Consider the following 103,206-nt stretch of genomic DNA (forward strand, 5'->3'; position numbering starts at 1 on the left):
CACCCACATCTCGGCGATGGTGCCCGGCGAGCCCGGCCACTTTCTGATCAACCCGTTCGGTCTCGCGTTCGACGAAGTGACGGCGTCGAACCTCGTCAAGATCACGATGAACGGCGAGATCGTCGGGGAGAGCGAACATCCGGTCAACGTGACGGGCTTTGCGCTGCACGGCGCCGTGCACGCCGCGCGGGCCGATGCGGTCTGTGTCATGCATTTGCACAACACCGCGGGCATTGCCGTGTCGATCCAGCCTCACGGCCTGTTGCCGATCTCTCAGCACGCGCTGCGCTTTCACGGGCGCATCGGCTATCACGAGTACGAAGGTCTGGCGTTCTCGCCCGCCGAAGGCGAGCGGCTCGTGGCCTCGCTCGGATCGCACCCGGCCATGCTTCTGCGCAACCATGGCACGCTCACGACCGGGCGCACGGTGGCCGAAGCGTTCGTGCTGATGGCCACGTTGATCAAGGCCTGCGAGATCCAGTTGCAGGCGTTGACGGGCGGTGCCACGCCGCATCTGCCGAGCGTGGCTGTGCAGGACAGGACGGCGCTTCAACTCGAGGACGGCGGTGCCGTCGAAGGCGTGCTGGAATGGCCGGCACTGCTGCGCAAACTCGATAGAATGGACGCCTCGTTTCGCGATTGAGCGCCGCTCGCGCGCAACGCCGGGGATGTCGGGTCCCCGATTCACCGATTGCCATAATCACACAAGGAGAGAGACTGCAATGCCAACGTTTCATGTCGAGATGTTCGAGGGGCGCACGGTCGAGCAAAAGCGCGCCTTCGTGAAGGCCGTGACCGAAGCTGCCGTGACCACCCTTGGTTGTTCGCCGGAATCCGTGGACATCATCATCACCGACGTCAAGCGCGAGAACTGGGCCACGGGCGGCACGCTCTGGTCGGATCCGCGGCCCGAGTGATTCCGCGCCTGCCGGTGCCAGGCAAAGTCAGTGGCGGGGCGGGTGTCGCCCCGTCCGCCGTATCGAAGAGGTTGTCATGTCGCAAGTCCTGCCCGCATCGAACGCCCACGCCGCAGCCCATCGCGCCACGAGCGACGAGGCGATTGCAACGCCACAACATTTCGCATCGGACAATTACGCGGGTATCTGTCCGGAGGCGCTGCACTATCTGATCGAGGCCAACGCCAGCGGCCATGAAGTCGCCTATGGCGACGACCGCTGGACACAGCGTGTGTGCGACGGCATTCGGCAACTGTTCGACACCGACTGCGAGGTCTTCTTCGTGTTCAACGGTACGGCGGCGAATTCGCTGGCCCTCGCGTCGCTCTCGCAGTCGTATCACTCCGTGATCTGTCACGAACTGGCACACGTCGAGACGGACGAATGTGGCGGCCCCGAATTTTTCTCCAACGGCGCCAAGCTGCTCACGGCGCGCGGACGCGAGAACAACGGCAAGCTCACGCCCGACGCCGTGGAATCCGTCATCAATCGCCGCTCCGATATCCACTTCCCGAAGCCCCGGGTGGTGACCCTTACCCAGGCCACCGAGGTCGGCACGGTCTATACGGTCGATGAGGTCAAGGCGATCGCCGCCGTGGCAAAGCGGCGCAACCTGCGAGTGCACATGGACGGCGCGCGCTTTGCCAACGCCGTGGCCACGCTGGGCTGCCACCCCGGGGATGTGACCTGGCGCGCCGGTGTCGACGTCCTGTGTTTCGGCGGTACCAAGAACGGTCTGCCGGTGGGAGAGGCCGTGGTGTTCTTCAACCGGTCGCTGGCCGAGGACTTCGCCTACCGGGTGAAGCAGGCCGGGCAACTGGCGTCGAAGATGCGTTTCATTTCCGCCCCATGGCTCGGCATGCTGGAAAACGACACCTGGCTGCGCAATGCGCGCCATGCCAATGCGATGGCACAACACCTGGCGCAGCGGATCCGCGATCTGCCCGGCGTGTCGCTGATGTTCGAGACGCAGGCCAATGCCGTGTTCGCGGAGCTGCCTCTGCACGTTATCGAAGCGTTACGCGCGAAGGGGTGGCGCTTCTATACGTTCATCGGCGCAGGTGGCTGCCGCTTCATGTGCGCCTGGGACACGCGACCGGAGACGGTCGAACGTCTGGCGGCCGATATCCGGGAACTGAGCACGAAGACCTGAGCGCCGCACGCCCTCACGTAAGCGACGTAACGTCGGCGACCGGCGTGACGTGTGGCGTGTGGCGTGTGGCGTGGTGAGCGGGGGGCGCGTCGCGCGAGAGCGGCTGCGCCGCTCGTGCGCTTATTTTCGCTTCGTCCGGCGCTAGGCCTGACGCGGAGCCGGCACCGTGGGCGTGAGAAACCGGTGCGCGAGTGTGTGGTAGAACGATGGCGCAATGGTCTTCGACACCTGGGTCGACAGCAGCGCCACGGCCATCAGCGGGATCACCATCTGATGGCCGTCGATCATTTCCATCACGATCACGAAAGACGTGATCGGCGACTGCGTGACGGCGGCGAGGTACCCGACCATGCACAGGGCGGCCATCGCCGGTAGTGGCACCACGGATGTGACGTGCGCCATGACGTTGCCCAGTCCCGCGCCAATGGCGAGCGACGGCGCAAAGATGCCGCCGGGAATGCCAGACAGATACGACACGCTCAGTGCCGCGAACTTCAGCAGGGCGTAGAACGGCGACAGCGCCGCGTGCGATTCGAGCAGACCGCGTGCCTCGGCGTAGCCGCTGCCGAAGGTCGTGCCGCCGGAGACGATGCCGATGACGGCGATCGCCAGCCCGCACAGGAAGGCAAACCGCACCGGATACGCGCGACGCAGGCCGACGAGCGGCGCCGGCATCCAGCGCGGTACGTTCAGCATCAGCCAGCCAAATGCCCCGCCCGCCACCCCTGTCAGCACACTCGCGCCGATAAGCACCGGGATCAGCGCGAAGGTGAGGTCGCTGAGCGCCTTGATGTGTCCGAAATACAGATAATTGCCCTGCAGGCCGAGTGCCACGATGCCGGAAAAAATGATCGCCGTGATCAGCGTGCCGCTGCTTCGTGCCACGAAACTGCGGCTCAACTCTTCAATGGCGAAAACGACACCGGCAAGCGGTGTGTTGAACGCTGCCGCCAGCCCCGCGGCAGCGCCTGCGAGTGCCAGTTGTCGCTCGATGTGCACGCTGCTGCGGCGATAGCCGCGTCGCATGGCATACATCAACGACGCGCCGATCTGGACGGTCGGCCCTTCGCGCCCAATGGTGAAGCCGCACAGAATTCCAAGAAACGACACGATGATCTTGCCGATCATGATGCGCAGGGAGAGCAGCGTCTTGGAAAGGCGTGCGTCCTGCAATGTGGCAATGACCTGCGGTATGCCGCTGCCTTCGGAGCCCTGGAAGAACTTCTGCGTCAGCCAGATCGCCAGAGAGGCACCGAGCGGCGTAATGACGAGCGGCAGCCAGAAGCCATGCGACAGCATGCGCTGGAACAGCTCGAAACCGAAGTCCACCAGCTTGGCGTACGCCACGGACACCAGACCCACGAGTACCGCGCCAAGCCAGAACACACCGTAGTTGTGCCAGAGTCGCTGGGAGCGCCGTGCGCCGCGTCGTGCCAGTCGTGCCGCATGTGAGCGAGCGTTTGAGGCGGACGATGATGCTGATGCCTCGGACGAAGTCGGCGCGCCGGACTGGCCCGACGTCGCGGATGCGTCGGAAGGGGACGGCGACGTGTGAGCCGATGCGTTGCCGTCTGCGGCAGACGGGGAATTCGGTGGGAAATCTGACACGGGACCGAGAGCGATAATTGAAAGACGTTGGCCGATTATACGCGTGAGGCCCCTAGGGGGTTGGTCCGATGCGGTCCCGGAATCTGCCGAATGTGCAGCGCGTCATGAGTTCATTTAAGATATTCGGATTCGCCGAAGAACGATCATGAACGAACTCCATTTCTGTCCCCGCTGCGCTTCGCCGCTCGACTCCCGCGATGTCGCGGGGCGTATTCGCCGCGCTTGTCCCGATGCGGCTTGCGGTTTCATCCACTGGGACAATCCGCTGCCGGTGGTGGCCGGTCTCGTCGAATATCGCGGTCAGATCCTGCTGGCGCGAAACGCCGCCTGGACCGAAGGAATGTTCGCGCTCATCACGGGTTTTCTCGAGCGCGACGAAACCCCGGAAGACGGTATCCGCCGGGAGATCAAGGAAGAGACCAATCTGGACGCCAATGCGATCTCGCTGCTCGGTGTCTACGAATTCATGCGTAAGAACGAGTTGATCATCGCCTATCACGCGGTTTGCGACGGCGATATCTGCCTGTCCGAGGAGTTGGCCGAATTCCGCCTCGTCGCGCCAGAGCGCGTGCGCCCGTGGCCCGCAGGCACCGGCCACGCGGTCGCCGAGTGGCTGCGTCGGCGCAATCTTCCGGTGGAGTATGTCGAATCGGCTCGGCTGTCCATCGCCGGCTAATGAACCTCGGGCACATCGACACGTCGGGCGCGAGCATCGACTGCGGTAGAATCGGGGGTTTGCGGGGCCATCCCGACACAAGATTCGAACGAGACTGAAACGAGGGACACAAGCATGGAATTCCAGAAAGAAGTCGACGCGAGCGGCCTGAACTGCCCGCTGCCGATCCTGCGTGCGAAGAAGGCACTGGCCGAAATGCAAAGCGGCGAAGTGCTGCACATCATCGCCACGGACCCGGGCTCGGCGCGCGATTTCAGTGCATTCGCCAAGCAGACGGGCAACGAACTCATCGAGTCGCGCGAAGAAGGCAAGACATTCCACTTCCTGATGCGTCGCCGCTAACGACGCAACGGCCGGCGGGCGCGCCCATCGGCTCGCCATTGCGGTCGCTTTCCCGAGGGATCGCGGCCTGGTCGCAAGACCCGTAATCGCCCCGCCGCGGGCACAAAAAAGCCGACGGACATGCCGTCGGCTTTTTCATTGGCGTACACGCCGCGCGATCCTCGCATCACACGAGGTCGCCGTGCACCTCGCGCAGGTAGTCGCGGAAAGCGTCCTTGAGTTCGGGGTGACGCAATGCGAACTCCACCGTGGCCTTCAGATAACCGAGCTTGCTGCCGCAGTCGAAGCGCTTGCCCTGATAGCGATAGGCAAGCACGACTTCATCCTGCATGAGCTTCTGGATGGCGTCGGTGAGCTGGATTTCTCCGCCCGAGCCCGGATCGATCTCGCGAATGCAATCGAAGATGCGCGGACGCAGCACGTAACGGCCCACCACACCCAGGTTCGACGGCGCGTCCTCCGGTGCGGGCTTCTCGACGATGTTCGTGAGTTTGACGATATCCTTCTCGCCCCACTCGTTGCCTGCGACGATCCCGTACGAGCGGCTTTGCTCGATGGGGATCTCTTCCACGCCGATGATCGAGTTGTGATACTGGTTGTACAGATCGACCATCTGCTTGAGCACCGGCGGCTGGCCGTCGAGCAGGTCGTCGGCGAGGATGACCGCGAACGGTTCGTCGCCCACCAGCTTCTCCGCACACAGCACGGCGTGGCCCAGGCCGAGCGCCTTGGGCTGGCGCACGTAGAAGCAATCGATGTGCGGGGGCTTGATCGAGTGCACCACGTCGAGCAGCGCCTGCTTGTTCTTCGCCTCGAGTTCCGCCTCGAGTTCGAAGGCCGTGTCGAAGTGGTCTTCGATCGCGCGCTTGTTGCGGCCCGTGACGAAGATCATTTCGGTGATGCCGGCGGCCGCCGCTTCTTCCACCGCGTATTGAATCAGCGGTTTGTCCACCACCGGCAGCATTTCCTTCGGGCTGGCCTTGGTGGCGGGGAGGAAGCGGGTGCCGAGGCCCGCCACGGGGAACACGGCTTTGGTCACAACGGTTTTCATTGGTATCTCCCTGATGGATTCAAAGCGTCTCAGGCAGGCAGGCGGGCGAGCTGCGCCTGCAATTTGCCGAGAACGGCTTCAAAGTCGACCAATCGTTGCTTCTCGAGTTCCACGACATTTGCCGGCGCGCGTGCCACGAAGCTCTCGTTGGACAGCTTGCCGTGGCATTTCGCGATCTCGCCTTCGAGACGCTTCACTTCCTTGCCGAGACGCTCGCGCTCGGCTGCCACGTCGATTTCCACCTTCAGCGCCAGCTTGTTGGCGCCCACCACGGCCAGCGGTGCGCCGGCGGCTTGCGCGTCGAGCGTCGCCTCGTCGGCCAGCACCTGCACTTCGGACAGCTTCGCCAGCGTTTGCAGATACGGCGCGATGGACGTCAGGAAGTCCACGTCACCCGCGACGAGCAGCGGCACGCGTTGCGCGGGTGACAGGTTCATCTCGCCACGCAGATTGCGGCACGCGTCGACCGCGGCCTTCAGTTGCTGCATCCAGGCTTCGTCGGCTTCGTCGATCTTGCCCATGTCGGCCACCGGATACGGCTGCACCATGATGCTGGCTTCGCCCGCGGCCTTGTCCGCCGGATAACGGCCGGCCAGCGGCGCGACCTTCTGCCAGAGCGCTTCGGTGATGAACGGAATGATCGGGTGAGCCAGGCGCAGTACCGTCTCGAGCACGCGCAGCAGCGTGCGGCGCGTGGCGCGTTGCTGCGCCGGCGTGCCGTTCTGGATCTGCCACTTGGCCAGTTCGACGTACCAGTCGCAGTACTCGTCCCACACGAACTTGTAGATCGCGCTGGCGATGTTGTCGAAGCGATAGTCGGCGAAGCCCTTCTCGACGTCGGCTTCCACGCGCTGGAGCAGGGACACGATCCAACGGTCGGCGCGCGAGAAATCGAGCTGGCCGTCGGGGCCGCAGTCGCCCACGCAAGGGGCCAGGCCGCAATCCTGGCCTTCGCAGTTCATCAGCACGAAGCGCGTGGCGTTCCACAGCTTGTTGCAGAAGTTGCGATAGCCTTCGCAGCGCGCGAGATCGAAGTTGATGTTGCGGCCGAGCGTGGCCATCGACGCGAACGTGAAGCGCAGCGCATCGGTACCGAACGGCGCGATGCCGTCCGGGAATTCCTTGCGCGTCTTCTTCTCGATGCTCGCTGCCTGCTTCGGATTCATGAGGCCGGTGGTGCGCTTGGCGAGCAGCGCGTCGAGCGACACGCCGTCGACGATGTCGATCGGATCGAGCGTGTTGCCCTTCGACTTGGACATCTTCTGACCTTCGGCATCGCGCACCAGACCGTGCACGTACACGGTCTTGAACGGCACCTTGCCGGTGAAGTGCGTGGTCATCATGACCATGCGCGCCACCCAGAAGAAGATGATGTCGAACCCGGTGACCAGCACCGAAGATGGCAGGAAGTGCTTCAGTTCCGGCGTTTCCTGCGGCCAGCCAAGCGACGAGAACGGCACCAGCGCCGACGAGAACCATGTGTCGAGCACATCCTCGTCGCGCTTGAGCGCGCCGGTCGAACCGGCGGCGCGCGCCTTCTCGAGGGCTTCTTCCTCGCTGCGGGCGACGAACACGTTGCCGGCGTCGTCGTACCACGCCGGGATCTGGTGGCCCCACCAGAGCTGACGGGAAATACACCAGTCCTGGATGTTCTCCAGCCACTGGTTGTACGTCGTGGTCCAGTTCTCGGGGACGAACTTGATTTCGCCGCTGCGCACGACGTCGAGCGCGGTCTCGGTGATCGACTTGCCCGGATGGAACGTGCCCTCCGGCGCCGGCTTGCTCATGGCCACGAACCACTGATCGGTGAGCATCGGCTCGATGACCGTGCCGGTGCGGTCGCTGCGCGGCACCATCAGCTTGTGCGGCTTGACGGACTCAAGCAGGCCCTGCGCGTCGAGATCGGCCACGATCTGCTTGCGCGCGTCGAAACGGTCCAGGCCGCGGTACTTTTCCGGTGCGTTGTCGTTGATCTTCGCGTCGAGCGTGAGGATGTTGATCTGCGGCAGGTTGTGACGCAGACCGACGGCATAGTCGTTGAAGTCGTGCGCGGGCGTGACCTTGACCACGCCGGTGCCGAACTCGCGATCGACGTAATCGTCGGCGATGATCGGGATTTCACGCTCGGACAGCGGCAATTTGGCCGTCTTGCCAATGAGATGGCGGTAGCGCTCGTCTTCCGGATGCACCATCAGCGCGGTGTCGCCGAGCATCGTTTCCGGACGTGTCGTGGCGACCGTGAGCGAGCCCGAGCCGTCGGCGAGCGGGTAGCGGATGTGCCACAGCGAGCCTTCTTCTTCCTCGCTCACCACTTCCAGGTCGGACACGGCGGTGAGCAGCGTCGATTCCCAGTTCACGAGACGCTTGCCGCGGTAGATCAGGCCTTGCTCGTAGAGCGTGACGAACACGTCGCGCACCGCCCGCGACATCTTTTCATCCATCGTGAAGTACTCGCGACTCCAGTCGATGGAGGCGCCCAGGCGTCGCACCTGACGCGTGATCGTGCTGCCCGATTGCTCCTTCCACTCCCAGACGCGCTCGACGAACTTTTCCCGACCGAGGTCGTGGCGCGAGACCTTTTGGGCGTCGAGCTGGCGTTCGACGACGATCTGCGTGGCAATGCCCGCGTGGTCGGTGCCCGGCACCCAGAGGGTGTTCGCGCCCTTCATGCGGTGATAGCGGGTCAGGCCATCCATGATCGTCTGGTTGAACGCGTGACCCATATGCAGCGTGCCGGTGACGTTCGGCGGCGGCAACTGGATGCTGAAATCTTCACGGGCGTCGTCGAAAGTCGGCCGGGCATAGCCGCGGCGCTCCCATTCGGGGCCCCAGTGGGCTTCGACGTCCTGCGGCTCGAAGCTCTTGGCAAGCGTATTGTCGCTGTCGCTCATGGATTGGATGGACCGTGTAATGCGTGAAACCCTGAATTATAAAAGATTCGGTGCCATTTCCGCGCCGCAGCAGGATTTATAATCGGGCTTCACTCGAAATTCCTTCCCGACATGCCCGATCTGCTCGCCAACCTGAACCCCGAACAACTGGCCGCCGTGACCCTTCCGGACGAGCCGGCCCTCATTCTGGCGGGGGCGGGTTCCGGCAAGACGCGCGTGCTCACCACGCGCATCGCCTGGCTGATCCAGCAAGGTCACGTGAGCCCGGCCGGCATCCTGGCGGTGACCTTCACCAACAAGGCCGCCAAGGAAATGCAGGCCCGTCTTGGCGCCATGTTGCCGATCAGCACGCGCGCGATGTGGATCGGCACCTTCCACGGCCTGTGCAACCGCATGTTGCGCGCCCATTTCCGCGACGCCGGACTGCCGCAGAGCTTCCAGATCCTCGATCAGGCCGATCAGCTGTCAGCCATCAAACGGATGATGAAGGCGGCCAACGTCGACGACGAGAAGTATCCGCCGAAGAACCTGCAGTATTTCATCAACAACGCCAAGGAGCAGGGCTTGCGCCCTCACGAGGTCGAGGCCAACGATGCCTTCAACCAGAAGTTCGTCGAGCTGTATTCGGCCTATCAGGAGCAATGCCAGCGCGAGGGCGTGGTCGATTTCGCCGAGCTGCTGCTGCGCTGCTTCGAGCTGCTCAAGCACAACGAGCCGCTGCGGGTGCATTACCAGACGCGCTTCCGGCACATCCTCGTCGACGAGTTCCAGGACACGAACAAGCTCCAGTACGCCTGGCTCAAGATGCTCGCGGGTTCGAACGCCGCGGTTTTCGCCGTGGGCGACGACGATCAGAGCATCTACGCGTTTCGTGGCGCCAACGTCGGCAATATGGCCGACTTCGAGCGCGAATTCCGGGTGCGCCACCTGATCAAGCTCGAGCAGAACTACCGCTCGCACGGCAATATCCTCGATGCGGCCAACGCGCTGATCTCGAACAACGCACGGCGTCTTGGCAAGAACCTGCGCACCGATGCGGGGCATGGCGAGCCGATTCGCGTCTACGAGGCGCCGACGGATCTCCAGGAAGCGAGCTGGCTCGTCGACGAAATCAAGGCGCTGGTCGCCCAGGGCCTGTCGCGGCAGGATATCGCCATCCTGTACCGCAGCAACGCCCAGTCTCGCGTGATGGAGCACGCGCTCGTGGGCGCGGGCATCGCTTATCGGGTGTATGGCGGCCTGCGCTTTTTCGAGCGTCAGGAAGTCAAGCACGCGCTCGCCTATCTGCGTCTGATCGAGAATCCGAACGACGACACCGCCTTCGCTCGCGTCGTGAATTTCCCGACGCGCGGCATCGGCGCCCGCTCGCTCGAGCAACTGGCCGACGCCGCGCGTCTGTACAACTGCTCGATGTACGCGGCGGTGCCGTACATGACCGGCAAGGCAGGCACCAATCTGACGGCGTTCGTGCGTCTGATCGAGCAGATGCGTCACGCCACGGAGCGCCTCACGCTGCCCGAAGTCGTCACGCATGTGATCGACGCGAGCGGGCTGGTGGCGCACTATCAGACGGAGAAGGAAGGGCAGGATCGCATCGAGAACCTGCAGGAGCTCGTGCACGCCGCCACCGCGTTCATTGCGGAGGAGGGCTATGGACTCGATGCGCCGGCACGGCTGATCGCGATGCGTCCGGCGTTGCCCGGTGCGCCCGACGTGCTGGCGTCGCCCGACGGCGTGGTCGACGCCGACACGCCGGTCGAGATGACACCGCTGGCCGGATTCCTGTCGCATGCGTCGCTCGAAGCGGGTGACAACCAGGCCGAAGCCGGACAGGACGCGGTGCAGCTCATGACCGTGCACGCGGCCAAGGGCCTGGAGTTCACGGCCGTTTTCGTCACCGGCCTGGAAGAGGGGCTGTTCCCGCACGAGAACAGTGCGCTCGAACTCGACGGGCTCGAGGAAGAGCGCCGGCTGATGTACGTGGCGATCACACGCGCGAAGGAGCGCCTCTACCTGTCGTTCACGCAAAGCCGCATGCTCCACGGCCAGACGCGATACAACATTCGCTCGCGCTTCTTCGACGAAATTCCCGAGGAAGTCCTCAAGTTCCTCACCCCGCGTGCCCAGCCGGGCGCGCGCTTGCCGCAGGCCGAGCCGGCCTGGGGGCGTGACTGGTTTGCGCGGCCGAGTGCGCCGAAGCAGGACGAGTGGGCGGCCACCCGGTCGGAAAAGGCGCTGGCCGATCGGTCGCGTGCCTCCGAGACCGGCTTCAAGCTGGGTCAGGGCGTTTTCCACACCAAGTTCGGCGAGGGCAAGATCATCGGTCTGGAGGGCACGGGCGACGAAGCGCGGGCGCATGTGAAGTTCGGCCGTCACGGCGAGAAATGGCTGGCGCTGGCTGTGGCGAAGTTGCAACCGATCGAGTGAGCCCGGGAGGCGGGCGCTCGCATCAGGCTCCCACGGAGCCCGAATGATGAAAAAAAGGCACCCACGGGTGCCTTTTTTCATGGTCGTTCGAACGCTTACGCCTCGGGCGGTGCGACGTTCGGATCGATGGCGCCGATTTCCTGGACGCCAAAACAGCCGCGATAGCTTGCGTAAAAGGAGCAATACAGCACGGCCGTGAACAGGATCGAATACGGCATGAGCACGAGCATCGCGTATTGATGAACGCCCATGGCAGCCATCAACAGCGCAAAGACGAGCGGAACGGCAGTCGCCACGACGGCCGTGCAAAGTCCGTAGACGATGAATGCGCGCAGATTGCGCACGCACGCCGTCCAGCTGAAGAACAACGCCTTGATGGGCGGAATGTCGTGCCAGGCGACGAGCACCGGCGCGAACCAGAACATCATCGCGACCGGAATGTAGGCCACGGCGGCGGCGAGCATCGCCTGGCCCATCGAACCGTTCATCAGCGATTCCTCGCTGATGCGTCCGCCGAAGAGCATCTTGCCCAGCAGGTCACCGCCGTCGAACAGGGCCGAGAACAGGAACACAAAGGCCATGGCCACGATGTAGTAGCCGCCGAGCATGAGCAGCCGGCGCGAGACTTCCTTGCCGTGGCCGCGGAAGCCATCGAGCAATACCGGGGGCAACACCGGCTTGTTCTTGATGATGTCGCGGCAGGCCGCCATGAAGCCGACGGACAGGCCGGGGATGAACAGCAGCGGCAGGAAGGCGCCCACGATCGGCAGGATCGACAGCACCATCACGCCGAACAGGTAGGCGAAGAGCAGCGTCAGAATGGCGAGCGGATTCTTGCGGAACAGCCAGATGCCCTGGCGTAGCCACACATAGCCACTCTTCGGCGGGACTTCAAGCAATTGCATAGGGTTCGAATGACTCCGGTGGAGCGTCGGGTTACAGCCAGGGAATGGAAACGGCTTCGATGCGTTGGCGCAGGATTCGTTCGAAATGCCGGGGATCGTGCGGCTTGAGCATCTCGGCGGCCCGCGGCAAATGAAAATCATACAGGCGCGAGAGCCAGAAGCGCAGCGCGCCCGCACGCAGCATGTCGCGCCAGTGCGACGCCTCGCCGTCGGTGAGCGGTCGCACGGTCTCGTAGGCGCGCAGCATGGCATGCACCCGGGCGTCGTCGAGCACGCCGCTCGACAGGTCGCAGCACCAGTCGTTGACCGTCACGGCCAGATCGAACAGCCACTTGTCGCAACCGGCGAAATAAAAATCGAAGAATCCGCCCAGCCGCGGCGAGCCGTCCGGCGCGGTGTCGAACAGGACATTGTCGCGAAACAGATCGCAGTGGCACGGCCCGGCCTGCATCGCGCGATAGGCGTCCGACGCGAAGAAGGCTTCCTGATGCGCCATCTCGCTCTCGAGCAATGCGCGCTCGGCGTCGCTCAGGAAGGGGAGCACTTCGGGCGCGGCCTCGCGCCACCACGGCAAGCTGCGCAGGTTGGCCTGCTCCAGCGTGTAGTCGCGGCCCGCGAGGTGCATGCGCGCGAGCATCGCCCCAACGTGGGCGCAGTGTTCCGGCGTGGGGGCGAGTTCGGAGCGTCCGGCGAGCTTGGTGACGATGGTTGCCGGCTTGCCGTTCAATTCGCCGAGAATCTCGCCTGCGCGATCCGGCACGGGGTCCGGCACCGGCACGGCGTGATGCGCCAGATGCCCCATCAATTGCAGGTAAAACGGCAATTGCGTGGCCGTGAGCTTCTCGAACAGCGTCAGCACGAACTCGCCGCGCTCGGTCGTCAGGAAGTAATTGGTGTTCTCGATGCCGGAACTGATGCCCCGGAAGTCCAGGACTTTCCCCAAATCGTAGCGTTGCAGCCACTGTGCGAGCTGCTCGGGCGAGACGGAAGTGAAAACGGCCATGCGTGCGTTGAGTGGAGGTGCCTCAGACAAACGGCCCGCGCATGGGCAGCGGGCCGTGGGTTCGAGGCAGAAAAAAAGCAGGCGCGCCGCACTTCGGTACGCGGCGCGCGCAAGCGCGTCAGATTACCAGAGGCGTCAGAACTTCAGGCCGACGGACGGCAGGCGGTCGTTTTGCGACGTGTTGTCGCGCGAACGCGGCGCGTTGTCGGGCGGCGTGGTCAACTGGTAGTTGGTCCCGAAACGTGAGTGAACGTCGATTTCGGTCGGCTTGCCGCGATCGCGGTACTCGGTCACGGTCGTGCCCTGATCGTTGACGTAGAAGGCCGGTTTGCGCTCCTGGTTCACATCGACGGACGAATTGCTGGAGGCCGCGGCACGGGCGTCGGCTTCGCGTTTGGCGGCTTGCGCGGCGGTTTCCTTGCCATTCTGGGCAAACGCATGACCGGCGAGCAGTAGGCCGGCACCGAACAGCAGGGGCAGGGCACGGGAAAAGCGCGTTTTCATCATTATTCTCCGAGGGCGGGAACCTGCGGGTGCCGTGCGGCGCAAACCGGATGCGTGAGGCGGGTTCCAATGTCTCCATTCTATCAAACGTCCCCCGCTTCGCATCGTGAAATCGCGCGGAATCCGCCGTGGTTGCTTGGCTGCGGCTCGTCCATGCGCGAGCGCGAAGCGGCGGGGCGGGCATTCGGAGTGAATGACGGCCTTGCTGCGAAGATTTTCCATATTTCCGTCGGTTATATATGAATCACGAAACCATCGTTTTCGTCGGGGTCGGATTCTGGCATTCTGCGCTATTGTCCCAATGGGCGGCCACGTGCCGCCCATCTGCATTCCGGAGTCAGAACGTCATGTCGTCTTCCACTGCCTCGGCCGCCATCAAAACGGCCCCGCCTTCCCCCTCGTCTTCCTACAACGCCCGCCCGCTCGTTGTCGCGCTCGTGCTGATCGCCGTGGGCATCGCCTACTTGCAAGCCACGGTCGGACCCAGGCAGGCCGCGCTTGCCGGCGTGGGGGCGTTGCTCGGCGTGACCCTGTATCACGCGGCGTTCGGCTTCACGTCGGCCTGGCGTGTCTTTATCGCCGATCGTCGCGGTGCCGGCCTGCGCGCGCAGATGATCATGCTGGCCGTCGGCGTGGTGCTCTTCTTTCCCGCGCTGGCCGAAGGCACGCTGTTCGGCAACAAGGTGGCCGGGTTCGTGTCGCCGGTGGGCGTGTCGGTGGCGTTCGGTGCGTTCATGTTCGGTATCGGCATGCAGCTCGGTGGCGGTTGCGCGTCGGGCACGCTATATACGGTCGGCGGTGGCAGCACGCGCATGATCGTCACGCTCGCGGCCTTTGTCGTCGGCTCGGTGGTGGCCACGGCGCATCTGCCGTGGTGGGAGGCGCTGCCGCACATCAAGCCGGTCTCGCTGGTGAAGGCCTGGGGCCTGTGGCCCGCGCTCGTGGCGAACCTGGCGTTGTTTGCCGCTATCGGCACGTTCACGCTCTGGGCGGAAAAGCGTCGCCATGGCCGTATCGTCGGTGCGCCGATGACGCGCAGCGCCAAGGGCACACCCGCGCTGCTGCGCGGCCCATGGCCTTTGCTCTGGGGCGCGTTGGCACTCGTGCTGCTGAACTACGCGACGCTGGCGTTGGCCGGTCGTCCGTGGGGCGTGACATCGGCGTTTGCGCTGTGGGGTGCGAAGGCCTTCATGGCGATGGGGATCGACGTGGCGTCGTGGCCGTATTGGGCCAAGCAGGCGAATGTCCTCAATGCGCCGGTGGCGCAGGACGTCACCACGGTCATGGACATCGCCATCATTCTCGGCGCGCTCGCGGCAGCGTCGATCGCCGGCAAGTTCGCGCCGGTCTGGAAGATTCCGGTGCGCTCGCTGATCGCGGCGGTCGTGGGCGGCCTGCTGCTCGGCTATGGCGCGCGTCTCGCGTATGGCTGCAATATCGGCGCCTATTTCAGCGGTATCGTCTCGGGCAGCCTGCACGGTTGGCTGTGGCTTGTCGCGGCATTCCTGGGCAACGTTCTGGGCACACGCCTGCGTCCGCTGTTCGGCCTCGAGGTGGAGACGACGCCGCGCGAAACCGGCTGCTGATCCCGGGCGGGCAAATCGCCCTGTGCGGCTGACCGGTCGTCGAGGATCGGTCGGCGATAAAAAAATACGGCGCCTGCGAGAGTCTCGCGGCGCCGTATTCGCTTGGGGGCTCGCCGGTCGGCCGCCCGCTCACAGATAGAACATCTTCTCGCTGGTTTCCGTCTCGGGTTCGATGTGACCGTCGTAGAACGCGAAAACGGCCTTGAGGATGTCGTCCGGGTCGTCGATGACCTGAACCAGATCCAGATCCTTCTCTCCGATGAGCCCCATCGGCAACATGGTCGAGCGCACCCAGTCGAGCAGGCCTTTCCAGAATTCGGTGCCCACGAGAATCACGGGGACTTGACGCGACTTCTGTGTCTGGATGAGGGTCAGGACTTCGGACAGTTCATCGAGCGTGCCGAAGCCGCCGGGCATGATCACGAAGGCGTCCGAGTTCTTCACGAACGTGACCTTGCGCGTGAAGAAGTGGCGAAAACGCAGCGAGATGTCCTGCCACTGATTGCCCTTCTGTTCGTGCGGCAGTTCGATGTTCAGCCCCACGGTCGGCGAAGCCCCGCCGTGCGCGCCCTTGTTGGCCGCTTCCATGATGCCGGGGCCGCCGCCGGAGATCACCGCAAACCCGTTGTCGGAGAATTTGCGGGCGATGGTCATCGTCAGTTTGTAGAACGGTGACTTCGGTTTGATGCGTGCGCTGCCGTAGATGCTCACGGCCGGTCGGATCTCGGAGAGGTACTCGGTGGCCTCGATGAACTCTGCCATAATCGTGAACATCTGCCACGACGCGCGCGCCTTTTTGGCTGTGGCGCGCTCATGGTCTGCCAGCATGCGCAGACTCGGTATTTCTTTTCTTCTCTTGGTCATATGTCGGAACAGCAAAGTCTGGAAGGTAAGACGCTCTTATTGGTCGATGGTTCGAGTTATCTGTATCGAGCCTATCACGCCCTGCCGGATTTGCGCGGCCCCAACGGTGAACCCACCGGGGCCCTTCACGGCATCGTCAACATGCTGCGCCGCATGCGTAAAGACGTACACGCAGAGTATAGCGCCTGCGTTTTCGACGCCAAGGGCAAAACGTTTCGCGACGATTGGTACCCCGAATACAAGGCGCATCGACCGGCGATGCCCGACGATCTGCGTGCGCAGATCGAGCCCATTCACGAGGCCGTGCGCGCCATGGGCTGGCCGCTGCTGATGATCGACGGCGTGGAAGCCGATGACGTCATCGGCACCCTGGCCAGGCAGGCCGTCGCGCGCGGCATGCGCGTGGTCGTCTCGACCGGCGACAAGGATCTGGCGCAGCTCGTCAACGAGAACGTGACGCTCGTGAACACGATGACCAACGAGACGCTGGACATCGCCGCCGTGACCGCGAAGTTCGGCGTGCCGCCCGAGCGCATCGTCGACTACCTGACCCTCGTGGGCGATACCGTGGACAACGTGCCGGGGGTCGAGAAGTGCGGCCCCAAGACGGCCGTCAAATGGCTCACGCAGTACGGCGATCTCGACAACCTCGTGGCCAATGCGGAGCAGGTCAAGGGCGCGGTCGGCGAGAACTTGCGCCGCGCGCTGGACTGGCTGCCGATGGGCCGCAAGCTCGTGACGGTCGCGGTCGATTGCGATCTCGCCCCTCAGGTCACCTCCATCGAAGCCAGCCTCCAGACCCAGCCCGAAGATGCCGAGACGTTGCGCGACTTCTTCGCGCGCCACGGCTTCAAGACATTGCTGCGTGAAGCGCAGACCGCGGTAGCGGTCCAGGCCGGCGAGGCGGCACCGGCGCCGGTGGCCGACACCATCGAACGAGCATACGACGCCGTGCTCACGTGGGCGCAGTTCGACGCGTGGCTCAAGATCATCGAGGCCGCCGAACTCACGGCATTCGACACCGAGACGACGTCGCTCGACGCGATGCAGGCGCAGCTCGTCGGCCTGTCGTTCTCATGCGAGCCGGGACGCGCAGCATACATTCCCGTTGCCCACCGCGCGCCGGGCGAAGTCGAGCAATTGCCGCGCGATGAAGTGCTCGCGCGCCTGAAGCACTGGCTGGAAAGTCCGGACCACAAGAAGGTCGGGCAGAACCTGAAGTATGACGCGCACGTGCTGGAGAATTACGGCATCGAGTTGGGCGGTATCGCCCACGACACGCTGCTCGAGTCGTACGTGCTCGAGTCGCATCGCAATCACGACATGGACAGCCTCGCGTCGCGCCATCTGGGTGTGACGACGGTGAAGTACGAGGACGTGTGCGGCAAGGGCGCCAAGCAGATCGGGTTCGACGAAGTGAGTGTCGAGCGCGCGACCGAGTACGCCGCCGAGGACGCCGACATCACGCTGCGCCTGCATCGTGCGCTCTACCCCGATGTCGCGCGCGAGGCCACGCTCGAATTCGTCTACGCCAATATCGAGATGCCCACCGCGCGCGTGCTCCAGCGCATGGAGCGCAACGGCGTGCTCGTCGATACGGCGCGCCTGGCCGCGCAGAGCGACGAAATCGGCCACAAGCTCATCGCGCTCGAAGCCGAGGCGTTCACGCTCGCCGGGCAGCAGTTCAATCTGAACTCGCCCAAGCAGATCGGCGACATCTTCTTCACGCAGTTGCAGTTGCCCGTCGTGAAGAAGACGGCGAGCGGCGCGCCGTCGACCGATGAAGAAGTACTTCAGAAGCTGGCCGAGGATTACCCGCTGCCGAAGGTGCTGCTCGAGTATCGAGGTCTGGCCAAGCTCAAGTCGACGTATACGGACAAGCTGCCGAGGATGGTCAATCCGTCGACTGGCCGGGTCCACACGAACTACGCGCAAGCCGTGGCGATCACCGGGCGTCTGGCATCGAACGATCCGAACCTGCAGAACATTCCGGTGCGCACCCCCGAGGGCCGGCGCATTCGCGAGGCATTCGTGGCGCCTCCGGGCAGTCAACTGGTTTCGGCCGACTACTCGCAGATCGAGCTGCGCATCATGGCGCACATCTCGGGCGACGAAAGCCTGCTGCGCGCGTTCGCCAACGGCGAAGACATTCACCGTGCCACCGCGGCCGAGATCTTCGCCGTCACGCCGCTGGAGGTATCTTCCGAGCAGCGCCGCTACGCCAAGGTCATCAACTTCGGTCTGATCTACGGCATGAGCGCGTTCGGACTGGCGGCGAACCTCGGTATCGAGCGCGATGCCGCCAAGCAATACATCGACCGCTACTTCATGCGATATCCGGGTGTGGCGCGTTACATGGACGAGACACGCAAGAGCGCCAAGGCGCGCGGCTACGTGGAGACGGTCTTCGGGCGCCGCCTGTGGCTGCCGGACATCAACGGTGGCAACGGCCCGCGCCGTCAGGCGGCCGAGCGCGCTGCCATCAATGCGCCCATGCAGGGAACGGCCGCCGACCTCATCAAGCTGTCGATGATCGCCGTGCAGCGCTGGCTGGACGACAGCGGCATGCAGACGCGTCAGATCATGCAGGTGCACGACGAACTGGTGCTCGAGGTGCCCGATCACGAATTGGCGGAAGTTCGCAAGCGCTTGCCGGAGCTGATGTGTGGCGTGGCGAAGCTTCGCGTGCCGCTCGTGGCCGAAGTCGGCGTGGGCGAAAACTGGGAGCAGGCGCACTGACGCGGCGGCGCGCTGTGGCGATCAGCGGCACGCAATAGCGGGAATAGGGTGGGCGGCATACCCGAAGTCCGTACTCTGCGGTAAGGTAATCGCTATCGCCGGTCGAGCGGACGCCGACCGGCCGGACGGTTTTCCAGGCACGGGGAGTTATCGTGAGTGTGCATCGTATCGTTGTGGTCGGCGGTGGCGCCGGCGGTCTCGAACTCGTCACCCGGTTGGGCGACAAGTACGGGCGTGGCAAGGACGTTCGGATTACGTTGGTCGATCGTTCGTCCTCGCACATCTGGAAACCGTTGCTGCACGAGGTCGCGGCCGGTGTGATGGACACCGCGACGCATCAGCTCTCCTACGTCGCGCAAGCCAACTGGCATCACTTCGAATTCGCGGCGGGCGAGATGATCGGGCTCGATCGCGAGGCGAAGACCATTCGCCTGGCGGCGCTGCCCGCGGCGCCCGACGAAGGCGAGGGCGATCTGCTGCCCGAGCGCACGCTGCCGTATGACACGCTCGTGCTGGCCATTGGCAGCACGACCAACTTCTTCGGCGTGCCCGGCGCGCAGGAAAACACCATCGCGCTCGATACCGTCGAGCAAGCCGAACGTTTCCGCCGTCGCCTGATGGCGGCGTGCGTGCGGGCGCAAAACGCGGCCGAGGAATTCCCGTCACCGGGCGGCCAGACCGCGGCGAACGGTGCGGGTACGACGAACGATGCCGCTGTGGACGGGGCGCCGCTCCCGGGGCAGCCGCCCGCACGCCCGAAGGTCAATCTCGTCATCGTCGGGGCGGGCGCCACGGGCGTGGAGCTGTCGGCCGAGCTGCGCAATACCGCTGAAGTGCTGCGCTCCTACGGGCTCAGGCTCGACCCGCGCAAGGATGTGCGCATTACCATCATCGAATCGAGCCCGCGCATTCTGAAGGCGTTGCCCGAACGTGTGTCGGGCGCCGTGGCCGGCCTGCTCGGCAAGCTCGACGTCGACATCCTGTGCGGCGATTCCGTGGCCGAGGTCCGCAAGCATGAAGTCACGACCACCGGCGGCAAGGTGCTGCCGGCCGACATCACCGTCTGGTCGGCGGGGATTACGGCGCCGGCAGTGCTCGGCACACTGGGGCTTGCCGTCAATCGTCTGAACCAGATCGAAGTGCTGCCCACGCTGCAGAGCAAGTCCGATCCCGACATCTTCGCGTTCGGCGACTGCGCCAGTTGCGAGTGGCCCGAGCACGGATTCGTGCCCCCGCGCGCGCAGGCCGCGCACCAGCAGGCGAGTTTCCTGGTGAAGGCCATCGACGCGCGCCTGAAGGGGCAAGCCCTGCCGACGTTCACCTATCGCGATTTCGGCTCACTCGTGTCGCTGGGCAAGTTCAGCGCGGTGGGCAACCTGATGGGCGGGCTGATCGGCGGCAGCATGTTCATCGAGGGCTTGTTCGCCCGGGTGATGTACACGTCGCTCTATCGCATGCACGTCGCCGCGCTGCACGGCGTGTGGCGCATGATGCTCGATACGGTCGCCAACCGCCTGCGTCGCTCCACCGTTCCGCGTGTGAAACTGCACTAGTTCCGGGTAATATCCGAACGTCCGGCCTTCGGGCCGGTGACCCGTCTCGCCTTTTCAATTCTCTCTGGAGTGCGACATGACGCAAGCGGATCTGGATAGTCTCGTGCCCGAAGTGGCGCCGCGCAATCGCCGTGATTTCCTGAAGACGGCCGTGGGCTCGGCGTTCGCGTTGGCGGTATTGCCCGTGGCTGCAGAAACGATCACCACCGACACGCAGGGACTCGACGCGGGCGAGACGCTGCTCGACGTGCCGGGCGTCAAGATGCCGGTGTACTACGCCAGGCCCGCCGGCAAGACGCACCTGCCGACGGTGATCGTCGTCTCCGAGATCTTCGGCGTGCATCAGCACATCGCCGATATCTGTCGCCGCTTCGCCAAGCTCGGCTACTTTGCGCTCGCGCCCGAACTGTTTTCTCGGGCCGGCGATCCGCAGTCGCTCGGCACGATCGCGGAAATCCAGTCGCAGATCGTTGCCAAAACACCGGACAATCAGGTGCTCGGCGACATCGATGCCACGGTCAAGTGGGCGGTCGCCAATGGCGGTGACGAAAAGCGCCTCGGGATCACGGGCTTCTGCTGGGGCGGGCGCATCACCTGGCTGTATAACGCCCATAACCCGAACGTGAAGGCGGCGGTGGCCTGGTACGGACGCATCGTCGGCGACAAGAGCGCGAACTTCCCGGCCAACCCGATCGACATCGCCGGCAGGCTGCATGGCCCGCTGCTCGGCCTGTACGGGGGCAAGGACACGGGGATTCCGGTGGCCAGCGTCGAGCAGGCGCGCGAAGCGCTGGCCAGGGGCGACGCCGCGTCGAAGGCGTCCGAGCTCAAGGTGTTCCCGAACTCCGGTCACGCCTTCTTCGCGGACTACCGGTCGAGCTACGTCGAGGCCGATGCCCGGGCGGGGTGGAAGGACGCGCTGGCGTGGTTCCGCAAGCACGGTGTAGCCTGAGCACGAGGCAGCCGCACGGCGGGGGCGACGCGCCATTGCCCGCCTGTTTGCCTGTCACGGCAAAAGCTGGTTAAATCGCCGGCTTGCCCGCGGGAGAACGACCATCGACGCCACTTTTCTTTTCATCGTTATCGCCACGCTTGCCTCTGGCGTCCTGAGCCTTGCAGGCGCGGCGTCGCTGCCCCCGGGCGTGCTCTCCAGGCTCATCGACAAGATGGTGAGCTTCTCGGCGGGCGTATTGCTCGGCACGGCGTTGCTGCATCTGCTGCCGGAGAGCCTGGAGTCTCACGTCGACGCGCACGTCATCACTCGGTGGCTCCTGGGCGGGTTGCTTGGGTTTTTTCTGCTGGAGAAGCTGGCGCTGCTGCGCCACAGTCACCATCATGAGGGCGACGGACATCATCACGAACACGGACACGACGCCCACGAAGCCGGCAAGGGCGGCTGGATGATTCTGGTGGGCAGCGCGATCCACAACTTCGCCGACGGCGTGGTGATCGCGGCGGCGTTTCTGACCGATCCGCGCCTTGGGGTGGCGGCAACCGTGTCGATCACGGTGCATGAGGTGGCGCACAAGCTGGGCGACTTCATGGTGCTGCTCAACGCGGGGTTCAAGCGCCGCAAGGCCCTGGTGCTGACGCTGGCGTCGAGCCTGACGGCCTTGCTCGGCGGCGTGCTCGGCTACTTCATGCTCGACCGGCTGCAGAGCCTGATCCCCTACCTGCTGGCGCTCGCGGCGAGCAGCTTCCTCTACATCGCCGTGTCGGACCTGATGCCGCAGATGCAGCGCCGCACGTCGCCGCGCGACGCGCTGCCGCAGATCCTGCTGATCGGCGTAGGCCTCGCTCTGGTGATCTGGCTCAACGGGCACGATCACGAACATGGCCATGGACACGGGCGTGATCGGGACGAACCGGGCAGCGCGCTCGCCATGTCCGCGCCGAGGCGCTAGTCGCTGGCCGACCTTGACCCGTGGGCGCCAGCCGGCGTTGAGCGCCAGGCGGTAGGGCAGTGGGCAACGCGCCCCGCTGGCTGTCGGGCAGAAGCAAAAATGGGCGTCCCGAGGGGCGCCCATTTTCGTTCACGTGGATTCACGTGCAATTTTCACGTGCAATCGCGGGCAACTGCGCGTGCGATGCGTCGTGGTTCAGGGTTGCGCGCCCGTCGCGACGGGGCGGCGCTTGTCGGCGCACCATTCGCTCCACGATCCCGCATACAGACTTGCGCCGTGCAGTCCGGCGACTTCCATCGCAAGCAGGTTGTGGCAAGCCGTCACGCCGGAGCCGCACTGCGCGATGACGCGCTCGGGCTGGCGCTCCTTGCCGAGGACCGTCATGAAATCCTCGCGAAGCGCGGCGGCGGGCTTGAAGCGGCCGTCGGGCCCAAGGTTGTCCTTGAAGAAGCGATTGACGGCGCCGGGAATGTGGCCGCCGATCGGGTCGATGGTCTCGTTCTCGCCCCGATACCGATCCGGCGACCGCGCGTCGACGATGAGCCGTTCGTGCGAGCTCAGGTTACGCTCGATCGCGGCGGCATCGGCGGTCGTGGCGAGCGGCTCGCCGGGGGTGAAGTCGCCCGGGGGCGGGGCTTCCGGCGGGGCGGCATCGAGCTTGAAGCCCGCCGCCTGCCAGGCCTGCAGTCCACCGTCGAGCACCGCCACCGACTCGTGGCCCAGCCAGCGTAGCAGCCACCAGAGCCGGGCCGCGTACATGCCGCCCTGCGCGTCGTAGGCGACGACCTGCTGCTTCCTGGACAACCCGCATGCGGCGAGCTGGCGCACCAGCGCATCGCGCTCGGGCAGTGGGTGACGGCCATTCTTGCCGGTTGGCTTGCCGGAAAGGTCGCGCTCGAGGTGAGCATAGAACGCGCCGAAAATGTGGCCCTCGACATAACCCGCTTCGCCGGCCGCCGGGTTGGCGAGATCGAAGCGGCAGTCGAAGATGACCACCGGGGCGCCGCCACCGGCGGCGGTTTGCATCAGCGCGTCGAGATTTTGCGCGCTGATGAGCGTGGTGAAGTGCGTGTGAGTCATGACATCTCCGCAGACGGGCGTGGGGGAAACGTTCAGCGGGAACGGATCGGGTTGCCTGCTTGCCGGAGCGAGCGCCTGAGCGGCCGAGCGCGACGGTGCGTGCGATCAGGCCGTCGGCTGCGGCCGTCGCAGCGCCGTCATGCCGCTCGCCACGATCAGCAGCATGCCGATCCAGCCGGCCAGCGCGGGCCAATCGCCCCAGACAAGCATGCTGATCAGTGTAGCGAAGATTACGCCGGAATATTGCAGATTCGCGGTGACCAGCGTGTTGCCCAGGCTGAACGCCCGGGTGAGTGCGGTCTGCGCGATGAGCGCGGCGATGCCGATGCCCAGCATCAGGCCGGCGCCACGCCAGGTGAGGGCGTGCATGCCGTCGATCGCCACCCAACCCAGCCCGAGCAACACGCCGCCGAGCGAGAAATAGAAGACGATGCGCCAATCCGGTTCGCCGGCGGCGCCGAGTTCCTTGACCTGCATGTAGGCTACGGCCGAGAACACGCCGGAAATCACGCCCGCCACACCGCCGCCCCATGCCTGGCTGTCGATGGTCGGCTGCAGCAGCAGCGCGACGCCCACAAACCCGGCGAAGATCGCGGCGACGAGACGGAAGTCGGTGCGCAGGCTGCCTCGCATCGCCGCGGTCGCCATCACGATCAGCGAGATCCAGATCGGCGACATGTAATTGAGCGTCATCGCCGTGGAGAGCGGCAGTTGCGTCAGCGAAAAAAACCACAGGCCCAGCGAGATCACGCCGGCCGTGCTGCGCTTGATGTGGGAGCCAAGGTGTCGAGTGCGAATCGTCTGGCCCCGCGCCCGGGCGATCACCAGCAGCACGATCACGCCGATCAAACTGCGATAGAGCACGATTTCGCCGGTGTTGTATTCGTTTGCCGCCAGCTTGATGCAGAGCCCCATCAGCGTGAACATGAAGGCGGAGACCAACATCCAGAGCGATTGCATGGCAAATTGGGTGAATTGGGCGAATGGGGCCGGTGATCGGCCACAAAGTGCAGGGCCGACGCGGCGCGGGGTGTGCGATGCGTGAGCGACGCGTGCGGCACACGGGGTGACCGAGCGGTCATGGCTGAAGCATGGCGACGATTCTAACGAAAACGGCGGGCGCATGGCCCGCCGTTCGGCGAATTTTCGGCAAATATTTAATTCAGTCTCGCCCGCGCCACACGTTCACCCGAAAATGTCCGTGGCCCGGGGCGACGTCTCACGCGGTGAGACGCGCGCGTTCCCGGTGCTTCAGAAGTCCCCCATCTGGCGACGGAGGAATTCGTGGAAGTGCTGCATGCCGTCTTCCATCGGGCTCTGGTAGGGGCCGACTTCCGACACGCCGCGCTCGTACAGGGCGCGACGACCGGCATCCATGCGCTCGGCGATCTCGTCGTCCTCGCGTGCCGTCTCCATATAGGCGGCACGCTCGGCTTCGATGAATTCGCGCTCGAACAGTGCGATCTCCTCGGGGTAATAGAATTCGACGATGTTGGTCGTCTTCTGCGGCCCTCGGGGAATCAGCCACGATACCACCAGCACGTGCGGATACCACTCGATCATCAGATGCGGGTAGTACACCATCCAGATCGCGCCGAAGTCGGGCGGAACGCCTTCGCGATAACGCAGCAGCACGTCATGCCACTGGCGATAGATGGGACTGCCGGGCTTGGCGAGGCCTTCGTGCACGCCCACCGTCTGCACGCTGTACCAGTCGCCGAATTCCCAGCTCAGGTCTTCGCACGAGACGAAGCTGCCCAGCCCGGGGTGGAACGGCACGACGTGGTAGTCCTCGAGGTAGACCTCGATGAACGTCTTCCAGTTGTAGTTGCATTCGTGCACTTCGACGTGATCGAACATGAAATTCGAAAAGTCGAGATGGTGCTTCACGCCCAGACGGGCGAGATCGGCCTGCACATCGCGGCCCTCGGCTTCGAACAGCAAGCCGTTCCAGCGTTGCAGCGGGAACTTGGCGAGGTTCAGGCAGGGCTTTTCCGGGAAGTGCGGCGCGCCGAGCAGTTCGCCCTTCGTGTCGTACGTCCAGCGATGCAGCGGGCACACGATGTTGGGCGTGTTCCCGCGACCATTGAGCATGACCGCCTGACGATGACGACAGACGTTCGAGAGCAGTTCCACGCCGCCTTGCCCGTGTGCGCCGTTGCGCACGAGCATGCGCCCTTCCTGCTCCGCCGGGAGGGCGAAATAGTCGCCCGCTTCCGGCACCATCAGTTCATGGCCCACGTAACGCGGGCCGTGTTTGAAGAGGACTTCACGTTCGCGAGCAAGGAGCGCCTCGTCGAAATACGTGTAGACCGGCAATTGGCTCGAGGCCGGTTTCAATTGCAAAGCGCTGCTTAGATTGGACATTCCCACTCCCGTCTAGCTTGAAAGCAGTGAACAACCCAACCATCGAAAATTCGATTTAGGGGAACCGATGATTATACCCGGTATGTGTCTCAGGGGGCCGCTAAGTCCATGATTTGCGTTAAATAATGTCCGAAAATTGTCATCCGGACCGGATTTCAGGCAATTTACGCTCTGCGAGCTAGTCCGCTTTTGCCGTAAAATGGAACATTCGACCCGAATTTTGCGTTTATGGCCAAGACTGCAAAGTCGCAAGACGCGGCGCCCGAGGTGCCGCAAGACCTGCCCGAGACCTACGAGGCTGCGCTTGCCGAGCTGGAAAAGCTCGTCGGGCGCATGGAGGGCGGTGAGCTGGGACTGGAGGAATCGTTGGGCGCCTATCGGCGCGGCGCCGTGCTGGTGAAGTATTGCCAGGGCCTGCTCGAGAAAGTCGAGCAGCAGGTCAAGGTGCTCGAAGGCGAGACGCTCAAGCCGCTCGAGCCGACGACGCGCGACGAGTTCTGACCGGCATCCGGCAGGACACGGCAAGACCCACGACCCAAAGCGCGCCCGGGCTGCCCCGGGCGACGCAATAACACGCACGGCCCGGTCGGGTACGTGCAGGACGAAGACGATGGCGGATCAGAATATCAAGGCCTGGATGCAGGCGGTACAGGCCCGTGTGGAACAGGCGCTCGACGCCGCGCTGCCGGGTGAGGCCGACGGTGGCTCGGCCCGGCTCAATGAATCGATGCGATACGCTGTGCTCGGCGGCGGCAAGCGGGTGCGCCCGCTACTGTGCTTCGCGGCCGGCGAGGTGACGCAGGCGAGCGAGACCGCGCTCGCGCGAGCCGCCTGCGCCGTGGAAATGATCCATGCCTACTCGTTGGTGCACGACGATCTGCCGTGCATGGACGATGACGATCTGCGCCGGGGCAAGCCCACGGTGCACGTGCAGTACGACGAAGCGACCGGCCTGCTGGCGGGCGATGCGCTGCAAACGCAGGCATTTGTGCTGCTGGGCGAGGCGACCGGCGACCTGAGCGCGGCGCAGTCGCTCGCGCTGGTGCGCGAACTGGCGCTCGCCTCCGGTGCGCTCGGCATGGCGGGTGGCCAGGCGATCGATCTGGAGAGCGTGGGCATCAAGCTCACGCAGTCGCAACTGGAAAACATGCATCGGCTGAAGACGGGTGCGCTGCTGCGCGCGTCGTTGCGCATGGGCGCCATTTGCGGCCGTGCGCTGTCGGACGACGAAACGGTGGCGCTCGATGCGTACGCCGCCGCCGTCGGTCTCGCGTTCCAGGTCGTCGATGACATTCTCGACACGACGGCCGATTCGGCGACGCTGGGCAAGACGGCCGGCAAGGACGCCGCCAACGACAAGCCGACCTATGTGTCGCTGATGGGGCTGGACGGCGCGCGCGCCTACGCGGAAAAGCTGCGAGCGGACGCCCACGCCGCGAGCGTATCGCTGGGCAACGCGGAACGTCTGCGCGCGCTGGCCGATTACGTGGTGGATCGCATCAACTGACCTTCATTCCCCGGGAATGGCAGGGCAGGGAAGTTTGAGACGGCCTCCGGTGGCACGAATTACGGGATCCGGGGCGGTTTGCAGTAGAACAAGCAAGGGGCAAGGAGGGTCGGCGCGGTCTCCCCACAGAGCGCACCGGCAGGAGATCGGAGCGGGTGCACTGGGGGCGCCGGCCGATAAAACGCCTATCTATGGAACGACGATGTACGAACTGTTAAATACCATCGATGACCCGGCCGCGTTGCGGCGTCTGGAGCGTCGTCAACTTGCGCCGTTGGCCGAAGAGCTGCGCGCCTTCGTGCTCGAGAGTGTGTCGCGTACGGGCGGTCACTTGTCGTCCAATCTCGGTACGGTCGAGCTGACGATTGCGCTGCACTACGTTTTCAACACGCCGGAAGACCGCATCGTGTGGGACGTGGGGCATCAGAGCTACCCGCACAAGATCCTGACCGGGCGTCGCGAGGCCATGGGCTCGCTGCGTCAGCTCGGCGGCATCTCGGGTTTCCCGAAGCGCGACGAATCGCCGTACGACACGTTTGGCACGGCGCATTCGAGCACGTCGATTTCGGCGGCGCTCGGCATGGCGCTCGGTGCGCGCACCAAGGGCGAGGATCGCTTCGGCATCGCGGTGATCGGCGACGGCGCCATGACGGCGGGCATGGCCTTCGAAGCCATGAACAACGCCGGCGTGCACGAGGACGTGCCGCTGCTGGTCATCCTGAACGACAACGACATGTCGATCTCGCCGCCCGTCGGCGCGCTCAACCGGTACTTGGCGCGTCTGATGTCGGGCCGTTTCTACGCCGCCGCGAAGAAGGGCGTGGAGAAGGTGCTGAGCGTGGCGCCGCCCGTGCTGGAGCTTGCGCGCAAGCTCGAGGAACACGCCAAGGGCATGGTCGTGCCGGCCACGATGTTCGAGGAGTTTGGCTTCAACTACATCGGCCCGATCGACGGGCACGACCTCGATTCGCTGATCCCGACGCTCGAGAACATCAAGAATCTGAAAGGGCCCCAGTTCCTGCATGTGGTCACGCGCAAGGGCTATGGCTACAAGCTGGCGGAAGCCGATCCGGTGCTGTATCACGGCCCCGGCAAATTCAATCCGGCCGAAGGCATCAAGCCGAGCACCAGCAGCAAGAAGACCTACACGCAGGTTTTCGGCGACTGGCTGTGCGACATGGCCGCCGCGGACAAGCGGATCGTGGGGATCACCCCCGCCATGCGCGAAGGCTCGGGCCTGGTTGAATTCGAGAAGCGTTTCCCGGACCGTTATTACGATGTCGGCATCGCCGAGCAGCATGCGGTGACGTTTGCGGGCGGCATGGCGACCGAAGGGCTCAAGCCGGTGGTGGCGATCTATTCGACGTTCCTGCAGCGCGGTTACGATCAACTGATTCACGACGTCGCGCTGCAGAATCTTCCGGTACTGTTCGCGCTCGACCGTTCGGGCCTGGTGGGCGCCGACGGCGCCACCCATGCCGGCGCCTACGACATCGCGTATCTGCGTTGCATCCCGAACATGGTCGTGATGGCGCCCTCGGACGAAAACGAGTGCCGCCAGATGCTGTACACGGGCGTGCAGATCGACGGCCCGTCGGCCGTGCGTTATCCGCGTGGCGCGGGCACGGGGGCGGTCATCGAACAGACGATGACGGCGCTGCCGATCGGCAAGGGGGTTGTGCGTCGCGAAGGTCAGGCACCGGCCGGGCGTCGCGTGGCGATTCTCGCCTTCGGCAGCATGGTCGCGCCGGCCATGGCGGCAGCGGCGCACCTCGACGCCACGGTGGCCGACATGCGCTTCGTCAAGCCGATCGACGACGCGCTGATCGCCCGCCTCGCGCAGACGCACGACTATCTGGTGACGGTCGAAGAGGGCAGCATCATGGGCGGTGCGGGTTCCGCCGTGGCCGAATCCCTGCTCGCCGGTGGGGTTACCCGCCCCGTACTACAATTGGGGCTGCCCGACCGCTTCATCGATCACGGCGATCCGGCCTTGCTGCTGGCGGCCGAAGGACTCGATGCTGCCGGTATCGCGAAGTCGATCTGCGAGCGTTTCGATCTCAAGCCGGTCGAAGCCGCGCCGGCGGGCAAAGTTACGACGAAGCTCGTCGCCTGAGCGTCCGGTCGTCCTGAGCACGCGAACGATCCGGCTGCCATGCCGGATCGTTTCGTTTTGCGTTTTGCGTTTCGCATTTCTCGTACCGTGCCGGGGATCTCCGGCACGTTCCCGATGACACGCGCCGGAGGCCCGCAAGCCGTGCGTCGGACACGTTTGCCCATTGCCTCCCCCCGAAGTCGGCTTGCCGGCAAAGAAGGAAGAATTCGATGAACCAGATGAACCCCGCTTTCGTCATGCCCGACGTGCAGAGCACGGTCGATACCCGGCAGATCCCGATTCAGCGCGTTGGCGTGCGCGGTGTACGTCATCCGCTGACGGTGCGCCTGACCGGTGGCGATACGCAGGCCACGGTCGGCATGTTCAATCTCGACGTGCATTTGCCGGCCGACCAGAAGGGCACGCACATGTCGCGCTTCGTGGCCTTGCTCGAGGAGAATCGCGTACCGATGGATGTCGCGGGCTTCCGCGCCATGCTCGACGGCATGCTGGAGAAGCTGGAGGCACAAGCCGGGCGCATCGAAGTCACATTTCCGTACTTCATCAACAAGACGGCGCCGGTGTCGGGAGTGCGGAGCCTGATGGATTACGAAGTCACGCTCACGGGCGACGTGCGCGACGGCCAGACTCGCGTGTGGCTCAAGGTACTCGTGCCGGTCACAAGCCTTTGCCCGTGCTCGAAGAAGATCTCGCAGTATGGCGCGCACAATCAGCGCTCGCACATCACGATCGACGCCGAAATCGATGGCGATATCGCGGTCGAGGCGCTGGTGAAGATGGCAGAGGAGGAGGCGTCGTGCGAACTCTGGGGGCTTCTCAAGCGCCCGGACGAGAAGTACGTCACCGAGCGCGCGTATGAAAATCCGAAGTTCGTCGAGGATCTGGTGCGTGACGTGGCGACGCGTCTGAACGATGAACCTCGCATCGTCGCCTACGTACTTCAGGCCGAAAACTTCGAGTCGATCCACAATCACAGCGCCTACGCCGTGATCGAGCGCGACAAGCGTACGACCGTCTGACGCGGTGGCGTCCGCGTGGACGCGCCAGTGACAAAAAAACCGCTCCGAGGAGCGGTTTTTTCATGCGTATTCGCCAATGCCCGGTGGGGGCGAGCCCGCGCAGTGTCAGGCGGCGCGGACGATGTCGGCGAGATCCCAGCGTGGGCGAACGGTGTAGGCGTACTCGCTGTCGGCTTCATCGGGCCAATGCTTCAGCCGCATGGCGCCCGCGAAGGCAATCATTGCGCCGTTGTCGGTGCAAAACGCGAGATCGGGGTAATGCACGCGGTAACCGCGCCGACGCGCCGCTTCGTTGAGTCCGGCGCGAAGCTGTGCGTTGGCGCCCACGCCGCCCGCCACGACCAGCGTCTTCATGCCAGTTTGCTTGAGCGCGGCCATCGACTTGGACACGAGCACGTCGACGATGGCGTCGACGAAGCCGCGTGCGAGATCGGCTTTCTCCTGCTCGCACACGTTGCCGCCGAGATTGCGCACTTGCGTGAGCACGGCGGTCTTCAGGCCGCTGAAGCTGAAGTCGAGGTTGCCCGAGTGCTTCATCGGACGCGGCAAATCGAAGCGGCCCGGCGTGCCGAAGTCGGCCAGTCGCGAGACCGCGGGGCCGCCCGGATAGCCCAGGCCGAGCAGCTTGGCCGTCTTGTCGAATGCCTCACCGGCGGCGTCGTCGAGGGTCTCGCCAAGCATCGCGTACTGACCGAACGCGCGCACTTCCATCAACTGCGTGTGTCCCCCCGAGACCAGCAGTGCCACGAACGGAAACGCGGGAGCGTCGGGCGCGAGCAGCGGCGAGAGCAGATGACCCTCGAGGTGGTGCACGCCGACGACCGGGCGATCGAGCGCGAACGCAAGGGCGTTCGCCACGCTGGCGCCCACCAGCAACGCACCGGCGAGTCCGGGGCCTTGCGTGTACGCGATGGCGTCGATTGCGCTCAGCGGCTTGCCGGCCTGCGCCAGCACCGCTTCGGCCAGTGGCAACGCACGGCGGATGTGATCGCGCGAAGCCAGTTCGGGCACCACACCGCCGTATTCGCGGTGCATGGCGATCTGCGAATGCAGGGCGTGCGAGAGCAGGCCGGCCTCGGTGTCGTAGAGGGCGAGCCCGGTTTCGTCGCAGGAGCTTTCAATGCCTAGAACCAGCATGGCGGAAGGAGTGCGTGCAGCAAATTGAGGGACAACCGGGAAGTATACCAGCGGCCCCTGCCGCCTGCCGGGGATTGCAGTATTCCCGCTTTCGGGGCGTTGTGCCTCGCGCTATCGGGTACGCGTTTCAATACGTCAAGCCAGTGAAAATGCCGTAGTGCGACGGCGGTTGCGCGCGCGTTTTCACCCGCGGCGGCGCTAAGTCAGCGCTAAGTGTCGTGCCTCAGAATCCGCATTCGGGAGCGACGGCAATCGGGCCGTCGGCAGACCCATCGACGTTTTCCATCGGTGGAAGAGAGGTCGTCATGAATCAAGCTGTCACGCGCTACGACACTGCGTCGCGCTATCTGCACTGGTTGACCGCGGCGTTGTTGGCCGCACAATTCGTCGTCGCCTGGACGATGCCCGACATCACGCGGCAAACGCCCGCGATCGGACTCGTGGCCTGGCACCTGTCACTTGGCGTGACGATTCTGGGGCTGGTCGCGATCCGGCTGATGTGGACGCGCGTTCGCCGCGCGCCGGCTCAAGGCGTGAAGTCGCGCCTGCAAGCGCTGGCCGCCGTGGCACACAAGGGCATCTACGCGTTGCTCGTGCTCGTGCCCGTATTGGGCTGGATCAATGCCTCCTCACGCGGCTACGGCGTCTCGCTACTTGGTGTGGTGCCATTGCCGGCGCTCGTGGCGCGCGGGTCTTCCTTCGGTCATAGCATGGGCGACGTCCATTCGTTGCTTGCCTACGGCTTGCTCGGCGCCATCGCCCTGCACATTTGCGGCGCACTCTATCACCACTGGGTACTGCGCGACGGCACCCTGCACAAGATGCTGCCCGTTCAGAAGCAGCCCAAACCCGGCGCTTATCAATAACGTTGGGTAACTTGGCCGCGACGGCGCGGCCATCGAATCGTCAATTTCATGGAAAACCTTAACGACACGCTTTTCCTGATGCTCAATGCCGGCGCGACGCCGGCTCCCTGGGCACTGGCGGTCGCGACATGCCTGGCCCAATACCTCATCGTGCTTGTGCCGATCGGCCTGGGCGCGATGTGGTTGCACGCCGACGCTTCACGGCGGCGTGCGCTGGTCACGGCGGCAGTGGCCGGCGCCGTGGGGCTGGCGATCAATCAGATGATCGGCTGGGTGTGGGTGCATCCCCGCCCGTTCATGGTGGGCCTGGGGCACACCTATCTCTTGCATGCCGCCGACAGCTCGTTTCCGAGCGATCACCTGACGCTGATCTGGTCGGTGGCGTTCGCGCTCCTGCTGCACCGGCGCACTCGTGCTGCGGGTGTGGCCGCGACACTGCTGGGTTTGCCGGTCGCCTGGGCACGTGTTTTTCTCGGCGTACACTTCCCGATGGACATGGCGGGCTCAGCCATCGTCGCCGTCATCTCGAGCTGGCTGGTGGCCCGGCGCATGCCGTGGCTGGTGGCGCCCGCGTACTGGCTGGCCGTGGGTGTGCATCAGAAGGTGTTTGCACGATGGATTGCGCGCGGTTGGGTGAGGGGATAGTCTCGCCATCATGACGAAACGGTGATATCGGTTGCGGAGCGTGAAGTGTGACAGGCTTGTCCAATGCGGCGGAGAAACGCCTTCATGGTCTTTTCGAGACGAGTTTGTGGATCAAGGCGCTCTTCGCATTGTCCGAGATCGTCGCCGGTGCGGCCGCCTACTTCATCCCCAGTCACGTCGTCCTGACGTTCGTGCTGCGAATCACGGGGCATGAACTGCGTGAGGATCCGCACGACGTCGTGGCCGGCGTCCTGCTCCATGCGGCTCAGCATTTGTCGCTCGGTTCGCAAGCGTTCGCCGCCGTTTATCTGCTTGCGCACGGCGTGCTCAAACTTTGGTTGATCGTGGGCCTGCTGCGCGAACGGCTCTGGATTTTTCCGGTTTCCGTCGTCATATTCGCGTTGTTCATTGCCTACCAGTTGTACCGGTACGCGCACACCCATTCGGTCTGGCTGATATTGTTATCGGTGCTCGATCTTGGCGTCATCGCGCTGACCTGGCATGAGTTTCGCCGAATCCAGCGCCGGGGGGGCGGCCCTGACCCGCTGAATGTCGGTTGGATTGCCGGCGTCGGTGGCGACATCGGATCATTGAGTTCTCGGCCGGTTCCTGTATCATTCGCCCCTTCTCGCGGCGTCCTTCTGCCGCAATCTAAGATTCTGATAAATATACAAATTTTGACTTGTCCTGGTCGGACTCCCAGGCAACGCGCGCCATGGAAAAGTACGATGTAGCGATTGTGGGCGCCGGCGCGGCCGGCCTGATGTGCGCGGCGGTGGCCGGGCAGCTCGGGCTGCGCGTGGTGCTTATCGATCATGCGACGCGCCTGGCGGAGAAGATTCGCATCTCGGGCGGCGGACGCTGCAACTTCACCAATATCAATGCCGGGCCGGGCAATTATTTGTCCGAAAATCCCCGTTTCTGTCGTTCCGCGCTGGCACGCTACACGCCCCGCGACTTTCTGGAGTTGCTCAGGCGCCACCGAATCGCGTGGCACGAAAAGCATCGCGGGCAGCTCTTCTGCGACGAAAGTGCCGAGGACATCATCGAAATGCTGTGCAAGGAGTGTGCTGCCGGCCATGTCCACTGGCGCATGCCCTGTGCGGTGCACACCGTGGCTTACACAGATGCCGCAGGCACACATCGCTACCATTTGACGACAGATGCCGGGCATATCGCCGCAAAACGTCTGGTTATTGCGACGGGTGGCCTGTCCATTCCGAAAATCGGCGCTACGGACTGGGGATATCGCATCGCGGGGCAGTTCGGGCTGGACATCGTGGAGCCGCGTCCGGCGCTGGTGCCGCTGATGTTCGATGCCTCGACCTGGGCGCCGTTTGCGGGCCTGTCGGGATTGTCGCTCGAAGTCGAGGTGAGCACGGGCAAAGGCAAGGCGGCGGGGAGCTTCCTCGAGGATTTGCTGTTCACGCACCGGGGGTTGTCGGGCCCGGCCATTCTGCAGATCTCCAGTTTCTGGGCACCGGGGCAGTCGATCACCCTCGATTTGGCGCCATCGTCGGATATCGAGGCGGCATTGTTCGATGCGAAGGCCTCATCCAGGCGTCAGTTGGCGAATCTGCTGGCGCAGTGGGTGCCGGCACGCTTGGCCGACGCGTGGGTCGCCAACAGTGGCCTCTCGCCGCAGGCGCGTGTGCAGGAGCTGCCCGACAAGGCATTGCGTTCGCTGGCGCAGGCCTTTTCCGGCTGGACGCTCAAGCCGTGCGGCTCGGAAGGGTGGCGCAAGGCCGAAGTCACGCGCGGCGGCGTGGATACCCGGGGGCTTTCGTCGGCGGCGCTCGAGGCGCGTTCGCAGCCGGGATTGCATTTCGTCGGGGAAGTGGTGGACGTGACGGGGTGGCTCGGCGGCTACAACTTTCAGTGGGCGTGGGCGTCGGCGGTGGCGTGCGCGCAGGCAATGTCCGAAAGCGTGCGAGCCGAGCGGGCGGGCGAGGACGTCCTGTCGTAGACGGCCGCGATGGCGCTGTGATACGCTCTCCCCTTCGTGGAGACGACGCGCTCAAGGTGTCGCGGTCTCCGGCGAGCCCGCTTGTGATCGCGTTCGCGGTCGTCCGCCAAGCGGGTTTTGTGCTTTCTGCCCCCGCTCGTTCCCGGCGCTGCTTCTCTGGCTGCGGCTGCGCGCGGCGAGTGTCTGGCGGCGGCCGTCCTTTTCTTTAAGGCGGCATGCACTACACTGAAACGTATTCGAATTCCGGAACCCCTGCTCATGAGTCTGAAAGAACGCATCAACGAAGACATGAAGACGGCCATGCGTGCCAAGGCCGCGGACAAACTGGGGACCATCCGGCTGTTGCTCGCCGCGATCAAACAGAAGGAAGTCGACGAGCGCATCACTCTCGACGACACGGCCGTCGTTGCCGTGGTCGACAAGCTGATCAAACAACGCAAGGATTCCATCGGCCAGTTTCAGGCTGCCGGCCGCACCGACCTGGCCGACAAGGAGGCCGCCGAACTCGAAGTGCTCCAGGTCTATATGCCGCAGCAGCTCTCGGCGGAGGAAGTCGCGCAGGCCGTCAAGGCAGCGGTAGCCCAGACCGGCGCCGCCGGTCCCCAGGACATGGGCAAAGTCATGGGGGTGCTCAAGGGCCAGTTGGCCGGACGTGCCGACATGACGGCCGTTTCGGCGCAGGTGAAGGCCGCGTTGACAGCGTAATTCGGTTGCGCGGTACGGCGCCGTCGCACATGTGACGGTGCGAGGCCGCGTTGCGATGGCATCGATCCAGTGATTCCCCAGTCGTTTTTGCAGGACTTGCTCAACCGCGTCGACATTGTCGAGGTGGTGGGCCGTTATGTGCAGTTGAAGAAGGGTGGGGCGAACTTCATGGGGCTATGCCCCTTTCATAATGAGAAGTCGCCCTCATTTACGGTAAGCCCCACCAAGCAGTTCTATCACTGCTTCGGGTGCGGCGCGCACGGCAGCGCGATCAGTTTTCTCATGGAGCATGCCGGGCTTGGTTTTGTCGAAGCTGTCGAGGAGTTGGCCCGCAACGTCGGGCTGGATGTGCCGCGTGAGGCGCCGATGCCGGGCGCGCCGGCGCCTGCCGCGCAACGGGCGCAAACCCTCGGGCTGGTCGACGTGATGACGCGCGCGTGCGATTACTACCGCAAGCAGTTGCGCAGCGCGCCGGCCGCCATCGACTATTTGAAGCGACGTGGCCTGACAGGCGAGATCGCCGCGCATTTCGGACTGGGATATGCCCCGGATGCCTGGCAGAACCTGGAGGCCGCGTTCCAGAATTACCGCGATGACCAGCTGCTCGATGCAGGTCTCGTCATCGAAAGCGAGAAGGGCGAGGCCGGCGGTGCCAGGCGTCGCTACGACCGATTCCGCGACCGGATCATGTTCCCGATCCGGAATACGAAGGGGCAGGTGATTGCCTTCGGCGGGCGCGTGCTTGACAAGGGCGAGCCCAAATACCTGAATTCGCCCGAGACGCCGCTGTTCAGCAAGGGCAGCGAGTTGTACGGATTGTTCGAGGCGCGGGCCGGCATTCGCGACGCGGGCTACGTGCTGGTGGTCGAAGGGTATATGGATGTGGTGGCGCTGGCGCAGCTCGGTTTCCCGCAAGCTGTGGCGACGCTGGGAACGGCCTGCACGCCGATGCATGTGCAGAAGTTGTTGCGTCAGACCGAGACGGTCGTGTTCAGCTTCGACGGCGATGCGGCAGGCCGCCGGGCGGCCCGTCGCGCGTTGGAAGCCTGTCTGCCTCATGCCGACGACAACCGGAGCTTCAAGTTCCTGTTCCTGCCGAGCGAGCATGACCCGGACAGCTACGTGCGCGAATACGGTGCGCAGGCGTTTGCGGACGAGGTCTCGCGGGCCATGCCGATGTCGCAGTTCCTGATTGGCGAGGTGACGTCCGGCAAGGAAATGCATCAACCCGAGGGCCGGGCGCGGGCGCTGTTCGAGGCCAAGCCATTGTTGCAGCAAATGCCGGCGAACGCGCTGCGGGGCCAGATCCTGCATGCCTTGGCCGAGCGCGTGGGCAGCTCGATCGAGGAAGTCGCTGAATTGTGCGAATTGCAGATTGGCGCGGCCCGTCGGCATAACGCGTGGGACAAGACACCGGCCAAGCGCGAAAAGCGCCGTGTCGTGGGGACGGAACACCGTGCCTTGCAGAATCTGTTGATGTTTCCGGTGCTCGGAAACGAACTGACCGAAGAAGAGACCAAGATATTACGGGAAGTGCGTCATCACGCCGAGATCTTCTCGGAGGTGCTCTCGCACTGCCACGAGATGGGCGCGCAGGCGGATTTTCGCTTTATGTCGGATCGTCTGCGAGCGTCGCCGAACTGGGCGAGTTTCGACGACATCATTCGCGAAATTCTGTCTTTTGAGGAAAATGCACGCGATTTGCTGTTATTCGACCCGGCCGACGAGGCTCAGGTCGAGCGTCGTGAAGAGCAGATATCGTTGCGGCTCGCCGAGTTGCGTAGCGCCATCCGGCGGCTGCAATACGACGGGCTGTGCGAGGAACTGGAGACGATTTTCAAGCGGGCGTCACTGACGGCCGATGAAATGCGCCATGCGCAGGCGCTGTCGCGGCAACGCGACGAATTGAAGCGGTGGCTGGCTACGGCCGGCACAGGAGGCACGCGAAGTTGAGGTAAGCCCGCGTGCTATAATGGAAAGTTTTCAGTGGGCTGTTTTCTGGCAAGCGAGATCGCTATGGCAAAGATGACAACGACCAGCGGAAAAAAGACGGTTATCCCTTCACCGAAGGCAAAGCGCGCGCCAAGCGCGGCGGCGGCAACAGGTGGGAAGGGGGCGTCTCGCTCTGCGACGGCTGGCGTTGGAAAGAAAGCCGGTGTGGTTGCACAAGCCTCGAAGAAGACAGCCAGCCAGGCAAGTTCGGCGAAACGTACTACGCAAGTTAAGGCAGCCGCCGGCGCAACGAAGACGACCGGCAAGACGGCTGCGAAGGTGACCGATGTCACCAAGCGCAAGAGTGCGACCGCCGCGAAGGTGGGGGCTGCGAAAGCGGCCAGGCCGACGGTGAAGTCCGAGCCGCCCGTCAGACCGACGAAGGCAGCAAAGGCGGCAACGGCCACCAAGGCGACGGCAGGCGGGAAACCGCAGGCCCGACAACCCGCTGAAAAAAGCGCGAAGAGCGCAACTACCGCCAAGGCCGCGAGCCAGGCGGGCCGCAGTACACCTGCGACGCAGGTCCCACGCAAGACCGGGGCTTCCCGCAAATCCGAAGCTGTAGAGGTCACGCCGGTTGCCGTCGTGCCGCCCGTCCAAAAGACGCGGGGCCGTGCCGCGAAGACTGCTGCTCCGGAGGCGCAAGGCGTCGCAGAGAATACTTACGATCAACCCGTGAACGAAGATCAGACCAAAGTGGAAAAGCAGAAGGCGCGTGATCGCCGGGCAAAAGAGAAAGCACTGCTCAAGGACGCATTTTCCTCGCACCAGCCCGGTACGGCCGAGGAACTTGAGGAGCGTCGTGGCAAACTGAAGGCACTGATCAAGCTGGGCAAGGAGCGAGGCTTCTTGACCTTTGCCGAGATCAATGACCACCTGCCCGACGAGCTGGTGGAAAGCGAGGCGCTCGAGGGCGTGATCGGCACGTTCAACGACATGGGCATTGCTGTGTACGAGCAGGCGCCCGATGCCGAAACGCTGTTGCTCAACGACAATGCGCCGAACGCCGCGTCGGACGACGAAGTCGAGGAAGAAGCCGAAGCGGCTTTGTCGACCGTCGACTCCGAGTTTGGTCGCACGACCGACCCGGTGCGTATGTACATGCGCGAAATGGGGACGGTCGAGCTGCTGACGCGCGAAGGGGAGATCGAGATCGCCAAGCGCATCGAGGAAGGGCTCAAGCACATGGTGCAGGCCATTTCCGCGTGCCCGACGACGATCGCCGAGATCCTGGCGATGGCCGAGAAGGTCGAGCGTGAGGAGATGCGCATCGACGAGGTGGTCGATGGCCTGATCGATCCGAATGCGGAAGCCGAGGCGGCGGCCGCTTCCTCCGACGACGAGGACTTCGACGCCGATGCCGACGCCGAGGCGGAAGAAGAGGAAGAAGAAGCCGAAGAGGAAGATGACAGCAACAGTGGCGCGGGTGCTTCGGCTGCGCAGGTCGAGCAGCTCAAGCGCGACTCGCTGGCCAAGTTCGCCGTGATTGCCGACTGGTTTGGCAAGATGCGTCGTGCGTTCGAGAAGGAAGGCTACCAGTCCAAGCCGTACGTGAAGGCTGGCGAGGCGATCCAGGCCGAGTTGATGACGATCCGCTTTACGGCGCGCACGGTCGAGCGTTTGTGCGACACGCTTCGTTCGCAGGTGGACGAAGTGCGCAACATCGAGCGTGCGATCCTGAACATCGTGGTCGACAAGTGCGGCATGCCGCGCGCGGATTTCGTGTCGCGTTTCCCGGGCAACGAAACGAATCTCGACTGGATTTACACGGTGGTGGCCGATAACAAGGCGTACAGCTCGGTGGTCGAGCGCAACGTGCCGGCCGTGCAGGAGCTTCAGCAAAAGCTGATCGACCTGCAGGCGCGTGTGGTACTGCCGCTGGCCGAATTGAAGGACGTGAACCGCAAGATGTCGGAAGGCGAGCGCCGTGCCCGCAAGGCCAAGCGTGAGATGACCGAAGCCAACTTGCGTCTCGTGATTTCGATTGCGAAGAAGTACACGAACCGTGGCTTGCAGTTCCTGGATCTGATCCAGGAGGGCAACATCGGCCTGATGAAGGCGGTGGACAAGTTCGAATATCGTCGTGGTTACAAGTTCTCGACGTACGCGACGTGGTGGATCCGCCAGGCCATCACGCGTTCGATCGCGGACCAGGCGCGTACCATTCGTATTCCGGTGCACATGATCGAAACGATCAACAAGATGAACCGGATCTCGCGTCAGATTCTGCAGGAGACCGGTGTCGAGCCGGATCCGGCGACGCTGGCCGAGAAGATGGAAATGCCGGAGGACAAGATCCGCAAGATCATGAAGATCGCGAAGGAGCCGATCTCCATGGAAACGCCGATCGGTGACGACGACGATTCGCACTTGGGTGATTTCATCGAGGATACGGGCACGGTAGCGCCTGCTGACGCCGCATTGCATGGTAGTATGCGCGACGTCGTGAAGGACGTGCTCGATTCGCTGACGCCGCGTGAGGCGAAGGTGCTCCGCATGCGTTTCGGCATCGAGATGAGCACGGACCACACGCTCGAGGAAGTGGGCAAGCAGTTTGACGTGACGCGTGAGCGTATTCGTCAGATTGAAGCCAAGGCGCTGCGCAAGCTGCGTCACCCGAGCCGTTCCGACAAGCTCAAGTCGTTCCTCGAAGGCAATTGATTGCTGCTGAGCGAGCGCCGGTAGTTGAGGGCCGTTAGCTCAGCGGTTAGAGCAGGGGACTCATAATCCCTTGGTCGCTGGTTCGAACCCAGCACGGCCTACCAAAGAAGCAAGAAAGCCCCTGACGGTGACGTCAGGGGCTTTTTTTATGTCAATAAGTTGCGTAGAAATTCTCGCCCCGGGTGCCCACGCTCATTCCGATGGGACGAGAGTGCCGGTAGCGTGATCTCTCCACCAAAAAATGGCCCTTGGTTGGTGCACCTGCGGCGACATCCTCGGATGCCATCGGCGGTCGCCGCGCATGCTCAGGTCTGGGCGTCGAACACTTCGCGTGCGACACGGAAGCTGTCGATCGCCGCAGGCACACCGGCGTAGATCGCGGCTTGCAGGAACACCTCGGTGATTTCCTCCTTCGTCACGCCGTTGGTCAGCGCGCCGCGCACATGCAGCTTCAGCTCGTGCGGACGATTCATGACCGTGAGCATGCCCAGATTCAGCAAGCTCCGGGTGCGCCGGTCGAGACCCGGGCGATTCCATATCTCGCCCCAACAGTACTCCGTCACCAGTTCCTGCATCGGGCGATTGAAAGCATCGGCCGACGCAATCGACTTATCCACGTACTCGCTGCCGAGCACCTCGCGGCGCGTCTTCAGCCCCTTCTCGAACAATTCCGGATTCATTGGACACCTCCCTCATTTTTCATTTCGGCAATTACTTCGCCTTGGCCGCGGTCGCCACCCACTGATCCATCTGCGCCTTGTTGGCGGCGATCCACTCGTCCGAGAGTTTCGTTATCAGCGCCGGCGAGCCGCCTTCCTTGCTGATGGTAGCCTCCCACTGCGACCACGTCTTGCCTGGGAAGCGGATCTGCTCGATGAGCGCCTTCACGGCCGGGTTAGCGGCAATGAACTGCTTGTTTGCGACCGAGCCCCAGTTCCAGGACGCCATCGCCATGCGGCACGGATTCGCCCCGCCAGCGCACCCCTCGACGTTGTTCACGAGCGCCGAGCCCTTGTTGGGGACGTTCGGCGGGAGTGCGTCAGCCGGGGTCGGGAGCCACACCACATCCACGCCCGGCACGAGCGCGTTCGTCACCCATGACGGACTCCACGCGTAGAAAAATGCCGGCTTGCCCTGTCTGACCTTCGTGACCGCCTCGACCATCAGCGCTTCGTACTTGCCTCGCACTGCCTTGACCGTCGGCTTCAGGCCGAACTTGTCGAGCTGGTAATCGACGACATCGCCGCAACTCCAGCCCGGATCGCAACTGATCAGCTCGGCCTTGCCGTCCTTGCCGAAGAGTCCGGCGATCTTCGGATCCTTCATCTGCTCGAGACTGGTGATGTGATACTGCAGCGCCGTCTTCTTGTCGATCAGATAGCCGTTGATGCCGTCGCCCGCGATGAGGCCCGAGCCGACGATCATCGCCTGCGACGCCACCGCGCGGAAGCCAGGTTCACGTTGCGGGAAGTTCACGTCGGTGGCGATGTCGATATCGCCTTGCGCAACCGCCTGGAAGAACAGCGTCGTATTCATCGTACTGAGCTTGACGTCGTACCCCAGCCCCTTGAACGCCTTCGAGACGATCTGGGCGACGACGTAATTACCACCGAAGCTGTCGCTTTGCGCGTAATGGATCGTCTTTCCCGTGCCCGGAAGCGTCTGGGCATGCAACGCGCCCGCCGCGACCAGCGAAAACGTGAACGAAGCAACCGCCTTTGCGAATCCTTTCATTGCTGCTCTCCAAGACCTGTTCGATCTTTCCGATCGTCGAGTTATCGGCCCGCGGGACTTCCGCCCGAGGGCTCGGGTGCCGATCCCTGACACCGTCGTCATGGCCGGCGTTTCTGTGCTGCCAAACGTACGAAAACCTGATGCTCCGCCGCTTCGTTCAGAGCGCTTCGCGCGCATCCGCCGCACGCGCCGTCGGCGGCACTTCGGCCCCCACCCGACGCTCCCCACGAAACAATCGCGAGATCACCGCCCGAAACGTCTGCTGATCGCGCGGCTTCGTGCGTGCGAGCTTCTGTGTGAACCGGTCGAGCATCATGGCCAGCAACACGATGGCGATGCCACCGACAGCCGCGCGTCCCACATCGAGTCGCCCCAGCCCCTGCAGCACCACCAGCCCGAGACCTTCCGCGCCGATCATGGCCACCACGACCGACATCACCATCGCCGTGAGCACGGTCTGGTTCAGGCCACCGAGAATCGTCGGCACCGCGAGCGGCAATTGCACCTCCCACAGCAACTGACGCTTGTCCGCCCCAAACGCGAGACCGGCTTCCACGATTTCATGCTCGACCATGCGAATGCCCAGATGCGTGAAGCGGATGAGCGGTGGCATCGCGGCCGTCACCACGGCGACTTCGCCCGGCACGTTGCCCACGCCGAAGAGCATCACCACCGGCACGAGATATACGAACGTCGGGGTCGTCTGCATGATGTCGAGCACCGGTCGCACCACCAGCCACGCTCGCTCGCTGCGCGCGCTCCAGATGCCGATGGGAATGCCAATGAGCGCACAGAACAGAATGGCGGTCATGATGAGCGAGAGCGTCGTCATCGCTTCGCCCCACACCCCGAGCATGGCGATGACCACGAACACGACGGCGCTGAATGCCGCCACGCCAAGACTGGCCAAACGCCAACACAGCAGGAACGCGATCACGACCATCACCGGGAACGGCGCGGCGTGAAATACGCTGTCGTTGAACGTCAGCAACCGCTCGACAGGCCATTTGATGACCAGGAACAGCGGACGCATGTGCAGCGCCATCCATTGCACGCCCTCCTGAATCCACTGATCGAAGGGGAATACCGCAAGTTGGTCGGCATTAAGCATGATGGTCTCCTGCGCCGGCAGTGGCGCCAATCCGGGCAAGCAACTGCCCCACGTCCAGCACTCCGATCAGCTTGCCGTCGTCGTCGGTCACACCCATCGGTCCGTCGGATTTGAAACGCGCGGCCACATCGACCAGGCGCATGTCGGCCGGCACGCATGGCAACCCGTGCTCGCATTGGGCGAGCACCGCGGGCACGGGCGCCATCACCGAACGCGCATCGAAAAGGCGGGCACGGTCGACGTCACGGGTGAACGCCGCCACGTAGTCGCTGCCCGGATCCAGCACGATCTGTTGCGGCGTGCCTTCGCGCACAAGGCGACCCTCCGACATGATGGCGATGCGCGTGCCGAGCTTGAGCGCTTCCTGAAAGTCATGCGTGATGAACAGAATGGTCTTGTTGAGCGTGTGCTGAAGACGCAGCAGCTCGTCCTGCATTTCCGTTCGGATGAGCGGATCGAGCGCGCTGAAGGCTTCATCCATGATGAGGACGTCCGCCTCGGTAGCGAGCGCACGGGCCAGCCCCACGCGCTGCCGCATACCGCCGCTCAGTTCGTGCGGCATGTGATACGCCCAGCGCGCCAGTCCAACCACGCACAGCACCTCCTCGGCGCGACGGCGCCGCTGTGCTGCCGGCATGCCACGCAGCTTGAGTCCGAACTCCACGTTTTCGATGACACGGCGATTCGGTAGCAGCGCGAAGTGCTGGAACACCATCGAGATGCGATTGCGACGCACCTCGCGCAGCCCCGCCTCGTGAAGCGCACACAGGTCCTCGCCGTCGAGCAGAATCCGGCCGTCGGAAGGCTCGTTGAGGCGGTTGATGCAACGCGCGAGCGTCGATTTCCCGGAGCCGGAGAGCCCCATGATCATGTAGATCGCACCGGACGGAACCGTCAGGGAGACGTCGTCGAGTCCCACGACCTGGCCGAGCGTTTCGAGCACCTCGGACTTGCGTTTGCCGTCGCGCAACATGGCCAGCGCTCGCGCCGGCTTGTCAGCGAAGACCTTGTACAGGTTTTCGATTCTCAGTCGGTCAGTCATGGCCAACCTCCTTTGGGTCCGTAGAATGATGGTCCGTGGCAGCCTGTGGCGTGAACGCCGTGAGCGGGGAAAAATCGGTCGGTACCAGAATGCGGTTCTCGGCGGTTTCGATCAATTCGGACAGACGCGGAATGAACGCCTGCCAGCGCTTGTCTTGCGCCAGGCGCGCGCGACGCCTGGCACGCTCGTCCAGACTCGGATACGCCCAGAGATGGGTCACCTGACTGAGCACACCGATCTCCGTCGTGAAATACCCGACGAGATGCCCGAGGATGGGCTGCTGAATCGCCAGCCCTTCGGTCCGCACGAGATTCAGGTACAGACTCATGCAACCGTTGCGAATGCGGTAAATGCGCTCTTCGACGATCATGCTGGGGGCCCCTTCTTTTCCGGGTCATCAACAAGGAAATCCCGCAACAGCCCCGCGACCGGCGCGGCCGCTTCGACCAGAATCGAATGCCGCATGCCCGGCAGGATGGCGAGTTGCGAGCCGACGATGCACTCATGCATAAAGCGGGCCATGCGCGGGTTCGAGCCCTGATCGTCTTCGCCGGTGACGATGAGCGTCGGCACGCGGATCTGATCGATGAACCCGCCGAAATCGGTCTCCGCCAGCACGCGGTAGGCCGACGCATAACAATCCGGATCGTTCTGCGCATTGCGTTTGCGCAGATAGACGATCCGCTCCGGATGTCTCGCCTGAAAGTCTTCCGTCAGCCAGCGAGACAGCGAGGCGTCGTAATGGGCGCCACGCTCGCCGCCCTGCAACGCGGCGAGCCTCGCGAGTACGCGCTCGCGCTCCTCTTTGGTCCGGCCCGACACCGTGGCGAGCAGCGCGAGACGACGCAGGCGCGTCGGATACGAGAGCGCCAGCCGCTGTGCGATCAGCCCGCCCAGCGAGAAGCCCGCGAGATCGAACGTGGCGAAGCCCACGTGATCCGCAAGTGCCAGCGCGTCGGCGACGAAATCGTCGATCTCGTATCGTCCCTTTACCCGCGACGATCTGCCGTGACCGCGCAGATCGAAGGTGAGGATGCGGAAGTCGTCGGCCAGCAGGGTAGCCACGTCGTCCCAAGCTTCCTGGTACGATCCCACGCCGTGAATGCACACGAGCGGGCGGGTGCCTCGGCCGAGCAGGCGATAGGCCAGCGTGACATCGCCGACTTGCAGCGTCTGTGCGGGCGAATCGGTGGGCGGTTCGGTCATGGCGCGCGCACTCATGCGTCAGCGGCCCGCCGATGCCAGCGCGGCCGGACGCCCAGACGTCTCGGCCAACTGTGCCGCCGCAGCCGCATTGGCCTCCCTGGCGCGACCTGCTTCACGCGCGGCGAAATGGGGCATCACTTCGTCGATGAACAGACGCAGCGTCTTTACCTGCAACTCGAACGGCAGATTGAACGACAGGCCGAGGCAGAACTGGTCGACGCCTTGCGCCTCGTACACTTCGAGCTTGCGCACGATCTCGTCCGGCGTGCCAAACATCAGGTTTTCTCGGATTGCCGCCGGATCGTAGTTGGCGCGCCCGACAACCGACTCGTACGGCACGGCTTCCGGGAAGCCGTTCCTGACGGTGCCGATGTTCTGCATCAGGTTCTCGAACGTGCGGCCGAAATCCACGCTGTGACGCACGGCGATTTCCCAGTCCTGCGGACGGTCGTACACGCAGGTGCGGCGCAGCATCATGAAGCGCGGCCGCGGGCGTTCCGGATGATCGGCCACTGCCTTGCGGAATTTATCGCCCAGTACGGCGACTTCGGAGACAGGGGCGGCGAGCGGCGTCGACAGGATGTTCGCGCCCACACCGACGGCCCAGTCGAAACTGCCCGGATCACGCGTTGCCACCCAGATCGGCGGATGCGGCTGTTGCAGCGGCTTCGGCACCGACGTGGCGAGCGGGAATTGCCAGTAATGCCCGTCATGCGCGTAATCGCCTTCCCACAACTTCTTCACCGCCGGCACCAGTTCCTTCATGTACGCCACGCCTTCCTGCTGCGGAATACCGCCCGCCATGCGGTCGAACTCATACTGATACGCGCCGCGCGCGATACCGAATTCGAGGCGTCCGCCCGTCAGGTGGTCGCACATCGCGGCCTCGCCTGCCAGACGAATCGGCGACCAGTACGGTGCGACGATGGTGGCCGTGCCCAGACGGATCTGCTCGGTGTGCTGCGAGAGCCACGTAAGCGTGATGAACGGGTTCGGCGAGATGGTGCATTCGATGGTGTGGTGCTCGGCGGTCCACAGCGTCTCGAAGCCGCCTTCGTCGGCGATGCGCGCGAGGTGCAGCATGTTGCGCACGGCGTCGTTCATCGTGTCCTGCGGCGAGAAGCGCTCCATGCTGAGCGATACGGAGAATTTCATGGGTAGATCTCCAGGGGGTTTTCGTTTGTGTATTGCGGGCGATCAGCGCAGACGGATCACGAACGGATCCTGCATCGCCCCCGAGTAATCGATCACGACGTTCTTCAGACGGGAGAACTCGCGCATCACTTCGAAGCCGCCGCGACGGCCGTAGCCGCTGTGCTTGGTGCCGCCGTTGGCTGACATGTAAGCCGCCGAGCGATAGGTATTGATCCAGACCGTGCCCGCCTCCACGTCGCGTGCGAAGCGCATGGCGCGGTCGATGTCGCGCGTCCAGATGCCGGCGGCCAGGCCATACTCCGTGGCATTTGCCAGCCGGATGAGTTCGGCTTCGTCCGAGAACGGCACGACACCGACGACCGGACCGAAGATCTCCTCCTGCATGAAGCGCATTTCGTTGCGCGCATGCGTCATGACGGTCGGCTCGTAGTACCAGCCACCGGTGAGATCGTCGCGCGCCGGGCGCTGACCGCCGGCGGCCACGCGCGCCCCTTCCTGAATGCCCGAAGCCACGTAGCCCTCGACCTTGTCCAATTGCGCGGCCAGCGCCAGCGGTCCGATGTCGGTGTCTTCGTGCGTCGGATGCCCCACACGCACCCGACGCGTGCGCTCAACCAGCGCCTCGACGAAACGGTCGTGCACGGACGCCTCGACGAAGCAGCGTGACCCGGCCACGCATGTCTGACCGGCGGCGGCGAACACGCCCGAGACGACGCCGTTCACGGCGCGCTCGATGTCCACGTCGCCAAACACCACGTGCGGCGACTTACCTCCGAGCTCCATCTGACAAGGCACCAGATTTTGCGCAGCGTTGCCGGCAATCTTGCGCCCGGTCACGGTGCTGCCCGTGAAAACGTATTTGGCGATGCCGGGATGACGCGTCAGCGCGTCGCCGGTGGTCATGCCGTCGCCCGTCACCACGTTCACGACGCCCGGCGGAATACCGGCTTCGATCGCCAGTTCGGCGAGCGCGAGCGTGGACGCCGTCGCGTGCTCCGATGGCTTCACCACGATGGTGTTGCCAATCGCAAGACAGGGCGCGAGCGTGCCGGTGAGCATCATCAGCGGCGAGTTCCACGGAATGATCATGCCGACCACGCCAATTGGCTCGCGCGTGTTGAAGTTCAGCGTGTCGAGCTTGTTGACGGGAATGGTGTCGCCTTGCAGCTTGTCTGCCATGCCCGCGAAATACGAATACGAATCGGGAATCGCCCGCATTTGCGCACGCATTTCCTTGAGCAGCTTGCCGTTGTCGCGGCACTCGATGGCGGCGAGCGCTTCGGCGTTGGCGAGCACCAGTTCGCCGAGCTTGCGCACGAGCTTGCCACGCTCGGTTTGCGTCATGCGCCGCCAGGCCGGGTTGACGAGCGCCGCTTGTGCGCCGCGTACGGCGCGGTCGACGTCCACCGCATCGGCCTGCGCGAACTCGTACCAGGGGCGGCCGGTCGTCGGGTCGTAGCTCGGAACGTACACGTTGCTATGCGGCGCGGTGAACTGCCCGTCGATAAACAGTTGCTGGCGAGAGCCCTCCAGCGTTTGTACCGTCGTATGCATCAGTTGACTCCAGCGTCAGGCTTGGAAAGGTTGGGTCCACGGCTGTGCATCGCTGACCATTGCGATGCGCCCACCATCGTGAGAATCCATGTAAATGCCGAAGTGTCCTCCGGCGGTTTCGCGAACGTAGCGACGCACCATCGATCGAATCTCGCGGGACGGGATGTCGTCGTAGGGCAACTGGTCGAACGGGAAGAAGCGGAAGTTTGGCGGCAGCTCGTCGTGCGAGAGCGGTTGCGCGAGTCGCGCCCGGTACATCAGATAGCCGGGATCGTTCTCGGCGGTGTCGAACACCGAGTAGAGAAAGGTGTCGTGCGGCACCAGCTCGAGTTCACCGCCACCGGCGAGCGGCAGGCGTCCGCTCGCAAGTCGGCGCGGCGCGCTGGGCAGTACCCATCCGCCCTTGCCGTCCTGCGCGAGCAGCAGGCTTCCGTTCGCGTCGATCAGATAACCGACAATCATGTCGTGCGACGACAGCCAGCCCGGCGGCAACGGATCTTTCACATGGGCGTAGCGACCACGGCAGAAGCCGAGCGGCGCGGCCGGGCTGGTACCGAAGGCCTGAATCTGGCCGATCAGGATGGCGTGGTCGCCGGCGTCGACGCGGTTGTGCACAATGCAGTCGAACCACGTCAGGCAGTCGGTCAGGACCGGCGCGCCCGTGTGGACGACGTCATGCCCCACCGTCGTGAACTTCTCCGCGGACTTCGATGCGAACAGGTTCGACACTTCGGTCTGGCCGTCATGCAGCAGATTGACGGCGAAGTGTTCCGTGCGCTGGAACACCGGGTAGCTCGCCGCACGCTTGCCGATGCACACGAGCAACAGCGGCGGGTCGAGCGAGACGGACGTGAAGGAGTTGGCGGTCATGCCGCGCGGGCGGCCTTCTTCGTCACGCGTCGTGACGACGGTCACACCGGTCACGAATGTTCCGAGCGCGCGGCGTAGCGCCACCGGGTCGATGGCCGAAATCGCGGGGGCGGTGCCAGCGCCGGCCGTGGGCGTCTGGCGCTGTTGGGTGACAGCTTGCATGTCGTTGACCTCGAAACGTCATTACGTTGAGGTCAACGATATGCGAGGACTTTTTTGTCGGCTTCCGTCGAATCGCAGGAGACGCGAAGTGAATTACTCTCGATTGCGCGGCAGGGTTTTCATGGATGCGCTCGCCACACGCCCGCCGGCATGCACGCTCGACGCGGCCTGCATGGCTTTTGACTTCGCCCCTTCGGTGGATGGCGCCGCCCCAGGTGTGACGGGAGCCGCGCGCTTCGTGAGCGCGTGCAGATGAATGGCAAGCTCCACCGCGAAGCGGCGCTCCGGTGTCTCCACGTCGATGCCGAACAACTCCTGAATGCGGGCGAGGCGGTACCGCAGCGTGGTGACGTGCAGTCCCATCGCGTCGGCGCACGGCTGACTGCGGCAGCCGGAGCGTACGTATTCCGTCAGCGTGTCGAGGTACGGCGATCCCGACTGTCGGTCGTGTTCGACGAGCTTGCCGATGGTGCCTTCCACAAAACCGTGGACGTCGGACGAATCGGCCGCTCCCATGAGCATCGGCAGGGGGCCCAGGCCCGGCATGTCCAGCGGGCCGCTGCGACCAAACTTGCGCGCCACGCGAATCATGCGCCAGCAACGCTCCCATTCGCGCGCGAGCGGCTCCAGCCCTTCGCAGAGATCGCTCATCACGATGATAGGCTCGCGTCCCAGGGACCGTGCCAGCGCCTCGCTCATGCGCCTGGCGAGGCGGGCGAGTGCGGTGGCGTCTGCCGAACCGTCCTGCGGCGCCAGACACACTAGACCGCCTCCGATCGTCACGATGTGCATCGGCACATTCAACTGACGGGCAAGCAATTCGACCGTGCTATGGCTCTCCAGCGACAGATGCCCGGCGGCACGGCCCGAGGCCACACTGGTTCGCTGGTCCGGATAATCGACGACCATCATGCGCAGCGGCGCATCGAGGGCGACGCCGAGATGGCGGGCGCGGCTAATCAAATCGCCTTCATCTCGCCAGCGGCGCTCCACAATCTCGAAGAACAACTCGGTGAGCGTGCGTGTCTCGAACCGGAACCGCACCACGCTGCGCATCAGTTGAACGCTCAGCGCAAAGCGGGCGCTCTCCAACAGTAACTGCTGGAGGTCGCTCAGCGCATCGTCGCCGAACGTGAGCAGCGCGCCGACGAGGTCGTCGTCGACCGTCAATGGTTCAATGCCCGCGCCGACGGTGGCCTGACCGGGGGGACGTCCCAGCGGCACGTCGAGGCGGGTCTGACGGTAGCGTTGCAGGGCGTCGCGCACGTTAGCGCTGAGCTCTCGCCCCTGTGCGCCGGACAGCCAGCGTGTCCACGCCGCATCGTCCATCAGCGAGGGAACGGGCGACGCCGACGCGTGCCATTGATTGGCGAGGAAGTCGATGACGAGCACCGGACGTCCGATCAGATCGCTCAGCGACGACGTCAACTGATCGAACGAGCCGCCGGCGAGCACATCGCCCAGCAACGTGCGTTGCGCTTCGAGCGTGCGTTGCAGACGCTCATGCGCCATCACCTGCGCGCGCTGCCGGTGAGCCCGCTCCACCGCAATCGCGCCGAGATGCACGACCGTCGCCATGAAGGTGAGGTCGTCCTCGCCGACGTCGCGCACCTTGCGCGATGCGACCGTCAGCACCATCGGCCGGCCTTCCGTATCGCGCGAGGCCATCGGCAGTACCAGCACCGTCCGGTAGCCGCGCTCGCGCGCTTCGCGCCGGTAGCCGGGGAATTGCGGGTTCTCCAGCGCATCGCGGATATAGACGGGTTCATTCGTCTGCAAGGCGATGAGCGACGGACTGGTCGCCAACTCCCAGCGGTCTTCGACATGCTGCGGCAGCATGCTTGTCTCGAAGCGCGTGATCACCAGCCCGTAGCCATGGGCGAGATCGATGCTCATGACGGAGCCGAGATCCCACCCACCTTGCTGCACCGCACCACGCACGAGATCGCGAAACAGTGCGTCGATGTCTTCGTCATTGCTGATCTGACTGGCGACATGGCGCAATGCCATGAGCCGTTGGTGATGTTCCGGCATTGCGTGCCTCCTTTCTCGCCCAAAAAATCTACACCAAAGCGTCGGAAGAAAAAAAACATCTTCCGACGTTCCGGCGGAAGACCGGCCGCTTCGGGCGCAATAGCATGAGTCTCATCGGCAAGCCACGGATGTTTGCCACGTTTTCCCCAGGCGCCCGGATCGCCGCGGCGCACGTCCTTCGAGCCGCTTCGCCGCACGAGCGGCAGGTGACGGCATCTGTACTGCAGCGCAACAGGAGACACCCGTGAAACAAGAGCTTCGCAAGATCGCAACGTACGTCGAGACCACCTACCGTGAGGGCGGCAAGGCCGCCGAGACGCCGGTCACGACGGTCGTCGTCGCCGCTGTCATTCGCAATCCATGGGCCGGTCAGGGATTCGTCGAGAATCTGCGTCCGGAAATCGTGCGTCTCGCCCCGGAGCTTGGTGCGCTAATGACGCAACGTCTGGTCGATGTCATCCCAGGGGAGCGCGTGGAGGCATACGGCAAGGCGGCTGTCGTCGGCACGAACGGCGAAATCGAACATGCCTCGGCCATGATTCACACGCTGCGCTTCGGCAATCTGTTCCGCACCGCCGTGAACGGCACGGCCTTCCTGCCGTTCACCAACACGCGCGTCGGCCCGGGCACGCTGGTGTCGGTGCCGATGATTCACAAATCGGAAACGGGCAAGCGTTCCCACTTCATCACGGCGACGTTCCAGATGACGGATGCCCCTGGCCCAGACGAAATTCTGCTGGCGATTGGCGCGTCCGACGGCGGCCGCGTGCATCCGCGCATCGCCGACCGCTTTCAGGACATGGAAGAGATGGCGAACGACGCCGCCACCGCGGCCAGCACAGTCTGAACGAGCGCCACGATGCCGCCCGTCATTGCCTTCCTTAGCCGGATGTCCGCGGACTATCAACGTCCGTACCTCGACGCCCTGCGCGCCGCGCTGCCCGGCGAGATCGTCGCGCCGCTGGCCGAACTGTCGGCGTCGCAGCGCGAGCAGGTGTCCGTTGCCATCGTCGCGAATCCGGATCCCGCGGACTTGACCGCCCTGACGGGCTTGCGATGGATTCAGAGCCTTTGGGCCGGCGTGGAATCGCTCATCGCGGCGCTCCCGTCGGACAGTCCGCCGATCACGCGACTGATCGATCCCGAGATGTCGCGCACGATGGCCGAGGCCGTGCTGGCGTGGACCTACTACCTGCAACGCGACATGCCCCGCTACGCGCGTCAGCAAACGCAGCGCGTTTGGTTGCAGCACGCCTATCGCAAGCCGTCGCAGACGACGGTGGGATTGCTCGGACTCGGTGAACTCGGGCAGGCGGCCGCGGTGCGATTGCGCGACGCCGGGTTCGTCGTGCACGGATGGAGTCGTTCGCCGAAGACGCTGGACGGCGTCGAAACGTACGCTCGCGACGACGGCCTGTGCGCGATGCTCTCCGCAAGCGACATCGTCGTCAGCCTGATTCCGTTGACGGCGCAAACCCGAGGGATGCTGGACGCGGAGCGCCTCGGTCGCATCAAACCGGGTGCCTCGCTCATCAATTTCTCGCGTGGTCCTGTGATCGTGGCGTCCGACTTGCTCGACGCCCTCGACCGGGGCCACCTCACGCATGCCGTGCTCGACGTGTTCGACGTCGAACCGCTGCCGCTCGATTCGTCGTTCTGGGACCATCCGCGCGTGACCGTGCTGCCGCACATTTCGGCACCCACGGATCATGAGACGGCAGCGCGAGTAATCGCCGACAACATCCGCGATTTTCGCGAAACGGGACGAGTTCCCTGCAACGTCGACCTGACGCGAGGTTATTGAGCATGCATCGCGATCAAGAGGTTCTCGCACTTCCGCCGCGTGTGTATCCGACGGTCGATCTTCGTCAGGACGGCGTCCAGCACGGCTTTCTGAAAGTCCCGCACTCCAACGATACGAGTGCGTGGGGCGCCGTGATGGTGCCGATCACCGTCATCCGGCGTGACGACGGCCCCGTCGCGCTACTCACCGGCGGCAATCATGGCGACGAGTACGAAGGGCCTATCGTGCTATCGCGACTGGCGAATGCCCTCAAGACACGCGACGTCACCGGCACCGTCATCATCGTGCCGTTCATGAACACGCCTGCCGTGCATGCGGGAAAACGCACGTCGCCGCTGGACGGTGGCAACCTGAACCGCGCTTTCCCGGGACGCGCCGACGGCTCGGTCACCGAGCGCGTGGCCGACTATTTCTCACGTTGCCTGCTGCCCATGGCGGACGTCGTGCTCGACATCCATTCCGGAGGTCGTACGTTGGATTTCCTGCCGTTCGCCGCCATCCACGAACTGAACGACACCGAGCAACAAGCCCGTTGCGACGCCGCGATGCAGGCCTTCGGCGCACCCTATTCGCTGCGCATGCGAGATCCCGATGCTCACGGACTTTACGACAATGCGGCGGAATCGCAGGGCAAGGTGTTCGTTACGACGGAGCTCGGCGGCGGTGGAACGGCAAGCGCGCGCAACGTCGCAATCGCGCATCGCGGCGTGTACGGCGTGCTCGTGCACGCAGGCATCGTGCCGGCCGACGTGGCATGGCGCGACGGCGCTGACGCCGCGAGCGAGGCAACGTCGGTACAACTCGCCATGCCTGACGACGACTGCCACCTCACCAGCGAGCACGACGGGCTGCTTGAAATGCGCCATGACCTCGGCACGATGGTGAAGCGTTGCGACGTCATTGCGCGCGTTCACGACGTGACACGGACGGGCGTCGCACCAGTGGAGTACCGGGCAAGACGCGATGGCATGCTCATCGGCCGACATTTTCCGGGCCGCGTCGGCATCGGTGACACGCTCTGCGTTCTGGCCGACGTGCTGCCGAGCGCATAGCGTCAGCGACTCGCGTACGCCTCAGCCCTCTCTTTAAAAAGCGTTCCCTCCCATGGTGAAACTCGACCGTTTCGACATCGCCATCCTCAGTGTGCTGGCCCGTGAAGGCCGCATCACCAAATCGCGTCTGGCCGAGCGGATCCACCTGTCCGTTTCGCCCACGTGGGAGCGCGTGCAGCGACTCGAAGCGGCGGGGGTGATTCGCGGCTATCGCGCCGACGTCGACTGGAGCGGCGTGATGCACGTCAGCCGTATCATCGTCGAGATCACGCTCGCGCGGCATACCGCGCATGACATGAACCGCTTCGAGGCGCGCCTGTGCGACGCCCCCGAGGTCGTGCAATGCCACGCCACAGGTGGCGGTGTCGATTACATCGTTCACGTACTCGCGCGCGACATCGATCATTACCAGCGTTTCATCGACGGCCTGCTGATGGCGGACTTGGGCATCGAGCGCTACTTCACCTACGTCGTTACCAAAGTCGTCAAAGTCCAGGCGCACGCAGTTCCGGGCTGGGTCGACGCCGACTGATCGCGGTCCGCGAAATCTTTCTCGCCAGGTACGGCTAAATCAGAAGAAAACCGACGTCCGCACGATCGGAACAGAAAAAACAGCGGGCCGTCGCCACCGACAATCGCTTCATGACGAACGAACGCCAAGTCAGGAGTTTGCCGATGTTGCTCGACCACCCGGTGCTGTTCAAATCGCTGTGTTACATCGACGGACGCTGGACGCATAGCGACGACGCCGCGTCCATTGCCGTCGTCGATCCGGCCGATCAATCGACGCTCGGCCATGTGCCGATGCTCACGCGTGAGCAAATCGGCGTCGCGGTCGATGCCGCCGAGCGCGCCTTCTCGACGTGGCGCTGGACACCCGCTGCCGAGCGCTGCGCCGCGCTGCAGCGCTGGCACGCGTTGATCCGGCAGCACGCCGAAGACCTTGCGGTGCTGCTCGCCCACGAGCAGGGCAAGCCGCTCCATGAAGCGCGCGGCGAGATTGGCTATGGCGCATCGTTCATCGAGTGGTACGGTCATGAGGCCCGCCGTCTCGATGGTCGAACCATTACGTCGCACATCGAAGGTGCGCAATTGGGCACCGTGCGCGAGCCGGTCGGCGTTGCGGCGCTCATCACGCCCTGGAACTTTCCTTTCGCGATGATCACGCGCAAGGCCGCCGCCGCGCTGGCGGCCGGTTGCACTGTCGTCGTGAAGCCCGCACACGAGACGCCGTTCTGCGCGCTTGCACTCGCGCAGTTGGCCGACGAAGCGGGGCTGCCGCCGGGGCTTTTCAATGTGGTGCTGGGTGAGCCGGACATGGCGATGCGCGCGCTCGTCGGCGACGCTCGCGTGCGGGCCGTCAGCTTTACGGGCTCGACACGCGTCGGCCAACGGGTGGCGCAGGCCGCAGCGGCGAGCGGCGTCAAGAAGCTCGCCCTCGAACTCGGCGGAAACGCGCCGTTCATCGTGCTGGACGATGTGGATATCGATGAGGCGGTACGCATCGCCGTTGCCGCCAAGTTCCAGACGTCCGGACAGGACTGCTGCGCCGCGAACCGGATTTTTGTCGCGCGCACGCGCTATGGGGCGTTTGTAGATCGGTATACGCAAGCGGTCGCGCGGTTACGCGTCGGTCCGGCGTTTTCCGCGAACGTCGATGTCGGGCCACTCATGCATCAGGCGGCGTTCGAGGCGACTGCGGCCCGCGTGGAAGACGCCCGCCGGAAGGGCGCCCAGATCACCGTCGGCGGCGAGCCGCATCCGCTCGGCGGCTGGTTCTACCGCCCGACCGTCGTTGCCGACGCCGCTCCCGGCATGCGCATCTACGACGAAGAAAACTTCGGCCCGATTTCCGCCGTGTGCGCGTTCGACTCGCTCGACGAGGTCGTCACCCGGGCCAACGACACCGAGTACGGCCTTGCCGCATACGTCTGCGGACGACGCGTGGACGAGATTTTTACGCTGATCCGCCGCCTCGATTTCGCGATGGTAAGCGTCAACGGCGTGAAGTTCACCGGCGCCCCGGTGCCGTTCGGCGGCATGAAGGCGTCTGGCCTCGGCCGCGAAGGCGGCGTGGACGGATTCGAGCCGTTCACCGAAACCAAGTACTTCTGCCTCGGCAATCTCGGCATCCCGATGCATCGCACCTGATTCGCTCGTCCGCATTCTTTTTTGCTTCATTGATATCAAGGAGACGTCCCATGCCCCCCTCGACCGAACAATTGCTCGCACAGGATCGCGCACACTTCATGCACCCGTCCACGCACGCCGCCGATCATGCCAGCGGCACACTGCCGGGCAAGATCATCCGCACGGCGCAGGGCATGCGCATCGAGGACCATGAGGGCCGCCGCTATCTCGACGCCTTCGCCGGCCTCTATTGCGTGAACATCGGCTACGGCCGCACGGAAGTGGCCGACGCCATCCACAAGCAGGCGTTGTCGCTTGCCTACTACCACACGTATGTGGGCCACTCGACCGACGCCATCATCGAGTTGTCGAAGCGCATCATCGACTGGTCGCCCGACGGCATGAAGAAGGTCTATTACGGTTTGTCCGGCTCGGATGCGAACGAGACGCAGATCAAGATCGTCTGGTACTACAACAACGTGCTCGGACGTCCGCGGAAGAAGAAAATCATTTCGCGCGAGCGCGGCTATCACGGCTCAGGCATCGTCACGGGCAGCCTGACCGGGCTGCCGAGCTTCCACCAGCACTTCGACCTGCCGGTCGAGCGGGTGCATCACACGATTTGCCCGCACTGGTACCGAAAGGCACCGGCCGGCATGAGCGAGCAGGCGTTCGTGGCGCATTGCGTCGAGGCGCTCGAGACGCTGATCGCCCGCGAAGGTGCCGACACCATTGCGGCCTTCATCGGTGAGCCGGTGATGGGCACAGGCGGCATCATCGCACCGCCTGCCGGCTATTGGGAAGCGATTCAGGCCGTGCTGCGCCGTCACGACATTCTGCTCATCGCAGACGAGGTCGTGTGTGGCTTCGGCCGTCTCGGGTCGTCAATGGGCTCCCAGCACTACGGCATGACGCCGGATCTGATCACCATCGCCAAGGGGCTGACGAGCGCATATGCGCCGCTCTCCGGCGTGATCGTGGGCGAGCGCGTTTGGGATGTGCTCGAACGCGGTTCGCGCGAGAACGGTCCGATGGGCCACGGCTGGACGTACTCCGGACACCCGATCTGTGCCGCGGCGGCGCTCGCCAACCTCGACATTCTGGAGCGCGAGAATCTGACGCAGAACGCGGCCGACGTCGGCAAGTACTTCGGCGAGAGGTTGCGCGCGGCGTTCGACAGGCATCCGCTCGTGGGGGAGGTGCGTGGCGTCGGCTTGCTGGCGGCGATCGAGTTCATGGCGGATGGTGCGGCGCGTCAGCCTTTCGACGCCGCGATGAAGATCGGCCCGCGCGTGTCCGCCGCCGCACTGGCCCGCGGCATGATCGCGCGCGCCATGCCACACGGCGACATTCTCGGCTTCGCCCCGCCGCTGATCGCCACGCGGGCGGACGTCGACGAGATGGTCAGCATTGCTCGCGCAGCGGTGGACGACGTTGCCGAGCAGGTGCTGCGGTAACGCATGCCTCTCCACGAGAAGCAGCACGTCGCGCACGTTGTCTCCATCGGTTCGTAGGATGACCTCGATTTTCGGCGAGTCTTTAATGGGATGACACGATGGCCCGCGCACACCACGCCGCGGGTCGCGACTCCGTTCCCCAACATTCCGATGAGGTGCCGCGTATGTCCAACGAATCGCTGATCGATGCCGATCGCCAGTTTCTGATTCACCCGGTTGCCGACTACCGCGCGCATGAGGCGCAGGGCGCGACGGTGCTTACCAGCGGCAACGGCGCCTGGCTGCACGACGCGGACGGTAACGCCTTGCTCGACGGATTTGCCGGTCTGTGGTGCGTCAATACCGGTTACGGACAGCCGTCCATCGTCAAGGCGGCGACGGAGCAATTGAACCGGCTGCCCTACGCGACAGGCTATTTCGGCTTTGCCTGCGCACCGGCCATCACGCTTGCGCAGAAACTCGTGGAACTGACGCCGCCGTCATTGCAACACGTCTACTTCACGCTCGGCGGTTCGGATGCCGTCGACGCCGCCGTGCGCTTCATCACGCATTACTACAACGCTATCGGCAAGCCGGCCAAGAAGCACTTCATCGCGCTTGAGCGCGGGTATCACGGGTCGTCGTCCACCGGTGCCGGACTGACTGCACTGGCTGCCTTCCATCGCAACTTCGATTTGCCGCTCGCGACGCAACATCACATCCCGTCGCCCTATCCGTACCGAAGCGCCACACCCGACGACCCGCAGGCGATCATTGCCGCCTCGGTCGCCGCACTTGAAGCAAAGGTCGGTGAACTCGGCGCGGAGCACGTCGCGGCGTTCTTCTGTGAACCCGTGCAGGGCTCCGGCGGCGTGATCGTGCCGCCCAGAGGTTGGCTGCGCGCCATGCGCGATGCGTGCCGGCGCCTCGACATCCTGTTCGTCGCCGACGAGGTCATCACCGGTTTCGGGCGTACCGGGCCGATGTTCGCCTGCGAGGCGGAAGAGGTCTCCCCCGATCTGATGACGCTCGCCAAGGGACTGACCGCCGGTTATGCGCCGATGGGCGCGGTGCTGATGTCCGACGGCATTTATCAGGCCATTGCCGACGCGGCGAAAGGCGCTCCCGTAGGGCATGGTCAGACGTACTCTGCGCATCCGGTGAGCGCGGCCATCGGTCTCGCATGTCTGAAGCTCTATGTCGAAGACGGCCTGCTGGCAAACGGTCAGGCACACGCCAGGACGTTTGCCGACGGGCTCGACGCACTCCTCGATCATCCCCTGGTCGGTGACTCGCGTCATCGCGGTTTGCTCGGCGCGCTCGAACTCGTCGCCGACAAGACGACGCGCCGACGCTTCGATCCGTCACTCAAACTCCATGAGCGCATCGGCGCGGCGGCGTATCGCAACGGTGTGATTTTCCGCGCCTTCGGCGACAACATCCTCGGCTTCGCGCCTGCCTTGTGTTACACAGCGGACGACTTCGCCGAACTGTTCTCCCGCGTTCGGGCCACGCTCGACGACGTACTCGAGGCGGCCGACGTGCGCGCCGCGCTTCATGGCTGAACCGCACAGCCGCGCTTGAACCCGCATCCAGTTCGCCCCATTCCGGAGACTCGCCCGTATGTCGCTTTCCCTGTCACGCCCCGATTTGATGCGCCGCCAGAACCTGATCAACGGCGAATGGGCCGATGCCCGCGATGCTCGTCGCTACCCCGTACAGAACCCGGCCAGCGACGCGTTGCTGGCGGAGGTGCCCGACAGCACGGCTATCGATGCTCGCGCCGCGACCGACGCCGCCTACCGTGCGCTTCCCGGCTGGCGTCACAAGCTGCCGCGCGAACGCGCCGAGGTACTCAGGCGCTGGCATGCGCTGATTCTCGCGAACGGGGACGATCTCGCCACGCTGATCTCGCTCGAGCAAGGCAAGCCGCTTTCCGAGGCTCGCGGCGAAGTGGCATACGGCGCCTCGTATGTCGACTGGTTCGCGGGCGAGGCGACACGCGTCTACGGCGACATCATTCCGCAACAGCAACCCGGCAAGCGCATGACGGCGGAGAAGGAGCCTGTCGGCGTCGTCGCTGCCATCACGCCCTGGAATTTCCCCCTCGCGATGATCGCGCGCAAGATTGCGCCGGCGCTGGCCGTAGGTTGCACGGTGGTCGCCAAACCCGCCGAGGACACGCCGCTCACCGCCCTTGCGCTGGCGGCACTCGCCGTCGCGGCCGGTGTGACGCCGGGGGTACTCAACGTCATTACGGCGTCGCGCACGCGCGGCATCGATGCCGTCGCGGACTGGCTGGCCGACGATCGCGTGCGCAAAATGACTTTCACCGGCTCGACGGCCGTGGGCATTCACCTCGCGCGCGAATCGGCCGGCACGCTCAAGAAGCTCTCGCTGGAACTCGGCGGCAACGCCCCGTTCATCGTATTCGACGATGCCGATCTCGAGTCGGCGGTCGCGGGTTTGATGGCGTCAAAGTTCCGGAATGGCGGACAGACGTGCGTCTGTCCGAATCGCGTGTATGTGCAGGCGGGCGTCTACGAACGGTTCGCTTCAATGCTGGCCAAGCGGGTGGAGGCGTTGCACGTCGCGCCCGCGAGCGATGCCAATGCGCAGATCGGACCGATGATCAATCCTCGGGCAGTCGAGAAGATCGGTCGTCATGTCGAAGATGCGCTCTCACACGGCGCACGCGCGCTGACCGGTGGCGCGACGCTGCCTCTGCTCGGGCCCAACTACTTCGCACCGACCGTGCTGGTCGACGTGAACGACAGCATGCTCGTCAGTCAGGAGGAAACGTTCGGGCCCGTGGTGCCGCTGTTCCGATTCGAGACCGAGGATGAAGCGATCCACCGAGCCAACGACACGCCTTTCGGGCTGGCGGCATACTTCTACACACAGGACATGCGTCGCGCGCAGCGGGTCGCGCGACGTCTCGAGGCCGGCGTTATCGGCATGAACGAAGGCGCCGTGTCGAGCGAAGCCGCGCCGTTCGGGGGGGTAAAAGCGTCCGGCTACGGACGCGAGGGATCGAAATACGGGCTCGACGATTACATGTCGATCAAGTACGTCTGTCAGGGCGGGCTGGACTGATCCGCGGCCCGCGGATCGCCTCTTTTTGTCTTGCAACCGGCGATTCGGATGGGGCAGGGCAGGGAGCACTGAATCGCGGTCAGTGTCATCTCCCCGCCAGATCCACCGGTGACCAGCGCCCTTGGACATAACGCTCAAAGCCTGCCTGTTCGAAGCGCCAGAGGTGGAGCCAGCCATTGTCCAGCAGGTGGCGCACGACTTCGTGCTTGCCGATCACCGTCTCGATCGCCGCCCGCGGCGCGTCGACGACCACGGTCAGCCGCACGGGTTCATGTATCCATCGCTCGCCGTCGTGCAGCGACTGCTGCGACAGGCCGATGCGCAGATCGCCGCCGTTGCCCTCGAAGACGCCGAGGCTGCCCCCCACGACGTTATGCAGCAGCTTGTTGCCGCTGCCCAGCCGAAGCGGATCACAGGTCGACGCATGGTATTGCCAGTTGATCCAGTGCGTCACCAGCATGGGCGCCGTCATCAACAGTTCGAGCACGCTGCCGTCGGCGTCCCGACTGGCGTCGTAATCGTGCAGGAAGCTACGTCCGTCGAGCATCACGCCGCGGCTTCTGTCCCGGGGCGCGATCAGAAACGCCGCGTTGCGGGCAAGTCCCCATTCGGGCCGCGTTTGCGCGCCGTCGTTGGCGCGACGCTGCAACCGCGCCAGCAGCGCATGATGCGGCGCGCGCGGATCGAGCGTCAGGCTCGCGGCGCGTTCGCGGCGTACCTGATCACAAGCCTGGGCAAAGATGGGCTGCAAACGCGCCCAGCGATCCCGTGCGGCTTGCGGCAGCAGATCCAGATCGAAACCCTCGAGTTCATCGGTGGTGGTGTTGTGCAGCACCGCCACGAAGCGAGTTGCCTCAGGTATCGCGAGTTGCTGCGCGCGCAGGCCGTCGCGCACCGCCGGGTCATTGAGCAGTTGCGCCAGGCTGCGCGCGTTCACTTCACCGGTCTGGCCGCAGCAGGCGCCGCAATCCAGGGCCGCCGCATGAGCATTGTTGGCGGACTGACTGCCGTGCCCGACGAGAAGTACCAGCGGCGCCAGGTATCGGTCCAGACCCATCGCGTGAAGCACCCGTGTGGCCAGGGTCACCTTGGACGCCAGGTCCATCCCCTGGAGTTGCGGGCGGCAGATGGGGCGATAACGGGCGGGTATGCCGGCCAGGTCGTCTCTGGGGCGCGCTTGCCGGCCCGGTTGCAGCCAATTGCCGAGTTTGCCGAGATAGCCCAGTCCGGCGGCCTCGACGAAGGAAAACGCGGCGCCCGGCCACCGGCTGGCCGCCTGCCACTGATCCGCCATCGCAAATCGCGATCGACGCACACGGCCGACAGCGCGCTGCCGGGCCTCATCCGCCGCGCGCTGCGCCGCATCGGTGCTGACGATGCTGTCGGTCACCTCGATGGCCGGCGCGAGCAGGCCGGGCAGTTGGGGGCGCCGAGCCGGCGTGCCCAGGGGCGTGTAGGCGATCGGCAACCCGAAGAAGCCGGCAAACCCGAGCGTCTGGATGCCCGGCGACACGGCCTCGAGCGACCGGCGCAAGGGTTCGCTGCGCACGTCGATGCAAAAGGCCGCCTGGACCTCGATGTCCGTCGGCGCCGGACCGTGAGGGTTCGCGGCAGTCAGGCGCTGTGCCAGCTCACGCTGGTAGCCGATCTCGAGGGCCAACTGCCATACCTCGTCGATCAGCAGCGCCTGCTCCGTTTCCTGCAAGATGCGCGGGGCCGAGCGCCACGCCGCGTGCAGCGCGGCAAACGCATGCCTCGCGGCGGCGTCATCCTTGCACTCGAGCAGCAGTGCACCCCAGGCAAGGCGAATTGCCAGCAATTCACGCAGATGGGCATCGCGCCCGCCCGCCAGTCCGGCCTCCCAGCCCAGGTAGGCACACCACGACGCCCAGCCGTTGACCGTCAGAAGCACCGATTCGAGATAGTCCGCCCAGACCGCTTGCGGTAGCCCCAGGCGCTCCATGACCCAGCGCTCGGCATCCTGCGCTTTGGCAGGCAGGGCGCCGGTGGCCCGCCCGATATGCGGCAGCCCCATCAAGATGCCTATCCCGTGGTCGTGCTGCAAAGTGTCGCGCCAGAAGGCATACAGGCCCTGTTCGCGCTCGGGTTGCCAGCTTGCCTGCCGCGCATCGAAGAAGGCGGCGCAGGTCTGGCTGACCTGATGCGTGATGGCTTGCCGCCAGGACAACCGCGCATGGCGCTCGGGATCGTTGTCGAGCACGTCGATCAACAGCGGCAATTGCGCCTGCGGCGCGCCGGACTCAAGTGCCGCGACGCACTGCTCGGGTGTGAGCGCGGCCGACTGGGCCGCGGGCAACTGATGCAATGCAACGGCCAGATCCTCCGCCGTGATGCGACCCTCGCGCCAGGCTTGCCGTTGTCGATCTCTCGGCGGAAAGACGTGGATGCCGCCAAGCACGGCCATCCGGGCGGCCACACGGCGCACGGGCATGCCGATACGCGACCAGTGCGGATTCACGGCAATGGCGCGGTCCAGCGGCCATGCAGGAGCAATCGCCGCGCAGGCCTCCTGGCAGGCGCGCTCGATGTCGGCATACCGCACCTGCGGGTCATCCGCGACCAATGCCGTGAGGCCGGCCGCGGCGAGCGTGTCGTGGGTCAAGGGTTTCATCGTCACACTTTCCTTGTCGTCAGTTCAGCGCTGGGCTTTCGCCAGCCGCGAGGCGAGCGCTTTGGGGCCAGGATGTGCTGCCGCTGCCTGCGCCCACCGGGCGGGCCAGAGCAGCAGCGCCAGGCGCGTGTAACCCTCGTCCAGATAGAAGCCGGCGTAGCTCCAGCGACGCCAGCAGGCGGGCAGGGACGCCCGGTGTTGCAGGCGCGCCTGGCAGAGATACAAAGCCGCCATGAAGGTCAGCGTGAGAACGCCCAGCCGATGATCCGGCGCATCCTGAAGTCCGAGCGGCAGGACGTGTGCGGCCATTGCGGCCAAGGTCAGACCCAGAACGCTCAGGAGCCCGAAAAGTAACTGGGCCAGGCGTGCATCGGCGCGAGACGGCGCGGAACTCAACCACAGCAGCGGCGCCCAGGCCAGTCCCAGCACCACGCACCACCACCAGGGCCAGACGTCGATACCGGCGAGCGTCATTGCCAGAAACACAATCGACGTCGTCACCGCGGGGGCCAGCACGAGACTGCCGCTCATGGGGGCGGCAATCGTGTGCATTGCGCGCGCACGCGTATCGCGCACGACCGACGAGGCGGACAGAAAGGCATGCGCCTTGTACAAGGAGTGACCCATCAGATGTAGCGCGGCGAGCGTGTAGAGACCCAACGCGCATTCGACCAGCATGAAACCCATCTGCGAGACGGTCGACCAGGCCAGCCGAACCTTGATGCTGATGCGCGTCAGCACGACCATGCTTGCCAGCACGGCGGTCGCCAGACCGAGCAACGCCAACAGATCGCGTGCGGCGTCGGCTTTCTCCAACATCGGTGCAAAGCGAATCAGCACGAAGCCGCCGAGATTGACCACGCCCGCATGCAGCAACGCGGATACCGGGGTCGGGGCTTCCATTACCTGGATCAACCAGCCATGTACCGGCAACAAGGCGGTGCGCAGTGTCACCGCCAGCACCAGCAAGACGGCGCTCGCCTGCAGGGGCAGGGACAGGCCATGCTGCGCAATATGTGCCCACAAGTCCGTCAGCGAGCCGCTTCCCACCTGCTGCCAGGCTAGCGCGGTCGCTCCCAGCAGCATGACGTCGGCCAGCCGATCGGCAATCCGCTTCTTGTGCGCCGCCAGCAAGGCAAAGGGGCGATCCGGGTAAAAGCACAGCAGTCGCTGCAACGCCAGGCCCACGGCCGCCCAGGCGACGATCAGCACTAACCAGTGATCGGCGAGGAGAAGCAGGTGCACGCTGGCCAGTACGGTGGCCAGTGCACCGAGATAGCGTGGCTGGTTCGCTTCCCCTTCGAGGTAGCGGGCGGAAAACGCGGCGATGACGGTGCCCAGCAGTTGCACCAGCAACGCCAGCGCCAGGCCGAAGCGCGTCGTCGTCAAAACACCCGGCCAAATGCCCTGGCCGGCGCAGACGAACAGCGACACGGCCGTCGATACGAGCGCGGCAGACGACATCGTCAGAAACACACGCCACTGTCGCCGGATCGTCTGCGAACTCACCCATGTCGCACTGACCAGCGCGGCCATCAGCGCCGGTGGCGTGAGCACGCAAGCGACGCGCAAAGCCTCGGGAAAATCCATTGCATGACCCTCTTGAATTACGGTGCGAGGATGATGCTTGCGGCAAGAGGTTCTGTAAAATAGATTATAAAGAACAAATTGTTATCAAAAAACGAACGATGGACCTCAATCAACTCAATTTCAATCATCTCTACTACTTCTGGCGCGTGGCCAAGCTCGGCCATCTGACGCGTGCGGCGGAGCGGTTGCATACCTCGCAATCAGCCGTCTCGGCGCAGATTCGTCAGTTGGAGGAGAAGATCGGCGACGATCTGTTTGTCCGGGCAGGACGGCGACTCACGTTGACCGATACCGGGCAGTTGGTGCTGGCGTACGCCGACAACATTTTCGGGCTGGGCGAGGAGCTGTTGGGACGCCTGCATGGGCGCTCTGCGGGCGTTACGCGCTTGCGCGTCGGCAGCGTGGCCACACTGTCGCGCAACTATCAGGAGAACTGGATTCGACCTTTGCTCACCAACCCGGCCGTTGTGCTGACGCTCGAATCGGGGTTGATGGAAGGGCTGCTGACCCGGCTCATCCAGCATCAACTCGACGTCGTGCTGGCCAACGAGACGGTGCCCGCCGATCCGGATCGGCCATTGCACTGCCAGTTCCTGGGCAGTCAGGCAATCTCGCTCGTGGGGCCTGCCAGCGTATGGGCGTCGAAAACCCTGCGGATCCCGGAAGATCTCGATGACGTCGACATCGTGCTGCCCGGCCCACGCCACGCGTTGCGCGGTCAATTCGACGCGCTTTGCGCCACGGCAGGTGTCAGTCCCAGACTGCGCGCTGAAGTGGACGACATGGCGATGCTTCGCCTGATTGCCCGCGACAGTGGGTGGCTGACCGTCTTGCCCGAAGTGGTCGTGCAGGACGAGCTGCGAACCGGATCGCTCGTCGTGGTGGGGCAATCGACTGCGCTGCAGGAGCATTTCTACGCCATTACGGCGCCAAGGCGACATCGCATCGAAGTGCTGGAGCCGTTGCTCGCCGGCAAGCGCGACGTCCACAACGAGGTCGCCCGCAAAACCTCCACGAGCTAGAACGCCCGCGCGAATGCCCTGGTTTTCGTGCGGCGACCATCCCTGCCAGCAGAGCCCTTTGTCACCGCGGGCGCCGTCGCCGTCGAGCAAATCCGGCGCTGGCGCGACCTGCATCGTCCCGACCACTGTCGGCGCAATGCCATCGACAGTGTTGCCTCCTTCCGAGAGTCATTGTTGAGTCGGAATTCAAACTCAAATAAATAGATTGTCAGTATTTTGAGTTTATTTATTGACTCTAATTTTTCCGTGAGTTAAGGTTTGCGCACAAGTGGCAAATCAAGCGGGAAATTGTCTGGGGACGGAGGATACGGTGAGTTCAGTTCGGCGGTATCGAAGCGGCGAGGCCGCAAAGCTCGTCGACATGCCCGCTGCCACGTTGCGGATCTGGGAGCAGCGCTATGGCGTGATCTCCCCGCCCACGAGCGCCTCGGGTCAGCGCCTGTATTCCGAAATGGACGTGACCCGGCTGAAGACGATCAAGTCGCTGGTCGATGGGGGCCATGCGATCGGCGCCATCGCGCATTTGGACAACGAGCAGTTGAGCCGACTGGCGAGTGGCGCCGCCGTCGGGGCGTCTGCGCCCCACGTTCCCCACGTGCCCCACGGCGCAAACCTGTTCATCGTGGGCTTCGGCGATGACGCCGCGTCCGCCATACCCGACGGCGTCACGTGCCAGGCGTTTTCGCGAGCCGAGGCGATTCCTGGCGTCGATCCCACGTCCGCCACTGTCAGCGGCATGGTCGTGCGGGTCGAGGCGTTGCACGAAGACACCGTGCTGTCGATCGTCGCGGCTGCGCGCAGGGCGCACTGCGACCACGTGCTCGTCGTCTATGCATTCGGCACACGGCGGGCCGTCGATCTTGCCCGTCTGGAAGGCATTCGCCTGATGCGCACTTCCGGTGCTCTGCTCCATGCGGACGAGCTTCTCTCCGATTTCGCGCAGTCTTTTGCACGCAACGACGCTCGCGGGTCGGCCCGCCAGCGGCTCTGGTCGAGATTGCCGCGCCGGTTCGATGAACAAACGTTGACCCGGCTGACCCGGCAGTCCTCGACGATCGCGTGCGAATGTCCCAAGCATATCGGCGAGCTGCTGCTGCAGATCGCCGCCTTCGAGCGTTACAGCGACGAATGCGTGTCGCGCTCGCGCGCCGACGCCTTGCTTCACCAGCATCTGGGCGATGCCGCCAACCGTGCCGTGGCGCTGTTCGAGGACGCGCTGGCGGCGGTCGTCGAGCACGAGGGCTGGTCGGTGCCGGCAACCGTTCCCGCACTACGGCGCGGCGAGCGCTGAAACACGATTCGCATTCGGACCCTCTTCCATCGGGAGCATTTCATGGGCGCAGTCATCGATTCACAGCAGGCCATTGCCATTACGCAGGGCCCTCAGGAGGGGATTCCGCTGTCGCAGGCGATCCGTCAGCGTCTTCGCGGTGCCGGTGTCCGTTTTCATGCCAACGACAATATCGCTGCCTACCTTCGCGAGGGCGACGTTGACAGGCTTCAGGACGAAGTCACCGTGCATATCGAGAATGCGCTTCGCGCACTCGTCATCGATGTCGACAACGACCACAACACCCGGGACACCGCCAAACGCGTCGCGAAAATGTTCGTGAAGGAAGTGTTCGCGGGGCGCTACGAGCCGCCTCCGGCGATCACCGAATTCCCGAACATCGGCCAGTTGAACGAGCTCACGCTGATCGGCCCGCTTCGCGTGCGCAGCGCCTGCTCGCACCACTTGTGCCCGATCATGGGGCATGCGTGGATCGGCGTGCTGCCCAACGCCGACTCCAATTTGCCCGGGTTGTCGAAATACGCGCGGCTGCTCAACTGGGTCATGGCGCGGCCACAGATTCAGGAAGAAGCGGTCAAGCAGATTGCCGATCTGCTCGAGGAAAAGATTGCGCCGGACGGCCTGGCTGTCGTCATGGAGGCGGATCACTTCTGCATGCACTGGCGCGGGACGAAGGACGACGGCGCACGCATGGTGAGCAGCGTGATGCGCGGGCGATTCCTCGAGGACTCCGCGCTTCGCCGGGAATTCCTGGCGTTGATGGCGTCGCGCGCCCGGTAAGCGCACGCGCGCCGCGGCCCGATCCTTTCTCGAAATGTCGCCATGACAATCGCCGACGTCACTCAGCCCGCTCCGCCCGTTGCCGCCAAGGCGCGTGGTGTCGCGCCGGCGCCCAGCCCGGTGGGGACGCCGCCGCAGACGCACGGATTCAAGGTGCCCGGCGTGAGCGCGAGATCCGCACCCATCGACAAGGAGGGCCTCGCAGTCCTGCTCACGAATGCCCAGCGCGGTGACGCGCAAGCGTTCGCGCAGTTCTACCGGCGAACATCGTCGCTGATCCTCGGCGCGATCCTGCGCATCGTCAACGGCCGCGCCGAGGCGGAAGACATTTTGCAGGATATCTACGTGGCGCTCTGGCAGCGCAGCGTCATATTCGATGCGCAGCGGGGCGACGTGCTGCCGTGGATCTTCACCATCGCCCGGCACAGGGCGATCAATCATCTGCGTGGGCAGAAGCCACTCGTGGCGGACGACGCGCTGATGGCATCGCTTCCGTCGGACACCGCGTCGCCCGACGAGATCAGCCAGACAAGGCGAGCCTCGCGACAACTGAGCGAGGCGCTGTCCACACTCTCGGCGCAACAGCGTCAGGCGATCACGGTCGCCTATTTCGGTGGCTTCTCCTATACCGAACTGGCGCAGGTCCTCGGCGTGCCGGAGGGCACGGCGAAGAGTTGGATCCGTCGCGGTCTGGCCTCATTGCGCCAGATGCTCGATCGATAAGCCGCCGCCTTGCGCCGCGGGGGGCGCGTCTTGCCATGCATGCCGATACCGAACCACCGACTCATACCCTGCGCCTGGTGCTGGGAGACCAATTGCACCCGGGCCATCGCTGGTTTTCGCGGGTGGACCCAGCGGTCGTCTACGTATTGATGGAAGTGCGGCAGGAAACCGACTACGTGCTGCACCATGCCCAGAAGATCATCGCCATATTCGCCGCGATGCGTGACTTTGCCCGGCACCTGCGCGCCGGAGGGCACCGTGTGCGCTACGTGGCACTGGACCATCCGAGCAATCGTCAATCCATCACGGAAAATCTGGCGGCACTCGCCGATCACTACGGCGCCCGCCGGGTCGAGTGGCAACAGCCGGACGAATGGCGACTGGACGCGCAACTCAACAGTTGGGGGATGTTTCAGCCCCTGGACTGGGCGGTGGTGGACAGCGAACATTTCCTGACGCCGCGTGACGCGCTTGCCTCGCTCATGGGCGAGCGCAAGCAGTGGTTGATGGAGCACTTCTACCGGAACATGCGCCGGCGCTGGCATTTGCTGCTCGATGCCGACGGCGGCCCGCAAGGCGGTCGGTGGAATTTCGACTCGGACAACCGCAAGCGCTGGCCGGGAACGCCTCCAGAGCCGACGGACTGGCGCCCGCGACACGATCACCGGGCGCTGTGGCAAATGCTGCAGCGCGCAGGCGTGCGCAGCTTCGGCGATCCTCAGGCCGACGCGATGCGCTGGCCGGTCAACCGCACGGAGGCGCTGGCCTGCCTTGAGGCTTTCATCACACAGGCGCTGCCGCACTTCGGCGACTACGAGGATGCATTGGCCGCCGGCGCGCCGCGCCTGTTCCATTCGCTTCTGTCGTTCGCGCTCAACGTCAAGATGCTGCATCCCCTGGAAGTGGTGCGGCGTGCGGAGGCTGCCTACGTTGCGGGCCGGGCGCCGCTTGCCGCGGTGGAGGGCTTCGTGCGGCAGATCGCGGGGTGGCGAGAATACGTGCGCGGCATTTACTGGGCGAAGATGCCCGACTACGCGTCGCACAACGTCCTGAATCACGAGACCCCCTTGCCGGACTGGTTCTGGAGCGGCAACACCCGCATGCGCTGTCTGCACCTGGCCATTACGCAGTCCCTGCAAACCGCGCATGCACACCACATCCAACGGCTCATGGTGATCGGCAATTTCGCCTTGCTGGCCCGACTCGACCCGCAGGCGCTGCACCGCTGGTATCTGGGCATCTACATCGACGCATTCGAGTGGGTGGAGCTGCCGAACACACTTGGCATGAGCCAGCGCGCCGATGGCGGACTGATTGCCACGAAACCCTATGTGAGCAGTGCTGCCTACCTGCGGCGAATGGGCGATTACTGCCAGGGCTGCGCTTACGATCCCACGCAAAAAACTGGCGCGCGCGCATGTCCGTTCAACGCCCTTTACTGGGATTTCTTTGACCACCATGCGCCCACGCTGCAGGACAACCCGCGCCTTGCGATCGTTTTCCGCCAGTGGCAAAAGATGGACGACGCGCAGCGCGAGGCGCTACGTGCGCATGCCGCGAAGTTGCGCGAGCGACTGGACACCTTGTAACGCCCGGCGTTGGAGAGCAAACCGATGAAATCCCTGGTATCCGGTTACCGCGCTATCGTACTTGGTGCCTCGGGCGCCATCGGCGCCGCGATTTGCCACGCACTGCGAGACGACCCACGTTGCGCCACCGTGCTGGCACTGGGACGCACCAGCGTGCCAGCCATCGACTTCGAGGCCCCGGCGAGCATCGCGGATGCCGCCGCAGCCGTGTCCGCACAAGGTCCGTGGCACCTCATGGTCGTTGCCACTGGCATGCTCCAGGGGCCGACCGGCACGCCCGAGAAGCGACTCGCCGACCTGAGCGCTCGGCACATGACGACCAGCTTCGCCGTCAATACCATCGGGCCCGCGCTGGCAATCGCGCATTTCGCCCCACAGCTTGCGCGCACCGAGCGCAGCCTGGTGGCCGTGCTCTCGGCCAAGGTGGGCAGCATCGGGGACAATCGCCTCGGGGGCTGGTACAGCTACCGTGCGTCGAAGGCGGCGCTCAACATGGTCGTCAAGACCGCGGCGATCGAGCTGGCCCGTACGCACCCGCAACTGGTCGTCGCGGCACTGCATCCCGGCACGGTGGACTCGGCGCTTTCCGCGCCGTTTCGGGGGGCGCAGATCGGGCGCGCGCCGGGCGCCGCCGCACGGGATTTGTTGTCCGTCATCGATGCCTTGCAACCCGAGGACAGCGGCGGCTTTCGTGCGTACGATGGCCAGCGCCTGCCCTGGTAGCGGGGTCGGCGGTCCCGATGGTTCCGGTGGTCGCGACGATCGCGCCGATCCTGGTGGTTCAGCGCGAGTCGATACGCGTCAGCGGGCGTTGAGCACCCGGATGCGCAGCAGCGCGATCATGCTTAGCACCGCGGCGCCCATCAGGTAGAAGCTCGGCGCGAGCTTGCTGCCGGTGGCCTGGATGAGCCACGTGATGATGAATGGCGCGAAGCCGCCGAAAATCGTCACCGCCAGGTTATAGGCGATCGACATGCCGGTCGTGCGGGTTTGCGTCGGGAAGAGTTCGCTGAGCAGCGCCGGCATCCCGCCGTAGTACATCACGCTCGCCACCCCGATGCCGATCTGCACAGCAATCATCGCGCCGAACGTTGCATGCAGGTCGAGCAGGTAGAACGCGGGCCATGAAAACAGCAGGATGAGCACGGCGGACGCGAGCATCATGCCGGTGCGTCCGTGCCTGTCGGAGAAATGACCGACGAGCGGTGCGCCCACGGTCTGGATCACGCCGGTGGCGATGATGGCCGTGAAAACCGTCGACGCCGACACGCCGAGTTGCTTGACCGCGTACGTCGGCATGAACAGGATCAGGTAGGCGGAAACCGTGGCGAGGATCACCACGCCGATGGCGAGCAGCAGTCGCTCCTTCTGACTCGCGAATGTCTGCGCAAGCGGTGAGTGCGTGGTCTCGGCCGCCAGGAACTCCGGCGTCTCGTCCATGTGCGTGCGGATGTAATAGGCGACCGGGCCAATCAGCAGGCCGAACAGGAACGGAATACGCCAGCCCCAGCTTTGCATCTGGGCGTCGCTCAGATTGCCGGTTAGCACCGCGCCGAAGAGCGATGCGAGCAACGTCGTCATCCCCTGGCTCGACGCCTGCCAGCTTGCGAAGAATCCGCGGCGCGAGGGCGACTGCTCGGCAAGAAATGCGGTGGCGCTGCCGAATTCGCCGCCCGCGGAGAACCCCTGGATCATGCGCGCGAGGACCAGACCCACCGGTGCGAGCACCCCGATGGAGGCGTACGTCGGCATGACGCCGATGATCAGCGTGCCGATCATCATCAACAGGATCGACAGCGTGAGCGCGGCCTTGCGCCCGGCCTTGTCGGCATACACGCCGAGCACGATCGCGCCGAGCGGGCGCATGAAAAAGGACACGCCGAACGTGCCGAGCGTGAGCAGCAGTGAAACGGTCGAGTCGCCTGAAGGGAAAAACAGTCGGGAAATCGTGACGGCGAAAAAGCCGTACACGACGAGATCGAACCACTCGAGTGCATTGCCGATGGTGGCGGCGGCGATGACGCGCCACATGGGCGGGGCCGTCTTTGCATTGGCGGGCAGGACAACAGACGCATGATTCATGGCGAATCCTTGATGTGCGAGAAGACTTGCTGAAACAGCGCGGATGAACAACGACGCCGGGAGGAGAGGCGATACCGCCGTTTCACCGCGTTGTCCGCTGTGGGCCAAGGCGCGGGGGGAGGGCGTGATGTCATGTCGCCGCCAAACCGCAAATGGCCTGGAGCACGGCGACCCGGCTCTGACCGAGGACCATGCCCTTCCATGCGTCGTGATCGCAATAGAATGCCTCGCGCACGCGCTGACGCAGGGCCGCGGCCACGTCGGCCGGTGCGTCGGGGTGCGCGCGCAGCCACGCCTCACCCCGCAATGCGTCGACGACGACCTCGAACGGCTGGGTCCCGTATTCCATCGCCATCAGGGTCGCGCGTGCGTCGGGGCAGCACGTATAGATCGTCGAAGCGAGCTGACCCGTGACGTCGACCGACGCCGACGTGCCGGCGAACGGCACGGCGATATCCGCACCCCACCACCGCCGTGCGCGCTCGACTTCCTCCTCGTTGCGACGGCCCGCGAAGATCTTTTCGCCATGGCCTTGCGGGCCAAGCCCGGTGTGATAGTCGATCCAGCCGATGTCGCCATAGCGCGCGGCCTGCGTGCGCAAGACGTGGCACAGCGTCTGAAGCGAACGACTTTGCGCCTGCCCGCCGTAGAACAGCCCGCCGGCATGGGTGTACTGTCCGCTCGACACGGCATTGCGAAAGCGCGGCATGCCCTGCTGCGCGATGTACTCGGCGATGGCACGTTCGTTCTGCTCGGTGGGCGGCCACTCGGCGGGCACGAGCCAGTCGTGGACCTCGGCATAGTCGGCGTTGACCGGCAGCGGCGCGGCGCCAAAGGCCTGCGCGTTGCGATTCAGGTCGATGTTGTCCTCGTTGGTCCGGCTGCTCCATGAGAATCCGAACGGATTGACGGCATGGACCAGCAGCAGCGCCACGCCTGCCTCGGCGGCGCGCGCGAGCATGGGGGCGTCGTTGAGCAGCGCCAACTGGCAGCCCGAACCGCAGTGCCCCTCGGCGCCGTGCGTGGCCGACGTCAGGATCAGGAGCCGGCGGGCATTCGGGGGCGCGATCATCGCCACATCGGTGAAGAGCGCCTCGCCTTGTGCGCCCCGCGCTTCGATCGGGTAGGCGTCGATCTCGTCGGTGTGTCGCCGCGCCGCGTCCAGGAAACGCTCGCGCGCCAGGGCGTAGGTCGAAGAAAAGTATTGCTCGATGTCTTGCGAAGCCGTCATCCTCATCCTCCTCGGACACGCCCCGGCCTGCGCCGGACCGCGTATCGGTTGTTGTCGTGACTCCTCGCGCGCTCGCGCGGTGTCGGCCCGGGGCGCGAGATCGGCGCGAGATGGCGAACGGAGCAGGGGGATATTAGCGCTGCGACCCTATAGCAAAAAGATAAGAAATTTATTCTTGATATCAGTATTTGTTATCGGTGCGCGGGAAGCGATCCCGGGCTCACCGCGCCTTTGGGGGGGCTCAGGGGGCCGTTTCGCGCAGACTCGCGGCAGCCTCGGCCAGACAGGTCATCAGGCAGCGGGCAGCGGGCGTGGGCTGGGACTGGGGGCGCGTCACGAGCGACAGGCAGGCCACCGGCAGGGGCTCCGTCAGGTGGAGAAGGCTCAGATTGGCAATACGTTGGCGCCGGTCGAGCACCACGCGCGAGAAGATGCCCAGCGCATCGGAATTTTCCATGATGCTCAATGCGGTGACGATCGAGCGGCATGAGATCACGTCTTGCGGCGCGCTCAGGCGGTGGTCCCGGAACACGCGGCTCAGGTAGTCGGTGGCGCTGTCGCCGATACCCGGCACGAGCCACAGGCTCTCACGCAGTTGGGCGATCGACTTCGCGCCGCGCAGCGGGTGTCCCTTGCGACCGGCAACGACGAGTTGCATCGGCAGCAGGACGGTGCGCTCGAACCCGTCCGCGGCGCCGTCGCCGAGCTCCGTGAGCACGGCAAAGTCGAGCCGTCCGGCTTCGAGCAGGTCCTGGGTGTGCGGCGGCGCCGACTCGCTGATCGTGAGCGCGACACGCGGCATGCGCTCGCGAAAGCGCTGCAACGCCTGCGGAAACATCGACAGCGCCGCGGTCGACGAGATGGCGATGTTCAGGCTGCCGCCCGCGCCGTCGCGCATCTGATCGAGTTCGTCCTGCGCCTTGCGCGCTTCCTCGAGAATCAGATGGGCACGTCTGAGCAATGCGTGACCGAACGCGGTGAGTTCGATTCCCTTGCTGCCACGATGCAGCAAGGGCGTCTGGACGTTGCGTTCGAGCTCGCGCATGATGCGCGTGACCGCCGGTTGCGAGAGTCCCAGCACGCGCGCCGCGCTGCGAATGCTTTGTTGCTGGGCGACGATCGTGAAGGCATGCAGATGCTGAAGGTTCATGCGGGTGTCTCGCGCAAGCGCCGGTCGGTGTGCATGACACCGGCCGGCGCATCGTCATCGTTTTCCTGAGCGGCATCGACGGATGCCCGTATTCGGTATTCGGGAAATGATATCGCGAGACGTCATGCGTCCCGATGGCTCGCTCAGGCGGACGCGGGTTTCGCGTCGCGGCGACCGAGCGCCGGCCCGACGCCGGGCTTGACCTGCAGCATGGCGATCACGCCGATTGCCGTGGCCACCGAGGTGGCCACGAACATCGACGAATAGCCGTACTTCGCCGAGAGAATGCCGGCGAGCGTGGGCGCCAGCACCGACGCGATGTTCGCGATGAAGTGCATCAGGCCGCTGAACGTACCCACGCGCGTGGGTGCCGTATCGATCACCACTGCCCAGTAGACCGAGTTCGGCAGTGCGTTCAGGGCGTTGCCCAGCGTCATCAACGCGATCACGGCCCATACGCTGTGCGCTTGCGACACCATCAGGAAGCACAGCGTCGTGCACGTCAGGGCCGCGGCCGCAAACCAGCTGCGTGCGATCACCAGCTTGCCCGTCTTGCGGTACAGCCAGTCGGAGATGCGCCCGCCGAGCAGCACCGTTACGCACGCGCCCGTCCACGGAATCATGCCCACGTACCAGAGCGACGACAGCGTGAAGTGGAACTCGTCGGCGAGATACTTCGGTGTCCAGGTGAGCAGCATGAAGTTCACGTAGATGAACGCGAAGTAGCCGATCGAGTTGAACACCAGCGTCTTGCTGCGGAAAAAGCTCCACCACGGCATGTCGCTGGCCGCGGCGGCCGCGGTCGTCGTCTGCGCTGGCCGCCCCGCCTGAATCAGCGCCACCTCGGCCGCGTTCACGCGCGGATTGTCCTCGGGCCGGTTCGTATAGACGCGGGCGAACAGCGCGATCAGCACGAAGCCCGCAATGCCGAGCACGACATACATCGTGCGCCAGCTATCGGTGAGCAGCAGCAAGCCGACGGCCACTGGCGCCGTGAGCAACGCGCCAAGCGGCGTGCTCAACAAGCCGATCGACACGGCGAAGCCTCGCTCGGAGGGTGACGCCCAGGCCGACATCGTCTTGTTGATGATGGAATAGGCCGGACCCTCGGCAAAGCCGAACAGCACGCGAATCGTGGCGAATCCGGTCAACGCCGAGCCGCCGAACACCGCAATGCCGATGTCGCCCGCCCAGATCATCGCAATGGCAAAGGCCGACCAGGCAATGCCCGCGATGACCCACACCTTCTTGGCGCCCAGACGATCCGCCAGCGCGCCGCCGAACAACGCACCGAACATGTAGCCGTAGCCGAAGTATCCGAGCACGGCGCCCCAGCCGGCGCGGTCGAAACCGTACTCGGCCGTGATCTGCCCGGCCGAGTACGAAATCGCCCCCCGGTCGATGTAGTTCACCAGCGCAATCACCACGATCAGCGCGAACACCGCGAACCGGTATCGCGTCGCCCCAGCGGCCGGATGGCCCACCGTTGTTGGTTGCATGACGTCTCCTCGATGTCGAATTGGCTGCGAAGCACCCGATGCCCTTCGCAAACGATTGTCGATTATATATAATGCACAATGCATATCAACCGAAATCAAAAACACGCGTCCACCTCATTCACCTCATCGACTTCGCTCAACATGTCCCAATCGCTTCCCGTGGTTGCCGTCGCCTCGCTTGGCGGCACGATCAGCATGACGCCCTCCGACGCCGCGGGCGGCGTCGTCCCCACACTCGACGCCGAGCAACTGGCCCGCTCGGTGCCGGGCCTGCCCGGGATCGCGACGATCCGCACGGCGTCGCTTCGTCAACTGCCGAGTGCTTCGTTGCGCTACGACGATCTGATGGAGGCGCTCGCGTGGGCGGAGGCGCAGGTCCGCGAGGGGGCCGCAGGCGTCGTGCTTACGCAGGGCACCGACACGTTGGAGGAAACGGCCTTCCTGCTGGATCTGTTCTGGAAATTGCCCGCGCCGCTCATCGTGACCGGGGCGATGCGGGCGCCGCAGGCCGCCGGCGCTGACGGTCCCGCGAACCTGCTCGCGGCGGTGCGTACGGCGATAGATCCGGACAGCGCCGGACGCGGCGTGCTGGTGGTCATGAACGACACGGTTCATTACGCGCGTTGGGTGAGCAAGGGCGATTCGCTGGCGGTCCAGGCGTTCGTGTCGCACGACGGCGGCATCGCGGCGCGTGTAGTGGAGGGACGCCCGACCTTCTTCCACGCGCCGCCCGTGCGCCCGGCGCCGCTGGCGCGTCCGGTGCGTGCGTGGCCGAAGGTGGCGTTGGTCACGGCCGTGCTGGGTGACGAGGGCGAGCTCGCGGAGCTGGCCGTCAAGGCCGGCTACGAAGCGGTGGTGATCGCGGCGCAGGGGGCGGGGCACGTGTCGTTCGGCTTCGCCGGGCGCATCGGCGAGCTGACCGCGCAGGTGCCGGTCGTGATCGCCAGTCGCGCCTCGGCCGGCGCCACGGCGTCGCAGACGTATGGCTACGTGGGCGCGGAAATCGACCTGGTGCGGCGAGGTGCGCACATGTCCGGCTGGTTGTCGGCGCTCAAGTCGCGCCTGCTCGTGAGCGCGTTGCTGGCCTCGGGCGCGGGGGCCCGCGACGTGGGAGAGGCGCTGGCAAATTGGAGTAAACTCACGCGTCAATAATCTTCACACGTCACCCCATTGAAAAGCACGTCCTCCGCCGCCACTGCCGCTTCGGCCGCTTCGGCCGCTTCGGCCGGCACGACCGGCCGTCGCCGGCTCACGGCCTACCAGTACGCCATCGAGACACTGCGCACCGAGATTCTCCAGGGCCGGCTCAAGGCGGGCGACCGCCTGCGGCAGGACGACCTCGCGCGCCGTCTGGAAATGTCGACCACGCCTGTGCGCGAAGCCCTGCGCACGCTGGTTTCGGAGGGGTTGGTGTTCTTCGACGTTCACCGGGGCGCCGTGGTGCGCGGACTCACGGTGGACGACGTCAACGAGCTTTACCGTTTGCGCAAGACCCTCGAGCCGATGATGGCCGAGCAGGCGATGGCCACGATTCGCGAGGACGATATCGCCCGCGCGCAGGCGCTGCATGCGGAAATGCTCGCGACGTCGGACGTCGTCAAGTGGACCGAACTGAACCAGGCGTTTCACGCCGCGCTATGGGCGTCGCAGGACGACTCGCGGCTGGCGCATCTGATCAAAACGCTGCGTGACGCTTCGGGGCCCTACATTGCGCTGTCGCTCTATATGCGTCCCGTACACGTCGAGGTGAGCAATCAGGAGCACCAGAAGATGCTCGATGAATACCGTGCGCGCGACGTGGCCGCCGCCCGGCGTCATACGGAAGATCATCTCGACGCCACACTGCGCATCATCGTCAAGGCGATCGAGCAGTCCGAGGCCGCCGCCGCCGCCCAGGGCTGACCGGCGCACGATTGTCGCGCACGCGGGGGCGGTCGACCCGATGGGCGAGACCGTGGCGTTGTTCCGGCCGCGTGAGCTCGCCCTCCCGCCGAAATTGCCGCACAATGGAGCGCACACCGGCGGGCCTCCTCACGCTCCACGTTTTTCCCTCTCCCTGTTCCCGTCGGCCCATTTCCAATATCGTCAGGAGATACGGCATGGCGAACCAGCAATATTCCGGCGGATGCCATTGCGGTAATTTGAGATTTGCCGCGAATGTTGATTTGTCCAAAACAATTGCGTGCAATTGTTCAATCTGTAAAAAGCGCGGATTGATTCTCGCGTTTACGCCGATGAATGAATTTTCGCAAACGGCTGGTGCAGGAAATGCAAGGGAGTATCTCTTCAACAAGCACGTCATTCGTCATCAGTTTTGTCCGGAATGCGGGGTCGAGGCATTTGCGTTCGGTGAAAGGCCGGACGGCGGCAAGATGGCGGCGGTCAACGTACGCTGCATCGACGACATCGATCTCGATACCGTGCATCCCACGCCCTTCGACGGCGCCAGCAAGTGATCCGTTCGCATTCATATTCTTGCCTGTGGATTAAGAAATATATGAAGCCGCATATCATGCGGCGCCTGTTCCGGTTTTCATCGATTTGGCGATGAAGGCCAGAAATGGGTATTCCTTGCTTATGGAAAGTGGCGTGATTTTCCTTGCCACCGATATATGGAAACCCATAAGGTGGGAATCAGGGGGGAATTGACTCAAGCTTTTCCAATGCTCGCCCGTTAATCAGTGCGATTGTTCGGTTTTTATCGCATTGGAGCAGGCATGAGGTTCTTGGGAAGTCTCAAAATCGGCACACGGTTGAGCATTGGGTTCGCGATTACGCTGGTTTTGTTGTGCATTGTGGGTGGCATGGCCGTGTTTCAGGCGTCGCGCATCTACGCGGGCACGCGCGATCTGGCCGACAACTGGCTACCGAGCGTGCAGACGCTCGGCGAGGCGCAGGTGGCCGCCAACGCCACCCGTCGTGCCACGCTGGCGTTGCTGCTCACGACGGTCGACGGCACGCGTGTCGACGAAACGAACAAGCGCCGCGCGGCGATCGACATGATGACCAGGACGCTCGAGCGCTACAACGGCATGGTGGCCTCCGACGAGGACCGGCGCGCCTATGACGCCGTGCGTGTGGCCTGGGGCAAGTATCTCGCCATCGATAACCGCATTGCCGAACTGTCCACGGGCGACGACGACGCGAAAGGGCAGGCGCGCACACTGGCGATGACGGATGCGGTGTCGGCGTTCGCGGCACTCGGCCAGCGTCTGGCCGAGCACGTGGCCGTGAACCGCGCCGGCGCCGTGGCCGCGACCGATGCCGCCGCCACCAGCTACCACACCGCCCTTGTCGCCGCGCTCGTGCTGATTCTCGTTGCGCTTGGCGTGAACACGGCAATCGCGCTGCTCATCACACGCTCGATCACGGTGCCCGTCGGTCGCTGTGTGCACATCGCGCAAACGGTGGCGCGCGGCGATCTGACCTCGCGCATCGAAGTGCAGGGCAAGGACGAGCTCGCGCAACTGCTCGGCTCGCTGCGCGACATGAACACGAAGCTCGCGAGCGTTGTCGGTCAGGTGCGCAACAGCAGCGAGAGCATTGCCACCGGCTCGGCACAGATTGCCGCGGGAAACACCGATCTGTCGTCTCGAACGGAACAGCAGGCGGCATCGCTGGAGGAGACAGCGGCAAGCATGGAAGAGCTGACCACCACCGTGAAGCAGAACGCCGACAACGCCGAGCAGGGCAACATGCTCGCGACGAATGCTTCGCACATTGCGCAGCGTGGCGGCGAAGTGGTGCGTCAGGTGGTCGAGACGATGCGCGAGATCTCGGACGGATCGGCACGCGTCTCGGACATCACGAGCGTGATCGAGGGGATCGCCTTCCAGACCAATATCCTCGCGCTCAACGCGGCGGTTGAGGCGGCGCGCGCCGGGGAGCAGGGACGAGGCTTCGCCGTGGTGGCGGGCGAAGTGCGCACGCTGGCACAGCGCAGCGCCAATGCCGCTAAGGAGATCAAGGAGCTGATCGACGCCTCGACGCGTCAGGTCAGCGACGGCGCCAGACTGGTCTCGGAGGCGGGCAGTACGATGGACGAGGTCGTTCACGCCGTGAAGCGCGTGACCGACCTGATGGCGGAAATCGCCGCGGCGTCCACCGAGCAGCGCACCGGCATCGAGCAAGTCAATCAGGCCGTCATGCAGATGGACGCGGTGACGCAACAGAATGCAGCGCTGGTGGAGCAGGCGTCGGCCGCCGCTCAGTCGATGGCCGCCCAGTCGAGCGGCCTGCGCGAACTGGTGTCGGTGTTCCGCCTCGATGGCGGTGAAAATACGGCACTCGCGTCGCGGCGTGCATCGCCCGGCCAGGCGCCGCGGGACGCACACGTTGCACAGATGTCGCAGCCCGCGCAGCGGCAGCGACTGAGCGCCTGAGCCCACGCCGACGGGAAGAAAAAGCGGCCCGCCCGCACATGCCGGCGAGCCGCGAATGCCGTGGCGCTCTCACCAGCGCCCGGCCCATGGAACCGCATGCGTCCCATGTGCGGTGCGGCACCGACTTGCCGATCAGCGTTGTCGATGCCGATGGATCGTTCCGCGCTCAGCCGCGGCCCGGTTGAGCGGCCGGCACGGACGGTCCTGCGTCACTTCCCCGCGAGCATCGAGCCGCGCTCGCGCAGGTTGATGTGCATGTCGAAAGCGCGCTCGAGCGCGTGCGGCGTCTGTCCGCCATATCGCAGTGCATCGCGGTAGTAGTCGCGCAGCACGTCGCGGTAGCTCGGGTGGGCACAATGGTCGATCACCAGATTCACGCGCTCGCGCGGGGCGAGCGTGCGCAGGTCGGCCAGACCCTGTTCGGTCACGATGATGTCGACGTCATGCTCGTTGTGGTCGACGTGCGGCACCATGGGAACGATGCTCGATATCCTGCCGTCCTTGGCGATCGACTTGGTGGCGAAAATCGCCACGCGGGCGTTGCGGGCGAAGTCGCCCGAGCCACCGATGCCGTTCATCATGTGCGTGCCGCCCACGTGAGTGGAATTCACGTTGCCGTAAATATCCGCTTCGAGCGCGGTGTTCAGCGCGATCAGACCGAGACGGCGAATGACTTCGGGGTGGTTGCTGACCTCCTGCGGCCGCAGCACGAGTTTGTCGCGATAGCGCTCGAGGTGCTTGAATACGCGGTCCTGAACGGCTTGCGACACCGTGATCGACGACCCCGAAGCGAATACCATCTTGCCCGCATCCATGAGCTCGAAGGTCGAGTCCTGGAGTACCTCGGAATACATCGTGAGATCCTCGAACGGCGATTCGAGGAAGCCCGAGAGCACCGCGTTCGCGATCGTGCCGATGCCCGATTGAATGGCGGGCAGCGTGCGCGGCAGGCGTCCACGCGAGACTTCATGCTGGAAGAACTCGATCAAATGGCCGGCGATCATTTGCGTTTCGGCGTCGGGCGGCAGCGCGTTCGAAGCGCTGTCGGGCGTATCGGTGATGACGATGGCCGCGATCTTTTCGGGAGCGATCTTCACCACGTTCGTGCCCACGCGGTCGCGCACGTCGACGATGGGCAGCGGCGTGCGGTGCGGGCGCTGGGCCGGAATCCAGATGTCGTGCATGCCCTCGAACGCGAGCGGCTGCGCGAGGTTGATCTCCACGATGACCTTGTCCGCGAGAATCGCGAAGCTCGCCGAATTGCCGACTGACGAGCTCGGCACGAGTCCGCCGTCTTCCGTGATGGCCACGGCTTCGATCACGGCCACGTCGAGCCCGCCGAACTGGCCGGCGCGCAAGAACTCCACGGTCTCGGACAAATGCTGGTCGACGAACATGACCTCGCCGCGATTGATCGCGCCGCGCAACGTCGTGTCGACCTGGAACGGCAGGCGCTTGGCAAGCACGCCGGCCTGCGTGAGCGTCTTGTCGGAGTCGTGCCCGAGCGATGCCCCGGTGATCAACGTGATCTTCATTGGGTGGGCCTTTGCCCGCTTCGCCAGCGCAATCGGCATGTCCTTGGCGTCGCCGGCGCGGGTGAACCCGCTCATGCCGACCACCATGCCGTCGCCGATCAGCTTCGCGGCATCGTCGGCGCTCATCACCCGGTCGCGCAGCGACGCCAGGCGGATGCGATCTTCAAACATCGTGACGCTCCTCGTCTCTCTTATTCGAATCTCTTGAATTCGGCGCGTGTCCCGGAGATTCTCGGGCGCGGTTCGCGCTTGACTCGAAGTGTATTGACCCATCGGTCACATTTCCAATATATTGAACATAGAGTTTTCATATTTTTTATGTATTGATGGCGCAAAGCCCAATGGGCACGGGCCATCTGGGGAACCGTCATGGAATTGCGGCATTTGCAATACTTCATTGCCGTGGCCGAGGAGCGTCATTTCACGCGGGCGGCGGCGCGCGTGGGCATTCAGCAGCCGCCGTTAAGCCTGCAGATTCGGCAGTTGGAAACGGAATTGGGCGGCGCGCTGTTCGTGCGCCTGCCGCGCGACGTGGTGCTTACGGAACTGGGCGAGGCCTTCCTGCCTGAGGCGCGGCAGATCCTCGAGCGAGTGGCGCGCGTCAAGCGCCGAATGCAGCAAATCTCGCGCGGCGAAGCGGGGCATATTCACATCGGGTTCGCCGGCGCAACGTATTTCGAACCCCGCATTCCTGCCTGGATCCGTGACTTTCGCGCGCGTTATCCGGACGTTCAGTTGCATCCTCAGCAAAGCAACACGGCGAATCTGCTGGCGGCGTTAGGGGATGAGACCGTCGATGCGGCGTTCGTGCGAACGCCGTTCGAATGGCCGCCCGGCATTGCAAGTGTGCCCGTGGCCGACGAGCCGATGGTGTTGGTGCTGCCGCTCGGGCATCCGATGTGTGCGCGCGAGCGCGTGCCGCTGTCGGCATTGGCGAACGAGGAATTCATTCTCCTGCCGCGAGATATCAGTCCGGCGTTGTACGACCGCACGATCGCGGCGTGCGAATCGGCCGGATTTCGGCCGAAGCTCGGCCAGGAAGCGCCACAGATCACGTCGATCGTGCCGATGGTCGCGGCTGGCTTCGGTGTGTCGCTGGTGCCGGCGTCGGTCAGTCAGATTCGTACGCCGGGCATGGGGTTCTGGCCGATCGAGGGCAAGGTGCCGCTCGCGCCGATCAGTCTCGCCTATCGCGAAGACCACGGGTCGGCGGCACTCGAGCGCTTTATTGCGATGCAGCCGGCAGACTCGCCAGACAGTGACGACAGCGCACGGCTTGAAGCTTGACGTATTCGCCGCAGTAAAGGCACGCCTTTTCGTCGGGGAGAATGTCTGCACTTTGGTTCGCACTCCGCACATCCAACGCGGGGGCTGGAACTACCGGGGCGAGGACGATGCCGGTCTTGCCGCGCGTGGAGGCGCTCGCCCGGTAGGCGTCGTAGCCTCGCTGGCCGGCACTGGCAACGTCCGCGTCGCTTGCACTGGCCCAGCCGTTGGCACGCAGGCGGCCCACGAGCAGCGGGTGAATCAGCAGCGAGTAGAGCAGGCAGGTGGCGGGTAGCGAGAGCGCGAGCGCCGATTTCCAGATCAGCGCCGGGCCGATGGCGAGCGTGATCCACGCGAGTGCGTGCCACGGGAAGCCGTAGGCCATCAGATAGAGCGGGCCGAGGAAGAAGGCCGCGACACACGACAGGTATGTGATCTCGACGACATCCCCGTTCGCCGGATTGCGAAATTTGAGCGTCATGGCGAAGCCGTGAGGGTGAAGGCGTAGGGCGCCACTTTAACCGGGCGCCGACCCCAATTCGTCCTACTGCCGAATGTCCGCGCAATGCCCCGCGGAGCGGGGTGGCGGGGCCGGCGGCGCCGCGGTTCTTTGCGACATGGCGCGGCCTCGCGCGCACTCGTGTGGCAATCCGATACATCGGCGTGGCAGTGCGCTACACTTCCGCCATGCCCCCGCAGGGATCCGGGGCGTCACGTGGACGGCACACGCCATGCAAACGCTACAAAGGCTGGCTCGCTGGCTGCCGGTGCTGGCGGGGGCGATCGCCGGCATGCTGATCATGCTGGTGGTCGGACAGATCGTGCAGACGCGCATCGACGACTTCCGGCTGCGCGCGTACGTGCAGGACATCATGGGCTTCATGAGCGACGCGTCGGTCTCGAGCCGCGACGCACTGCAAAGCGCGATGTACAGCGGTGCGGTGCCCTGCACCGACGAGGACATCCTCGCGCTGCGCCGCGTCGCCATGCGCAGTCCCTATTTCCACGACATCGCGCGCGTGCACGGCTCGCACCTGCTGTGCTCCGCGGTGGCCGGCCGTCTGGCGTCGGCGCCCGAACTGCCTCCCCCGAGTCACGAAACCCGCAACGGCCTGAAGCTCTGGCATACGCTCACGGGCATCGTCACGCCCGGCGTACGCGTCAATGCGGTTGGTCTTGGGGACGTGGTCGTATTCAGCCCGCCGGTGCTGCCTGACCGGCTGGTCACGCCCGCCCGGGGCTTCGCGTCGGTGGCGTCGACGAGCGACATGCGTTTCCAGTTCTGGCGTGCCGGCCTGTTCGATGACCAGCAGCGCATCCGGCCGGGCGAGACGTCGCGCTGGCTCGATGTCGGGGTCGTGCGACGCTACTCGGCTTGCTCGAACCGGGCGGACGTGTGTGCCTCGGCCGTGTACGTGTCGTCGAGCCTTGCCGGCAACCCAACCGGGCTGGCGCTGGCGCTGGCGATCGGTGGACTGGCAGGAGGATCGGTCGGGTTGTCCTGGCGAGCGCGCCGGCGATACCGAACGTCCATTGACTGGGTGACGCAGCAGGCCGCGGAAGCCGGGGGCATTCACGTGGTCTATCAACCGCTGGTGCGCCTGAGCGATCGCAAGATGGTGGGGGTGGAGGCGCTCGCGCGGCTCAACGACAACTCAGGCGCGCCGATTTCCCCCGATATGTTCATCCCGATCGCGGAACGGCGCGGTGTGCTCGGGCTCATCACCCGACAGGTCGTGCGCCGTGCGCTCATCGAGATGCACGGGCGGGCCTTGGCCGACCCCGAGTTTCACATCAGCATCAATCTCGCCGCGGCGGACGTCGTCGACCGCAGTTTCCATACCTACCTCAACCACATGGCGGCATCGCTGCGCGTGCCACGGGCGCAGATCGCACTGGAGATCACTGAGCGCTCGACCGATAACATGAAGCGGTTGCGAGAGGCACTCGACCGGCTGCGTGCGGATGGCTACCAGATCCATATCGACGATTTCGGCACCGGCTTTTCCAATCTCGCCTACCTGTCGACATTGAACGTCGACGCGCTGAAAATCGACCGGATGTTCACGCACGCAATCGGGAGCGACGCGGTGGGCAGCGCCATCGTCGATCAGATCTGCAAGATGGCCGCGCTGCTCGAGGTGGATGTCATTGTCGAGGGGATCGAAACCCAGGCGCAGGCAGACTACATGCTCGCGCTGTCGCCGCGCGCCATCGGGCAGGGCTGGTTGTTCGGCAAGGCAGTGCCGGCCGATGCACTCGGTTCCGGTGTGGCCGGCGCACGGGCGCCGGAGGCGGTCGATGCGCCTGGCGAGCGCGCGTGAACATGGGCGATGATGCGGGCAGGCGGCCTGCCGGCGGAGCTTGCGATACGGCGCGTGTCCCCGAGCGAGGCTGACGCGGTTCGGCACACTGCCGTGCGCGCATCAGGCAAATTACCGAGAATAACGACAGGGATTCGGGACTAGAGTGAAAGCACCGTGGTCATGAAGTGCCCCCGACCTCCACGGACTGTCCGGCTCGCCGTCTTGGCGAGCCGCTTTTTTTTCCGATTGTCGGACGGTATTGTTGAACATGTTACGATTTCCGAAAAAACAGCATTGGCTGGCAGTTCCATAGCTGTCGCTTTACGGAAGGGGACATATGACCGACTCATTTCATTTTTCCTGGCACTACGTCAGCCACACGCCGCCAGGGCGTCCGTTTGAACTGGCCGGTGCCGTGACACCGCGCGCGGATGAACGCTTCGACGGCGCCGTCGATGCCTATTGCGACGGTCACTACATCGGCCGCTGCGAATTCTCGAGCATTACGGCGCGAGACGCGTCGTCCGCGGCCGCACAGATTCGTAAGCGCATCGAGCAACGCATCGAGGATCGCGTTGCCAACGAGAGCGCGACGGCTCCCACTTCGACTTCCTCGCACTGAACGCGGCGCCACCCGCCGCCGCTTCCTTGCATTCGTCACAACGCCGCCGTTGCGTCGTGCCCGTACGAGCGCGCCAGTGCCCTTTGGCGTAACGCGCGACGCGGGCCATGGCTGGCGCGCGCCCTCATCTTCCTTGTCCTCCCATCGTCCTTGCGGCGGTCTGCGTCGCACAGAACCGGCACGCAAAAAAAACGGCCAGCGTGTTGCTGGCCGTGAAATCCACCAGGAGGAGGTGGAGGAGACAGGTGCAACTATATCAGGGAAATCCCTAGACGGGTAAACCTTCTTTAAAAAATCTGTAGAAAAACCACAACTGCGACAATTCGTCGCTTTTCGATCGTCGGATCGTCCTCGAGACGCCACGCCCACGACCCTCGTCGTCTTCTGAGCATCTTCCAACAGAAACTCGGGTCGCTTCCCATCCCGAAGTGGAGAAAAACCACAGACCGGTCTCGCATCGTGCGCCGTGCGGTCGGTCGCCGGATCGATCCGGTCGAGGGTGCTGTCCCCCTGGCATCCGTCGGGAATCTAAGTGTTTACACTGAGCATCGATTTACGTTCGGCGGGATAAACTTCCGCAAAGCGTAATTTCGTGGGCTGAACATGGCCGGGTACGGTCGCGTTTTGCCCCGAAATCGCCTGTCGACCCGATTGGAGGGGGCAGGGGGCCTGGCACGAGGCAACGAACCAAGAAACCGGCGCCTCGACCGGAACGCAATGACACGAAGTTGCGAGAACGTTTGGAGACAGAATGAAAGCAGCACAAGTGAATGTGGGCGCGCTTATCGACGAGAGTCGTCTTGGCCCGTACCAATGGTGGGTGATCGTGTTGTGCGCGATGTGCCTGGTCGTTGACGGCTTCGACGTGCAGGCCATGGGGTACGTCGCGCCGGTCGTGATTCGTGAGTGGGGCATCGCCAAGGAGACGCTCTCCCCGGTGTTCGGCGCGGGACTGTTCGGCATGCTGGTCGGTTCGCTGACCTTCTCGGCGCTGGCCGACAAGCTGGGCCGGCGCCCGGTGCTGATCGGCGCCACGCTCTTTTTCTCCGTGTGCATGCTCGTCACGGGCTTCGCCAATACCATCACCGAGCTGGTCGTGTGGCGTTTCGCCGCGGGCCTGGGCCTGGGCTGCATCATGCCCAATGCCATGGCGCTGGCTGGTGAATATAGCCCGCGTCGCATGCGCGTGTCGCTCATGATGATCGTGTCGTGCGGCTTCACGCTGGGCGGCGTGGTCGGCGGGCTCATCACCGCTGCCATCATTCCGAGCCTGGGCTGGCGCGCGGTGTTCTACATCGGCGGCGCGATTCCGCTGGTGCTGGGTCTGCTGATGTGGATCTCGCTGCCGGAATCGATTCAGTTCCTGATGTTCAGGAAGAGCGACAACGCGCGCATCCGCAAGCAATTGCTGCGCGTCGCGCCCGGCGCCGACGTGCCGGTCGGCGCACAGTTCGTGCTCGACGAGCAGAAAGCCAAGGGCGTGCCGTTCATCGAATTGTTCAAGGACGGCCGCGCACGGGTGACGCTGCTGCTGTGGGTCATCAATTTCGCCAACCTGCTCGACATGTACTTCCTGTCGAACTGGCTGCCGACGGTGATCCGCGACGCCGGTTACTCGACGCAGGTCGCCGTGATGGCCGGTACCGCGCTGTGGGCGGGCGGTGTGATCGGTACGTTGTTGCTCGGTCGCGTGATCGACCGCGTGGGCTTCACGAGCGTGCTGGCCGTCACCTTCCTGATCGCCATTGCGGCCACCGCGGCCATCGGCAATCCGGTAGTGATGGTGTCGATGGTGGCCGTTTTCATTGCGATCTTCTTCGCGGGCTTCTCGATCATCGGCGGGCAACCGGCGCTCAACGCGCTGGCGGCGACCTACTACCCCACATCGCTGCGCTCCACGGGCATCGGCTGGAGCCTGGGTGTCGGCCGGATCGGCTCGGTCCTCGGTCCCGTGCTGGGGGGCGCGTTGATGCACCTGCAATGGTCGTCCTCGTCGCTGTTCCTCGCGGCGGCCGTGCCGGCATGCGTGTCGTTGATCGGTGTGCTCGCCATTGCCCGTTCCCAACGCGGCGATCGCGGCAATCTGCGCACCGCGACCGCCGGTTGAGGGCGTCTCGTTGCTGGCGTTGCGGGACTGTCGAGGCCGGTCCGAGCAGCCATGAGCAGCGGTTAGGGGTCCGATAACGATCGAGTATGAAAGTGCGACGCCCGCCGGCGTTATCATGGCGGGCGTCGTTCATTTTGCGGCGGCTCTGCGATGCGCCACGCGTCGCGTTGAATAACCAGAACGACAATGACATCGACGTCCGAACTCTCTCCTGCGTTGCCGTCCGAGCGCGTGCTGCTCGGCATTCTCGGCCTGTTCATGATGATCGCGCCGGCCTCCACCGACATGTACCTGCCGGGGCTGGTGACCATGCGGCATGAGCTGGACGCGAGTGCGGCCGCCGCGCAACTCACGCTGTCGTACTTCTTCCTCGGCTTCGCGTTCGGACAACTGCTCTGGGGGCCGCTGGCCGACCGCTTTGGCCGGCGTCGCCCGATGGCGGCGGGCATCGCGCTGTACATCTTCGGCAGCATCGGCTGCGCCTTCGCCGACAGCATGGATCACATGATGGTGTGGCGCTTCGTGCAAGCGCTGGGCGGCTGTGCGATGCCGGTGATAGCGCAGGCCATCGTGCGCGACGTCTACGGTCCGCGCAACAGCGCACGCGCCTTCTCGATCATGCTGCTGGTGATGAGCGTGGCGCCGATCGTGGCGCCGCTCGTCGGCGGCCAGATGCTGCGATTCACCTCCTGGCGCGTGATCTTCGGGGTGCTCGCCCTGTTCGGCGCGGTGGCGATGCTTGCGCTGTGGCGCCTGCCGGAGACGGGGGCGGTGCATGCGCGTCAGGCGGGCGGTCCGCGCGCGGTCGCGGCGTCGTACTGGCAACTGCTGCGCGATCCGCATTTCGTCGGTTACATGCTCGCGGGCGGGGCGGTCTTCGGCGCGTCGTTCACCTACATCACGGGTACGCCGCTCGTGTACATGGAGTACTTCCACGTGTCGCCGCAGTTCTTCGGCGTGTTGTTCGGCATCAACATCGTGGGCATGGCGGGCATGACGGTCTTTAATTCGCGCCGCGTCGGGCAATTCGGGCCCTATCGCCTCATGCGCGTGGGTATCGTCGGCTGCGCGATCGTCACGTCGGTGCTGTGCGCGACGGTTTGGCTGGGCTTCGCGCTGCTGCCGCTCATGGTGATGATGCTGTTCCTGTTCATGTCGCTGCGCGGCATCATCACGGCCAATTCGGTCGCGGGCGCGCTGGCCAATCATCCGACGCGCGCAGGCGCGGCAGCGGCGTTGGTGGGTAGCGTCCAGTACGGCTTCGGCTTTGCCGCGGGCGGGCTGCTCGGGCTGTTCAACGATGGCACGCCGCGTCCGCTGGTGGCTGTCATGTGTGGCTTCGCGCTGCTGGCGCTCATCGCATTGTTCACCATGCTGCGTGACCCGCACGGTGCCCGTGCGCATTGACGTATCCACCGACGCGTAACGTGCGCGGGACGAAAAAGGGGGGGGGCGCCGCGGCACCCCCCCTTTGCTTTGCCTCGAGCGAGGCCGCGCGTTACAACGCCAGCACCAGCTTCTTGCCGCAGGCGCGTGAGCAGCACGACATCATCTTCGTGTTGGCGTCGCGTTCCGCGCGCGTGAGCACCACGTCGCGGTGGTCCACGTCGCCTTCGAGGACCTGCACTTCGCACGACCCGCACAGCCCTTCCTCGCAATCGCTCTGCACGTCGATGTTGGCTGCGCGCAGCGCCGTGAGCAGTGTCTGGTCCGCCGGCACCGTCAACGTGATGCCCGAGTCCTTGAGCGTGACTTCGAACGCATGCTCCTTCTCGGGATCGAGCGTGCCAAGCTGCGACTGGAAATGTTCGACGCGCAACGTATCGTCCGGCCAATAGGCGCAGCATTCGGCCAGCGCATCGAGCAGGCGCACCGGGCCGCAAGCGTAGACCTGCGTACCGGCTTGCGGCGTGGCGAGCAAGGCGACGTAATCGGCACGCTGGCCTTCGTCCTTCACCCACAAGTGCAAACGCTCGCCATGCAGTGCCCGAAGCTCGTCGACGAGCGCCATCGTGCGACGGCTTCGGCCGCTGTAATGGATCTCGTAATCCATGCCGAGCGCCTTTGCACGCCGGGCCATCGCGGCAATCGGTGTGACGCCGATGCCGCCGGCCACGAAGATCGCGCGCGGCGTGGTTTCGTCCAGGCGGAAGTGGTTGCGCGGGCCGCGCACGCGCAGCCGATCGCCGACCTTGACCTGTGTGTGCATCCAGTTCGATCCGCCGCGGCCCTGCGGCTCGTGCAGCACGGCGATTTCGAACGCACCGACGTCCGCCGGGTCGCCGCAAAGCGAGTATTGACGCGAGAGCCCGGTATCGCCGCATTCGACGTCGATGTGCGAGCCGGGTGCCCAGCGCGGCATGGCACGGCCGTCGGGCGCCACCAGGCGCAGCTTGACGATACCGTCGGCCACGGGCGACACCGACTCGACCACGACCGGACGTGTCACGCTGTGGCCAGACGGTTCGCCAATGCGCACCGGCGAATGGCGCGCCAGAATGGACGGATCGCGCAACTCGGGATTCTGCGCCGGATCCCACTCCACCCAGAGATGCTCGGGGCCGCGGAACGACGTGTTGGGCACGTACGTGAACTTCTGCTCGGCGAGCTTCATGTGCGGTAGCCGACGCGTGAACTCTTCCAGGAAAATCTGCATTTCCATGCGGGCGAGATTCTTGCCCATGCACTGGTGCGAGCCGTAGCCGAACGTCAGTTGGTCGCTGGCATTCTCACGACGGATGTCGAACAGGTCGGCATCGGCGAAATGGGCTTCGTCATGGTTGGCCGACGACGTCACGATGAGCAGCTTGGCGCCCGCGGCAATGTCGACGCCGCCGATGTTGACGTCCTTCGTCGCGAGGCGGCGCCACGCGGCGACCGAGCCGTTGTGACGCAGGCACTCCTCGACGGCGTTCGGAATGAGCGACGGGTCTTCGCAGATCTCGCGCCACACGTCGGGGTGTTGCAGCAACAGTTTCATCGCGTTGGCGGTGGCGTTGGCGGTCGTCTCATGCGCGGCCACGATGCCTGCCATCATCATCGAGTGCAGATACGAATCGGTGACGACTTCCGGGTGTTCCTTCTGCTTGCGAATGCCGTACTGCATCCAGCCGGGGCCGTCCGGGTTCTGACGCATCTTGTCGAGAATCTTGCCGGCGAGCTGCCAGAAGTTGCCGACTGCGTGCGCCACCGCCACCTGTTCCTCGGGCTTGGGGCGCCCCCAGGTATTGACCGTGTGCGCAATGGAATACTCGCGCAGTTTGTCCATGTCTTCTTCCGGCACGCCGAGGAAGTGCAGGGCCACGGTGAGCGGCACTTCCCACAGCATCTGGTCGACGAGATCGGCGCGACCGTCGTTCACGAACCGGTCGACGTATTCGCGCGCAAGCTGGCGCACGAGGGGTTCGTGATGCTTGAGATGCTCCGGCGTGAACGGCTCCATCAGCACGCGGCGTCGCGGCATGTGCGCCGGTTCGTCTTCGTTGACCAGTGTGCGATTGAGCGCGAAACCATAAGACGCGAGCACGGCATTCGCTTCCGGCCCCGTCGGCGTGATCTTCTCCAGCGCGATCGAGGGGCTGAAGGTGATGTTGTCGCGGAAGATCGCCTTGATGTCGTCGTAGCGGGTCACCACCCAGTAGCCGAGCTTCGGGCTGTAGAACACCGGCTCCTGCTCGCGCGCCCATCGCACGTACTCGGGGGGATCCTGCTGATAACCGTCTTCGAACGGGTCGAACTCGGCGGCGCGTGCGCTGATCGGGCATCCGTTCGGGGCCTTTGCCGCCGTGGCCTGATGAAACGGGCAGGCGCCGGTGTCGGCGGTGGGGGAACTCGTTTGACTCATCCGTTCACGCTCTCTCGGTCAGGGGCGAGGCCGATCCACGTCAACCCATGCAGGGCGCGCGGCGACACACGCAATATTTCAAGTGTAGAGGAGCGCCGCGTGGGCAGGCGGCGTGTGCGTGGCGGCAACGCTCGCCCGCGAATGACACGGACGTCTCCTCGTCTCGATGGGAGTCGCGCGATGCGTCGTCGCACGCGTGTTCCCGTTCTCTGTGTTGGTTAAGCGTAAATATAATACGCATTGCGTAAATTGGTGGACTGGGGTTAACCTCTAGGGCTAGCGACATCGGCCAATCTCGATTTGCATCATAAAATCTCGCCGATGACGACAAGCAAACGATCCACAGCAGGCCGTCCGCGCAGCGCGGCGGCGTCTTCCCCGGTGACGAACCGCGTCGCGGCGTCCGACAGCGAGCCCGTCGACGCGCCGCGCGAGCGCGGTCGCCGGCAGCGTGTTCAGTCCGCCGAAACCGGCATGGTGGTCCTCAAGGGGCTGGCCCGGCTGGGCGGGCGCGCCAGTCTGACCGCCCTTGCCGCGCACGTTCAGCAAAGTCCCGCGAAGGTACATCGTTACCTGATGAGTCTGGTGGAAGAGGGGCTGGTCGCCCAGGATGCCGACTCGCAACATTACTATCTGGGGCTGGAAGCCATGCTCATCGGCGTGGCCGCGATGCGCCAGGCGGATCCGGTGCGCGCGGCCGAACCCGGACTGGTGCGGTTGCGCGAAGCCTTCGACGTCACGTGCTTCATTGCCGTGATGGGCAACAAGGGGCCGACCATCGTGCGCTTCGAGGAGCCGGGGTTGCCGGTGACGATCAATGTGCGCATCGGCTCCGTCATGTCGGTCCTGTGGTCGGCGGCCGGACGCGTATTCCTTGGCCTGCTCGACGACCCTCAGGTGCTTGCCATGGCCGAGGCGGAACTGGCGCATGCCTCGCCGGATCAACGGGCGCTGCTCGACGCCGAGGAGCCCATCGGCGCACTGCGTGCCGCGGTGCGCGCGGCACAGGGCGCGAGCGTTCGCGATACGAACCTGACGGGCATCAGCGCACTCGCGGCGCCGGTCTTCAATTACGACGGTCGGCTCGTCGGCGTGATCACGGCGCTGGGCGCGACGGGAGGATTCGATCCAAGCCTGGACGGCCCCATCGGCGAAGCCGTGCGCCGCGAAGCGCTCGCCGCCAGCCACGCGCTGGGTTACCGCCCGCCGCTGCCCGCCGGCGCCTGACGCTTCGGCGCGCGGAGGCCATGCGGCCGCCCGCGCGCCTTCGTCAGAGTTTCGGGCGGATCGCCACGATTCCCGGACGTCACCCCGTCACCCCCGCACCGCAGGTGCCCGGAAAGCATCGCACCTGACGAATCCGCCACGCTATATGGAATTTCCCACCCGGCGACCCTTCGTCTAACACGGCGTCTTGTGCTAACATTTGATAATGATTCTCATTATCAAATGAATGGCCGCCGATGACGGGAAGGCAGGACACGTCATGGGAGACCTCACCTGCGGAGGTCGCAAGTGTTGATGTTGAAACGAACCGTCGATCTGACGCCGTGCGTCGCTTCGATTCCGACGCCGTCCCTGACGTACGTGCCGTTGGGGCAGTTCGGGCAGGGCGACCGAAAGCTCACGGGCGACGCCCGTCATCGTGCGTTGGCAAGCAGCGACATGGCTGCGGCGGGCGCGGCGGGCGATGTCCGCGCGGGGGCGTCGCACTGCGAGTGTGGCGTCGACGAGCTGTGGTTGTGGCGTTTTTTGCTGGCTGGGCGTCCGTTCGGCGCCACGGGCGCGGCGGCGGGCGGCCCGGACGACGGCGCGACCTGGCTTTCGGCCGCAGAGCATTCGCTCGCACGGCGGTTGCCGCGCGCGCAGATGCGTCATCGTTTCCTGTCGGAGCGCATCGCCTTGCGATGGATCTTCGGCCGCTGGTTCCGTTGCACGCCGGCGCAGGCGCCTGTGCCGGCCGCCACGCCCGGCGTGTCGAGGCTGGCGTGCGACGGTCCGCACGGCAAGGTCTGGATTGACATGGCTCACGCGGGTCTTTGGCTGTTCGTGGCAATGGGGCAGGGGCCGCTCGCGCTGGCGGCGCACGCGCCGACGCCAGGCGGCGCCGACGATGGCGACGCTGGCGATGCCCGACCGGCGTGGCCAATGGCAACGGCAACGGCGCCGGAGGCGTCGTCCGGCGGGACCGATCCGTTGGCCGTGGCGCGCGACACGGCGCATCGTCTCTGCCTGGCAAGGCTCTCGGGCGAAGGGGATGTGTTGACGTCGAGCGCGGATGTGCCGCTACTCGCGCATCCTTACGTGAGCGTGCCCTACGCGGGGCGCACACGCTACCTGTATGACATGTCGGTCAGCTCGCGTCTGACCGTCGTGGCCGCGCGCGACAGCATCGTGCATCGCGTGCGGGCATTCGGTTGGCAAAACTGACGGAAATCTTTGGGAGACGACAACACCGCCGACACGGCGATGCCGGTGGAGAAAGGCAGGTGTCCTGAATTTGCGCTATTCTGGCCCGCTGTTTCGCCCAATGTCATCGACTTCCTGGAGAAGAAGCTCATGCGCCGTTGCCCGCGTAGTACGCTGGCTGCCGTTCTGGCCGCCCTTTCCCTGCCGATGGTGCCGCTCGCGGCTCATGCCAAGGCGCTCACCGTGTGCACCGAAGCGAGCCCCGAGGGCTTCGATGTCGTGCGCTACAACTCGCTGACAACGACCAACGCATCGGCCGATACGGTGTTCAACCGGCTGGTCGAGTTCGACGCGGCACAGGCCAAGGTGGTGCCGAGCCTGGCGACGAAGTGGGAGGTGAGTCCCGACGGGCTCACCTACACGTTCACGCTGCGCCCGAACGTGAGCTTCCACAGCAACGAGTACTTCAAGCCCACGCGCGCGTTCAATGCCGACGACGTCGTCTTCACCTTCGATCGCATGCTCAACGACAACGCGCCGTGGCACAAGCTCACGCCGTCCGGTTTCCCGCATGCGCAGTCGCTGTCGCTGGGCAAGCTGATCAAGTCGGTGCGCAAGGTCGACGATCACACTGTTCGCTTCACGCTCTCCGAACCGGACGCCGTGTTCCTCTCGATGCTGTCGATGGGCTTTGCGTCGATCTATTCGGCGGAGTACGCCGACAAGCTGGTGGCCCTCGACAAGACGGACGAGATGAATGCGAAGCCCATCGGGACCGGCCCGTTCATCCTGCGCAGCTATCAGAAGGACAGCGTGGTGCGCTACGACGCCAACAAGACTTACTTCGGCGGCGCGCCCGCGTCCGAGCGTCTGATCTACACGATCGTGCCCGATCCGGCGGTGCGGGCGCAGAAGGTGAAGGTCGGCGAGTGCCAGATCGCCCTGTCGCCCAAGCCGCTCGACGTGCAGGCCGCGCGCGGCGACAAGACCCTCAGGGTCGTGCAGACCCCGGCATTCATGACGGCGTTCGTGGCAATCAACACGCAGCACAAGCCGCTGAACGACGTGCGCGTGCGTCAGGCGCTGAACCTGGCGTTCGACAAGCCGAACTACGTCAAGCAGGTCTTCGAGGGATCGGCCACGCCGGCGGTCAACGTCTACCCGCCGAACACATGGAGCTATGCCAGCCAGGTCGCCGATTATCCGCTGAACGTCGAGAAGGCGAAGAAGCTGCTCGCCGACGCGGGCTTTCCCAAGGGCTTCGAGACGACCATCTGGACACGTCCGGCCGGCAGCCTGCTCAACCCGAATCCGCGCGTGGGCGCCGAGATGCTGCAAAGCGATCTCGCGAAGATCGGCGTGAAGGCCCAGATCAAGACGGTGGAGTGGGGCGAGCTGATCCGACGCGGCAAGGCGGGCGAGCATGACCTGCTGTTCATGGGGTGGTCGGGGGACAACGGCGATCCGGACAATTTCCTCACGCCGCAATTCAGCTGCGCGGCCGTGACCTCGGGCACCAACTTCGCGCGCTTTTGCGACGCCAATCTCGACAGGCTGATCGCCGACGGAAAACGCACGCACGACTTGGCGGCGCGCACGGCGAAGTACCAGGCGGCACAAAAGATGATCAAGGACGACGCCCTGTGGATTCCGCTGGCGCATCCGGTCGCCGCGGTCATCACGCGTGCCGGTGTTTCGGGCTACCAGGTGAGCCCGTTTGGTCGTCAGTACTTTGCGACGGTGCAGGTGAAGTAACGGCGGGGTCGCGTGAGGCGAGCCCGAATGAAAAAGCCATGTCCGGCTACGGACATGGCTTTTTTCATGGCCGGACGCCGTGCGGCGGCGCCTGGACCGTCAGGCGTCGGGCGCGCTCTGCGCCTCGCCAATGCGATAGACCTGCGACAGATCCCACTCGCCCATGCCGCGGGCAACCGCGTCCCGGAGCAGCCGGCGTACTTCCGGCAGCACGCGCTGCACGGTCGCACTCGAATGCGCGAGTTCGGCAATCGCATCGAGGTCCTTGAGCATCACGCGCACCGTGCCGGTGGCATGCTCGGGCGGATTCACCATGCGCGGCCACAGCGTTTGAAGCAGTATCGAGTCGGCCCAGCCGCCCTGCAGCGCCATCGGCACGGCCACCGTATCGATGCCGTTGCGCCGGGCGAGCACATAGGCCTCCGCCAGCCCGGCGAGGGTGGTCGCCACGATGGCCTGATTCGCGAGCTTCGTGGTCTGACCGGCGCCGATGTCGCCCATGCGCGTGACGCGCGAGGCAAACGCGCGCAACACGGGCGTCACGGACTCGATCGCCTGCGCGGGCCCGCCCGCCATGATGGCCAGCGTGCCCGCTTCGGCACCGCCCGTGCCCCCCGAGACCGGCGCATCGATCCACCCATTGCCGGTGGCCTTGGACCAGCGCGAGGCGAGCGTGCGCGTGAGCGCAGGCGACAACGTGGAGTGGTCGACGAGAAAGCGCGGCGGCGTGGTGGCATGCACGAGGCCGTGCTCGCCGAAGACCACGTCCTCCACGGCCTTGCCGTCGCCGAGGCAGAGCAGCGCGATGTCGACGCTTTCCCCAAGCGCCCGTGGCGTGGCGCAGGCGATGGCACCGGCTTCGGTCAACGCCGAGAGTTTGGCGCCGGACCGATTCCAGACGGCGACATCGTGTCCGGCGGCGAGCAGGCGCCGCGCCATCGGTTCGCCCATGCGGCCGATGCCGCAAAAACCTACGCGCTGGGTTGTCATCGCTTCGCTTCCTCCGGGGTCGGCGTTTCTCCGAGCGAGGCTTCGTAGGGCCAGTCGACGGCCCCCGAATGGGTCACGGCGCCGAACTTGGCCGGGCGCACGAGCGCTTCATACTTCTCCAGTACGCCGCCGAGGCGCGCGCGCACGAACGGCTTCGCCTCGGCCGCGCGCGCGGCCAGCGCTTCGTCGGAGAGTTCGACGTCGAGCGTGCCCCGGATCGCGTCGATGTGGATGCGATCGCCGTCGCGCAGCAAACGGATCGGACCGCCCGACGCCGCTTCCGGGCCGACGTAGCCGATGCACATGCCGCGCGTGGCGCCCGAGAAACGGCCGTCGGTGAGCAGCGCGACTTTCTCGCCCATGCCCTGTCCGTAGATCGCCGCCGTCACGCTGAGCATCTCGCGCATTCCCGGGCCGCCTTTGGGACCTTCGTTGCGGATCACGAGGACGTCGCCTTCGCGATAGGTGCCCGCGGACACCACCGCCATGCAGTCCTCTTCCGTCTCGAAAACACGGGCGGTGCCCGAGAACACCAGTTGCTTCAGACCGGCGGTCTTGAGCGCTGCGCCGTCGGGTGCGAGGTTGCCGCGCAGGACCACCAGTCCGGCGTTTGGCGAGAGCGGTTCGGTGTGCGGTCTGACCACGCGTCCGTCGGGTCCGGGGAAGGCGCGCAATGCGACTTCGAGCGTCTCGCCGCTTTGCGTGAGCGTGTCGCCGTGAAGGTGTCCGCCGGCGAGCAGCGCGTTGAGCACGGCCGGCACGCCGCCGACGTGATGCAGGTCCACCGCGAGGTAGCGTCCGCCCGGCTGCATGTCGCCGATGAGCGGCGTGCGTGCGAGCACTTCGGAGACATCGTCGAGCGTGAATTCGATGCCGGCCTCATGCGCGATGGCCGGGATGTGGAGCATGGCGTTGGTCGAGCCTCCGGTGGCCGCCACGGCGGCACACGCATTCTCGAGGCTCTCGCGCGTGACCAGGTCGCGTGGCAGCGGCCCGCCGTTGCGCAGCGCGCGCATGACGTGCTCGCCGGCGCGCCGGGCGATCGCGATGCGTTCGCTGTAGACCGCGGGCACCATCGCCGAGCCGAGCGGGGCGAGACCGAGCACCTCCGCCACCATGGCCATCGTATTGGCAGTGAACTGTCCCGGGCATGAGCCGGCGGTCGGGGTGCAACGCTTTTCGATGCCGCGCAGTGTCTGCGCGGACATGTCGCCTCGCTGCGCCGCGCCTACCGCCTCGATGGCGGTGAGGATGGTGGCCTGCGAGCCATCGGGCGCCACGCCGGGGAGCATGGCGCCGCCGAACAGGAATACGCCGGGAACGTTCACGCGCACCATGCCCATCAGAATGCCGGGCAGGGTCTTGTCGCAGCCCGCCACGCCCACGAGGGCGTCGTAGCAGTGGGCGCGCACGAACAGCTCGACGCTGTCGGCAATCGTCTCGCGCGAGACCAGCGAGAAGCGCATGCCCGAGTGGTTCATCGAGGTGCCGTCCGACACGGAAATCGCCGAGCCGCGAATCGGCACGCCGCCTCCGGCGGCCACGCCCAGTCGGACGTTGTCCGAGATCTGGTTGAGCGACATCGAGCAGGGCGTGTTCTCGCCGAAGGTATCCACGATCGCGACGAACGGCTTGTCGATGGCGTCGTCGTCCAGGCCGGTGGCGCGCAGAAAGGCGCGGTGCGGCGTGCGCGTCACGCCTTCGGTGACGGTGCGCGAGCGGTGTTTGTGCAGATCTGTCATGGGGGGCTTCCTTGGGGCGCGATGCTCACGTGTTGAGCAGCAGGCCGTTTTCGATGGCGAGCACCTGGCCGGTCATCGCGGGCGCATGGGCGGCGAGGAACCAGGCCAGTTCGGCGATTTCCGACGGCTGCGACACGCGCTTGAGCGGTGCGTTCTCGCGCATGCCGTCGACCACACGGGCATAGGCGTCGTCCCCGAGCACGCGTCGCAGCAAGCCGTCGTCGACCATGCCCGGTGCGATGGCGTTCACGCGTACGTGCGGCGCGAGATTGCGGGCGAGCGAGAGCGTGAGCGAGTTCACCGCACCCTTCGACGCCGCGTAAGCGATCGATGACCCGGTGCCGTTGAGCGACGCCAGCGACGAAATGTTGATGACACTCGCCGACGCCGCGCCCGAGACGCGCTCGCGCATGAGCGGTGCGGCCGCACGCGTCATCTGGAACATGCCGACGAGGTTCACGCGGTAGACGCGTTCAAACTCGCCCGCGTCGATGGCGTCGAGATCGCCGTGCGGGATCACCCGTGTGGTGCCGGCGCTGTTGACCAGGGCGTCGAGCCTGCCCCATTGCGCGGCCACCGCGTCGACCATGCGGCGGCACGCGGCATCGTCTCCCACATCGGCGTCCACGACGAGCGTTTGCGTGCCGGCCTGACGGCACTGGGCGGCCACGGCCTCGGCCGCCGCGCGGGTGCTGTCGTCGAAGTTGTTGATCGCCACGGCCCACCCGTCGCGCGCGAAGCGCAGGGCGGTCGCGGCGCCGATACCCGTGGCGGCACCGGTCACGAGGCAAACGCGCGCGCTCATGCCTGGCCCCGTTGCGGCTTGAGCGAGAGTACGAGCAACGCGCCGGCGACGAGCGCGCATGCCAGCACGATCATGCCCGGCAGCAGTTGCCCGGTGCTGTCCTTGAGATAGCCGATCACGTAGGGGCTGACGAAGCCGGCGAGATTGCCGGTCGAGTTGATCAGCGCGATGGCCGCGGCGGCGCCCGCCCCGCTCATCATGGCCGTGGGAATGCCCCAGAACACCGGCGCGATCGAGTTGATGCCGATGGCGGCGACGATGAGCGCGGCGATCGACCACCACAGGTGTTGGGCGAGCAACACGGAGGCGAGCATGCCGGCGGCGCCCAGCAGGCAGCACACGGCCACGTGCACGCGGCGTTCGTTGCGTCGATCCGCATGGCCGGCCACGAGAATCATGGCCACCGCGCTGATGAGCGACGGCACCGCGGAGAGCAGCCCGATGTTGCCGAGGTTGGCAACGCCCGCCGCGCGAATCATCGTCGGCATCCAGAACACGAGGCCGTAATTGCCCATCGCGATGCAGAAGTAGAGCAGGCCGAGCAGCCACACCTTGCCGTTGCCGAACACCTCGCGCACGCTATGACGCGCACGCGTGCTGTCGTCGGCGGCGAGGTCCTGCGCCAGCATGCGCTTCTCGTCGGCGCTCAGCCACGTCACCGTCTCGATGCGATCCTGCAGCACGAAGAAGGCCGCGATACCCACGGCGAGCGACGCGACCCCTTCGATCAGAAAGAGCCACTGCCATCCCGCAAAGCCGTGCAACCCGCCGAACTGCTGCATGATCCAGCCCGACAACGGACCGCCGATGGCGCCCGAGACCGGAATCGCGACCATGAACAGGGCAATGATCCGTGAGCGCTTGTTCGACGGGAACCACGTGGCCAGATACAGCACGATGCCGGGGAAGAACCCGGCTTCGGCCACGCCGAGCAGGAAGCGCAGCACGTAGAACGACACCGGGCCCTGCGTGAACATCGTCAGGCACGAAATGATCGACCAGGTGACCATGATGCGCGCGATCCACATGCGCGCGCCTACCCGGTGAAGGATCAGATTGCTCGGCACCTCGAAGATGAAATAGCCGAGGAAGAACACACCGGCGCCCGCGCCGTAGACGGTCTCCGACAGCGAGAGGTCCGTGAGCATCTGCAACTTCGCGAAGCTCACGTTCACGCGGTCGATGTACGCGACGATGAACGCGAGGAACAAAAACGGGATGATGTGCCAGGTCAGCTTGCGATACAGCGCGTCGCGCTGCGTCGGGTCCAGCGCGGCGAGTGCGCCGGCGTGCGGCTGCGCGCCGTCGGAAAGGGACGTGCTCATGAATGTTGTCTCCGTGGATGCGTGCCGTGGGGCACGTCGAATTATCCGGCAGCGTGGCGCACGTTCGGTTATGCGCGAAGTCTCGGCGCGCGGCGGGCAATGCACCCGGTGCCGGTCGTCGTTGCCTCGCGGGAATGCTGTGCGACATCGCTGCTCGTTCGAAGAGTAAGGGGGCGACGGCCCGCGCGGCAAATCACACTTTGCGTGCGCGACATTACCATTTGGTTATGATTGGGGCGTCGCTTCCTCTCATTGCCGTCATGAACACGATCTCATCGGGCGCCACGCCCGGCGATTCGATGGAACGCTTTTTCCGCAGCGGCCTGAAGCTTGGGCACCTGCGCATTCTCGTCGCGCTAGGCGAACTGCGTCAGGTCACGCGCGTGGCGGCGGCGTTTCATGTCACGCAGCCCGCCATCTCCAAGCAGATCGCGGAGATCGAGGACGCCCTCGGTGCGCCGGTCGTGCGGCGCGTGGGCAACGCCGTCGAATTGACCGGGATCGGGCGCGTGCTCATCGAGCGCGGGCGGGAGATCCTGCGGCAGATCGAACTGGCGAGGCGCGACGTCAGCGCATTGACCGCCGGGACGGCCGGTCATGTGCGCTTCGGCGCCGTGGTCACGATCCCGCAACCGCTGATCGCGCATGCGGTCGAGCTGTTCACGCGTCGCGCCCCGAACGCTTCTTTCTCGTTCGTGGAGGCGACGCTGGATCGACTCCTGAAAATGATGGACGAGGGGAACCTCGATCTGGCGCTCGGGCGCAACCGCGTGACCGGGCACTTGCCGGTGATGCGCCATGAAGCGTTGCATCACGAGCCGTTCGTGTTCGTGGTGGGCGCGCGTCACGCGTTAGGCGGACCCGATACGCCCGTGGCATGGCACGACCTGCGGGACGTGCGCTGGATCACGCCGATGCGGGGCTCACCGGCGTTCGCGACGATGGCGGAGATTCTGGCCGAGCACGGTGTGACCTTGCAACGCCCAGCCATCGAATCGAGCTCGCTGGCGCTCAATCTGTCGCTGCTGCGCGGTGGCGATTTCGTCTCGATACTGCCGCTCTCGCTCGCGCGCCGCTACGTGCAGCGCGGCACGATGCGCGTGCTGCCGTTGCCGCCGCTGGGACCGCTGGGCGAGGCGATTCTGTACTGGCGCGAAGACACGACAACGCCGGCCGCGCAGTTGTTCGCCGCCTGCCTGCGCGAATCGTCGGCCGAAGTGATCGACGCGAACTGATTCGCGTGATCGGGTTGTCTTGCGCCGGAATGCTTGCCTGGCGTGGCGTCGAGGGACGTCGGCGCGTCGTGTATATGTCGTTGACGAGGCGTTGGAGCAGGGGCAGGCGATTTCAGCGTTTCACGAACGATACATTTTCCGTACACCCGGTCCCGATGTCTCGGAAATTGAGTTATTAATTTCTTTTAAATCAATGGGTTGAGTCGTCTGGCACGGAATTCGCGTCTGTGAATCGCGTATGGCGACGCGCCAACCCGGAATTCCCGCAGGCTGTTGGCAAGGCTCCCCTGTGCATGCGTTCACGGGAGAGCTCGCTATTGCCCACGAATTTGGCTGACGCGTCCACGCCGTAACGCTGAACCTTCTGGCGGGGTTCCGCGTGTTTCGGAATGAGATTGCGCGTGCGCGGGGAGGGGACCATGAACGGGTTCAAGGCGACGATGGTGGGTGCGGCGGCGGTGGCCATGCTGTGCGGCATTTCGATCAATGCGTCATATGCCGCCGGAGGGGGTGGCGGACGTGGCGGCGGCGGTGGGATGGGTTTCGGCGGCGGGGGCTTCGGAGGGCTGGGAGCCTTCGGCGGCCCAGGCGGCCCCGGCGGCGGTGTGGGGATCGGCATTGGTGGCGCGGGCGGTTGCGGCTGCGGCGGCCACAGCGGCGGTGGCGGCGGTGGTGGTGGCGGTGG

General features: G+C 64.9%; 84 protein-coding genes and 1 tRNA gene (1 of these 85 cut by a window edge). 51 read left to right on the plus strand and 34 right to left on the minus strand.

The annotated features are described in order from the left end of the window. From W930_RS0115450 to W930_RS0115460, 3 genes are all read left to right on the plus strand, one after another. Positions 1-643, plus strand: partial view of a class II aldolase/adducin family protein gene (locus W930_RS0115450; RefSeq protein ID WP_023871752.1) — the 3' portion only. It extends 128 nt beyond the left edge of the window; only the last 643 of its 771 coding nucleotides appear in the window; its start codon lies beyond the left edge, outside the window; its stop codon occupies positions 641-643. A gap of 79 nt (positions 644-722) precedes the next feature. Continuing rightward, positions 723-917 carry a 4-oxalocrotonate tautomerase gene (locus W930_RS0115455; RefSeq protein ID WP_023871751.1) on the plus strand — a complete coding sequence of 65 codons (195 nt, stop codon included), beginning with the start codon at positions 723-725 and terminating at the stop codon, positions 915-917. Between the two features lie 142 nt (positions 918-1,059). After that, positions 1,060-2,109, plus strand: coding sequence for a low specificity L-threonine aldolase (locus W930_RS0115460; RefSeq protein WP_028731089.1), 1,050 nt, complete (start codon positions 1,060-1,062; stop codon positions 2,107-2,109). Positions 2,110-2,250: 141 nt separating this feature from the next. On the opposite strand, the gene W930_RS27665 is transcribed toward W930_RS0115460, so the two are convergent. Then, positions 2,251-3,495, minus strand: coding sequence for a chloride channel protein (locus W930_RS27665; protein ID WP_024788772.1), 1,245 nt, complete (start codon positions 3,493-3,495; stop codon positions 2,251-2,253). 367 nt (positions 3,496-3,862) lie between these two features. Here W930_RS27665 and W930_RS0115470 point away from each other — a divergent pair, with 367 nt between their 5' ends. Continuing rightward, a complete protein-coding gene (locus W930_RS0115470; RefSeq protein ID WP_023595261.1) occupies positions 3,863-4,393 on the plus strand; it encodes an NUDIX domain-containing protein in 531 nt (176 codons plus the stop codon). 114 nt (positions 4,394-4,507) lie between these two features. Then, complete coding sequence (locus tag W930_RS0115475; RefSeq protein ID WP_010806302.1) at positions 4,508-4,735, plus strand: sulfurtransferase TusA family protein; 228 nt, start codon at positions 4,508-4,510, stop codon at positions 4,733-4,735. 166 nt (positions 4,736-4,901) lie between these two features. Here W930_RS0115475 and galU read toward each other — a convergent pair whose 3' ends face one another. After that, positions 4,902-5,786: a UTP--glucose-1-phosphate uridylyltransferase GalU gene (gene galU / locus W930_RS0115480; RefSeq protein WP_023595262.1), complete on the minus strand. Its 885-nt coding sequence runs from the start codon at positions 5,784-5,786 to the stop codon at positions 4,902-4,904. A 29-nt stretch (positions 5,787-5,815) separates the two neighbouring features. Further along, positions 5,816-8,677 (minus strand): valine--tRNA ligase, encoded by a 2,862-nt coding sequence (locus W930_RS0115485; RefSeq protein WP_023595263.1) that lies wholly within the window; start codon positions 8,675-8,677, stop codon positions 5,816-5,818. Between the two features lie 111 nt (positions 8,678-8,788). Here W930_RS0115485 and W930_RS0115490 point away from each other — a divergent pair, with 111 nt between their 5' ends. Further along, positions 8,789-11,104, plus strand: coding sequence for a UvrD-helicase domain-containing protein (locus W930_RS0115490; protein WP_023595264.1), 2,316 nt, complete (start codon positions 8,789-8,791; stop codon positions 11,102-11,104). 95 nt (positions 11,105-11,199) lie between these two features. Here W930_RS0115490 and W930_RS0115495 read toward each other — a convergent pair whose 3' ends face one another. From W930_RS0115495 to W930_RS0115505, 3 genes are all read right to left on the minus strand, one after another. Next, the gene (locus W930_RS0115495) at positions 11,200-12,009 is read right to left on the minus strand and encodes a BPSS1780 family membrane protein (protein ID WP_023595265.1); all 810 of its coding nucleotides are present in this window, start codon (positions 12,007-12,009) and stop codon (positions 11,200-11,202) included. A 31-nt stretch (positions 12,010-12,040) separates the two neighbouring features. Further along, entirely contained in the window at positions 12,041-13,012 is a 972-nt protein-coding gene (locus W930_RS0115500; protein ID WP_023595266.1) for a homoserine kinase, read from the minus strand. Positions 13,013-13,147: 135 nt separating this feature from the next. Further along, a complete protein-coding gene (locus W930_RS0115505; RefSeq protein ID WP_023595267.1) occupies positions 13,148-13,516 on the minus strand; it encodes a hypothetical protein in 369 nt (122 codons plus the stop codon). A gap of 347 nt (positions 13,517-13,863) precedes the next feature. On the opposite strand from W930_RS0115505, the gene W930_RS27670 reads away from it, so the two are divergent. After that, positions 13,864-15,102: a YeeE/YedE family protein gene (locus W930_RS27670; protein WP_023871747.1), complete on the plus strand. Its 1,239-nt coding sequence runs from the start codon at positions 13,864-13,866 to the stop codon at positions 15,100-15,102. A 129-nt stretch (positions 15,103-15,231) separates the two neighbouring features. Here the strand turns inward: W930_RS27670 and W930_RS0115515 are convergent, their stop codons facing one another. Continuing rightward, positions 15,232-15,966, minus strand: a complete 735-nt coding sequence (locus W930_RS0115515; RefSeq protein WP_023595269.1) for a TIGR00730 family Rossman fold protein — start codon at positions 15,964-15,966, stop codon at positions 15,232-15,234. On the opposite strand from W930_RS0115515, the gene polA reads away from it, so the two are divergent. The 4 genes from polA (at position 15,967) to W930_RS27675 (ending at position 22,162) form a co-directional block, all read left to right on the plus strand. Then, positions 15,967-18,705 carry a DNA polymerase I gene (gene polA, locus W930_RS0115520; protein WP_023871746.1) on the plus strand — a complete coding sequence of 913 codons (2,739 nt, stop codon included), beginning with the start codon at positions 15,967-15,969 and terminating at the stop codon, positions 18,703-18,705. It begins immediately after the preceding gene. 158 nt (positions 18,706-18,863) lie between these two features. After that, positions 18,864-20,258, plus strand: coding sequence for an NAD(P)/FAD-dependent oxidoreductase (locus W930_RS0115525; RefSeq protein ID WP_023871745.1), 1,395 nt, complete (start codon positions 18,864-18,866; stop codon positions 20,256-20,258). A 76-nt stretch (positions 20,259-20,334) separates the two neighbouring features. Then, the gene (locus tag W930_RS0115530; RefSeq protein ID WP_023871744.1) at positions 20,335-21,210 is read left to right on the plus strand and encodes a dienelactone hydrolase family protein; all 876 of its coding nucleotides are present in this window, start codon (positions 20,335-20,337) and stop codon (positions 21,208-21,210) included. Between the two features lie 103 nt (positions 21,211-21,313). Next, positions 21,314-22,162 carry a ZIP family metal transporter gene (locus W930_RS27675; protein ID WP_051399204.1) on the plus strand — a complete coding sequence of 283 codons (849 nt, stop codon included), beginning with the start codon at positions 21,314-21,316 and terminating at the stop codon, positions 22,160-22,162. 195 nt (positions 22,163-22,357) lie between these two features. Here the strand turns inward: W930_RS27675 and W930_RS0115540 are convergent, their stop codons facing one another. The 3 genes from W930_RS0115540 to W930_RS0115550 form a co-directional block, all read right to left on the minus strand. Next, the gene (locus W930_RS0115540; protein ID WP_023874606.1) at positions 22,358-23,242 is read right to left on the minus strand and encodes a sulfurtransferase; all 885 of its coding nucleotides are present in this window, start codon (positions 23,240-23,242) and stop codon (positions 22,358-22,360) included. A gap of 105 nt (positions 23,243-23,347) precedes the next feature. Then, on the minus strand, positions 23,348-24,202 hold the full coding sequence (locus W930_RS0115545; protein WP_023595275.1) for a DMT family transporter: 855 nt from the start codon (positions 24,200-24,202) through the stop codon (positions 23,348-23,350). 291 nt (positions 24,203-24,493) lie between these two features. Next, positions 24,494-25,609, minus strand: a complete 1,116-nt coding sequence (locus W930_RS0115550) for an aromatic ring-hydroxylating dioxygenase subunit alpha (protein WP_023595276.1) — start codon at positions 25,607-25,609, stop codon at positions 24,494-24,496. A gap of 228 nt (positions 25,610-25,837) precedes the next feature. Between W930_RS0115550 and W930_RS0115555 the strand changes: the two genes are divergently transcribed. The 4 genes from W930_RS0115555 (at position 25,838) to folE2 (ending at position 30,251) form a co-directional block, all read left to right on the plus strand. Next, the gene (locus W930_RS0115555) at positions 25,838-26,110 is read left to right on the plus strand and encodes an exodeoxyribonuclease VII small subunit (RefSeq protein ID WP_023595277.1); all 273 of its coding nucleotides are present in this window, start codon (positions 25,838-25,840) and stop codon (positions 26,108-26,110) included. A 109-nt stretch (positions 26,111-26,219) separates the two neighbouring features. After that, a complete protein-coding gene (locus tag W930_RS0115560) occupies positions 26,220-27,116 on the plus strand; it encodes a polyprenyl synthetase family protein (RefSeq protein ID WP_023595278.1) in 897 nt (298 codons plus the stop codon). A 202-nt stretch (positions 27,117-27,318) separates the two neighbouring features. Then, positions 27,319-29,232, plus strand: coding sequence for a 1-deoxy-D-xylulose-5-phosphate synthase (dxs, locus tag W930_RS0115565; protein ID WP_023871742.1), 1,914 nt, complete (start codon positions 27,319-27,321; stop codon positions 29,230-29,232). A 209-nt stretch (positions 29,233-29,441) separates the two neighbouring features. Next, positions 29,442-30,251 carry a GTP cyclohydrolase FolE2 gene (folE2, locus tag W930_RS0115570; RefSeq protein WP_023595280.1) on the plus strand — a complete coding sequence of 270 codons (810 nt, stop codon included), beginning with the start codon at positions 29,442-29,444 and terminating at the stop codon, positions 30,249-30,251. Positions 30,252-30,356: 105 nt separating this feature from the next. On the opposite strand, the gene tsaD is transcribed toward folE2, so the two are convergent. Next, positions 30,357-31,388, minus strand: coding sequence for a tRNA (adenosine(37)-N6)-threonylcarbamoyltransferase complex transferase subunit TsaD (gene tsaD, locus W930_RS0115575; protein WP_023595281.1), 1,032 nt, complete (start codon positions 31,386-31,388; stop codon positions 30,357-30,359). Between the two features lie 305 nt (positions 31,389-31,693). Between tsaD and W930_RS27680 the strand changes: the two genes are divergently transcribed. The 8 genes from W930_RS27680 to W930_RS0115620 all read left to right on the plus strand — a co-directional run bounded on the left by W930_RS27680 (position 31,694) and on the right by W930_RS0115620 (position 40,327). Continuing rightward, a complete protein-coding gene (locus W930_RS27680; RefSeq protein ID WP_023595282.1) occupies positions 31,694-32,254 on the plus strand; it encodes a cytochrome b in 561 nt (186 codons plus the stop codon). A gap of 48 nt (positions 32,255-32,302) precedes the next feature. Then, on the plus strand, positions 32,303-32,899 hold the full coding sequence (locus W930_RS0115585) for an undecaprenyl-diphosphatase (RefSeq protein WP_023871741.1): 597 nt from the start codon (positions 32,303-32,305) through the stop codon (positions 32,897-32,899). A 47-nt stretch (positions 32,900-32,946) separates the two neighbouring features. Then, positions 32,947-33,633: a DUF2127 domain-containing protein gene (locus W930_RS27685; protein WP_023871740.1), complete on the plus strand. Its 687-nt coding sequence runs from the start codon at positions 32,947-32,949 to the stop codon at positions 33,631-33,633. Continuing rightward, positions 33,615-34,865 (plus strand): NAD(P)/FAD-dependent oxidoreductase, encoded by a 1,251-nt coding sequence (locus W930_RS0115595; RefSeq protein WP_023871739.1) that lies wholly within the window; start codon positions 33,615-33,617, stop codon positions 34,863-34,865. The genes W930_RS27685 and W930_RS0115595 overlap by 19 nt, the downstream gene beginning before the upstream one ends. 258 nt (positions 34,866-35,123) lie before the next feature. Further along, the gene (locus W930_RS0115600; RefSeq protein ID WP_023595286.1) at positions 35,124-35,570 is read left to right on the plus strand and encodes a GatB/YqeY domain-containing protein; all 447 of its coding nucleotides are present in this window, start codon (positions 35,124-35,126) and stop codon (positions 35,568-35,570) included. Positions 35,571-35,639: 69 nt separating this feature from the next. Then, a complete protein-coding gene (dnaG, locus tag W930_RS0115605) occupies positions 35,640-37,523 on the plus strand; it encodes a DNA primase (protein ID WP_023595287.1) in 1,884 nt (627 codons plus the stop codon). Positions 37,524-37,586: 63 nt separating this feature from the next. After that, positions 37,587-40,223 carry an RNA polymerase sigma factor RpoD gene (gene rpoD / locus W930_RS0115615; protein ID WP_369798658.1) on the plus strand — a complete coding sequence of 879 codons (2,637 nt, stop codon included), beginning with the start codon at positions 37,587-37,589 and terminating at the stop codon, positions 40,221-40,223. Between the two features lie 28 nt (positions 40,224-40,251). After that, positions 40,252-40,327: transfer RNA gene (locus tag W930_RS0115620), tRNA-Ile, on the plus strand. A 201-nt stretch (positions 40,328-40,528) separates the two neighbouring features. Here the strand turns inward: W930_RS0115620 and W930_RS0115625 are convergent. The 10 genes from W930_RS0115625 to W930_RS27700 all read right to left on the minus strand — a co-directional run bounded on the left by W930_RS0115625 (position 40,529) and on the right by W930_RS27700 (position 51,091). Beyond that, positions 40,529-40,903: a carboxymuconolactone decarboxylase family protein gene (locus W930_RS0115625; protein WP_023871736.1), complete on the minus strand. Its 375-nt coding sequence runs from the start codon at positions 40,901-40,903 to the stop codon at positions 40,529-40,531. 31 nt (positions 40,904-40,934) lie between these two features. Beyond that, entirely contained in the window at positions 40,935-41,957 is a 1,023-nt protein-coding gene (gene proX, locus W930_RS0115630; protein ID WP_023871735.1) for a glycine betaine/L-proline ABC transporter substrate-binding protein ProX, read from the minus strand. A gap of 157 nt (positions 41,958-42,114) precedes the next feature. Further along, entirely contained in the window at positions 42,115-43,068 is a 954-nt protein-coding gene (locus W930_RS0115635) for a proline/glycine betaine ABC transporter permease (RefSeq protein WP_023595291.1), read from the minus strand. After that, positions 43,061-44,110, minus strand: a complete 1,050-nt coding sequence (locus W930_RS0115640; RefSeq protein ID WP_023871734.1) for a glycine betaine/L-proline ABC transporter ATP-binding protein — start codon at positions 44,108-44,110, stop codon at positions 43,061-43,063. The genes W930_RS0115635 and W930_RS0115640 overlap by 8 nt, the downstream gene beginning before the upstream one ends. After that, positions 44,103-44,480 carry an NIPSNAP family protein gene (locus W930_RS27690; RefSeq protein ID WP_023595293.1) on the minus strand — a complete coding sequence of 126 codons (378 nt, stop codon included), beginning with the start codon at positions 44,478-44,480 and terminating at the stop codon, positions 44,103-44,105. Before W930_RS27690 ends, W930_RS0115640 begins: the two co-directional genes overlap by 8 nt. Next, a complete protein-coding gene (locus tag W930_RS0115650; RefSeq protein WP_028731092.1) occupies positions 44,477-45,316 on the minus strand; it encodes an alpha/beta fold hydrolase in 840 nt (279 codons plus the stop codon). The genes W930_RS27690 and W930_RS0115650 overlap by 4 nt, the downstream gene beginning before the upstream one ends. Positions 45,317-45,334: 18 nt before the next feature. After that, positions 45,335-46,471 carry an LLM class flavin-dependent oxidoreductase gene (locus W930_RS27695; protein ID WP_023595295.1) on the minus strand — a complete coding sequence of 379 codons (1,137 nt, stop codon included), beginning with the start codon at positions 46,469-46,471 and terminating at the stop codon, positions 45,335-45,337. Positions 46,472-46,513: 42 nt separating this feature from the next. Continuing rightward, positions 46,514-48,025 (minus strand): aldehyde dehydrogenase, encoded by a 1,512-nt coding sequence (locus W930_RS0115660; RefSeq protein ID WP_023595296.1) that lies wholly within the window; start codon positions 48,023-48,025, stop codon positions 46,514-46,516. A gap of 15 nt (positions 48,026-48,040) precedes the next feature. Continuing rightward, on the minus strand, positions 48,041-49,057 hold the full coding sequence (locus W930_RS0115665; protein WP_024788770.1) for a flavin reductase family protein: 1,017 nt from the start codon (positions 49,055-49,057) through the stop codon (positions 48,041-48,043). A gap of 93 nt (positions 49,058-49,150) precedes the next feature. Beyond that, on the minus strand, positions 49,151-51,091 hold the full coding sequence (locus tag W930_RS27700) for a helix-turn-helix domain-containing protein (RefSeq protein WP_023871731.1): 1,941 nt from the start codon (positions 51,089-51,091) through the stop codon (positions 49,151-49,153). Positions 51,092-51,335: 244 nt separating this feature from the next. Between W930_RS27700 and W930_RS0115675 the strand changes: the two genes are divergently transcribed. From W930_RS0115675 to W930_RS0115710, 8 genes are all read left to right on the plus strand, one after another. Then, positions 51,336-51,938, plus strand: a complete 603-nt coding sequence (locus W930_RS0115675; protein ID WP_023595299.1) for an amino acid synthesis family protein — start codon at positions 51,336-51,338, stop codon at positions 51,936-51,938. A gap of 12 nt (positions 51,939-51,950) precedes the next feature. After that, the gene (locus W930_RS0115680) at positions 51,951-52,895 is read left to right on the plus strand and encodes a glyoxylate/hydroxypyruvate reductase A (protein ID WP_023871730.1); all 945 of its coding nucleotides are present in this window, start codon (positions 51,951-51,953) and stop codon (positions 52,893-52,895) included. A 2-nt stretch (positions 52,896-52,897) separates the two neighbouring features. Beyond that, positions 52,898-53,947: a N(2)-acetyl-L-2,4-diaminobutanoate deacetylase DoeB gene (doeB, locus tag W930_RS0115685; protein WP_029753833.1), complete on the plus strand. Its 1,050-nt coding sequence runs from the start codon at positions 52,898-52,900 to the stop codon at positions 53,945-53,947. Positions 53,948-53,999: 52 nt separating this feature from the next. Continuing rightward, a complete protein-coding gene (locus tag W930_RS0115690; protein WP_023595302.1) occupies positions 54,000-54,479 on the plus strand; it encodes an Lrp/AsnC family transcriptional regulator in 480 nt (159 codons plus the stop codon). A 143-nt stretch (positions 54,480-54,622) separates the two neighbouring features. Next, positions 54,623-56,098 (plus strand): NAD-dependent succinate-semialdehyde dehydrogenase, encoded by a 1,476-nt coding sequence (locus W930_RS0115695; protein WP_023871729.1) that lies wholly within the window; start codon positions 54,623-54,625, stop codon positions 56,096-56,098. A 50-nt stretch (positions 56,099-56,148) separates the two neighbouring features. After that, a complete protein-coding gene (locus tag W930_RS0115700; protein WP_023595304.1) occupies positions 56,149-57,534 on the plus strand; it encodes an aspartate aminotransferase family protein in 1,386 nt (461 codons plus the stop codon). A 164-nt stretch (positions 57,535-57,698) separates the two neighbouring features. Further along, entirely contained in the window at positions 57,699-59,078 is a 1,380-nt protein-coding gene (locus W930_RS0115705; RefSeq protein WP_023595305.1) for an aminotransferase class III-fold pyridoxal phosphate-dependent enzyme, read from the plus strand. Between the two features lie 58 nt (positions 59,079-59,136). After that, the gene (locus W930_RS0115710; protein ID WP_023871728.1) at positions 59,137-60,609 is read left to right on the plus strand and encodes an NAD-dependent succinate-semialdehyde dehydrogenase; all 1,473 of its coding nucleotides are present in this window, start codon (positions 59,137-59,139) and stop codon (positions 60,607-60,609) included. An 85-nt stretch (positions 60,610-60,694) separates the two neighbouring features. On the opposite strand, the gene W930_RS0115715 is transcribed toward W930_RS0115710, so the two are convergent. Next, positions 60,695-63,241 carry a YbcC family protein gene (locus W930_RS0115715; RefSeq protein WP_023871727.1) on the minus strand — a complete coding sequence of 849 codons (2,547 nt, stop codon included), beginning with the start codon at positions 63,239-63,241 and terminating at the stop codon, positions 60,695-60,697. A 24-nt stretch (positions 63,242-63,265) separates the two neighbouring features. Continuing rightward, complete coding sequence (locus W930_RS0115720; RefSeq protein WP_023871726.1) at positions 63,266-64,831, minus strand: NADH-quinone oxidoreductase subunit L; 1,566 nt, start codon at positions 64,829-64,831, stop codon at positions 63,266-63,268. A 98-nt stretch (positions 64,832-64,929) separates the two neighbouring features. On the opposite strand from W930_RS0115720, the gene W930_RS0115725 reads away from it, so the two are divergent. The 6 genes from W930_RS0115725 (at position 64,930) to W930_RS0115750 (ending at position 70,959) form a co-directional block, all read left to right on the plus strand. Further along, on the plus strand, positions 64,930-65,853 hold the full coding sequence (locus W930_RS0115725) for a LysR family transcriptional regulator (protein WP_023871725.1): 924 nt from the start codon (positions 64,930-64,932) through the stop codon (positions 65,851-65,853). A gap of 310 nt (positions 65,854-66,163) precedes the next feature. Beyond that, the gene (locus tag W930_RS0115730; RefSeq protein ID WP_023871724.1) at positions 66,164-67,144 is read left to right on the plus strand and encodes a MerR family transcriptional regulator; all 981 of its coding nucleotides are present in this window, start codon (positions 66,164-66,166) and stop codon (positions 67,142-67,144) included. Between the two features lie 42 nt (positions 67,145-67,186). Continuing rightward, entirely contained in the window at positions 67,187-67,924 is a 738-nt protein-coding gene (folE, locus tag W930_RS0115735) for a GTP cyclohydrolase I (protein ID WP_023871723.1), read from the plus strand. A gap of 42 nt (positions 67,925-67,966) precedes the next feature. Continuing rightward, the gene (locus W930_RS0115740) at positions 67,967-68,647 is read left to right on the plus strand and encodes an RNA polymerase sigma factor (RefSeq protein WP_023871722.1); all 681 of its coding nucleotides are present in this window, start codon (positions 67,967-67,969) and stop codon (positions 68,645-68,647) included. A gap of 35 nt (positions 68,648-68,682) precedes the next feature. Beyond that, a complete protein-coding gene (locus W930_RS0115745) occupies positions 68,683-70,236 on the plus strand; it encodes a cryptochrome/photolyase family protein (protein WP_023871721.1) in 1,554 nt (517 codons plus the stop codon). 24 nt (positions 70,237-70,260) lie between these two features. Beyond that, positions 70,261-70,959: an SDR family NAD(P)-dependent oxidoreductase gene (locus tag W930_RS0115750; protein ID WP_023871720.1), complete on the plus strand. Its 699-nt coding sequence runs from the start codon at positions 70,261-70,263 to the stop codon at positions 70,957-70,959. 78 nt (positions 70,960-71,037) lie between these two features. On the opposite strand, the gene W930_RS0115755 is transcribed toward W930_RS0115750, so the two are convergent. From W930_RS0115755 to W930_RS0115770, 4 genes are all read right to left on the minus strand, one after another. Continuing rightward, positions 71,038-72,318 (minus strand): MFS transporter, encoded by a 1,281-nt coding sequence (locus W930_RS0115755; RefSeq protein ID WP_023871719.1) that lies wholly within the window; start codon positions 72,316-72,318, stop codon positions 71,038-71,040. Positions 72,319-72,448: 130 nt separating this feature from the next. Then, positions 72,449-73,549 (minus strand): M14 family metallopeptidase, encoded by a 1,101-nt coding sequence (locus W930_RS0115760; RefSeq protein ID WP_330220676.1) that lies wholly within the window; start codon positions 73,547-73,549, stop codon positions 72,449-72,451. A gap of 241 nt (positions 73,550-73,790) precedes the next feature. Beyond that, complete coding sequence (locus W930_RS0115765) at positions 73,791-74,699, minus strand: LysR family transcriptional regulator (protein WP_023871717.1); 909 nt, start codon at positions 74,697-74,699, stop codon at positions 73,791-73,793. A gap of 143 nt (positions 74,700-74,842) precedes the next feature. Then, on the minus strand, positions 74,843-76,198 hold the full coding sequence (locus W930_RS0115770) for an MFS transporter (protein WP_023595316.1): 1,356 nt from the start codon (positions 76,196-76,198) through the stop codon (positions 74,843-74,845). 141 nt (positions 76,199-76,339) lie between these two features. Here W930_RS0115770 and W930_RS0115775 point away from each other — a divergent pair, with 141 nt between their 5' ends. From W930_RS0115775 to W930_RS27710, 4 genes are all read left to right on the plus strand, one after another. Further along, positions 76,340-77,350: an asparaginase gene (locus W930_RS0115775; protein WP_023871715.1), complete on the plus strand. Its 1,011-nt coding sequence runs from the start codon at positions 76,340-76,342 to the stop codon at positions 77,348-77,350. 18 nt (positions 77,351-77,368) lie between these two features. Next, positions 77,369-78,100 (plus strand): GntR family transcriptional regulator, encoded by a 732-nt coding sequence (locus W930_RS27705; RefSeq protein ID WP_024788768.1) that lies wholly within the window; start codon positions 77,369-77,371, stop codon positions 78,098-78,100. Between the two features lie 197 nt (positions 78,101-78,297). Further along, positions 78,298-78,654, plus strand: coding sequence for a GFA family protein (locus W930_RS0115785; protein WP_023595319.1), 357 nt, complete (start codon positions 78,298-78,300; stop codon positions 78,652-78,654). A gap of 261 nt (positions 78,655-78,915) precedes the next feature. Beyond that, positions 78,916-80,580 (plus strand): methyl-accepting chemotaxis protein, encoded by a 1,665-nt coding sequence (locus W930_RS27710; RefSeq protein WP_023871713.1) that lies wholly within the window; start codon positions 78,916-78,918, stop codon positions 80,578-80,580. Between the two features lie 209 nt (positions 80,581-80,789). Here W930_RS27710 and W930_RS0115795 read toward each other — a convergent pair whose 3' ends face one another. Continuing rightward, positions 80,790-82,286: an acetyl-CoA hydrolase/transferase family protein gene (locus tag W930_RS0115795; RefSeq protein WP_023595321.1), complete on the minus strand. Its 1,497-nt coding sequence runs from the start codon at positions 82,284-82,286 to the stop codon at positions 80,790-80,792. Between the two features lie 198 nt (positions 82,287-82,484). Here W930_RS0115795 and W930_RS0115800 point away from each other — a divergent pair, with 198 nt between their 5' ends. Further along, positions 82,485-83,402: a LysR family transcriptional regulator gene (locus tag W930_RS0115800; protein ID WP_023595322.1), complete on the plus strand. Its 918-nt coding sequence runs from the start codon at positions 82,485-82,487 to the stop codon at positions 83,400-83,402. On the opposite strand, the gene W930_RS0115805 is transcribed toward W930_RS0115800, so the two are convergent. Continuing rightward, on the minus strand, positions 83,341-83,862 hold the full coding sequence (locus W930_RS0115805; RefSeq protein WP_023595323.1) for a hypothetical protein: 522 nt from the start codon (positions 83,860-83,862) through the stop codon (positions 83,341-83,343). The genes W930_RS0115800 and W930_RS0115805 overlap by 62 nt on opposite strands. A 250-nt stretch (positions 83,863-84,112) precedes the next feature. Here W930_RS0115805 and W930_RS0115810 point away from each other — a divergent pair, with 250 nt between their 5' ends. From W930_RS0115810 to W930_RS0115825, 4 genes are all read left to right on the plus strand, one after another. Then, on the plus strand, positions 84,113-85,705 hold the full coding sequence (locus W930_RS0115810) for an EAL domain-containing protein (RefSeq protein WP_023595324.1): 1,593 nt from the start codon (positions 84,113-84,115) through the stop codon (positions 85,703-85,705). A gap of 319 nt (positions 85,706-86,024) precedes the next feature. Beyond that, a complete protein-coding gene (locus tag W930_RS0115815; RefSeq protein WP_023595325.1) occupies positions 86,025-86,309 on the plus strand; it encodes a hypothetical protein in 285 nt (94 codons plus the stop codon). Positions 86,310-87,060: 751 nt separating this feature from the next. Beyond that, positions 87,061-88,416 carry an MFS transporter gene (locus W930_RS0115820; protein WP_023595326.1) on the plus strand — a complete coding sequence of 452 codons (1,356 nt, stop codon included), beginning with the start codon at positions 87,061-87,063 and terminating at the stop codon, positions 88,414-88,416. A 186-nt stretch (positions 88,417-88,602) separates the two neighbouring features. Further along, entirely contained in the window at positions 88,603-89,823 is a 1,221-nt protein-coding gene (locus tag W930_RS0115825; RefSeq protein ID WP_023595327.1) for a multidrug effflux MFS transporter, read from the plus strand. A gap of 91 nt (positions 89,824-89,914) precedes the next feature. Here W930_RS0115825 and W930_RS0115830 read toward each other — a convergent pair whose 3' ends face one another. After that, on the minus strand, positions 89,915-92,260 hold the full coding sequence (locus W930_RS0115830; protein ID WP_023595328.1) for a cytochrome P450/oxidoreductase: 2,346 nt from the start codon (positions 92,258-92,260) through the stop codon (positions 89,915-89,917). A gap of 321 nt (positions 92,261-92,581) precedes the next feature. Between W930_RS0115830 and W930_RS0115835 the strand changes: the two genes are divergently transcribed. The 3 genes from W930_RS0115835 (at position 92,582) to W930_RS0115850 (ending at position 96,424) form a co-directional block, all read left to right on the plus strand. Further along, a complete protein-coding gene (locus W930_RS0115835; RefSeq protein WP_080685265.1) occupies positions 92,582-93,487 on the plus strand; it encodes an IclR family transcriptional regulator in 906 nt (301 codons plus the stop codon). Positions 93,488-93,781: 294 nt separating this feature from the next. Further along, positions 93,782-94,690, plus strand: coding sequence for a hypothetical protein (locus tag W930_RS27715; RefSeq protein ID WP_023595330.1), 909 nt, complete (start codon positions 93,782-93,784; stop codon positions 94,688-94,690). Positions 94,691-94,819: 129 nt separating this feature from the next. Further along, on the plus strand, positions 94,820-96,424 hold the full coding sequence (locus tag W930_RS0115850) for an ABC transporter substrate-binding protein (protein ID WP_028731098.1): 1,605 nt from the start codon (positions 94,820-94,822) through the stop codon (positions 96,422-96,424). A 99-nt stretch (positions 96,425-96,523) separates the two neighbouring features. Here the strand turns inward: W930_RS0115850 and W930_RS0115855 are convergent, their stop codons facing one another. The 4 genes from W930_RS0115855 to W930_RS0115870 are packed head-to-tail and all read right to left on the minus strand — an operon-like array spanning position 96,524 to position 101,286. Beyond that, positions 96,524-97,414 (minus strand): NAD(P)-dependent oxidoreductase, encoded by an 891-nt coding sequence (locus tag W930_RS0115855; protein ID WP_023871710.1) that lies wholly within the window; start codon positions 97,412-97,414, stop codon positions 96,524-96,526. After that, positions 97,411-99,156 (minus strand): dihydroxy-acid dehydratase, encoded by a 1,746-nt coding sequence (ilvD, locus tag W930_RS0115860; RefSeq protein ID WP_023871709.1) that lies wholly within the window; start codon positions 99,154-99,156, stop codon positions 97,411-97,413. Before ilvD ends, W930_RS0115855 begins: the two co-directional genes overlap by 4 nt. A 25-nt stretch (positions 99,157-99,181) precedes the next feature. Beyond that, entirely contained in the window at positions 99,182-99,961 is a 780-nt protein-coding gene (locus W930_RS0115865; protein ID WP_023871708.1) for an SDR family NAD(P)-dependent oxidoreductase, read from the minus strand. Further along, complete coding sequence (locus tag W930_RS0115870) at positions 99,958-101,286, minus strand: MFS transporter (protein ID WP_023871707.1); 1,329 nt, start codon at positions 101,284-101,286, stop codon at positions 99,958-99,960. Before W930_RS0115870 ends, W930_RS0115865 begins: the two co-directional genes overlap by 4 nt. Before the next feature lie 260 nt (positions 101,287-101,546). Between W930_RS0115870 and W930_RS0115875 the strand changes: the two genes are divergently transcribed. Both W930_RS0115875 and W930_RS30485 read left to right on the plus strand, forming a co-directional pair. Further along, positions 101,547-102,521, plus strand: a complete 975-nt coding sequence (locus W930_RS0115875; RefSeq protein WP_029753839.1) for a LysR family transcriptional regulator — start codon at positions 101,547-101,549, stop codon at positions 102,519-102,521. Positions 102,522-102,940: 419 nt separating this feature from the next. Then, a partial coding sequence (locus tag W930_RS30485) for a hypothetical protein (RefSeq protein ID WP_200873095.1) occupies positions 102,941-103,206 on the plus strand: 266 nt, incomplete at its 3' end.

This window comes from Pandoraea sp. E26, assembly GCF_000681415.1.
Classification (GTDB): Bacteria; Pseudomonadota; Gammaproteobacteria; order Burkholderiales; family Burkholderiaceae; genus Pandoraea; species Pandoraea pnomenusa.

Excerpts from the sequence above, each read along its gene's own strand:
- W930_RS0115485 (WP_023595263.1), bottom strand. The coding sequence starts at position 8,677 with ATGAGCGACAGCGACAATACGCTTGCCAAGAGCTTCGAGCCGCAGGAC.
- W930_RS27680 (WP_023595282.1), top strand. The coding sequence starts at position 31,694 with ATGAATCAAGCTGTCACGCGCTACGACACTGCGTCGCGCTATCTGCAC.
- W930_RS0115785 (WP_023595319.1), top strand. The coding sequence starts at position 78,298 with ATGGCGAACCAGCAATATTCCGGCGGATGCCATTGCGGTAATTTGAGA.
- W930_RS0115625 (WP_023871736.1), bottom strand. The coding sequence starts at position 40,903 with ATGAATCCGGAATTGTTCGAGAAGGGGCTGAAGACGCGCCGCGAGGTG.
- ilvD (WP_023871709.1), bottom strand. The coding sequence starts at position 99,156 with ATGACAGATCTGCACAAACACCGCTCGCGCACCGTCACCGAAGGCGTG.
- W930_RS0115550 (WP_023595276.1), bottom strand. The coding sequence starts at position 25,609 with ATGTCCAATCTAAGCAGCGCTTTGCAATTGAAACCGGCCTCGAGCCAA.
- W930_RS0115770 (WP_023595316.1), bottom strand. The coding sequence starts at position 76,198 with ATGCAACCAACAACGGTGGGCCATCCGGCCGCTGGGGCGACGCGATAC.
- W930_RS0115600 (WP_023595286.1), top strand. The coding sequence starts at position 35,124 with ATGAGTCTGAAAGAACGCATCAACGAAGACATGAAGACGGCCATGCGT.
- W930_RS0115700 (WP_023595304.1), top strand. The coding sequence starts at position 56,149 with ATGCCCCCCTCGACCGAACAATTGCTCGCACAGGATCGCGCACACTTC.
- W930_RS0115875 (WP_029753839.1), top strand. The coding sequence starts at position 101,547 with ATGAACACGATCTCATCGGGCGCCACGCCCGGCGATTCGATGGAACGC.
- W930_RS27690 (WP_023595293.1), bottom strand. The coding sequence starts at position 44,480 with ATGATCGTCGAAGAGCGCATTTACCGCATTCGCAACGGTTGCATGAGT.
- W930_RS0115760 (WP_330220676.1), bottom strand. The coding sequence starts at position 73,549 with ATGACGGCTTCGCAAGACATCGAGCAATACTTTTCTTCGACCTACGCC.
- W930_RS0115835 (WP_080685265.1), top strand. The coding sequence starts at position 92,582 with ATGACGACAAGCAAACGATCCACAGCAGGCCGTCCGCGCAGCGCGGCG.
- doeB (WP_029753833.1), top strand. The coding sequence starts at position 52,898 with ATGCATCGCGATCAAGAGGTTCTCGCACTTCCGCCGCGTGTGTATCCG.
- W930_RS0115455 (WP_023871751.1), top strand. The coding sequence starts at position 723 with ATGCCAACGTTTCATGTCGAGATGTTCGAGGGGCGCACGGTCGAGCAA.
- W930_RS0115870 (WP_023871707.1), bottom strand. The coding sequence starts at position 101,286 with ATGAGCACGTCCCTTTCCGACGGCGCGCAGCCGCACGCCGGCGCACTC.
- W930_RS0115560 (WP_023595278.1), top strand. The coding sequence starts at position 26,220 with ATGGCGGATCAGAATATCAAGGCCTGGATGCAGGCGGTACAGGCCCGT.
- W930_RS0115765 (WP_023871717.1), bottom strand. The coding sequence starts at position 74,699 with ATGAACCTTCAGCATCTGCATGCCTTCACGATCGTCGCCCAGCAACAA.
- W930_RS0115710 (WP_023871728.1), top strand. The coding sequence starts at position 59,137 with ATGTCGCTTTCCCTGTCACGCCCCGATTTGATGCGCCGCCAGAACCTG.
- W930_RS0115850 (WP_028731098.1), top strand. The coding sequence starts at position 94,820 with ATGCGCCGTTGCCCGCGTAGTACGCTGGCTGCCGTTCTGGCCGCCCTT.
- W930_RS0115805 (WP_023595323.1), bottom strand. The coding sequence starts at position 83,862 with ATGACGCTCAAATTTCGCAATCCGGCGAACGGGGATGTCGTCGAGATC.
- W930_RS0115555 (WP_023595277.1), top strand. The coding sequence starts at position 25,838 with ATGGCCAAGACTGCAAAGTCGCAAGACGCGGCGCCCGAGGTGCCGCAA.
- W930_RS0115810 (WP_023595324.1), top strand. The coding sequence starts at position 84,113 with ATGCAAACGCTACAAAGGCTGGCTCGCTGGCTGCCGGTGCTGGCGGGG.
- W930_RS0115475 (WP_010806302.1), top strand. The coding sequence starts at position 4,508 with ATGGAATTCCAGAAAGAAGTCGACGCGAGCGGCCTGAACTGCCCGCTG.
- W930_RS27695 (WP_023595295.1), bottom strand. The coding sequence starts at position 46,471 with ATGAAATTCTCCGTATCGCTCAGCATGGAGCGCTTCTCGCCGCAGGAC.
- W930_RS0115545 (WP_023595275.1), bottom strand. The coding sequence starts at position 24,202 with ATGCAATCGCTCTGGATGTTGGTCTCCGCCTTCATGTTCACGCTGATG.
- galU (WP_023595262.1), bottom strand. The coding sequence starts at position 5,786 with ATGAAAACCGTTGTGACCAAAGCCGTGTTCCCCGTGGCGGGCCTCGGC.
- W930_RS0115595 (WP_023871739.1), top strand. The coding sequence starts at position 33,615 with ATGGAAAAGTACGATGTAGCGATTGTGGGCGCCGGCGCGGCCGGCCTG.
- W930_RS0115725 (WP_023871725.1), top strand. The coding sequence starts at position 64,930 with ATGGACCTCAATCAACTCAATTTCAATCATCTCTACTACTTCTGGCGC.
- W930_RS0115715 (WP_023871727.1), bottom strand. The coding sequence starts at position 63,241 with ATGAAACCCTTGACCCACGACACGCTCGCCGCGGCCGGCCTCACGGCA.
- W930_RS0115755 (WP_023871719.1), bottom strand. The coding sequence starts at position 72,318 with ATGAATCATGCGTCTGTTGTCCTGCCCGCCAATGCAAAGACGGCCCCG.
- W930_RS0115490 (WP_023595264.1), top strand. The coding sequence starts at position 8,789 with ATGCCCGATCTGCTCGCCAACCTGAACCCCGAACAACTGGCCGCCGTG.
- W930_RS0115495 (WP_023595265.1), bottom strand. The coding sequence starts at position 12,009 with ATGCAATTGCTTGAAGTCCCGCCGAAGAGTGGCTATGTGTGGCTACGC.
- W930_RS0115470 (WP_023595261.1), top strand. The coding sequence starts at position 3,863 with ATGAACGAACTCCATTTCTGTCCCCGCTGCGCTTCGCCGCTCGACTCC.
- W930_RS0115695 (WP_023871729.1), top strand. The coding sequence starts at position 54,623 with ATGTTGCTCGACCACCCGGTGCTGTTCAAATCGCTGTGTTACATCGAC.
- W930_RS27710 (WP_023871713.1), top strand. The coding sequence starts at position 78,916 with ATGAGGTTCTTGGGAAGTCTCAAAATCGGCACACGGTTGAGCATTGGG.
- W930_RS0115680 (WP_023871730.1), top strand. The coding sequence starts at position 51,951 with ATGCCGCCCGTCATTGCCTTCCTTAGCCGGATGTCCGCGGACTATCAA.
- W930_RS0115745 (WP_023871721.1), top strand. The coding sequence starts at position 68,683 with ATGCATGCCGATACCGAACCACCGACTCATACCCTGCGCCTGGTGCTG.
- W930_RS0115825 (WP_023595327.1), top strand. The coding sequence starts at position 88,603 with ATGACATCGACGTCCGAACTCTCTCCTGCGTTGCCGTCCGAGCGCGTG.
- W930_RS0115865 (WP_023871708.1), bottom strand. The coding sequence starts at position 99,961 with ATGAGCGCGCGCGTTTGCCTCGTGACCGGTGCCGCCACGGGTATCGGC.
- W930_RS27670 (WP_023871747.1), top strand. The coding sequence starts at position 13,864 with ATGTCGTCTTCCACTGCCTCGGCCGCCATCAAAACGGCCCCGCCTTCC.
- W930_RS0115800 (WP_023595322.1), top strand. The coding sequence starts at position 82,485 with ATGGAATTGCGGCATTTGCAATACTTCATTGCCGTGGCCGAGGAGCGT.
- W930_RS0115690 (WP_023595302.1), top strand. The coding sequence starts at position 54,000 with ATGGTGAAACTCGACCGTTTCGACATCGCCATCCTCAGTGTGCTGGCC.
- W930_RS0115635 (WP_023595291.1), bottom strand. The coding sequence starts at position 43,068 with ATGCTTAATGCCGACCAACTTGCGGTATTCCCCTTCGATCAGTGGATT.
- W930_RS0115650 (WP_028731092.1), bottom strand. The coding sequence starts at position 45,316 with ATGACCGAACCGCCCACCGATTCGCCCGCACAGACGCTGCAAGTCGGC.
- W930_RS0115530 (WP_023871744.1), top strand. The coding sequence starts at position 20,335 with ATGACGCAAGCGGATCTGGATAGTCTCGTGCCCGAAGTGGCGCCGCGC.
- folE (WP_023871723.1), top strand. The coding sequence starts at position 67,187 with ATGGGCGCAGTCATCGATTCACAGCAGGCCATTGCCATTACGCAGGGC.
- W930_RS0115720 (WP_023871726.1), bottom strand. The coding sequence starts at position 64,831 with ATGGATTTTCCCGAGGCTTTGCGCGTCGCTTGCGTGCTCACGCCACCG.
- W930_RS0115505 (WP_023595267.1), bottom strand. The coding sequence starts at position 13,516 with ATGAAAACGCGCTTTTCCCGTGCCCTGCCCCTGCTGTTCGGTGCCGGC.
- rpoD (WP_369798658.1), top strand. The coding sequence starts at position 37,587 with ATGGCAAAGATGACAACGACCAGCGGAAAAAAGACGGTTATCCCTTCA.
- W930_RS0115540 (WP_023874606.1), bottom strand. The coding sequence starts at position 23,242 with ATGACTCACACGCACTTCACCACGCTCATCAGCGCGCAAAATCTCGAC.
- W930_RS27715 (WP_023595330.1), top strand. The coding sequence starts at position 93,782 with ATGTTGAAACGAACCGTCGATCTGACGCCGTGCGTCGCTTCGATTCCG.
- W930_RS0115660 (WP_023595296.1), bottom strand. The coding sequence starts at position 48,025 with ATGCATACGACGGTACAAACGCTGGAGGGCTCTCGCCAGCAACTGTTT.
- W930_RS0115830 (WP_023595328.1), bottom strand. The coding sequence starts at position 92,260 with ATGAGTCAAACGAGTTCCCCCACCGCCGACACCGGCGCCTGCCCGTTT.
- W930_RS0115640 (WP_023871734.1), bottom strand. The coding sequence starts at position 44,110 with ATGACTGACCGACTGAGAATCGAAAACCTGTACAAGGTCTTCGCTGAC.
- W930_RS0115705 (WP_023595305.1), top strand. The coding sequence starts at position 57,699 with ATGTCCAACGAATCGCTGATCGATGCCGATCGCCAGTTTCTGATTCAC.
- proX (WP_023871735.1), bottom strand. The coding sequence starts at position 41,957 with ATGAAAGGATTCGCAAAGGCGGTTGCTTCGTTCACGTTTTCGCTGGTC.
- W930_RS0115740 (WP_023871722.1), top strand. The coding sequence starts at position 67,967 with ATGACAATCGCCGACGTCACTCAGCCCGCTCCGCCCGTTGCCGCCAAG.
- W930_RS0115815 (WP_023595325.1), top strand. The coding sequence starts at position 86,025 with ATGACCGACTCATTTCATTTTTCCTGGCACTACGTCAGCCACACGCCG.
- tsaD (WP_023595281.1), bottom strand. The coding sequence starts at position 31,388 with ATGCTGGTTCTAGGCATTGAAAGCTCCTGCGACGAAACCGGGCTCGCC.
- W930_RS27700 (WP_023871731.1), bottom strand. The coding sequence starts at position 51,091 with ATGCCGGAACATCACCAACGGCTCATGGCATTGCGCCATGTCGCCAGT.
- W930_RS0115820 (WP_023595326.1), top strand. The coding sequence starts at position 87,061 with ATGAAAGCAGCACAAGTGAATGTGGGCGCGCTTATCGACGAGAGTCGT.
- dxs (WP_023871742.1), top strand. The coding sequence starts at position 27,319 with ATGTACGAACTGTTAAATACCATCGATGACCCGGCCGCGTTGCGGCGT.
- W930_RS0115585 (WP_023871741.1), top strand. The coding sequence starts at position 32,303 with ATGGAAAACCTTAACGACACGCTTTTCCTGATGCTCAATGCCGGCGCG.
- folE2 (WP_023595280.1), top strand. The coding sequence starts at position 29,442 with ATGAACCAGATGAACCCCGCTTTCGTCATGCCCGACGTGCAGAGCACG.
- W930_RS0115855 (WP_023871710.1), bottom strand. The coding sequence starts at position 97,414 with ATGACAACCCAGCGCGTAGGTTTTTGCGGCATCGGCCGCATGGGCGAA.
- W930_RS0115665 (WP_024788770.1), bottom strand. The coding sequence starts at position 49,057 with ATGCAAGCTGTCACCCAACAGCGCCAGACGCCCACGGCCGGCGCTGGC.
- polA (WP_023871746.1), top strand. The coding sequence starts at position 15,967 with ATGTCGGAACAGCAAAGTCTGGAAGGTAAGACGCTCTTATTGGTCGAT.
- W930_RS0115515 (WP_023595269.1), bottom strand. The coding sequence starts at position 15,966 with ATGACCAAGAGAAGAAAAGAAATACCGAGTCTGCGCATGCTGGCAGAC.
- W930_RS0115795 (WP_023595321.1), bottom strand. The coding sequence starts at position 82,286 with ATGTTTGAAGATCGCATCCGCCTGGCGTCGCTGCGCGACCGGGTGATG.
- W930_RS0115500 (WP_023595266.1), bottom strand. The coding sequence starts at position 13,012 with ATGGCCGTTTTCACTTCCGTCTCGCCCGAGCAGCTCGCACAGTGGCTG.
- W930_RS0115750 (WP_023871720.1), top strand. The coding sequence starts at position 70,261 with ATGAAATCCCTGGTATCCGGTTACCGCGCTATCGTACTTGGTGCCTCG.
- W930_RS0115775 (WP_023871715.1), top strand. The coding sequence starts at position 76,340 with ATGTCCCAATCGCTTCCCGTGGTTGCCGTCGCCTCGCTTGGCGGCACG.